Origin of the sequence: Halomonas sp. H10-59 (genome assembly GCF_040070555.1) — a bacterium.
Taxonomy (GTDB): Bacteria; Pseudomonadota; Gammaproteobacteria; order Pseudomonadales; family Halomonadaceae; genus Halomonas; species Halomonas litopenaei.
Map to the genome: position 1 here is coordinate 3,546,387 of NZ_CP098828.1, position 115,343 is coordinate 3,661,729.

The following is a 115,343-nucleotide window of genomic DNA, read 5'->3' on the forward strand; positions in this document are numbered from 1 at the left end:
GCCTGGGCGGGCTGGGCCTGGCGGTCTTCATCACTGGCTGTGTGGTGGCGGTGGTCGGCATCATCGGCTTTATCGGCCTGGCGGCGCCCAACATCGCGCGCATGGCCGGTGCCCGGCGTCTGCCGGCGCGGCTGGGTTGGTCGATCGCGTTCGGCGCGCTTCTGCTGGCGATCACCGACCTGGTACTCCAGGGCGGCGTCGACGCCCTGCCTACCCTGCTGCCCACCGGGGCGACCACCGCCGCCCTGGGGGCACCGCTGCTGCTGTGGCTGATCCCGCGCCTACGCCTGACCGCCCGGCGTCCACCGCCCAGCTCGAACCCGCAGGCCCTGCGTGCCGAGGCACCCAGGCGCCTGCTGCTGGTGCTCGCCGTGCTGCTGGCCCTGGCGGCCCTGGTCGGCATTCTGATCGGCCAGTCCAGCAGCGGCTGGTCGTCGAGCCTCGACGGCGACGTTCTCGACTGGCGCTGGCCGCGCATTATCGCCGCCGCCGGCAGCGGCGCCCTGCTGGCCATCGCCGGCACCCTGATCCAGCGGGTCACCGCCAATCCCATGGCGAGCCCGGAACTGCTGGGCATCAGCGGTGGTGCGGCGATTGCGCTGATTCTCACCATCTTCCTGGTGCCAGCGCCGAGCAACCTGACGCTGGTGGGCGCCGGCACCGTCGGCGCGCTGGTCGTGCTCGGCGTGCTGGTGGCGCTCAATCGCGCTAGCGGCTTCCAGCCAGAGCGCCTGCTGCTCAGCGGCGTGGCGATCACTGCGCTGTTCGACGCGGTGCGCTCGATCGTGCTGGCCGGCGGCGACCCACGTGGCCAGCAGGTCATCGCCTGGCTGTCAGGGTCGACCTACTACGTCGACCCGGTCTCGGCGCTGGTGGTACTGGGTATCGGGGCGCTGGCCGCCGTCGCCGCCCAGGCCCTGACTCGCTGGCTGGATATCCTGCCGCTGGGCGCGGCCACCGCCAAGGCACTCGGGATCCACGTCGAGCGTGCCCGCCTGGGCCTGCTGGCGACGGTGGCGATACTGACCGCGGTGGCCACTCTGATCGTCGGTCCGTTGTCCTTTGTCGGCCTGCTGGCGCCTCATATGGCGCGTCTGATGGGGCTGTCCCGGGCACGTGCGCACTTGGCCGGGGCGGCGCTAATTGGAGCGCTGCTGATGGTGCTGGCCGACTGGGTCGGCCGCCAGCTGCTGTTTCCCCAGGAGATCCCGGCAGGCCTGGTCGCCTCGCTGATCGGCGGCAGCTACTTCATGTGGGGGCTGCGAAAGTTGTAAGCTAAAGGCGTCTTCGGTGACAAAGCCGCTCCGCCAACGAGGGAATCCCGATGCACGACAGCCTGCCCCTGCTCCGCCCTTCCCTCGCCCGCCTGGCCCTCGGCGGTAGCTGCTACTGGTGCCTGGAGGCGGTCTATCAGTCGCTGCGCGGGGTCGAATCGGTCCACCAGGGCTGGGTCGCCGCCGACGGCGAGCACTCGGACTTTCATGAAGCCGTGGTGGTGGACTATGACCCCTCTCGCCTGCCCCTCGACGTGCTGATCGAGATCCACCTTTACACCCACCGGGCCACCGCAGACCACCAGCGCCGCGACCGCTATCGCTCGGCGGTCTATGTGCTGACCGAGTCTCAGGCAGCTTCTGCTCGAGACACCCTGGCCCAGTTGCAGGATGACTTCGACGCGCCCCTGCTCACCCGAGTCTTGCCGCTGGTGGACTTTCGCGCCTCGAAGGAGGACTACCAGGACTACTTCTACAGCGACCCGTCGCGGCCCTTCTGCGAACGCTGGATCACCCCAAAACTCAAGCTGTTGCTCGAGCGCTTTAGCGACGTCGCCGACGGCGAGCGCCTGGCCCGGGCCGGGGTAACGGCGGAGGGCGGCCGGGGCCAGGGCTAGAGAGATAGAAAGATAGAAAGATAGAAAGATAGAAAGATAGAAAGATAGAAAGATAGAAAGATAGAAAGATAGAAAGATAGAAAGATAGAAAGATAGAGAGATATGGCTATAGATAGAAAGACAGGAATAGCGATGGCGCTCGCCCCGTCTTAGCCCGCTGTTCTTCCACCGGCAGCCTCCATGCCAAGACGCACGACCGGGAAACCCCGGTCGGGCGTCTCGATTCAGAGAGTTGATGAGCGAGCCTGAAATCCCGTCACTGGATCAGAAGCGGTACTTGATGCTGCCGACCACGCTGCGCTCCTCGCCGTAGTAGCACCAGTATTCGCAGCCTGAAACGTACTCTTCGTCGGTCAGGTTGTTGACGTTGACCTGGGCGGTCCACTGGGACGTGATGTCATAGCTGACCTTGGCGTCCCACAGGGTGTAGGAGTCCACCGTGGCATCAGAGTAGCGCGGGCTGTCCTTGGTCTCGCCCACATAGCGCACACCGCCCCCCAGGTTCAGACCGTGCAGCGCTCCCGGGACCGCGTAGTCCAACCACAACGAGGCCTGGTTACGCGGGATCAGGCCGGCGCGCAGGTCGCGCTCCTCACGGCTGATATCGACGCGTACGTCGGTATAGGTGTAGGCGGCGGTGACCTTGAGGTCGTCGGTGACATAGCCCACCCCCTCGATCTCGAAACCCTGGGACTCGCGCTCACCGCCCTGGCGGTTGGCCGACTCACCGCTGGTATAGAGGGTATCGCTTTCCTCGAGGTCGAACACCGCAGCCGTGATATAGCCATCCAGCCAGTCCGGGGCATACTTGACGCCGACTTCCCACTGCTCACCCTCGCTGGGACGATAGGCGCGACCATCCGGATCGGTGCCGATCTGCGGTGAGAAGGACTCGCTGTAGCTCAAGTAGGGCGAGATGCCGTAGTCACCCAGGTACATCACGCCACCGGAGAAGGTGGTCTCGTCCTCGCTGCCGCCACCGTTGTCCTCGCCATCGATGCGGTTGGTCACGTCCACGCTGTCATGACGCAGGCCGGCCAGGAAGATCCAGCGGTCATCCAGGCGAAGCTGGTTCTGGGCGTAGAAGCCGAGCTGTTCCTTGCCTTCCTCGTGATCGGTTCCGTTTCGGGAGCTCGGGGTAAAGTTGCCGTACTCCGGATCGAAGATGTCGAACGGCGAACCGAAGGCGAAGTCGTCGTAGTTGTCGTAGTCGATATCCAGATCCTGGTAGTCGACGCCGACCAGCAGGGTGTTCTCGGTGCGATCGCTGTACCAGCGGCCGATGGCGCGGGTATCCACCGTGACCGCGTCGAAGTCGCCGTCGCGATAGGTCAGGCCGCGCTGGGCATTGCGGTCGTCCAGCAGGTAGGACACATAGACGTCACGCTCGAGCAGATCCAGATGGCTGTAGCGGAAGTTCTGCTCGATGTCCCAGGTATCGTTGAGACGGTGGGACAGTTCGTAGCCCAGCGCCCACTGCTCGTGTTCCTGGCGCTCGTAGTCCGGCTCTCCCAGGTTGTCCTCGGGGTCGAGCTTGCCGAAGGGGGTGTTGTCCACGGTGCCGTAGGGCAGCTTGAAGCCGTTGGTAGGCGTGCCGTGGTCCTTCAGGTAGCTGGCCAGGAAGGTGACGCTGGTATCCTGCGACAGATCGAGCTCCAGGCTCGGCGCCAGATAGACCCGCTGATTGTCGGTGTCCTCGATCTGGCCATCATTCTCGCGGAACAGTCCGACCATGCGATAGCGCACATCATCGCGCCCTGCCACAGGCCCCGAGACGTCGACGCCCACCTGCTCGTGGTCGTCGCTGCCGTATTGCAATTCGATCAGCCCTTGAGGCTCGTCGGTGGGACGCTTGCTGATGGCGTTGATGACACCCCCGGGAGGCGCCTCGCCATAGAGGATCGAGGCCGGCCCCTTGAGCAGTTCGACGCTCTCGAGGCCGAAGGTCTCGGTGCTCCACCAGAAGTAGCCGCCCTCACGAAACTGACGCAGGCCATCCTGGTACAGTGAGTCCTCGCCATTGAAGCCGCGAATATAGAACCACTCAGCCTTGTTGTCCTGGCCGAACGGCTGGGATACCACACCGCTGCGGTAGCGCAGCACCTCGTCGTACTTGTTGACCTGGCGGTTGTCGAGTTCCTCGCGGGAGACCTGGGAGGTAGCACGAGGCGTCTCGAGCACCGGGGTCTCGACCTTCAGCGCCGAGGTGCTCACCACCATGGTGTCGCTCGTCACCTCGGTGACCGCCTCCTTCTGGGCAAACGCCATCCCCGCCCCGGCAAGTGGGGCCAGCCCCAGCGCGAGGCGCACGGCGATGGCAAGCGGGCGACGGGAGACAGGGCTGCCGGGCAGGAAGTCGGTGAACAGTGGGCTGGCGGATGGACGGGGACTGGCGGGTTGCATGCGGTAGGCCTCGGAGCGCATCGAAGACGACAACGAACGACGTTGAACGTTCGTGAAACATCTGCGGCATGCTAATTGTTTTCATTTTTACACGCAATCAAGACCAGCTTTCATTTACAGAAATCCCGCCAAAGGCCGATGTCGATCAAGGGCTGCGAAACCACCTCGCGCCATCAGCGACACCAGAGCGACCCATTAACCACAGGCACACGAAAGCCCGAACAAGCCGTGCTCGGGTGCGAGGGAGCCAGGCAGGGGGGATGGATGAACCGCTGGATGGTGGCGAGAGCGCTCTACCGGCTGAGCGAATCGCCCTACAGCGGATCGAGCCGGGCCACGGCATCACGACTGGCGGCCTCGCGGCTGGACCCGGTGAGTTCGACAAGCTGCCCCGAGCGCATCTCGAATAGCCGGTCGGCGTGCTGAAAGTAGTGATCGTCGTGGCTGATGGCGAACACCGTCTTGCCCATGTCCTTGAGTCGCGGCAGTAGCTCACGATAGAACACCCGTCGGAACTGCGGGTCCTGGTCGGCGGCCCATTCGTCGAGCAGCAGGATATCTCGCTCCTCGGCCACCGCCATCAACAGCGCCAGCCGCTTGCGCTGCCCCTGGGACAGCTCCGGGTTGGTGACCCGCTGGCCGTCGAAGTGAAGCTTCTCGCGCATCGCCAGGTACTCGAGCCAGTCCTCGACCAGCGCGGGGTCGGCCTTGTCACCGCCGGGGCCTATCAGGGTGTCGAACTGGTGGAAGTCGGTGTAGACCGCGGAAAAGCGCTGGCGATAGGCGCCCATCTCAGCGGCCCCCACCTCCTGGTCGTCGATCAAGAGACGCCCCTGGTGGGGCCGGTAGAGACCGGTCAGCAGCTTCGCCAGGGTCGACTTGCCGCTGCCGTTGCCGCCGATCAGAAATACCAGTTCACCACGCCGCAGGGTCAGGTCCAGCGGCCCCACGGCGAAGCCCGGGCCTTTCGACGCTCGCCCTGCCCCGTCTTCTTCGTCGGAGGCTTTAGCGGGCTCGGGGTAGCGAAAGGCCACGCCTTCAAGGTGCAGTCGCTGCCAGCGCTCGCCCTCTGCCTCCTGCACGCCGAAGTCGCCCTTGGCCTCGGCCAGATCGAGTCCACGCAGTTTGTCGAAGGCCACCTGGGCGCTTAGCAGCGTCGGCAGTGCGCCCACCGCCGAGATCAGCGGGGTGCGCAGGAACAACAAGGTCAACGAGAAGGTCGCCGCCACCTCGGTGCTGGCCCAGCCAAGCCCATTGGCCAGATAGAAGACCACCCCGATGGCGCCGAGCATCATGATATTGGAGACATTGACCGCGCTCAGGTGATAGGTGTCGGCGCGGATGACATGGTGACGATAGCGGCGGGCATCATGGTCGTAGGTGTCCTCGAACAGGGCTCGCGCCCGGGCACGATTGAGCGCCAGTTCCTTGCGTCCATCGATGACCGCCTGATAGTCGCGATAGAGCGAATCTTCGGTCGCACGAACCTGGGCCAGATGGCGGTAGACCCGCCCTACCAGCCAGGCCCCTCCTGCCATGGTCAGCGTGACCCACAGCGCGGTGACCAACAGCAGCCCGGGGGACAGCCAGCCGAGATACAACGCCGAGCCCAGCGTCAGCACGATGCCCTGAACCAGCTCGGGCAGACGTACGAAAGCGATGGTGATATTGCGGATATCGCTGGACAGACTGGCCAGTAATTCGGCGCTGCCCAGGCGTTCGAGGCGCTCGATATCGGTATCGAGGATCTGCTTGACCAGGCGGCCTCTCAGGCCATAGACAAAATGATGCCCCAGGGTGGTCAAGGCCAGCTGAGAGGCCAGAGTCACGGCCAGCAATGCCACGATCACCCCGAGAAACTGCGGCAGCACGCCGAGCGCATCTCCGGACACCTCGATCAAGCGGCGGTTGATAAAGGCGATGGCGCCGATACCCAGTCCGGCACTGGCAAGGCTCAGCAGCATGACGCCGATAAAGGGCCAGCGATAATGACGAAAGACGACGCTCAACAATTCCACGAAACAGGACCTCGAGGGGCGGGCCAGACGGCGCTTTCGCACCGCTTATACGGTGTCGATCGTCGCCCTGGCCATGATAATGCGGACAAGGGGCCGGTATTGTCCCAGAGGCAACACACCATGGAAAGCCGCATGCGCACCTGACTTTTCAAACAGGGATCATCCCTGAAATAGCGCCAGGTCGGCTCTCTCGAGCACGTTTGAAACAAGCTCTGTGGTGGCGTCATCGATAGGCAACAGAGCCTTGCATGTTTCTTTCACAAGACTGGCTTGAAATCTTGTACATAACCTCCACAATGATTCGTGCAACATCGCAAGTCGCAGCACAGGAACCCGCTGCGACCGATGACATCGCTGGAACCATCCGCGAGAAGGAGAAATGGAATGATCCGCAAGAATCTGCTGACTACCGCTATCGCAAGCACCGTCTTCGCCGGCACCATGGCCGTGGGCACCAACGCCTTCGCCGAGCAGAACACCGCTCAGAATAATGGCGCCGGTAACCAGCAGCAGGCTCAGGGCCTCTACTCCGCCGATGAGCTGATGGACGCCGACGTTTTCGCCAAGGGTTCGAGCGAGGATGAAGTGGGCGAAGTCGAGGACATCCTTCTCGACAATGACATGAAGGTCCGCGCCATCGTCGTCGAAGCGGGCGACCTGCTTGACCTCGGCGGCAGCGAGTATGTGGTCGAAACCGGCAACTTCACCGTGCAGACTGCCAACGGCGACAGCCTCGACAACATCGAGTACAGCGTTCATCTGGACATGACTCAGGACGAGGTGTCCCAGCTGCCCGAATACACCGATACCTGGTGGAACCAGACCAAGTCCAGCGTTCAGCAGGCCTGGATGGACACGAAGGAAGGCGCCCAGAGCGCCTGGCAGACCACCAAGTCTGCTACCGCCAACGCCCTGACCAGCGCCGGCAACGCCATCGAAGGTGCGGGCGACAATGCCCAGGACGCCGCTCAGGACGCTACCAACTAAGAGCGATCCGAAGCTGACGGGCAGCACCCGTCAGTCAGCGAACACACCCGGCCTTCGCGCCGGGTGTGTTGCGTCTGGCTCCCCGAATTCGCTTCCCTAAAGGCCTGCATACCCGTTCGGCCCCGCCGACCAGGACCTGGCGACTAGGCCTCGCCGACTAAGCCTCGCGCCAACCAGGCCCTGCCGACCAAGACCTGGCGACTAGGCCTCGCGCCAACTAGGCCCTTCTGACCAAGACCTGCCGACCAAGACCTGCCGACGATTAAGCTCTCCGACTAAGCCCGGCCAGCAATGGCTTGCCGGTCAGCGGGTCTTCCACCAGCGAGCAGTCCACGTCATAGAGTTGCCTGACCAGTGCCGGCGTCACCACCTTTTCCGGCTCGCCCTCTGCCACCAGGCGCCCATCGCGCATGGCGATCAGATGGTCGGCGTAGCGGCAGGCGCTGGACAGGTCGTGGACCACCATGATCACCGTACGTCCCCGCTCCACCAGCCGATGCAGCAACTCGAAGACCTCCAGCTGGTGGCCCAGATCCAGCGCCGAGGTGGGCTCGTCGAGCAGAATGATCGGCGTCTGCTGGGCGATGGTCATGGCGATCCAGGCGCGCTGGCGCTGACCGCCGGACAGGGTATCGAGGGCGCGTTCGGCCAGATCCTCAAGCCCCGCCGCGGCGATGGCGCGCGCCACCACCGCCTGGTCCTCCTCGCTCCACTGGCGATACCAGGCCTGGTGGGGCTGGCGCCCGAAGCGAATCAGGTCGCTGACGCTCAGCCCCTCCGGGGCCGACGCTTCCTGGGGCAACAGAGCGATGCAGCGGGCCAGCTTGCGCGCCGCAAACCGCTTGAGGTCCTGGCCTTCGAGCCAGACGCGCCCGCCACTTGGTGCATGCAGGCGGGAAAGCCCGGCCAACAGCGTCGACTTGCCGCAGCCGTTGGGGCCGACGATGGCGGTGAGCTTGCCCCGCGGGATCGTCAGGTCGAGACCATCGATGACCTTGTGACGGCCGTGGCAGAGCACCAGGTCCTCGACCACATAGGGATGCAGCACTTCGGTGTCCCGCTGCTGGCCCGAATCCGGGCGCGAAGCCACCGCGTCCCGGGGAACCCCATCGGATCGTGTAGACAGCGTCAGCGACATCAAGGTCCCCTTGCACAAGCGCCCCCGGCCGCCAGTGGCCCAGGGCGAATCAATATGAATTCAGCGGCGAATCAGTATCCACAGAAGCCAGGGGCCACCGACCACGGCGGTGACGATGCCCACCGGCAGCTCCAGCGGCGCCAGCATCAATCGTCCTGCCAGGTCGGCCAGTACCATCACCGCCGCCCCGGCCAGGGCCGCAGCGGTCAGCGGGACCTGACGGTTGCCGCACAGATGGCGCGCGATTTCCGGACCCAAAAGTCCCACCATGCCGACCGGCCCCGCCACCGATACCGCCAGCGCCGTCAACGCCACCGATACCACCAGCACCTGCAGCCTGCGACGCCTGAGCGGCGTTCCCAGGCCGAGTGCCACGGCATCGCTGAAACGCATCAGGCTAAGCGAGCGCGACAGCCACAGCGCCACCGGGGTGAGCAGCGCAAGACCGATGGCGAGAACGGCGACGGCTCCGGCCGGCCGTGAGTTCAGGGTGCCCACGGTCCAGGGGTAGGCGGCGTTGGCCGCATCGATGGCGGCACGCGACAGTATCAGCTGGGTCACCGCGGCGAAGATCGCCCCGACGCCGATGCCGGCGACGATAAAGCGATAGCCCTTGGCACCACCTTTTGCACCGCCCCCGGCGGCCAGACCGAAGGTCAGGGCCGCTGCGGTGGCCGCCCCGGTCAACGCCATGGCAGAAGGCGCCAGGCTCAAGCCCATCCCCACCACCGAGGCCACCGCAAAGGCGGTGGCGCCGTTGTCGATGCCGATGATGCCGGGCGTGGCCAGACGGTTGCGCGCCAGCGTCTGCATCAGGCACCCCGACAGCCCAAAGGCGGCACCGCTGGCAAGCGCCGCCAACAGCCGTGGCAGGCGTAGCTGTTCCACCACGAAGGTATCGAGCATCGCGCCCTGTCCATTGATGACCGCCCAGATTTTACCCGGCGACAGCGGTTTCTCGCCGAGGCACAGATAGGCCAGGCTCGCCCCGACCAGCAAGACAGCGAGCAACAGGGCGCCAAAAAGCTGGCATCGATCGACCAGCAGGCTGAACCGCCCACTGCGCAGCAGCCACATGCCGTCGGGGGTGGCGCTGGCATCGCGGCGGTCGTGGCAGTCGCGATATTCATCCGACGAGCGGGTGGCGGCGGCAGACAAGGAACGATCATCCAGCATGGTCACAGGCTCGGCAGACGGCGGGCGCGAACGACGCTGATCAGCACCGGCGCCCCGCATAGCGCGGTCAGCACCCCCAGCGGCATCTCCGAGGGCGCCACCAGGCGGCGCGAGATCACGTCGGCGGTCAGCACCAGCAGAGGCCCCAGCGGCAGGCACAGCCACAGGGTGCGACGCAGCTCCGGGCCGGCGATGGCACGGGCGATAAAGGGCACCACCAGGCCGACGAAGGCGATCGGCCCGGCGATAGCGGTAGCCCCGCCCACCAGCAGGGCGACGATCAGGATGGCCAATAGCCGCAGTCGCCCCGGATGGTGACCGAGACCGGCGCTGGCGCGCTCGCCCAGCGCCAGGCTGGCCAGCGGCCGCACCACCATCACCAGCACCAGCGCCGCCAGCGCCATGCTGGGCAGTACCGCCAGCAGGTCGTCGAGCCGCCGTCCCGACAGGCTACCCACCACCCAGAAACGAATCTCGTCGGCGGCGCGCCGGTCGGTGATCAGGATCAACGAGGTCATCGCGCCAAGCAGCCCCGAAAAGGCCGCCCCCGCCAGCACCAGGCGCACCGGATCGGCGCCGAGCCCACGGATGCGGCTGACCCCGAGCACGCACAGACAGCCGAGCAAGGCCCCCAGCTGGGCCACGCCGATGCGCAGCTCCAGCAGGCTGCCACCCAGCAGCAACATCAGCGCGACGGCAAAGGCGGCGCCGGCGCTGACGCCGAGCAGGCCCGGCTCGGCCAGGGGATTACGGGTGATCGACTGCAGCAGGGTACCGGAGACACCCAGCGCCACCCCGACCACCAGGCCGACCAGGGTCCGCGGCAGCCTCAGGTCCCACACCACGAAGCGTGCCTCCTCGTTGCCCAGGCCCAGCAGCGCCTGAAACGACGGCACCGGTCCGATCTCCCCGGCACCCACGACAAGGCTCGCCATGATGGCGAGCCCAAGCAGAACGACAAGGCCGAACAGGATTCCTGCGGGTAAGCTGCGCTCTGCACTCACGGTGTCACGACGCCCTCCAGGGCCTGCTCGATGTCATCGAGCACCGCCTGGGCAGCGATGGGACCGCTGGCACTGGTCCACAACTGGCCGTCCACCGCCACCACACGGTCGTTGCCGACCACCGCCAGACGCTTGAAGGCATCGCTCTGCATCGCCTGATCCAGCGCCTCGGCCCCGTTGGCGTCCAGGGTCGCGACGAACAGCCAGTCACCGTCGACCCGGGACAGCGCCTCCAGGCTCAGCGGGTCGCTGTGGGGCCGTCCCTGCGGCACCAGCTGATCGTCCTGGACGTCGAGGCCGGCGGCGGCGAGCAGGCCAGTGGTGAAAAGCTCGGTGGACATCACCAGCGGCCCCTGGGGCATCCAGCGAATCAGGAAGGCGTTGTCCTGGGACGTCTGTGCCTCGAAGCTAGCGGCGAGCTCGGCGGCGCGCGCTTCGACCGTCTCGATGGCCCGATCGATCTCGCTTTCGTGGCCCAGCGCCCTGCCGAACAGCCGCGCCTCGTCCTTCCAGGCCTCGGGGTCGAAGCCCTCGGTCGCCGGCACCACGGTGGGGGCAAGCTGCGACAGCAGCGCGTAGGTATCCTCGGACAGTCGCGAGGAAGCCAGGATCAGGTCCGGCTCGAGCCCGACCACCGCTTCCACATTGACCTCGCCGGCGGTGCCCACGATCTGGATATCGGGCACCTCATCCTTCAGGTAGTCGGCCACGTCCTCGGCGGCGCGGGTCGCCACCGCGCCAAGTGGCGTGACCCCGGCGGCCAGGGAGGTGTCCAGTGCCCCTTCGTAGAGCGTGACAACCCGCTCGGGCTGGCCCTGGATCTCGACCTCACCGAAGGCGGTGTCGAGGACGCGAGGTTCCTCCTGGGCGCTGGCCACCCCCAGGGTGACCAGGCTGAGTCCGAGTGCCAGGCCGATCCCCGGACCTACTTTCTGGCCCAGCGCGACGGCGCCTCGGGCCAGGGGTGACATTCCACGCATGCTCATCTTCCTTGTCGGTTCCCCCGCAATGGGGCGGGGCATCACTATTGACGCTTATAGTAATCAATCTCGTTTGAGAATACCTGCCTTTCTCGTCCAGGCTCGCGCAACGATGCGTTCGATCATGGCGGACAGGCATTCCCATTTCTTCCCTTGGTCCCCCAGGGATCAGAAATCGACGTTCAGGCCCAGCCACAGCCGGCGGCCATCCTCGACGTAGCCATACTCGTCGTAGTCGATGTCTTCATCGAACAGGTTGTAGATGCCGACGTTGACGCGGGCGGCGTCGGTCAACTGATAGCCGAGGCCGGTGTCGACGAAGGTGTAGTCCGGCGCGACGATTTCACTCTGGGACGGGCCGGTGGTGGGCTGACTCTCGTCGCCACGGTAGGTGACCCGGGTCCACTGGGACAGGCGATCGTTGATCTCCCAGTCGAGACTGGCCGAGAACTCGTGCTCTGGCAGCTGAGTCAGGGGCTCGCCCTCGTACTCGCCACTCTTCTGCTCGGAGTCGGTGTAGGTGTAGCTCGCCGACAGCTCGAGCGAGTCGCCAAGCGGCGTCGACAGCGACAGCTCCACCCCCTGGGTGACCGCTTCGTCGACGTTGACCCGATAGGTGGGGTTGCTGCCGAACTGGTTGGGGCCGTCGGTACAGACGTCGGCCGGACACTCGATCCGCGTGATCTTGTCGTCGAAGTCGTTGTGGAACAGCGTGGCGCTGGCCGACAACCCGCCAGCCCCGTTATAGAGAAGGCCCAGCTCCTTGTTGAGCGAGGTCTCCGGCTCGAGATCCGGGTTGCCGTAAACGTCACCGCCGCGGCTGACCTGGCCCCAGTCCGGGGTGATTTCCCTGAGGTCCGGCGAGCGATAGCCGGTGGACACGCCACCCTTGAGGGTCCAGTCCTGGGTCATGTGCCACACGCTGTAAAGCCGTGGGCTGATCTCGGAGCCGTAGTTCTCGTCATGATCCATGCGCACGCCACCGGTCAGCGACCAGTCGTCGAGCAGCATCCATTCGTCCTCGGCGAACAGCGCCCATTGGCTGTTGCGGACATTGGTGAGATCCGATATCTGATTCGAGGTACGATCGTCCAGCTCCTCTTCCTCGAAGCTTGCGCCGACGGTGACGATATGGGCACCGAGCGGCACCACCAGGCTCGACTTGGCGTTGGTGTTGGTGATCTCCATCTCGCGGGTCTCGTTCTCGGACACCTCGCGCTGGACATAGGTCTCGCTGGTGCCGAAGGAAAAACGCCCGGTATGGGTCAGGGCGACGTACTCCTGGGTGTAGTCGTCGAAGCTGTCCTCACAGCCACCACGACAACCGTCCGGATCGACGCTGTTGCCCACCATCGCCTCGCGCTGCTGCTCGGTGCGACTGGCCTCCAGCGCCAGGTCGTGGTTGACGCTGGGTGTCAGCGACAACCTCGCGGTCAGGCTCTGGACCTGCTTGTCCTCGTAGCCATAGAGGATATTGTCTTCATCGCGCTGGGTCGCACGGCCGTATAGGGTCAGCCCGGCCAGCCCCTCGACCAGCGGACCAGAGGTATAGAAGTTGGCCTGGCGGCTGTCGCCGGACGCGCTGTCTTCCTGCAGCATGGTGTCGAGCTGCAGGTTGCCGTGCCACTCATCGGCCACCTTGCGGGTGATGACGTTGATCACCCCACCGATGGCATCGGAGCCGTACAGGGTGGCCATGGGACCACGCACCACCTCGATGCGCTCGATGGCCTGCAGCGGCGGCAGCCAGTCCTGCTCGAAGCCGGCGCTGCCGTTGGGGCGGGTCTCACGAGTACTGACACGGCGCCCGTCGATCAGCAGCAGGGTGTACTCCGCGGGCATGCCGCGCATGCTGATGTCGTAGCCGTTGTCGCCACCACCGCCGCCGGTGACGATCACCCCGGGCACGTCACGCAGGGCGTCGGTGACGTCCTGGTAGTAGCGCTTCTCCAGATCCTCCCGGGTCACCACGCTGATCGAGGCCGGCGCATCGGCCACGCTCTGATCGAAGCCTGAGGCGGTGACCACCACGTCATCAAGCGCCATGTCTTCGGCGCCGAGCGCCGGCACTGCGCCACACAGGACGATCCCCGACAGCCCCGCCGCCAGGCGGCGAATGTGAAGCGATAGCGGGTGAAGCGACAGAGGGTGAAGCGACAGGCAACGAGGTGACAGGCTGCGAGATAACAGAGGTTGAGCTGACAAGCGCTGAGGCAACATCTTCTTCATGACTCCGAAAAGGGGTGGCAAGCCACCCGGTGGCACGCGCAATGGCTGGCGTTTCAGGACCGCCGCCCTGGGCCGAGACGACCTGCGCACAACAATGAATGTGAATATTTATCATTTAGATTCTTCCATCAAAGTTGCACAATTGCTCGTGAACGTGACGTTGCAACTCTCGCAACCCCCTCCCGAAGCTGCCTTGCCTGCCTGATTCGCCCGCCCCTACTCGCCTTGCCCGCCTGCCCCCCCCCCCCCGGCTTGCGTCGCACCACGCGCAGGAAGTGCACGGCTGGGCATGCGGTAGAGGCCGCCAGCACAAGGGAGAATGATTTTCATCCGCACGATCCCGTGGCATACTGGCGGTTCGTGTTGCCCCTCTTCCCGCTTGCGTGATGCCATGCCAGATCTCGACGAACTGCTTGCCTTCAACCGCGTCATGGAGACCGGAAGCCTGACCCAGAGCGCCATCCAGCTCGGTCTGGCGAAGTCGACCTTGAGCCGGCGAATCAGCCAGCTCGAGTCGCGGCTGGGCCAGCCGCTGCTCAAGCGTCAGGCCAACCAGCTCCTGCCCACCGAGGCCGGACAGCGCTACTACGTGATCAGTCGGGAAATCCTGGAACTGGCCGAACAGGGTCAGCGCACCCTGGACAGCCTGCGCGAGGACGTCAGCGGCGAGCTTCATGTCGAAGCCCATCGCACCCTGACGCGAAGCTGGCTGGGCGGCGTGATGGAGACCTTTCTGGAACGTCATCCGGCGATACGCCTGACGCTGAGTACCGGCGAAACGGCACCACGGGATCCCGACTTCCAGGGCATCTGCGTATGGCTTGGCGAGACCGACGAGGGCAACCTGCGCCAGGAGCGCCTCGGCGCGCTGGAGCGCGGCATCTACGCTCATCCGGACTATCTGGCGAAGCACGGTACCCCGGAGGCACCCGACGCCCTTGGCCATCACGCCTGGATCGACCTGATGGGCGACAGTCAGGGCGGCATCACCCTGTCCCACCGTCACGGCGGCACGGTGCACTTCCAGCCACCGGCGTCACGCTTTCGCGTAGACCAGTCGATGCTGCATATCGACGCCATCGCCCGGGGACGCGGGCTCGGCATCCTGCCGGTGTGGACCACCGAAGCCCGCGAACGCCATCACCCCGGCGAACTGGTGCGCTGCCTGGAAGACTGGTCGCTGGCACCGCTGCCGGTGACCCTGCTTTACGGTTTCGGCCATCAGCCGCGCAAGGTCAGCGCCCTGCTCGACCATCTGCGCGACGCCGTGCCGGACGCCTGGCGAGCCCTGGAGACCACCGCCCTGCCCCGCCGTCAGGCGGGGTGAGCCCCTCCCGCCCTGCTTGCATGTTTGCTACGCTTGGTCTCGGTTACACGATTCACAACCGCACGGTTGAATCCCGGGGAGGCCCAGCATGGCGCTCAAGGAAGTCGCGCTTGGCGGTATCTATTTCAGCCCACTGCTGGTCTACGCCCTGATCGGACTGCTGCTCGCCGCAGTACTGCGCTTCGCCCTGCACCGCCTATGCGGCACCTCTCGGCTGTGGTACGAGGCGTGGCTGGACACCTCTCTTTTCGTTCTGTGCACCGCCGGGGTCGCCTGGTGGGGTGCGCTTGCCAGCGGAGGCGCCTGAATGCGCAAGACCCTGCGCGTGCTGATCACCCTGGCGGTGGTCGCCGCCGCCGTGGCTGCCGGACTGTGGCTATGGCGCTACTATCTGTACAGCCCCTGGACCCGTGACGCCCGAGTCGGCGCCGACATCATCACCGTGGCACCCGACGTCTCGGGCCGGGTGATCGCCCTTGCGGTCGACGACAACGACCACGTTGAAAAAGGCCAGGTGCTGTTTCGTATCGACGATGCTCGCTACCAGGCCGCCCTGGCCAAGGCCTCTGCCATCGTCGCCCAGCGTGAGGCCGAGCTTGCACTGAAGGAACACGAGGCGTCGCGGCGAGAGCAACTCAGCCGCCAGGCGATCAGCGCCGAGAATCGCGAAAGCGCCAATCGTGACCGCGATGTCGCCGCCGCCGCCCTCGACCAGGCCCGCAGTGACCTGACCAGCGCCCGCCTGGACCTGGAGCGCACCGAGGTCACCGCCCCGGCCTCGGGACACCTGATCAACCTCAAGCTCACTCAGGGCAACTACGTCAATCGGGGCACCTCGGTCATGGCGCTGGTGGTGGAAGATTCCTACTACGTCACCGCCTACTTCGAGGAGACCAAGCGCCCTGCCCTGGCCGTAGGCGATCCGGCCAAGGTCATTCTGATGAGCGGCAACCTCGAGCTGGATGGCCACGTCGACAGCATCGGACGAGCCATCGCCAATGACAACGCCACCCCCAACGACCAGCTGCTGCCCCAGGTCGAGCCCACCTTCAGCTGGGTGCGCCTGGCCCAGCGCATCCCGGTACGCATCGCCCTCGACGAGGTGCCGACGAACCTCGACCTGAGCGCCGGCATGACCGCCACGGTGCGGGTCCGGCCCGAGCCTCGCTAATGCCTTTTTCGGTATGGTGGCAGGCCTACCTGACGCCGCCGGCCAGTGCGGTCAAGTTCGCCATCAAGGCCACCCTGGCCATGGGTCTGGCGCTGTACATTGCTCTCTGGTGCGACCTCGATCGTCCCTACTGGGCGCTGATTTCCGCCGCCTTTCTGCAGATCCGCCCGATGAGCGGCATGGTGCTGGAGAAAGGCATCAGCCAGATCACCGGCACCGTCGTCGGCTGCCTCGCCGGCATCGCCATCATGTCGTTGTTCGTGCAGTCGCCGACACCGGCACTGATCTGTCTGACCGCCTGGATCATCCTGTGCGCCTACGCCGCCTCGGTGACCCGCAACAACGCTTCCTTCGGCTGCATCATGGCGGCCGTCACCGCCATGCTGATCGTGGTCATCACCGCCAGCGCCCCCACGGGTCTGTTCGCGGTGGCCGTGGCGCGCCTGTCGGAGCTGGCGCTGGGGGCCATCTGCGCCACCCTGGTCAGCGCCTTGCTGTGGCCGATTCAGGTCCGTGATCATCTCGCCGGCCTGGCCGATCAGGTGGTCAATCAGGCCTTCCTGCACGGCGCCCTGCGCCTGGACAACAGCGCCGATATCGCTGCCCTGCAAGCCACCCTGACCGCCAGTCTGCAACCCCTGACCCAGCTGGAAACCGACAGTCAGGCGGCACGCTACGAAGGCCCGGAAGGCATCGGCCGGCTACGCGCCAGCCATGTGCTGACGGTGCGCACCGCCCGCCTGCTGGCGATCCTCCACGCGCTCCAGCAACTGCTGCGCTCCCACGGCGGCGAGCTGCCAACGCCCACCAAACGCCTGATCGAGGACATGGCCAGTGACCTGCGCCACAGCGCCGAGGACAGCGGTGTGGCCCAGGCCCGCCAGCGGCTGCAGGCGCTCAGGCATCGGGCCCTTCAGTGCATGGCCGCAGACTTGGACGAGGGCATAGCCCCGGACTTAGACCAGGCCCCAGACCTGGCCTCGGACCAGGCCCCCGACCAGGCCTCGGACCAGGCCGCAGGCCAAACCACAGCCCGGTATGGGCAGAGTCCCAGTGGGCCCATCACCAGCGACCCCGCTACGACACGCACTACCGAGTCACCAGAGGCGCTGCTGCAACGGCGCATCCATCTCGGCCTGCGCGAGGCCCTCGGCCACGCCCTGGTCATCCTCGATGCGCGGGAGGCGATCCACACCCCCGGCAAACGCCGCCTCAAGGCGCCGGCGCTGGCCTTTCACCGGGATCATCTGGAAGCCGCCCTCAACGGACTGCGAGCCGGACTGGTGTTCGCCCTGCTGGCTATCGTCTGGCGCTACACCGCCTGGGACAATGGTCAGATCGCGATGCTGGTCGGCACCCTGTTCTCGGCCTTCTTCGCGACCCGCGACAATCCGGCAGCGGTCGCCGCCACCTTCCTCAAGGGCATGCTGGCGGCGGTACCCAGCGCCTTGCTGTTCGGCCATGTACTGCTGGCCCAGGCCAACGACTTCGTCACCCTCGCGCTGGTGTTCATGCCACCCTTGTTCCTGGGTCTGCTGGGCGCCGCCAACCCCCGCTTGATGGGCTATTGCCTGGCCTTCACCATCGGCAACATCCTGCTGACCATGCCCGGCAACGGCATGGACTTTTCCATCGATGGCTTTCTCGGCCGCGCTATCGCCCTGCTGCTCGGGCTCTCCACCGTGGTGATGGCCTTTCGCCTGGCGCCAGGCCTCCCCACCACCATTCGCAAGCACCGGCTGGTCAGCGCCACGGTGAACGACCTCCACGGGCTTCACCGGCGTAGCTTCCATGAAGCCGAGTCACGCTTCGGTGGTACCATGGCGGACCGCCTACTCAGGCTCGCCCAGCACGACGACAGTCTCCCGGAAGAACGCCGCTATCTATTTTCGCTGGGCCTGGTGGGGCTGGACCTTGGCTACGCCAGCCTCAATCTGCGGCGGCGCCTGGGCGGGCGCAGTGACGCGCTCGACCTCGCCCTTGACGACCTTGCCGCCGCCCTCGCCGACGACTACGGCGCCAGCGCCAGAGGCCACGCACCAGATAGAGCTCGTGAATACGGCAACCGGCTGCTGCAGACGCTTGAACAGCAGACGAATGACAGCGCCGAGTACCGGCTGATGGCGGGCCTGATCGAGCGCTTGACGATGTCGCTGGAGCGCCAGGCCGCTCGCTCTCGACAGGCCCGGCAAGCCGCGCCTGCCGTCGGCGTCGCTGGCCGGCAGCGTACTCCAGACCGACAGGGTGCCAAGGCCCCGGGTGTCGACCGATAAGGAGATAGATCCTCGCATGTTTGCCCAACTCTTCGCCGTGATGGCGCCGGTGATCACCGGCGCCGGTCTCGGATTCTTCTGGATCCGCCGCGGTTTCGACTATCCGGTGGCCTTCGTCACCAAACTGGTGTTCAACATCGGTACGCCTGCGTTGGTGATCGCCTCGCTGGCGGGTGCCGAGATCGACGCCTCGAGCTTCGGTCGCACCATGCTGGCGGCCGCCCTGGTGCTGTGCGCCATGGCCGCGCTGGCCTTCGTGCTGGCGCTGGTACTGCGCAAGGACTGGCGGGTACTGCTGGCTCCCACCATGTACCCCAACACCGGCAACATGGGGCTACCGGTGATCCTCTACGCCTTCGGCGAGGCTGGCTTCGCCTTCGGCATCACGGTGATGGTGACGGTGTCACTGTTCCAGTTCACCCTGGGCACCATGCTGGCCAGTCGTGGCAATCCGCTGAAGTCGCTGGTCAAGACGCCCACGGTCTACGCCATCCTGATCTCCATCGCGCTGTTGTTCACCGACACCGAACTGCCGCTGTGGCTGCAGAACAGCGTCGATCTGATTTCAGGCTTCACCGTGCCGCTGATGCTGATCACCCTGGGGGTGTCGCTGGCCAGCATCCAGGTCAGAAGCCTGCGCTCGGGTGTCTGGTTCAGCCTTTTGCGCATCCCCCTGGCGGCGGGCGTGGCCTGGGGCATAGGCATCTGGCTTGACCTGCCCCCCATGGCACTGGCAATCCTGGTGCTGCAGATGAGCATGCCGGTGGCGGTGTTCAACTATCTGTTTGCCCAGAAGTCCCAACGCGAGCCCGCCTATGTGGCGAGCCTGGTGTTCTGTTCCACACTGCTATCCTTGATCTATCTACCGGTGCTGCTGGCGCTGCTGCTGTAACGCGTGTTGACCTTGGCAGGAAAAGCGTCTCCGCCGACCTGTCACGCCATCGCCGCTCGGCGTGCCAGGGACTTGGAAGCGGTCCGCCACCGGAAACCCATACTTGCCGTGCGGAGTCTCCATGTTGCGAAGCCTTTTCCTCGCCCTGCTGACATTGTCATTGCCTACAGGCGCCCAGGCGGCGTCGTTGCCCGAGCAGGTACCGGGGCTTCATCACCCGGTCGCGCTCGAGCTGATCACCGATGAGCTGGACACCCCCTGGTCGCTGGCCTTTCTGCCCGATGGGCGCATGCTGGTCGCCGAGCAGCCCGGGACCCTGGCGCTGGTGGATGACGGTGATGTCCAGAGACTCGACGGCCTGCCGCAGGTCTCACACCGCGGCCAGGGTGGGCTCTTTGACCTGGCGCTGCATCCGCAATTCGGCGATGGCACCCACGACTGGCTCTACTTCAGCTGGGCGCAGCCCGGCACGGACGGCGACTCGGACGACGCCACGGCGGTATCACGGGTCAGGTTCGAGGACGACGCCCTGGGCGCGATAACGCCAATTTTTGTGCAGAATCGCTTTTCCACGCCAGGCCGCCATTACGGTGGCCGCCTGCTGTTCGACGACCAGGGCCTGCTGTGGCTGACCATCGGCGATCGCGGCGTCAGCAAGAGCCGCGCCCAGGACCCGGCAGACCACGCCGGCAGCCTGCTCAGGCTGACCGCAGACGGCGATCCCGCGCCGGACAATCCGGGCTTCGACGATGACGCGGCCCCCGAGGTCTACTCGATCGGCCACCGCAACCCTCAGGGCCTTGCCCAGGCTGCCGACGGCACCCTGTGGTCGACCGAGCATGGCCCGCGCACCGGCGACGAACTCAATCGTATTCTGCCCGGCGAGAACTACGGCTGGCCCGAGGTGACCCGCGGACGCGACTACGCCACCAATCTGCCGCTGGGTGTCGACAGTGCCCCGGGCATGCGCGATCCGGTGCATGTGTTCGAAGGACGCTTTGCGCCGTCCGGGCTCGCCGTGGTCAGCGGTGAAGAATTCCCTGCCTGGCAGGGCGGTCTGCTGGCGGGCGGGCTTCGCGGCGAGCGACTGCTGCGCCTGCGCCTCGAGGGCGACAGCATCATCGAGCGCGAGGTGGTGCTGGATGGCGAGGTCGGCCGCATCCGCGACGTGCGGCTCGGCCCCGACGGCGCCATCTACCTGCTGACCGACAGCGATCCCGGTCGTCTGATCCGGCTGACGCGGGTGCGCTGAGCGGCGCCGATACGGAGCGCGACAGGGACCGCGACAGGGAAATAGCTCCCCTTGCCCATGCCGTTCTGGCATGGGCTTCTCCCCCACTTCTACCCAATACCGCACCCGCCGGGGCTTTCTCGATTCAGTGAACGTGCGCCCATGCTGAATTTGAATGATCTTTCAAAGACCTTTAGGGTATTGCACCTTTCTGCGCCTCAACGGTGAAAGCTGGCATGCTGTTCAGCCGTGGGGATGCGGCAAGGAGTGCCGCCCCTGACGCAGCCGCGCCAGCTCTGGACGATGAACGCCGACGCCAGGATGCACGTGACGTCGACCTTCATCGTTCGACCGGCTGGACGTGTTTACGCAACCCAACAAGGCACCCCTACCCATGAGCGAGAACCGATCCGTCAAGATCAAGGTTCGCGGGCTGAGCAAGGTCTTCGGCGACCAGCCGAAGAAGGCACTCAAGCTACGCGATGAAGGGCTCAAGCGTCCTGAAATCCTGGACAAGACCGGCCAGACCCTGGGCCTGTCGAACATCGACTTCGACGTCCATGAAGGCGAACTGCTGGTGATCATGGGCCTCTCAGGCTCGGGCAAGTCGACCCTGATCCGCTGCCTCAACCGGCTGATCGAGCCCACCGAAGGCGAGATCATCATCGACGGCGAGGACATTCCGCAGCTCTCCGACAAGGCACTGCTGGAGTGCCGCCGCCGTCACTTCTCGATGGTCTTCCAGAACTTTGCCCTGTTCCCCCACCGTACCGTGCAGCAGAACGCGGAGTTCGGGCTGGAGATTCGCGGCATCGACGCCGACACCCGCGCCAAGACCGCCCGTGACGCCCTGACCCAGGTCGGGCTGAATGGCTGGGAAGACGCCTACCCCAATCAGCTGTCCGGCGGCATGCAGCAGCGTGTCGGCCTGGCCCGGGCGCTGGCCAATGACTCCACCGTGCTGCTGATGGACGAGGCCTTCTCGGCGCTCGACCCGCTGATCCGCAAGGATATGCAGCAGGAGTTGCTGGAACTCCAGCACCGCATGAAGAAGACCACGGTGTTCATCACCCACGATCTGGACGAAGCGCTGAACATCGGTGACCGCATCGTCCTGCTCAAGGACGGTGAGGTGGTGCAGATCGGCACGCCGGAGGAGATCCTGACCAAGCCGGCCGACGACTACGTCGAGCGCTTCATCGAAGGCGTCGACATGTCCCGGGTGCTGACCGCCGAGAGCGCCATGCGCCCGGTGCGTGCCACCGCCCGCGAGGACGACGGCCCGCGTACCGCACTGCGCAAGATGAAAGAAAACGCCATGGACTCGATCTACGTCACCAGCCGCGATCGCAAGCTCAAGGGACTGGTCGAGGCCGACGCCGCCAACAGCGCCATCCAGAGCGGACAGGATCGACTGGATAGCGTGATGACCCAGGACTTCCGCACCGTGGGGCCCGACGAGCCGCTGCACAATCTGTTCGCGCTGTTCAACGAAAAGAGCTTCCCCATCGCCGTCATCGACGACGAGCGACGCCTGCTGGGCGTGGTGGTCAAGGGCGCGGTACTGGATGAACTGGCACAGGCAGGAGACCACTAATGGCGATCGAGATTCCTCGCATTCCCCTCGGTGACTGGATCGAGACCGGCCTGAGCTGGCTGACCACCGAATACTCTGCCGTCACCCGCGGCATCTCGCGGATTACCCAGACCGGTATCGACGGTCTCAATGACGCCCTGATGTGGCTGCCCGACTGGGCCCTGCTGCTGATCATCGCCGGCCTGTGCTGGAAGATGGCAAGCCCCAGGCTCGCCATCGGCGCGGTCTTGGGCCTTGGCTTGATCTGGAACCTCGATCTGTGGGACCCGATGATCGAGACCCTGACCCTGGTCGTCATCGCCACCCTGGTGGCGGTGGTCATCGCCTTGCCGGTGGGTATCGCCGCGGCGCTGTCCGATCGACTCTACCGCCTGATCATGCCGGTGCTGGACTTCATGCAGACCATGCCGGCCTTCGTCTACCTGATCCCGGCGATCCCGTTCTTCGGTATCGGCTCGGTGTCGGCGATCTTTGCCACCGTGATCTTCTCCATGCCGCCGGCCATCCGCTTCACCACCCTGGGCATCCGTCAGGTACCGGTGGAGCTGATCGAGGCCGCCGACGCCTACGGCGCCACCCGCGGCCAGAAGCTGGTCAAGGTGCAGCTGCCGCTGTCGCTGCCCACGGTAATGGCCGGCATCAACCAGACCATCATGCTGGCCCTGTCGATGGTGGTGATCGCCGCCATGATCGGCGCCGATGGCCTGGGCAGCGAGGTCTGGCGAGCCATCCAGCGACTGCGTCCGGGCGATGGCTTCGAGGCCGGCATCGCGGTGGTCATCCTGGCGATGCTGCTGGATCGCCTGACCCAGTCCCTGCGCAAGGAGCGCAAGCAGTAAACGCTCGACGCGGGCTCCCTCGGCCGGGGGAGCCTGCGGGGCGGCATTTGCAAGACACTGTCGCCTGCTTCACGCTAATACCTCTTATCGCAAGGAGAGTCGCACCATGTCACCCAAGGCAACTCGTTCTCTCGGTCTGGCCCTGGCCATCAGCGCCGCCGCCACCAGTGTTCACGCCCAGGACAAGGGTTCCGTGCACCTGGCCTACGTCGAGTGGTCGTCCACCGTGGCGTCGACCAACGTGGTTCGTGCTGTGCTCGAACAGGCCGGCTACGAGGTCGAGACCTCCGCACTGTCTGCCGCGGCCATGTGGCAGTCCGTCGCCAGCGGCGACGCCGACGCTCTGCTCGCCGGCTGGCTGCCGACCACCCACGAGGACTACTACGCGCGCCTCCAGGACCAGCTGGTCGATGCCGGCGTCAACCTCGACGGCACCAAGCTGGGCCTTGCGGTCCCGGCAGATTCCGAGGTCGACTCGATTGATGAGCTCAATGAACACGCCGACCAGTTCAACGGCGAGATCATCGGCATCGATCCTGGCGCCGGCCTGATGCGTCTGACCGAGGAAGTGGTCGACGCCTACGAGCTCGACCTGGACCTGCGCACCGGCAGCGGCGCCACCATGACCGCCGCACTGGGCAGCGCCATCGACCGTGGCGAGCCGATCGTGGTCACCACCTGGACCCCGCACTGGATGTTCGCCCGCTGGGACCTCAAGTACCTCGAGGACCCCCAGGGCGTCTACGGTGGCGCCGAACAGATCCACACCATCGTCCGTCAGGGCCTCGAAGAGGACATGCCGGAGGCCTACGCCATCCTCGAGAACTTCGAGTGGACCACGGAAATGATGGGTGAAGTCATGCTGATGAATCAGGAAGACGACACCGATCCCTACGAAAACGCCCAGAAGTGGGTCGAGGATAACCAGGACGTGGTCAAGGAGTGGCTCGGCGAGGCCTGAGTCCGATAGATGCCACGCCACCGTCATGATGCTGTGGCAATGGTCAGGGGTGCCCCGGGGCGCCCCTGCTGTCGTTGCGGCCAGCACTGCGTCGCCCACGCGGTGCAAGCGGTCGCCCGCAGAACCTTGGGTCCGGGACGATCGTGGCAAGCTGATCCAGGCGTGCCCGGGCGGCCTTGGAATAGATGCCGTTGACGGCACAACTGGCAAGCTGGCTCAGGCAGGCCACACTTCAGGCAGGCTGGACCGAACGGTATCGATGACAGACGAGCCAGCCGCGACCCCGCTCCGAGTCGATGGCGTGACGCCACAGTTACCATTTTTAAACGCAAGGGAGATCGCACGTGGAAAAAGACCCCAACCACAAGCCTTCATCTGCCGATACCGGTAGTGAAGGAGTACCGGCCCCGGAGGGGCCAGCCAACCTGATCGATACGGACTACGTTATCGGTCAGGACAATATCGTCACCAAGTCCTTCGGCGTGGACGTGGACCTGCACGGCAAGGTGTTCACCGTCTCGTCGCTGCTGATCCTGGTCTTCGTGATCCTGACCCTGGCCTTTCAGGGCGGCGCCGAGCCGTTCTTCAATGGCATCCGTGGCTGGCTGACCAGCAACCTGTCCTGGGTCTTTCTGCTCGGCGGCAACGTATTCGTGCTGCTGGCACTGGGACTGATCTTCACCCCGCTTGGCAAGGTCCGCATCGGTGGTGCCGAGGCCACGCCCGACTACAGCTACATGGGCTGGTTCGCCATGCTGTTCGCCGCCGGCATGGGCATCGGTCTGATGTTCTATGGCGTGTCCGAGCCGATGACCCACTTCTCCACCGCGCTCGGGGGCACTTCGGTCGGCGAAAACGGCATACGTACCGACTGGGCTCCGCTGGGCGCCGCCGCCGGTGACGAGCAAGCCGCGGTCAATCTCGGCATGGCGGCGACCATCTTCCACTGGGGTCTGCACCCCTGGGCGGCCTACGCCATCGTCGGCCTGTCACTGGCCATCTTCGCCTTCAACAAGGGTCTGCCGCTGACCATGCGCTCGGTGTTCTACCCGATCCTGGGCGAGCGCGTATGGGGCTGGCCGGGCCACCTGATCGACATCCTGGCGGTCTTTGCCACCCTGTTCGGTCTGGCCACCTCGCTGGGGCTTGGTGCCTCCCAGGCCGCCGCCGGCCTGAACGAGCTGTTCGGTACGCCGAATACCGACACCACCATGGTGCTGCTGATCGCCGGCATCACCGGCGTTGCGCTGTGTTCCATCATGCTTGGCGTCGAGAAGGGTGTGCAGCGCCTGTCCCAGGTGAACATGGTGCTGGCCTTCCTGCTGCTGGCGTTCGTGATCCTGGTGGGCCCGACCCTGGCCATCGCCACCGGCTTCTTCACCAACCTGGGCCACTACCTGGCCGAGCTGCCAGCGCTGTCCAACCCCTTCGGTCGCGAGGACGCCAACTTCGTCCAGGGCTGGACCGCCTTCTACTGGGCCTGGTGGATCTCCTGGTCTCCGTTCGTCGGCATGTTCATCGCCCGGGTCAGCCGTGGCCGCACCGTGCGTGAGTTCCTCACCGCCGTGCTGCTGGTCCCGACCCTGGTATCGGTGCTGTGGATGACCTCCTTCGGCGGTACCGCCATCGAGCAGTACATCACCGACGGCTTCCAGGGCGTCCAGGACGCCGCACTCGAGCTCAAGCTGTTCGCCATGCTCGGCGAGCTGCCGCTGGCCTCGATCACTTCCTTCATCGGCATCGTGCTGGTCATCGTATTCTTCGTGACCTCCTCGGACTCCGGTTCGCTGGTCATCGACTCGATCACCGCCGGCGGCAAGGTCGACGCACCCAAGCCGCAGCGCGTGTTCTGGGCCATCATCGAAGGCGCCATCGCCATCGCCCTGCTGCTGGGCGGCGGTCTTACCGCCCTGCAGGCGGCGGCGGTCTCGACCGGGCTGCCGTTCACCCTGGTGCTGCTGGTGGCCTGCTACGCCATCATCAAGGGCCTGATGAGCGAGCCCAAGGCGGTCTAGACCTGCCTGGCGAAGACAGCAAGTGCATGAAAAAAGCGGCAGCCCTCGGGCTGCCGCTTTTCTTTTGGCGAGATGGCTGACGTATCGACGGGCAGCTCAACTCCCTTATTCAGCTCCACAGCATGCCGATGGGCGTCTCAGGCGCGTAGTTGCCGGCTACTTGTGCCTGCAGCAATTCCGCCGTGGCGATGGCGTCGGTCAGGGCGTGGTGGCCATGATAATGAGGTAGCCCGTAGCGCAGCCGACTGTCGTGCAGGCGGATCGACCTGGGTGGGCGGCCCATCCAGCGACGAAAGCGCGCCATGGTCGACTGACGGTGGATGCGCGCCTCCAGCGACATGGTGTCGATCACCGGGAAGCTCAGTGACTCCTTCCAGGCCGCGCGTACCGCGGCGTCCAGAAAGGACCTCTCGATATGGCGAAAGTGCACCACCAGCAGGTGGCCGGCCATGGCGCGGAAGACATCGGCGAGCACCTCCTCGATCCGCGGAGCCCCCTGGATATCGGCGTGGGTGATGTGATGAAAGGTCACCGACTCGGCGTTCAGGGTGCGATGGGGACGCACCACCCAGTAGCGCCGCTCGGCGAGCCGAATACGCGATAGCGAAAAGGGCACCAGGCCAATCGAGACGATCTCGTCACGCCTGGGATCGAGCCCGGTAGTCTCCAGGTCCAGTGCCATCAGCGGCGCTTCCTGAATCGGCAGGATCGGCGACAGATCGGCCCCGGCGAAGAAATCCACCAGCGCCTGCTGGCGGCTCTTCTGACGTCGGGCGACCAGGTAGTCGTGCCAATCCGGCGCCGAACGTGTCTTGGGGCGAAGCAACGGCATGGCGGCTACCTGCTGGTCAGGGGATAACGGAACTTGAGGAACTTCTGGGCGTTGCTGAGCGCCTGGAAGGCATCCTTGAGGTTGTGGCGCTCCTCGCTGGAGACGTTTTCCGGCTCGATATTGTTGTCCGGCTCGTGCTCATGCTCCAGATCGATGACCTGGTGACGAATCCGCGACATGGACAGAAACTCGAGCGCGTAGCGCAGCTTGTCACTGACCCCGGGCGCCAGCAACTGGGTGCGATCGATATCGTCCAGGCGGTCAAAGCTGTTCTGGGCGCGGGAACCACAGGCCAGGGCATGGATACGGATCAGGTCCACCATCGGCGCCGTGCCGCGACGCTTCAGATTGATCGAGTTGTTGTGCTTGCCGTCCTTCTCCATCACGAAGGTGCGGAAGATGCCCAGCGGCGGCGTCCGATTCAGCGCATTACGCGCCATGGCGGAAAGAAAGCGCTTGTGCTTCGACGCCTTGGTGGCGACCAGGTCCTGCAACTCCTCCACCAGTGGATTGTCACCGTGGACCGTATCCAGATCGAAGAAGATCGAGCTGTGCAGCAACCCTTCCGGTGACGGGCGCTCGATCCATTCGGTGAAGTAGCCTTTCCACACCGACAGCGGCTGGCGCCACTTCGGATTGGTGGCCATCACGTCCCCCTTGCAGTAGGTATAACCGCAGGCGGCCAGGCCATCGCTGACCCGCTTGGCCATGGTCGCGAAGTACTCGTCGTGCAATGCTGGATCGAAGTCATCGGACAGTACCAGAGCATTGTCCTGGTCGGTGACGATGCTCTGCTCGTTACGCGCCATCGAGCCCAGCGCCATGAAGCAGTACGGCACCGGTGGCGGTCCTAGCTCCTCTTCCGCCATCTCCAGAAGCCGTCGGGTGAAGCTGCGCCCGATGGTCGACAGCGCCTTGCCCACCATCTGCGAGTCGGCACCGTCGTGAACCATGCGCACAAAGGCGGCCTGGACGTCCGGCGCCAGCTTGGCCAGACACTCCACCGACGGTTGATGGAAGATATTGCTGACCAGATAGAGGCTGCTCTGGGTCTCGTAGCGAATGATGTCGGAGAGGTGCACGATGCCCACCGGCGAACGGCGGTGCATCACCGGCAGGTGATGGATGTTGTTGCGCAGCATGCACAGCATCGCCTCCTGCACCGACTCGTCGGACTGCACCGCGATCAGGCGGCGGCCGGCAACCTCACCCACCGGGGTATCCGGCGACAGCCCCTCGGCCACGACCTTGGTGCGAAAGTCGCTGTCGGTCAGGATCCCGGTGACCTGCCAGTAGCCACCTTCACTATCCTTGAAGGTGTAGCGCGGGTTGTTCTCGGGCTTGTCCAGCACCAGCACCGCCGAGGCCTGGGACTCGCTGATCTGGCGCGCCGCCTCCTGCACCGTGGCCCGCGCCTCGACCATGACGGGATAGCGGGTCAGCAGCTTGCGGATCCGCGTCACCATCATGTCGTTGTTCTTGCGCTGACTTTCCACCGCCGTCTCGAGCCGGGGGCGATCCACCTCGACGAACTCGGCGAACTGCTCGTCGGCTTCGCACAGTTGGTGAAACATCGCCTCGGGGATGAAGTAGATCAGGCTGTCTTCCAGCGCCTTGGCCGGGAAGCGCACGCGACTGTGGCGCAGCAGGCTGAAGTGGCCAAAGATGTCGCCCTCCCCCAGCAGGTTGTAGAGCTCTCCGTTGCGCCGGGTGACCTCCACCGCTCCGCTGCGGATGTAGCAGAACTCCTGATGCACGGCGTCAAGCTCGAGAATGGACGAGCCGGCCTTGAAGTAGCTGACCTGCACCTGTCCGGCGACCTCGTCCAGCAACTCCTCCGACAGCCCGTCAAAGGGCGCAAAGCGCCCCATATGCTGGCTGATTTCCAACAGTTCCGCTTCCATGGTGTCCTCCGCGCGGTCGCCGTGGCTGGCAGCAGGACGCTCCCTGGTCCCCCACCCTCTGACTATCGGAAGCATGGAGCCGAGGCCAGCGGCTGTAAAGCATTAGCAGTATCTTGATCGGCCTCTCGCCAAACGCCGCAGAAGCCATCGAGCGTGGCCCGGAGAGCCAGGCATTGCTGACACTGCGACCTGATGACCGATCCATCCTTCGTTGATCACGACTTCACACCCGACCGGCCGCTCGAATCCTCGCCCTGTGCAAACATCTTCAGCACTGCAAACAACAACGCCCGCCGGCCTCGAGGGCGGCGGGCGTGCGTCGATCTAGGCGGCCAGTCTCTTTGACTGGCGAGAGTGGCGGTCAGCTCACGACTGCGCCATCTCCTGTACGCGCTTCATCATGTCCGGGTTCTGCTGGATAGCCTGACCGATAGCGTTGAAGGTCTCGACCTCGAGCCCGCTCTGCTGGACGGCTTCGACCATCTTCTGGTTGGCCTCGGTGCGCACATCCTGCTGGGCCTGCTGGCCTTCGGCTTCCTGCAGCTGCTGGGTGTAGTCCTGGGAAATCGCGGCGATCTCCTTGGAAGCGTCGGCGAACTTCTCGAGCTGGGCATCAGAGAAATTCTGCGCCTGAGCGGCAGCCTCGACGTCAGCGTTGCCTGACGCCTGCGCGTTTGCTTCCTGGGCATGGGCGGTGGCGCTCATCAGACCAGCAGAAAGCAGGGCGGCGGTGATCAGGGCGGTGAATCGTTGCATGAAGTCCTCCAGGAGGTGGTTGAGAATTCGTCAATCGCTCGCACAGTGTGACGACGCAGTTGCATGAGGGTTCCCCACAATCGTGTTACGAAATGCAAGCCATTTTCGCCTCCGCGTCGCCGGTCGGCGACAACCGCCAGAGGCCACGGCAGGCCATGGGGATAAGCGTCATGATACGCCAGGCAATTCTTCGGCGAAGCACCGAAAAAGGCGTGTTGCCTGCCACTGCTGAACATCTTGCAAAAACGCCTCCGGCCGAGCCGGCCGGAGGCGTTGTCATGACACCGCCCGACTAGCCGTAGGCCAGGTTGGGCAGCCAGGTGACCAGCGCCGGGAACATGATCACCAGCAGCAGGCCCAGCGCTTGCAGCGCAAGGAAGGGAAAGGACGAGCGGAAGATCTGGCCCATGGTGATATGCGGCGGACACACCCCCTTGATGTAGAACAGCGCATAGCCGAACGGCGGGCTGAGGAAGGACATCTGCATATTGACCAGGTAGATCACCCCGAACCACAGCGAGACGTCGGCGGGGTCCACCCCGGGCAGGCCAAATACCCCGGTGAAGTCCAGCCCCTTGATCAGCGGTACGAAGATCGGCACCGCCAGGAGCAGGATACCGACCCAGTCCAGGAACATCCCCAGCGCCACCAGCAGCACCATCATCAGCGCCAGCACCGCGTAGGGGCCAAGCCCTGCCCCGGCGATCAACTCCTGCACGAAGGTCTGGCCGCCCTGCAGGATGTAGAAGCCGACGAAGATGCTGGCACCGAAGATGATCCACATGACCATGGCGGTCGCCACCAGGGTGGTCATGCAGGCGGCGTGCAGGTTGGGCCAGGTCAGCCGCTTGTGCATCGCCGCCACCACCAGCGCACCGAAGGTGCCGATACCCGCCGCTTCCACCGGGGTCGCCACCCCGGTGAAGATGATGCCGAGCACCAGCAACACCAGGGCGATAGGCGCCAGCATATTGCGCAGCAGGCGCAGCTTCTCGGCGGTGGAGACCCGGTCTTCCTCCGGCATCGGCGGCGCCACCTTGACGTTCAGGGTGCCCCTTAGCCAGCAGTAGAAGGCGTACATGCCGGCCAGCAACAGGCCGGGAATCAGCGAGCCCAGGTAGAGCTCGCCCACCGACTGCTGGGCGATGACGCCGTAGATGATGGCCAGGATGGACGGCGGGATGAGGATGCCCAGGGTGCCCCCGGCCATGATCGACCCCAGCGCGATCTCCGGCTGGTAGTTGCGCTTGAGCATGGCCGGCAGCGCGATCAGGCCCATGGTCACCACCGCCGCGCCGATCACCCCGACCATGGCGGCCAGCAGCGTCGAGGCGATGATGGTGGCGATCGCCAGGCCCGCCTTGAGACCGCCCATCCACTTGTAGACCACATCGAACAGCTCTTCGATGATGCCGGCCTTCTCCAGTACCGAGGCCATGAAGATGAACAGCGGAATGGCCGAGAGCTGGTAGTTGGTCATCATCGGGAAGATGCGCGAAGGCATCAGGTTCAGCATGTGCTGATCGCCCACCAGGTAGAGGAACACCACCCCCAGACCGCCGGTAACGAAGGCCAGCGGTAGCCCCGCTACCAGCACCACCATCAGGGTGCCGAACATCAACAGGGTCAGCGCGCCAATACCCACCGTGGACAGCGAGTTCTCCAGGCTAAGCGCCAGGCTCTCGTAGTCGGTCAGGGCGATATTGACGATTTCGTGGATGGTGTAGGCGCCGAGGATCACCGCCAGCACCACCAGAATGCTGGCAGACACCGTCGAGCCTTCGTGGTGCTCGCGGTGGTGACGATAGGCCTGGAGGTCCTTGATCAACTGCGCGATCCCCTGCAACAGCAGCAGCAAGGCACCGAAGAACAGCATGAACTTGACCGGGAAGTACTGCACCGCCCATTCGGTGAAGGACACCTCGTTGGCGTAGCTGTCACCGAACCACCAGACGTCGCTGACCGACTGCGAGAAGAAACGCCAGCCGGTGGTCAACAGCGCCAGGGTGAAGATGAAGAAGAAGATCGAGGTGACCAGGTCCAGCGCGGCCTTGTTGAGCGGCGCCGCCCGCTGGTAGAGGATATCGACGCGCACATGCCCGCCCTCGCGCAGCGCGAAGGCACCCGCCAGCAGGTACTGCATGCCGAACATCAGGGTCATCGACTCGTGAGCCCAGTTGGTCGGCGAGTTGAAGGCGTAGCGCAGCACCACCTCGTAGGTGAACACGAAGGGCGCGATCAGCGACCAGTAGGCCACGTAGCGCCCGGCAAAGCCGGAAATGCGGTCGATGCCGCGGGTCACCACATTGCCAGGCGCTGCGTAGGCCTGCTCGCTCGTCGCGACGGGGGTCTCGGCGGTATCGCCACCGCTCACCTCGCCACCCCGGCGGAAGCTTCGATCCACCAGCAGCATCACGATCAGCGGCAGTCCTGCCAGCACCGCCCAATAGAGCCAGTGCGGCAGAACGAAATCAATCTGTAGATTCATTGACGCTCCTCCGCTGGTCGCCAGGCGTTTCGCCAGGCGACCACGGAATATTCATCGACGTCGACCGGGTCGCCCCGGTCGACACGTGCAGGCCTAGGCGTTGAGCTCGAAGTCCTTGATGTCCTCTTCGGTGATCAGTGCCACCGACGGATCGAGCATGGTGTTGAGGTGGGCACGGAACAGCTTGGCCGCGTCCGGATCCTTGTTGGCCCATTCGAACCACAGCGGGATCGCGGCGTCGCGGAAGCGGTCGGCGTCGTCCTCTGACAGGTGGATGATCTCGACGCCCTTCTCGCGGTACTTGGGCCAGGCCTCGGCGTTGGCCTTCTGGATGGCGGCGTAGTGCTCGCGGGAGTAGGCCGCGACCAGGTCATGCATCAGGTCCTTGGTCTGGTCGGACATGCGCTCGTAGACCCGGCGATTGACCGCGATATCCATCAGGTCGACCGCCTGGTGCAGACAGGGAGTCGAGGGCGGGCCCATGATGATGTAGTCGGTCACCTGCCAGAAGCCCAGCTCGAAGTTGACCGCCGCACCGGTGTAGTCGGCGGCGTCGATGGTGCCCTTCTCCAGCGCCGGGTAGACCTCGGAGCCCGGCAGCAGCGTGGTACGCGCACCGATCTTGGCGAAGGTCTCGGCGACGATGCCGCCGGGCATGCGGATCTTCACCCCTTCGAAGTCATCGAAGCTTCTCAGCGGCACCTTGGAATGGATCAGGTTGAGGTCGTGGTGGACGTAGCCCAGCAGCTCCTGACCCTGCTTGCGGTAGAGGTCCTTGGCGATGCCGAAACCGCCGTAGGCACCGAACATCATGTCCCACTGGTGGGGTACCGACAGGCCCATGGGATAGGCGGTGAGAAAGACCCCGGCGGGCATCTTGCCCGGCCAGTAGACGGTGAACCAGTTCTGGCCGTCGAGCACGCCGTTGCGCACCGCGTCGGCTACCTCGAAGGCACCGGCCACGGCTCCGGCCGGGAACGGCTCGATGGTGACCTCGCCGCTGGTGGCCTCGGCGACGCCGGCGGCCCACTCCTCGAAGATGCGGTAGCCGGTGGTGCCGGGCTGCCAGGATGACTGCATGCGGATGCGGATGCCCTGCTGAGCCTGGACGTTGCCGACCCAGGGTGCCGCCACCGCGGCGGCGGAACCAACCGCAGCAGCCTTCAGAAAGCGGCGGCGGTCCGGGGTCGCGATGCGTTCGGACAGGGAGGCCGTTGGCGAGGCCGTATCAAGGTCTTGCTGGGGCTTGTCTAGCCGGGACATGGCATAACTCCTGGTGGATCGGTGCGGTCTCGATCTGCCGCACCCGGTGTGTTGTTGTTGTCGATCCATGGCATCGTCATGAGCGCTCGAGGCACTTTCGCCGCAAGCTAGGCCCACCTGTTGCAAGCGATTTGCGCCGCTGCGCTCTTGAGCCGGGCGTTGCCCGTGCGCGTCCTTGCGAGGACCTCCTCGGGGCATGAACGGGACATCGCTTCGATGCAAGCGAGGCGTCCCCCTCCCGGGGCGTCATCGAAAAGAAAGCTAGCGAAAAGGCCCCCGGCGGCCAACGGCCCCATTCAACGCAACCTGTCTGCATTATTGGTCTGACCAGCGGCCATTTCGCCTATAAACTGCGCAAAAACAAGCATCGGCGTGGTCAGACCAATCTCACTCTCCCTCCACGACCTACGACCAAAGCACGAGAGCAACGCTTGGCAATCCCCTCCTTGAGGGAGGCGGGATAGGGCATCATGATTGGGCGCTCGCCCTGCCGATGACATGAACCACAAGGAAGTCCCCGCGATGCCACCCTCAGTGATCACCGCCCAGCCCCCGCTTGCCGCATCGTGTGTCGGGTGGCCGCTTGCCGCAGCTTGTTCGGGGTGCCCGCCTACCGCGCAGTGTGTCGGGTGCCCGCTTACCGCACCTTGTGCGAGGTGCCCGTGAGCCGCCCCGCCCTGCCGTCCTGGCTATTGCCGGCCATGCCGCTGGTGTTCGTGGTGCTGTGGAGCACCGGCTTCATCGGTGCCAAGTTCGGCCTGCCCTACGCCGAGCCCTTCACCTTCCTGAGCATTCGCTTCGCCGCCACCCTGGCGCTGCTGGTCCCCATCGTCTGGCTGACCCGCTCGGCCTGGCCGTCGAGTCCCCGTCTGTGGGGGCATGTGGCGGTGTCCGGCTGTCTGGTTCACGGCGGCTATCTGGGCGGCGTGTTCTACGCCATCAGCCTGGGCATGCCGGCGGGACTGGCGTCCCTGCTGGTGGGGTTGCAACCCTTGCTGACCGCTGCGCTGGCGGGCCCCCTGCTGGGCGAGCGGCTGTCTGCGCTGCAGTGGATGGGACTGGCCCTGGGGCTGGCCGGGGTCAGCCTGGTGCTGGGAGGCAAGATGGACCTGTCGGCGCTGTCCTTCGAAGGGTTTGGCTGGCCGGCGCTGGCCTGCACCCTGGTGGCGCTGGTGGGGATTTCGCTGGGGACGCTGTACCAGAAGCGCTATTGCAGCGGCATGCCGCTGCTCGGCGGCACCGTGGTGCAGTACCTCGGGGCGCTGGCCTTGCTTGGCGCCGGCTGCCTGCTGCTGGAAACCCGCGAGGTGGAGTGGTCGCTGACCTTTGTGCTGACGCTGGGCTGGCTGGTGCTGGTGCTGTCCATCGCCGCCATCATGCTGCTGATGATGCTGATCAAGCGTGGCGAGGCGTCCCGCGTCGCCAGCCTGTTCTACCTGGTGCCGCCGGTTACCGCGGTGGAGGCATGGTGGCTGTTCGATGAAGGGCTGCCGCCGGTATCCCTGATCGGCATGGCGCTGGCCATTGCCGGCGTCGCCCTGACCGTGCGGGCCAAGAAGCCCCGGGCGTCCTGAACGGCCGCTTAAGGCGCTACACTTTCACCTTGCGAAAGCGGGCATTGATGACGCAGTAGGTACCGTAGTTCATCAGTCCACCGGCCACGGCGGCGAGCAGCCAGGGGCCGAAGGGCTGGGCGGCCAGGGTATCCAGGGTGCCGCCGAGCCCTTCGGCCTTGGCGGGATCGACCTGCCAGGCGGCCACCAGCAGGAAACTGCCGATCAGCGCGAACACCAGCCCCCTGGCGGCCAGCCCCCAGCGGCTGAGGCCCGAGGCCAGATCACGCTGGCGTTGGCTCATGTCCTGCTGACGCCAGCGATTGAGATAGCTGCGCGCCAGCGCGCGCCACGACTGACGCAGCCCCACGCCGATAAAGATCGCCCCCAGAATCGCCACCAGCCAGACGCCGCCGGGGTGCGACATCAGCATGGCGGTGCGCTCCTCTGCGCCGCCGGTGGTCTCCTGGGGATCGTCCAGCAGCTCGACACCATACCAGCCGAGACTGGCGTAGATGCCACCGCTGATGACCAGCGCCAGGCGGGTGCCCAGGGCCTTCCAGCTACGCCCGCGGTGCTCGACATCGAACAGCCCCTGCAAGCCCCGCCAGGCGGCGTAGGCGTAGAGCCCCAGCACCAGGGCTCCCAGCATCAGGGTGCCGAAGGGCTGGCGAGCCAGGTGTGCCAGCGCCTCCTTGGTACCGACGTTGTCGCCGCCAAGGCCCACAGCGCCGAGAGCCGCCAGCACGCCGATCAGCAGGTACACCAGCCCCTTGGCGGTATAGCCCAGGCGGGCGATGATGACGATCAGTCGGCGCCGGTGGCGCAGCAGGCACTGCAGCGAGGGCATGGGGGCTCCTGTCGGGATTAGGGTCCCCCATCCTCCCCAAAAATGCCTGATTCGGCAAAGCCTATCGTGCCGAATCCTCAGCCGACAGACGCGTCAGGGCGAACCCGGCGATGGCCGTGTCCTGGACACCGGTACCGGTCAGGTCGCATACCGTGATGGTGGCGTCCGACAGCCGCAGACGCTCGCCACGGGCAATGACCGCGCCCAGTTCGTGGACCTTGAAGGGCACCTCGCGACCGGCAAGGGCCTTGAGCTCGCCGTTGGACTCGCTCTGGGGCCGGGTATCGCAGACGAAGGCGTCCGCGCGGGTCAGCACGTTCTCGGCCAGTTCACGCTTGTCGGGACTGTCGGAGCCCATGGCGGTGACGTGGACGCCCTCCGGCAGGTCCGCCGCCTCGAGGATCGGCGTCTGCGACGGCGTCGTGGTGACGATGATGTCGGCCGCTCGGCAGGCCTCGCGCACGCTGTCGTGGACGGTCACCTCGAGACCCGCAGCGCGCATGCGGGTAGCGTATTCCTCGGCGGCCTGGGACCTTCGCGCCCAGACGTCGATGGCGGTGATGTCGCGCACCAGCCGCAGCGCCTCGACCTGCTTGACCGCCTGCTCGCCGGCCCCCAGCACCGCGACCCGGCGGCTGTTCTCCCGCGACAGGTGCTTGGCGGCGATGGCGCCGGCCAGGGCGGTACGTACCATGGTCAGGTAGCCCTCGTCGAACAGCACCGCATCGACCAGCCCGGTGCGCGCGGAGAACACCATCATCAGCCCGTTGAGGCTTGGCAGCCCCAGCTTGGGGTTGTCGAAGAAGCCGGGGCTGACCTTGATGGCGAAGCGCTCGTTGCCACGAATATGGGCGGTCTTGACGTCGACCTCGCCGTTGGCCTCCTCGATGGCCATGGACAGGATCGGCGGTTGCACCACCTCGCCACGCCCCAGGGCGGCGAAACCGGCTTCCACCGCCGCCAGCGCGTCCTGGTCGATGGCGACCGCCTGGCTGATCTGCTCACGCTTGTAGAGTTGCATCCTTGGCTCCTGATCGGGTTGTTGCTGGGCTTGTCTGTCGGTTGGTGGCCTTGACGGTCTATCGCTGGCCTTGACTGGCGCAATCCGCCGCCAGGCGGCGCGCCTGATCGAGGGTATCCAGTGACACCCCGTTGCCGGAAAGCACCAGCACGACCCGCTCCCCCTTGACCTCGAGGTGGCCCTCGGCCAGTGCCGCCAGTCCGACGGCGGCGGCGCCTTCGACCAGCAATTTCTCGCTTTCGAGCATGTCCACCATGGCCTGGGCGATGGCGCCTTCCGACACCTGACAGTGGTCGTCCATCACCGCTTCGACCAGCGCCAGGGTGCAGCGGTTGTCGAGGCCGATGCCGCCGCCCAGCGAGTCGCCCAGGCTCTCGACCTCTTCCACCGCCACCGGCTTGCCGGCCTTGAGGCTCTCGCACATGGCCGCTCCCGCCGACAGACTGACCCCGCTGATTCTGGCCTGGGGTCGAACGCCCTTCAGCGCGGCGCCGATGCCGCCGAGCAGACCACCGCCGGACAGCCCGACGATGACCCGATCGACCCGCGGCAGGTCCTCGAGGATCTCGATGCCGATGGTGCCCTGCCCCGCCGCGATCAGCGGATCATCGAAGGGCGGAATCAGCGTCATGCCCTCTTCCTGCACCAGCCTCGCCACCTCCTCGAAGGCCTCGTCCTGGCTGGCGCCGACGCGACGCACCTCGGCACCGAGCGCCTCGATGGCAGCGACCTTGTTGGCCGGCACCAGCCGCGACAGGCAGATCACCGCCGGCACCCCAAGGCTGGAGGCGGCGTAGGCCACGGCGCGGCCATGATTGCCGGTGGATGCGGTGGTGACGCCCTGGGCCAGGGCCTCGCGTCCATGGCGCTCGATCAGTGCGGCGATCATGTTGGTGGCACCGCGCAGCTTGAAGGCGCCGGTGGGCTGCAGCGTCTCGAGCTTGAGATAGACCTCGGCGTCGAAGCGTTCGGACAGGGACCGCGACAACACCAGTGGCGTGCGCGTTACCTGACCGGCGATGCGTCCCCGGGCCTTGAATATCTCGTCCAGGGTCACGCCGTGACTCGGGCAAGGGGGTGAATCCACCTTCATGACCTTCTCCTTGAACTCATATCGTGAAGACCGGTTGCCAAGGCAGGGAGGGCAGGCGTTGTCGGCGCTTCGGCGCTCGCCTACCTGTTCCGCGCTCGCCTACCTGAATGAAAACCGACAGGGGCCGCCTCCTTCAAGGAAGCGGCCCCTTTTGCACCTGCCAAGGTGCGGGCGTCAGGCCAGACACCGGCCTGGGCTCAACCAGGCATCGGACCAGGCATCGGACCAGGCATCAGGCCGTCTGCAGTACGCCTTCCTTGACCAGCTCGTCGGTGACCTTGTTCACCGCACGCTCGGCGCGGGCAACGATCTCGTCGACCTCGTCACGGGTGGTGACCAGCGGCGGAGCGAAGCCGAGGATGTCTCCCTGGGGCATCGCCCGGGCGATCAGGTTCTGCTCCAGCGCAGCGGCGGCGATGCGTGCACCGACCTTGTGGCTGGGATCGAAGGGACGGCGAGTCTCCGGGTCCACGGCGAATTCCAGCGCCGCCAGCATGCCGACGCCGCGGGTCTCGCCGACGATCGGGTGATCGCCGAAGGCGGCCTGCATGCGGCTCTGCAGATAGGCGCCGGTATCACGGGCGTTGCCGGTCAGGTCCTCGCGCTCGATGATCGCCAGGTTGGCAAGGGCAGCGGCGCAGCCCAGGGCGTGACCGGAGTAGGTCCAGCCGTGGCCGATCGGGCCCAGCTCGCTGGTGCCCTGCTCCAGCACCTGCCACACGCGATCGCCGACGATCACCCCGGACAGCGGCTGGTAGGCGCTGGTCAGGCCCTTGGCGATGGTGATCAGGTCGGGCTTGATGCCGTAGGCATGGCTACCGAAGTCGGCACCGATACGGCCGAAACCACACACCACCTCGTCGGCGATCAGCAGGATGTCGTACTTGTTCAGTACCGCCTGGATCGCCTCCCAGTAGCCTTCCGGCGGCGGCACGATACCACCGGTGCCGAGCACCGGCTCGCCGATGAAGGCCGCCACGGTGTCCGGGCCTTCGGCCAGGATCATCTCCTCGAGCTTGGCCGCGCAGTGGGCGGAGAACTCGCGCTCGCTCATGTTTTCCTGCTCGGCGCTGCGCTGGTAGTAGTGCGGCGCTTCGGTGTGCAGGATACCGGCCATGGGCAGATCGAACTGGTCATGGAAGGCCTTGAGCCCGGTCAGCGAGCCGGTGGCAAGACCGGAACCGTGATAGCCGCGCTGACGCGAGATGACCTTCTTCTTCTGCGGACGACCAAGCACGTTGTTGTAGTAGCGCACCAGCTTGAGCTGGGTCTCGTTGGCATCGCTGCCGCCAAGCCCGTAGTAGACCTTGGACATGCCGGGGCCGGCGAGCTTGAGGATCTGCTCGGACAAGGCGATCTGCGGCTCGTTGGAGTGACCCACGTAGGTGTGGTAGTAGGACATCTCCAGCGCCTGCTGGTAGATGGCCTCGGCCACCTCGGTACGGCCATAGCCGATGTTGACGCAGTACAGCCCGGCAAAACCGTCGATGAACTCACGACCGTCCTTGTCGACGATGTTGATGCCCTTGCCGCCGGTGATCACGCGGCCCGGTGCGTCGCCATGGGCGAAGTCACGCAGGTGGGTGGAGGCGTGGAAGGTTACCTTGCGGTCGCGGTCGATCAGGTCCTGATGGGTGCTCATCTCGTTTCCTTCTTTTCCTTGGACCGCCCTCGCCGGGAGGGCGGCGTCATCTGTTCATTTAAGGTGGCCGGCCCGCAGTCGGGCCGGCGATCACTGCCGCTCAGGGCATCAGCTGCCGGAGACGGAGCCCAGGGCGCCGAGGCAGTAGTACTTGGTTTCCAGATACTCGTCGATGCCGGTCGCGCCGCCTTCACGGCCAAGGCCGGACTGCTTGACGCCGCCAAAGGGCACCGGCGGGCCGGTCATCTTCACCGAGTTGACCGACACCATGCCGAACTCCAGCGCCCGCAACAGCTTCCAGATACGGCGGATATCGTGGGTGTAGACGTATGCGGCAAGACCATACTCGGTATCGTTGGCCAGGGCGATCACCTCGTCGTCATCGCGATAAGCGGTGACACCGGCCACCGGCGCAAAGCACTCCTGGCGCCACACCTTCATGTCCTGGGTCACCCCGGTCAGCAATACCGGCATGAAGAAGTTTTCGCCCGGCGCCTGGGACTGATCCCCGGCCACTAGGGTGGCCCCCTTCGACACGGCGTCATCCACCGTGGCACGGGCATTTTCCACCGCCCGGCGGTGAATCAGCGGGCCGAGATCGACTTCACTTTCCATGCCATTGCCCACGGTCAGCGCGGCCATGCGCTCGCTGAAATGCTCGACAAAGGCGTCGTGGATCGACTCGTGGACCAGGATACGGTTGGCTGCCAGGCAGTCCTGACCGGCGGTCTGGAACTTGGCCGCCACCGCGGCAAGCGCCGCTTCCTTGGGGTCCATGTCCGGGCCAATGATAAAGGGCGCATTGCCGCCCAGCTCCATCGACACGCGCTTGACCGTGGGCGCCGACTGTTCGAGCAGCAGGCGGCCGACCCGGGTCGAGCCGGTGAAGGATACTGCCTTGACGCGATCCTCGGCGCACAACAGCGAGGACACCTGGGCGGCGTCACCCAGCACCACATTGAAGATGCCCGCCGGAATACCGGCACGCTCGGCCAGCTCAGCCAGCGCCAGCGCCGAGAACGGGGTCTCGTTGGCCGGCTTGACGATCACCGGGCAGCCGGCGGCCATGGCGGCGGCGGCCTTGCGGGTGATCATCGCCAGCGGGAAGTTCCACGGCGTGATCAGAAGCGCAATACCCACCGGCTCCTTGATGGTGCCCAGCGCCGCATTGGGGATGTGGCTGGGGATGGTCTCGCCGTAGGTACGCTTGCCTTCCTCGGCGAACCAGCGCACGAAGCTGGCGCCGTACTCGACCTCGCCACGGGCGTCGGGCATCGGCTTGCCCTGCTCCAGCGTCATGATGGTGGCCAGATCCTCGCGATGGGCCTGCAGCAGGTCGTACCAGGCCAGCAGCCGCTCGCAGCGCTCGTCGGCGCGCAGCGCCCGCCACTGGGCAAAGGCCTCGTCGGCGACGTCGACACTGGCGCGGATCTGCTCGGGCTCGAGCAGCGGGATATGGCCGATCACCTCGCCATTGGCGGGGTTGACCACCGCTTCCTCGCGGCCTTCGTCACCGTGGGTCCACTTGCCGCCGATATAGGCGTACTGACGGAACAGGCGCGGATCGCTGAGTTTCATGACACTACCTCCCCTTGTGTGTCCCGCCGCAAGGTCAGGGGGGCGGAACACGAAAACGATGTCATGGCCTGCGCCATGCACTGCCGTCATGGTAAGGGAGAAGCCAGGGTCGGACTTTTTGAAGCGCACGCCTGTCGATGGCGTTTTTTTTGTCCAGCTCCGCGAAAACGCGGTTTTTTCTGCAACGCCTGTTTTAGCAAAAACCTGCCCACAATGGGGACTTTCCGGTTTGTGCCAGTGGCGCTCAGGGCGCCCCGTTAGCCAGTTCGTCGATATCGACCCCCTGGCGAGGGGCCTTGACCGTCTTGGTGACGATATAGGTGAAGTAACGCTCGATGCCGACATCCGAGGTCAGCCAGTCGTCGATCAGCCGCTGATAGGCGTCGATGGTCTCCGACTCGACCTTGATCAGGTAGTCGACCCCGCCGCCCACCGCCACGCATTCGGTGACCGCGTCGGTGGCATGCACCAGCGACTCGAAACGCTGGAAGCTCTCGGCATTGTGGGCCTTGAGTTCGATCTGAACCCACACCGGGGTGCGCCGGACCAGGGCGCCTGAATTGATCCTGGCGCAGTAGCCTTCAATGATGCCGGCCTTCTCGAGGCGGCGGACGCGCTCCCAGCAGGGGCTCACCGACAGGTTTATGGCCTCGGCCAGGCGGGACTTGGTGATGCGGCCGTCGCGGGACAGGATGGACAGGATCTTGAGGTCGTAGCGGTCGAGTTTCATGGCCGGGCTTGTGTGGTTGAACGGGATCGCCCCGCGAGAGGCTCTCGACGGGGCGCTGATAACGCAAAGCGGCGGGCGGGCTCGGGCGAGATGGTGCCCCGAGCACCGGCCCGTTCAGTCGCCCAGGGTCTCGACCACCTCGGCGATGACGGCGATGGTGTCGCCCATGTTCACCTGGGCGGGGAAGCGACGGGCCGCCAGGATACCGTCACGCTCGGCACGGTACTCGATCGGCTCGGCGCCGCTGCGGGTCATGTCGTAGACCCGGGCGATCACGTCGCCCTTGGCAATGCTGTCGCCGAGGGCGAAGGTCAACTCGAGCAGCCCGGTGTGCTCGCTCTGCACGTAGCAGCTCGCATCCGGCATATCGAGGTAGACCTGGGTCTCGGGCATGGCCACTTCGCCGTCCTTTAGGCCGAAGTGGATCAACACATTGTCGATGCCGCGCTCGGTGATGGCCAGGCTCTCCGGCGTGGAGGTGCCGCCGCCGCCGAGTTCGGTGGCGATGAATATCTTGCCCTGGTTCTCCACCACGGTGTCGAACAGCGCCGAAGCGTCCAGCTCGAACATCATCATCGCATAGGGCGCGCCGAAGGCCTTGGCCCCTTCCAGCGCCTGACGCTGCTGTTCGGGGTTGTCGAGCACGTGGGAGGCGCCGAAGGGAATGATGTCCAGGGTGCGGCCGCCGGAGTGGAGGTCCAGCACCACGTCGGCCATGGGCACCATCTCCCGGGTGAAGTAGTCGGCGATCTTCTCGGTCACGCTGCCGTCCGGGTCACCGGGGAAGCTGCGGTTCAGGTTGCCACCGTCCATCGGCGAGGTGCGACGGCCGACCTGGGCCGCCGGGGTGTTCATCATCGGTACGATGATCACCCGTCCCTTGACGTCTTCGGCCTTGAGCGAGGTCGAGAGCTTCTGCAGCGCGGTGATGCCCTCGTACTCGTCGCCGTGATTGCCACCGGTCAGCAGGGCGGTGGGGCCTTCGCCGTTGGCGATCACGGTCACCGGGATCATCACCGCGCCCCAGGCGGACTCGTCGTTGGAAATGGGCAGTTTCAGAAAGCCGTGCTGCACACCCTGGGCGTCGAAGTCGACGGTGGCGGAGATGGGGCTCTTGCGCTTGCTCATGGTGACTCCAGAAACAGGGACAACGGTCAGATTGGATTGTAGTGGTGTTGGGCAACGTCGGTCACCGAGGGCCGATCACAGAAGGCTAATCAACAGGGCCGATTGCATAGGGCTAATCAACAGGGCTAGTCAACAGGGCCTGATCGACAAGCCCTGCTCAGCCGACCCCGCCCTACTTGACGAACAGCTGTCGCGGAAACTGCGCCAGCGGCTCGGCGCCATTTTCGGTGATCAGGATGCTCTCGGTGATCTCGAGCCCCCAGTCGTCCATCCACATTCCGGGCATGAAGTGGAAGGTCATGCCCGGTTGCAGGATGGTCTCGTCAGACGGACGCAGACTCATGGTGCGCTCGCCCCAGTCCGGCGGGTAGCTGATGCCGATGGGATAACCACAGCGCGCACCGCCTCGGTCGAAGCCGTACTTGTCCATGGCCGCGCCGAGCGCCAGGGCGATGTCCGCGGTCCGGTTGCCCGGCTTGGCCACGGCCAGGCCTTTCTCGATGCCTTCGAGCAGTGCCGACTCGCCACGCACGAAATCCCGCGGCGGCTTGCCGAGAAACACCGTGCGCGACAACGGGCAGTGGTAGCGCTTGTAGCAGCCGGCGATCTCGAAGAAGGTGCCCTCGCCTTCGCGAAACGGCGTGTCGTCCCAGGTCAGGTGGGGGGCAGCTGCGTCGCTGCCGGTGGGCAGCAGCGGCACGATGGCGGGATAGTCGCCACCGTAGACGCGCCCTTCGCTGTCGGTCCAGCCCTCGATGCCGACCCGATAGATCTCGGAGACCAGCTTGGACTTGGCAAGGCCCGGCTCGATCATCTCGAGGATGCGCGAGTGCATGCCCTCGACGATACGCGCGGCGATGCGCATGTACTCGATTTCACGCGGTGACTTGATCGCCCGGCACCAGTTGACCAGCGCGTTGGCATCCTGGAAGCGCGCGTGGGGCATCTCCTTGATCAGGCTCTGGTAGGCCTTGGCGGAGAAGTAGTAGTTGTCCATCTCCATGCCCACGACCCCTTCGCACCAGCCGCGATCCGGCATGATCGACTGTGCCAGATACTCCATCGGATGCATCTCGGGATTCTGGACATAGTAGTCGGGGTAGTAGGTGATATTGTCAGGGTCCATCCAGCAGGTACGCAGGGCACCATTGCTGTCCTGACGTCGTCCGTACCACACGGGCTCGCCTTCGAGCCCCACCAGTACGCACTGATGGACATAGAACGACCAGCCGTCATAGCCGGTCAGCCAGGCCATATTGGAGGGATCGCTGACAATCAGCACATCGATGCCTCGCATGGCCATCTCGGCACGCACCTTTCGCAGGCGCTGAGCGTATTCCTCACGAGTGAACGGCAGGGATACCTGAATCATGAAACCACTCGCCACACAGTGTCATCACCGAAAAACCGGACTCATTGGAGTCCGGCGCGCCCTTGAAGCGACATTGCATCCCCTGTAGCGTGCTGACAGGTCACAATTGTCATGAGAAGCTCTTAACAACGTCATGACAATGACTGATCAATGCCGTCTTGCTGATACTAGCACTACGAATAAGCTACCGGTCAAAGGCTTTATTGGATCATGACAATTGACCTGCTGCCATATCTGGACGATAGCCAACCCAAGTATCTTGCGATTGCGCGGGCACTTTCTCGCGCGATCCGTTCCGGTGAGCTTACGCCAGGCACCCGGCTGCCGCCCCATCGACAGTTGGCGGAGCACATAGGCGTCAGCGTCCAGACGGTGTCACGGGCCTATTCACAGGCAGAAAAGATGGGCCTGGTGCAGGCCAGGGTCGGCAGCGGCACCTGGATCAACGCCCTCGATGACAACCGCGAATCCGCCTACCTGAGGGCCGGCGAGCCGCGAACCGAACAGGCGGTGATCGACCTGTCGATCGCCCATCCGGTCTGTCCCCCAAGCCATGACCAGCACTTTCGCGATGCCCTGAGAACGCTGGCCGACAGCGCACATCCCGACGTCTTCACCGCCTGCCGGCCGATCGCCGGCCTGCCCCATCAGCGCGAACGCGCCAGCTGGTGGCTGAACGAGCGCCTGGGCATGCCCGGTGAAGCGGACGACCGCATCCTGACCAACGGTGGCGCCCACGGCATCATGCTGGCGATTTCCAGCGTGGTACAGCACGGCGACCTGGTCCTGACCGAGGCACTGACCGACCATGGCCTGATCGCCCTGTCTCGCACCCTGGGCTTCCAGCTGCGTGGCGTCACCATCGATAGCCAGGGCATCGTACCCGACGCCCTCGACGCCGCCTGTCATCGCTTCAAACCGCGCGCCGTGTGCCTGACCTCGTGCCAGCTCAATCCCACCGGGGCCACCCTGGACGAGAGGCGCCGCGACGAGATCGCCGCCATTCTGGAGCGCCACGGGGTGTGGCTGATCGAGGATGACGTCCACACCCTGCTCGAGCCCGAGCCGCTGATGCCGATCAGCGCGCGCATCCCTTCCCATGCGTTCCACGTCACCAGTCTGACCAAGGCCACCCTGCCCGGGCTTCGCGCCGGCTATCTGACGGTGCCACGCAGTCAGCTGCACCACACCCTGCCCCGCCTGCGGGCGACCTCCTGGATGGCCACACCGCTATGCTTCGAGGTCGCCAATCTATGGCTGGAGGACGGCACCATCGAGCGCATGGCTCAGCAGCAACGCGAACTGCTGGCAGAGCGCCAGCAGCTCGCCGCACGCATCCTGCACAGCCATGGCAGGGCCTCCCGCCCCACCAGCCTGCACGTCTGGCTGTCGCTGCCGGGTAGCTGGCGGGCCGAGGAACTCCAGCAGCTGGCCGAACAGGAAGGGGTGGCCATCACCACAGCGACCCCCTTCATGGTCGAACAGAGTCCGGCGCCACGCCGAGTGCGCCTGAGCCTCGGCGCGGAGCCCGAGATCGAACGTCTCGAGGACGGCCTCAAGCGCCTTGCCAGCCTGCTGGATGACGCTCCGCCGCCCATGATGCAGATTGTCTACTGAACCCCATTCATTCGACCGGAGCGGAATTGTCATGAAGGTGATCGTACACACCGACCAGGCCGGCCAGTGGCAGCAGGCGCTAAGCGAGCGGCTGCCCCAGGCCACCATCTGGAAGAGTCAGGAGGCCGACCGCGAACAGCGCGCCCAGGCGGACTTTCTGGCGGCCTGGAAGCCAGACGAGACGCTGCTGCGGGAGTGCACCGGACTCAAGGGCATCGTCAACCTGGGGGCCGGCGTCGACGCCCTGCTCGGCAACCCGGCCCTGCCTCGCGACGTTCCCATCGTCAAGTTGCGTGACGCCGGCATGGCCGAGCTGATCGCCGATTACGTGCGTTACGGTCTTTTCCACTTCCAGCGCGACTTCGACCGCTACGCCCGCCAGCAGCAGCAGTGCGAGTGGCGTGAGCACGAGGTGATCGACAAGCCGGACTGGCCGGTGGGCGTGCTCGGCCTCGGCGCCATCGGCGCCAAGGTGGCCCGGGCCATCGCCGCCGATGGCTTCCCGGTGCTCGGCTGGAGTCGCTCGCACAAGGATATCGACGGCATCGAATGTCTGAGCGGTGACGAAGGGCTCGACCGGCTCCTGTCGCGGGTGAAGACCTTGGTGCTGCTGCTGCCCGATACCTCCTCGACCCGCCATATCATCAACGCCGAGACACTCGGCAAGATGCGCGAGGGGGCCAGCCTGATCAACCCCGGGCGCGGCACCCTGATCGACGAGGACGCCCTGCTCGCAGCGCTGGGCGACAAGAACCAGCGCCAGGAAGGTCGCCTCCGGGGCGCGCTGCTCGATGCCTTCCCGACAGAGCCGCTGCCGGAATCCAGCCCGCTGTGGCGCCACCCGCGGGTCATCGTCACCCCTCACATGGCAGGACCGACACCCTTGAGCGAAGCGCTCGATCAGGTCGCCGCAAGCCTCGACGCCCTGGACAAGGGCGAGGACATCGAGACCGTCGACCCCGACGCGGGCTACTGACCCAGGAGCCGGCAAGTGCCAGCGAGGGCCGGTAAGGAACGAGGCGGCAATCGTCTCGCGTTCCAGGCCCGACCCGGATCAAGCCCCAGATTGATTCACAAAAAAAGGGCGCCTCCTCGGAGGCGCCCTTGTCGGTGCTGAAACGACAGATTGTCGTTCAAAGGATCAAGCGTCGTCGCCGATCTTGTCCTGGGTACGCAGTTCGAAATCGCTGGCGTCGTGACGCTCGTGGAGCTGCTCTTCGGGCTCACCGAAGGTGCGGTTGACCATGCGTCCACGCTGTACCGCCGAGCGAGCATCGATGGCCTTGGCCCAGCGCTGGACGTGCTCGTACTCGTGCACGGACAGGAACTCCGCCGCGTCGTACAGACGCCCCAGGGCGAGCTGGCCGTACCAGGCGAAGGTCGCCATGTCGGCGATGCTGTACTCGTCACCGGCCAGGTACTCGTGCTCGGCCAGATGCCGGTCGAGCACGTCGAGCTGGCGCTTGGCCTCCATGGCGAAGCGGTTGATCGGGTACTCGTACTTTTCCGGCGCGTAGGCGTAGAAGTGGCCGAAACCACCGCCCAGGTAGGGGGCCGAGCCCATCTGCCAGAACAGCCAGCTCATCGCTTCGGTACGCGCCTTGTGCTCGGTCGGCAGGAAGGCGCCGAACTTCTCGGCCAGATAGAGCAGGATCGAACCCGACTCGAAGACCCGGGTCGGCGGCGTGGTGGTGTGGTCCACCAGGGCCGGAATCTTGGAGTTGGGGTTGATCTCGACGAAGCCGCTGGAGAACTGGTCGCCCTCGCCGATACGGATCAGCCAGGCGTCGTACTCGGCCTGATCGTGGCCCTGCGCCAGCAGTTCCTCGAGCAGGATATTGACCTTGACCCCGTTGGGCGTGGCCAGGGAGTAGAGCTGTAGCGGATGCTTGCCCACCGGCAGCGCCTTGTCGTGGGTCGCACCGGCGATGGGACGGTTGATGCTGGCGAAATGGCCGCCACTCTCACCTTCCCACTTCCACACCTTCGGCGGCTGATACTCGGCATCGTTGCTCATGATGTTCCTTCTCGTTGAGTGGGGCACCACCCGGCACCGCCGGGCTCATTGATGCAGTAAAGATACACAAGCCTAGCGAAAAATAGCGTCAGACGAAGCACCTTGGAGCGACCTGGCGTATTGCGCCGCGGCCGGACTGGCGTCTCCCGGGACGGCGACGCCAGTCGAACGCCAGCCCTTACAGCTCCTGGCGAGTGGGGCGCAGGATCAGTTCGTTGACGTCGACGTCCCCCGGCTGCTCTACCGCAAAGGCGATCGCCCGCGCCACTGCATCGGCATCGATGGCCAGGGTGTAGAGCTCGTTGACCCCCTCGGCGGTCTCATCATCGCTGATCGTCCGAGTCAATTCGGTGTCGATCGCGCCAGGAGAGATATTGGTCGCGCGAATCTCGCCATTGGATTCCTGACGCAGGCCCTCGGTCAGCGCCTTGACCGCGAACTTGGTCGCGCAATAGACCGACGCGGCGGGGAACACCACATGCCCGGCGACCGAGGACAGGTTGATCACGTGGCCTTCGTGCTGTTCGCGCATGGTCGGCAGCACCGCGGCGATACCGTAGAGCACGCCCTTGATGTTGACGTCGACCATCTGCTCCCACTCGTCGACCTTGAGCTTGTCCAACGGCGAAAGCGGCATCAGCCCGGCGTTGTTGACCAGCACGTCGATGCGCCCGAATTCGTCGCGGGCAAGCTTGGCCAGGGCCTCGACCTGCTCACGGCTGGTCACGTCGGTGACACGGTAGACGGCCTGGCCACCGTCTGCCTTGATGTCGTCGCACAGTGCCTTGAGGCGGTCCTCGCGACGCGCGCCCAGCACCAGGCGGGCACCGCCCTTGGCCAGGCGCTTGGCGGTGGCCTCACCCAGCCCACTGCTGGCACCGGTGATGATCACGACCTTGTCCTTGATACCGTCGGTGTTCAGGTTGTTCACGTCCATGCGGTCCTCCTGTCGGGCCTCCAAGGCCCCTTGAAATGTTCCAGATCGATGACGTTGGCAAGACGGCGAACCGCTTGGCCGTCATCGAGAAAAAGATGTCATCGCGCCAGCGAACTTCAAGCGCTAGCGGTCTTCGAGAAACGGGTAGTCGGTATAGCCCTTTTCATCGCCGCCGTAGAAGGTGTCGTAGTCCGGCTCATTGAGCTCTGCTCCGCGACGAAAGCGCTCCGGCAGGTCCGGATTGGCGATAAAGGGACGCCCGAAGGTCACCAGATCGGTCTTGCCGGCGGCGATGCGCTCACGCGCTTCCTCCGCGCTGTAGGCGCCATTGGCGATATAGACACCGCTGAAGCGCTCGCGGATGGCGCTGATGATCGACTCGGGGCGACCATTCTCGTGGTTGCCCTGGAAGGAATCTTCCACGACCTCGAGGTAGGCGATGCCGATCTCGTCGAGCGCGGCGGCGAAGGCCGGGAAGGTCTCCTCGGGCTTCTGGTCGTGGACATCGTTGAAGCTGCCGGTGGGACTGATGCGCACCCCGACACGGCCCTTGCCCCAGACGTCGACCACCGCACGCACCACTTCGAGAGGCAGTCGCAGGCGGTTTTCCAGGCTGCCACCGTAGGCATCGGTGCGCGCGTTGCTGTCGGACTTGATGAACTGATCGAGCAGGTAGCCGTTGGCGGCGTGCACCTCGACGCCGTCGAAACCGGCTTCGCGGGCGTTGATCGCCGCCTGGCGGTACTGCTCGACGATGCCTGGAAGCTCGTCGGTGTCGAGCGCACGCGGGGTCGGCACTTCCACCATGCCGGACTCGGCGCTGATGAAGGTCTTGGCGCCTTCAGGCTTAATCGCCGAGGGCGCCACCGGGTCGGCGCCACCGGGCTGCAGCTCCGGATGCGAGATTCTTCCCACGTGCCATAGCTGGGCGTGCATACGACCGCCGGCGTCATGCACGGCGTCGGTGACACGGCGCCAGCCAGCGATCTGCTCCTGGCTATGGATGCCCGGGGTAAAGGCGTAACCCTTGCCCTGGGGCGAGATCTGGGTGGCCTCGCTCAGGATCAGGCCCGCGCCGGCCCGCTGACGGTAGTACTCGACATTCATCGCCTGGGGCACGTCCCCCGGTTGGGCCGCGCGAGAACGGGTCAGCGGCGACATCAGCACTCGGTTTGGCAAGGTGATGTCACCGAGGACCTGCGGGGTATAGAGGGGATCTTGCTCGCTCATGGAAATCTCCTGTCGTGAAGCTGATACCACGAGGCGCTGCGGCCTCAGCGAGGATGCACGGCTGCACGGTGGCTGGCGCTTCGTTGGCTCGTCGCCAACGGCTGCCCAAGGTGTTCGACTAACGTTTTAGCGAATGTTCAGCACTTACCGTACAACTCATGCATCACATATCAAGCAGTTTTGTACAAAAATAGAGGCTTTTATAGACCAGTCTATTATTACTTAGGACCAAGAAAACGGCAGGGGAATCGAGGACCCACCCTGCCACGCCTTCACCTCGATGCGTTAGCGTTTGATACAGGCCAGTAACGTATTCTCGAATTCGGTCAGTGGCTCACAGGTTCTGGCCATCTTGGAGCGCAGCAGCGCCCCCTGCCAGCCCGCCAGAATAAAGGCCGCCATGGCCTGGGGCGTGATGTCGTCACGCACGCTGCCGTCGGCCTGGCCTTCCTTGAGGCAGCTGGTGAAGTAGCCTTCCCAGCGCTTGAAGATGGCGTCTAGGGCATCGCGCAGGCAATCGCTCTGGGATGACATTTCCTGGCCGAGGGTACCGATCAGGCAACCCCGGGTGTGGCCGCACTCGGCCATCGCCTGGCGCACGTCTTCAAAATAGTGGCGCAGGCGCGCAACGGGGGCGTCGTGGGAATTCACCAGCAGCGCCTGGAAGCGCTCGTCGTAGTCTTCGGCGAACACCTCGACCACGGCAAGGCCGAAGGCCTCCTTGCTGGAGAAATAGTGGTAGAAGGAACCCTTGGGCACGCCAGCAGCCTTGAGCACCGTATTGATGCCCGTCGCCGTATAGCCGTGCTCGGCAAAGGTGTTCATGCCGACCTGTATCAACAGGTCACGTGTGGGAGCCTTGGTTGTCATGCCCCAGACACTAGACCAGTCGTCTAGTCGTCGTCAAGTGGCTTTCTGCCAAGAGCCCAACGGTTGGGTTTCCAAGGGATCTGGCCTCACTCCTGGCCTGGGCCTGTACCCAGGCCAGAAGGGGCCGGACTGGCGGGCCTACAGCAATTCGTTGAGCTGGCGCAGCCACTCCGGGTGCGCGGGCCAGGCTGGCGCGGTCACGAACTTGCCGCAGGTGATGGCGTCGGTGACTTCGATGTCGACGAATTTGCCACCCGCCAGGCGTACCTCGGGGGCGCAGGCGGGATAGGCCGAGATACGATGTCCTGACAGTGACACCGCCGCCGCCAGAAGCTGGGCGCCGTGGCAGACAGCGGCCACCGGCTTCTCGCTGTCGACGAAGTGGCGCACCACTTCCAGCACGCGCTCGTCCAGGCGCAGGTACTCCGGCGCTCGCCCACCGGGGATGACCAGGGCGTCGTAGTCGGCCAGAGTGATGTCGGCGAAGGTCTCGTTGAGCGCGAACAGATGCCCGGCCTTTTCGGTGTAGGTCTGGTCGCCCTCGAAGTCATGGATGGCGGTCTTGACCTTGTCGCCTTCCTTCTTGTCGGGGCACACCGCATCGACACGATGCCCCATGGCCTGCAGCGCCTGGAAGGGCACCATGATTTCGTAGTCCTCGACAAAATCTCCCGCGAGCAGCAGCAAACGTGCCATGTGGCAAACTCCTTGGTCATTGAGGGGCGGCGCAGGGTCATGATGGCGACCATGCTGTAATGCAGCGTAACCACTGGACCGCGCTTCTGCCAGCCCGCCGGGGAACCTTCAGGCCGCACCGGCCTCCCAAGGTGACAGCTCGTTTCCATATGCCACTCAAGCAGCGGACGCTACTATGCCCAGCAACTCCATCGCCTACCGCTCGCCGTCTCTTCGCCCGCGCCTCGCGGCGGGGCTGCTATGGCTACTGTTCTTGCTGCCGTTTGCAGCACAAGCCGCATCGATGGCCAGCTTCGATGCCCGCTACCACCTGTCGGTGGACGGCTGGCCCGATGCCACCGTGCATCATCGGGTGTACCGCGAAGGCGATCACTGGCGCAGCGACATGCGCGCCCAGGTGGCCATCGCCGAAGGTCAGGAAACCGCGCGCTTCGCCGAGAACGGCGACGGCTTGCGTGCGCTGGGCTATTCCAGTGGCTATCGTCTGCTGGGCATCGGCAAGAGCTACCGACTGGACAACCGTCAGCTACTGCGTCACCCCGACCGTCAGACCGCACTGGTGGATCTGTCACGTAGCGTCCAGCGAGAGCGCTGCGCCAGCGGCTGCGAGATTCACTATCTCGATCACAAGGGCGACATCGAGACACTGGTCGCAAGCCCTCTGCCCACCGCCGCCATCGACGTGAACGGGCGCATGGTGGACGCCCTGCGGGTCCGCCTGGTCGAGCCCGGCAAGGACGACCGCCACATGGTCGTGGCCTTCCACCCGGACCTGCCCGGCCTGCTGCTGGGGGTGGACTACATCAAACGCGGCGAGCGGGTCAGTCGGCTGAGCCTGACCTCCTTGACCACTTCCAACAACTGAAGCTGCTCCGTCTCTCCCTTCCTCGGGCGCCTTTTTGCGCGCTTGGTCAGGGGCTTGTTCAGCCGCCCTGCCTCACCACCATCCGGCCTTCCGCCCCGCCGAGGCCGACGGCTCGTTGCCAGGATGCCTTGTCGACGTCCGGGGTATGGCGCCGATCTTGCCGACCACTGACGCTTTGGTCGTCTTTTCTCCCTTGTGAAACTTGCATAGAGTATTGCGCTTTTGGTCGCGCCGTTGACCACCGATTTGTCCTGCTCATCCTCGACGGACGGGCTCACGAGCGCAGCAACTCATCGATGCGGTGCCTGACCGACACGCACCGCCTCCATCGAGCAAGGAAGTTCGTTCATGTTCACCGGTCTGTTGATCGTGCTGCTGCCGCTGGTGCTGGGCTATCTGGTACCGGTACGCCGCGCAAGCGTCATGGCCTGGATCAATCGCGGCGTCAGCGCATCGATCTACCTGATCCTGCTGTTGATGGGGGTGAGCCTGGCGGGCCTGCCCGACCTGGGCACTCAGCTGTCGCGCATGGGCGGCCAGGCGCTGTTGCTGTTCGTGGTCATCTCGGCCTTCAACCTGGCCGCCCTGTGGTGGCTGTCGCGTCGACTGCGCCTGGACCTTGGCGAAAAACGCGTGATCGACGGCGCCCCGACCAGCAAGCTGGCGGCCATGGCGGGTTCGTTGTCACTGGTCGGGGTGGTGATCGCAGGGCTGGTCATCGGGCTGATGCTGGTGGGACGCTGGGGGACGACGCCCTTCGAGCTGGCGGAACACCTGGCAGAATGGGTGCTCTACGTACTGCTGACGCTGATCGGCTGCCAGCTGCGCAACTCCGGCATGCCGCTCAAACAGATCCTGCTAAATCGTCATGGCCTGTTCATCGCCATGACCCTGGCGGCAAGCTCGCTGATCGGTGGACTCGCCGCGGCACCGATGCTCGGGCTCGCCTGGAACGAGGGCCTGGCCATGGCCTCGGGCTTCGGCTGGTACTCGCTGTCCGGTATTCTGATCGGCGAACACCTGGGGCCGGCCCTGGGCGGCGTCGCCTTCTTCAACGACCTGACCCGGGAACTGCTGGCCTTCGTGCTGATTCCGCTGGTCATGCGACGCTACGCGCCCCTGGCAATCGGCTATGGCGGCGCCACATCGATGGACTTCACCCTGCCGGTGATCCAGCAACACGGTGGCGTGCGCTGCGTGCCCATCGCCGTGGTCAGCGGCTTTATCCTGTCGCTGCTGTCACCACCACTCATTCTGTTTCTGGTCGCCCTATGATGCCGGGTCGCAACAACCACTCATTCAGCGCTTTATGGTCGCCCTATGATGCCGGATCACGACAACCACTCATTCAGCGCTTTTCGGTAGCGCTGTGATGCTGGAATAAGATGCCCGGTTGTGCTGCCAAGCCGTGACGCCCGGTGGCCCAGCGCTTTATGCTGTCGAGTGCACGCAGCAAGGAAGACAAGCCCGTGGTGAATCCTGAGGACCGCCCCATCACCCTGAAGAATCTGGCCCAGCGACTTGGGGTCTCTACGGCCACCGTCTCCAACGCCTTCAATCGCCCCGATCAGTTGTCTCGCGCCCTGCGAGAGCACATCCTCGAGGAGGCCCGACGCCTGGGCTACCGCGGCCCCGACGCCAGGGCCCGCAGCCTGCGCACCGGGCAGTCCCGCATCGTGGCGGTGGTGCTGGCAGAGACACTGACCTACAGCCTCAACGACGCGGTTTCAAGCGAGCTTCTGACCGGCATCACCGAGGTGCTCGACGCCCACGGGCACACCCTGCTGCTGCTGTCGGGACGTCAGCCCGAATCTCCCCGTCACGCCGACGCACTCTGTCACCCGGGCTCCGCCAGCATGGCCGACGGCTTTGTCGTCTATGGTCTGATGCCCGGGGATCGGCTGATCAACGAGCTGCCGGCCCAGCGTCCACTGGTCGGGGTGGATTTCCATATCGATGCCCGCCCCACCGTCCATATCGACAACGAACCGGCCTGCTACGCCATCGCCTGCCACGCACTGAAAAAACGTCCACGGCGGGTCGGCATCCTCAGTCTGCGCTTGATCGATGAATCCTATAATGGCCCGGTGAGTGCCGAGCATCGCTGCCTCGATGCCCATCGCACCATCACCCGCTCGCGCCTGGACGGTTTCCACCGCGCCCTGGACGAACACGACATCGACCCCAGCGGCGTCCCGGTGTGGAACATCGACGAGAACACCCACGCGGTCTGCGCCCCGGTGATCGAGAAGATCCTCGACCTGCCGGCAGAACAGCGCCCGGATCTGCTTTTGTGCATGTCCGACCGCATCGCCCTGACCGTCCTGACCCTGGCCGAACAGCGTGGCATCCGCGTCCCCGAGGACCTGCGCCTGACCGGCTTCGACGGTATCGAAGAAGGCCAGTACCGAGCCCCACGACTGACCACCGTGCGCCAGGACAGCATCGAGAAGGGGCGCGTCGCCGCGCGCATGGTGCTGTGTCTGGAACCCGCCGAGAACCGCCTATTGGGAACGCGACTGCTGATCGGGGAAAGCTGTCCCTGACGGTATGACCGCTACGGACTGAGGTGAACGCTCGACTCATCCGTCGGCGAAGGCTGCACAAAGGTTTCACCGTTATTGGCGCCTTTTTGGCGCCGACGATGGCATGCTGTGTTCATCTTTTTCGCCATTTCGGTCAAGGAATCGTCGCATGTCCGCGAAACGCCTGTTTCGCCCGGCCTTCTCACGTCTGGGTCTGAAGCTCTTCGTCATCATCCTGGTGGTCAATGTGGCCATCGCCGGGCTGGTGTTCGTGGCGATTTCGCGCAGCCTCGACCAGGGCTTCATCGAGTACCTCGACCGCTCCCAGACCCAGCGCGCCGAGACCCTGGCGGAAGGCCTCGGCGAGGCCTGGGCGCGACGCCAGAACTGGCAGTGGCTGCGCCAGTCGCCGCGCGCCTGGCACCACCTGGTACGCCGCCAGCTTTGGCCCGGCGACAACCTGCCGCCGATGAGCATCGAAGGCGACCTGGGCGACCCCAGGGACTTCGTGCTCCATGACGAAAGCGGCCTGCCGGTGATCGGCCTGCCCCCGGACAAGGACGACATGGCCGCCGAACTGCGCTGGCTGCCGGTGATGAGCGCGGGCCGCCAGGTCGGCACCCTGGGCTATCGCCCGCCGGAGCAGTTAATGGCACGCATGGACCGGCTGTTTCTGGCCCAGCAGCAACGCAACCTGACCATCATCGTCATCGCCCTGGCGCTGACCTCGCTGCTGCTGGCCGCCGCCCTGTCCTGGTGGATGGGCCGACGCGCCCGCGGCATGGCACTGGCCACCCGCCGGCTGACCGAGGGCGACTACAGCATCCGCCTGCCGGAGCGCGGTCGCGACGAGCTGTCCAGCCTGTCCCACGACTTCAATGTGCTGGCGGAAACCCTGGAAGCCAGCCGCGAGGCACGTACCCGCTGGGTTTCCGACATCGCCCATGAGCTGCGTACCCCACTGGCGGTGCTGCGCGGCGAGATCGAAGCGATGCAGGACGGCATTCGCGCCCTCGACCAGGACAACCTGCGCTCGCTGTCCCAGGAGGTCGGCCAGCTAGAGCGCCTGGTCGCCGACCTGCGCCTGCTGTCCCAGAGCGACGCCGGCGCGCTGGAAGTCCAGCTCGCACCGCTGGACCTGGGCGAGCAACTGGCCACCCGGCTGGACGAAGCCGAGGGCTGGCTTGCCGATCATGGCCTGACCCTCGAGCACGATATTCAGGGCCCGGCGTGGATTCGCGGCGACCTGCAGCGCCTGCGCCAGCTATGGAACAACCTGATCGACAATACCTGCGCCTACACCCAGGCGCCGGGGCGACTCAAGGTATCGCTGCGGCGTGAGGCCGACGACTGGGTGCTGCGCTGGGAAGATAGCGCCCCCGGGGTGCCGGTCAACGAACTGCCGCGGCTGACCGAACGCCTCTACCGGGTGGAAGGCTCGCGCAACCGTTCAAGCGGCGGCAGCGGCCTAGGGCTGTCCATCGCCACCGCCCTGGCCCGCGCCCACGACACCGACATGCGCCCCTCCCCTTCCGAGCTTGGCGGGTTATGCTGGACCCTGCGTTTTCCGGCCCTGCCGGACCATCAGCAGCACGAGGACGATGAATGAACGACACCGACGCCAGTCTCGACGACATCCTGATCGTCGAGGACGAACCCAAGATCGCCCGTCTGGTGGCGGACTACCTGGAGGGCAGCGGCTACGCCACCCACCATATCGACCACGGCGACCAGGTGGTCGGCTACCTCAGCGAGGCCGAGTCGCGCCCCAGCCTGGTACTGCTGGACCTGATGCTGCCTGGCACCGACGGCCTGACCCTGTGCCGCGAGATCCGTCAGCGCTGGCCCGATATCGCGGTGGTGATGCTGACCGCCCGAGTCGAGGAGGTCGACCGCCTGCTGGGCCTCGAACTGGGTGCCGACGACTACATCTGCAAGCCGTTCAGCCCGCGCGAGGTGGTCGCCCGGGTCAAGGCCGTGCTGCGCCGCAGCCAGGCACACCAGCAGGACAGTGAAGCCAATCACGACCTGGTGCTGGACGAAAGCGGCTGGCGCGCCCTGGCCGACGGACAGGACCTGGGCCTCACCGCGGTGGAATTCCAGCTGCTCAAGGTGATGATGCACTCGCCGGGTCGAATCTTCGCCCGCGAGCAGTTGATGGATCACATGTACCGCGACCACCGCATCGTCTCCGAGCGCACCGTGGACAGCCATATCAAGAAGCTGCGCAAGAAGATCGCCGATATCTGGCCCGAGCGAGAAATCATCCGCTCCGTCTACGGCGTCGGTTACAAGTACCAGCCGGAAGAGTGATCCTCGGGGCTGCCTGTCATGGCAGCCGTCCCCCGGCAGCAGTCCCTCGGCGGCTGGACATCGTCCGGCCGCGCTGCCTTTCCCTTTTTCTGCTTGATGCCCCGAGTCTTATGCATCGAAAAGGAGACACTGCCCTGCAACGCCCTGCTGCAGGCAGGACAGTTGCTGCGGGCCGCATGATGTCACACTATGTAGTACACTACGAATGGCAAGGACACGGCCGGTGAGGATCTTCAAGAACGCCTGGTTTGAACGCTTCGCCAGAAAACAGAAACTTGACGCCGCCGCGCTGCGCGACGCTATCCAGCGAGCGGAACGGGGCTTGATCGATGCTGACCTGGGCGGAGGCGTGATCAAGCAGCGGGTGGCTCGTCCCGGGCAAGGCAAGTCAGGCGGCTACCGCACGATCATCCTCTACCGCCAGGCACACCGAGCCTTCTTCGTTTACGGCTTCGCCAAGAGCCAACAGAGCAATATCAGCGACGAGGAAAAGGTTGCGTTCAAACGGGCCGCCCAACACATCCTCGAGCTGTCAGAAGAGCACCTGGTCGAGTTGATTCATAAGGGGCATTTTTTGGAGGTGGAAGACGATGGCGAAGAAATACCGTAGCGAAGCGATGGCGGCGATCCATGAAACCATGGAAGCTCTGCACGAGGTAGGCGCCGTCGACAAGCAAACGATGCGCGACTTCGATGAGAGCTGCCTCACCACTGTAGAAATGATTTCCCCCGACGCCATCAGAGCGCTGCGCGAGCGCGAAAATCTTTCTCAGTCTGTCTTCGCTCGCTACCTCAACGTCAGCAAGAACCTGGTCTCAGACTGGGAGCGCGGCGTGAAGCGTCCTGGAGGGCCCGCGCTGAGGCTACTGGCAGTCATCCAGAAAAAAGGCATTCAGGCCATCGCTTGCTGAGCGCGCCTCTCCATACCTGCCGGTGGACGGGCCACTTGCGTGGAGAGGCGAGTCAAGCACCGTACTCAGGGGGGCCGCCATATATCACGTTGTGCCCTCTGTCACGCTGCCATGGCCGTAATCGAGAGCCCCCTCTATCTGTTTCGCCTCGACTGACGGCAGGCCCGAAGATTCAGTCGCCAGCACCAAGCAAGCCGGTCGGCTAAGTGTCTCGACCGACTCACCGATAACGCAAGAGGCCGCCCAAGGGCGGCCTCTTGCGTATGGCACTTGCGCTCGATCTAGAACAGCGCGGGAATCCCGTACTGTCCCTCGAACATGCCCACCGCCAGCATGGCGAACAGACACACCGCCAGCACCGAGGCGGGGATGATCAGACGGTCGGCCAGCGACAGCCGGGTGGCGCGTTCGCGATCACCGATCCAGCCGTTGTTGTCGAGCAGCATGGTCACCGCCCAGGCCAGCACCGGGTTGGTGACCGCCGCGGCGAACAGGCAAACGCCGGCGGCCTGGGCGTCGCGGCTTTCCTTGATCATCTGCACGCCGGCCTCCAGCATCGGCAGGAAGACTCCGACCAAAAGCGCCACGCACATCACCGGCGGCCACACCGCCACATCCATGGGGAAGCCGAGGATGGCGATGGCGATGGTCAACAGCCCCAGCAAAATGGCGCCGGCGGGAATCGGCCGCTTGGCGATGGCCGCCGGGATCATGTAGGTGCCCCAGGACGAGGTGATATTGCCACCGCCGAGGGCGGTGCCGACCACCTGACGCAGCGAGCACATCGTCATGGTGTCGTCGACGTCCATCAACACCCGATCGGTCCCCTTGGGATAGTTCATCTCCTGGAAGATGCGATGACCGAGAAAGTCCGGTGACCACATGGCAACCGCCAGGATCGCGAACGGCAGCGAGGCGATGAAGTGCTGCATGTTCGGCAGCCCCAGCATCCAGCCTTGGTCGGTGCTGCCCCACCAGTAGCTGGGGCTGAGCGGCGGCAGGCCGGTCTCGGTGGTGAACTCGAGATCGAAGCCCGCACCCAGCGCCAGCGCCACCACCAGGCCGGTGACCGCGCAGGCGGGAATCGCCAGCCAGCGCTTGCCCAGCCGCGCCAGCACGGCGTACAGCAGGATATTGACCGCCAGCACCACCAGAGCGACGTAACCCATCTCGCCCTCGAGCCCCATGCCCCACGCCTTGAGGCTGCCGATCTGGCTCATGGCGCCGGAAAAGCCGAGAAAGATCAGCAGGCCACCGGCGGTGCCCTGGGAGGTCAGGTTGACCAGGCGCGAGCCGCCCTTGACCCAGGAAAGGCCGAGGCCAAAGGCGCCGATCCACAGCGCCAGGGCCAGCGGGTGGGCACCGGCAAGGGCCATGCTGGCGATCAGCGGAATCATCGGGCCGTGATTGCCGGCCAGGTTGGCACGCGGATTGAAGATACCCGAGCCCAGCACGCAGAACAGCAGGACCGGCAGCAGCATCTCCAGGCGCGAGACGGCGATGGCGAACTCGCGCCCCAGGGTGACATCGGGCCAGGCGGCGGACAGGCCATTGGCCCAGGACATCATCACCGCCGAGTACATGGCGATGATGCCGATGGTGCCGGCAATCGCCGGTACCAGGTCCTCGAGTTCGAAGTGGAAGTCCCGGCCGATCAGATTGAGACCATAGCGCCGGGGACGCATGATCTTGAGTTCATGCTCGAGGTAGTCGGAACGGCTGGCAAATTCGCTGGCATCGCGGTGCATCTCGCGATAGCTTGGGGCCTCGCCGGCCTCCCGGGTGGACGTCACGGTGTCTGTCATGTGGATCTCGATGTCTGAGGTGACGCTGCTGTCCGACGCCGAGCCAAGTCCCCCTGACCGTTCGTCGAATTGACAGCGCGCCTTGAAAAAAGATGACAGACCTTAACAATGCCCCCCGCGGGCCTCGTTGACGGCTATCAGGCTTTGGCCTCGCCAAGGGTTGCGACGCCAAAAATGCCTGACAAACTCCCCTCTCCCTTGATCCAGCGCAGGCGTCTCTTGCCTGGCATCTCAGGATCGACGAGAGTGAAGACCTCGACGCAGCCACCGCGTCTTGCCAGGAAGACCGTCATGCCCCCCAGGATCGCTGCCACCTTTTCCCGCTATCTGCGCGACCCGCGGATGCCCCAGGTCGAGGCGCGCCGAGTCAGGGGCGGGCACCGGCTAAGCCACGCGCCCCACAGCCACGACACCCACTCGCTGGGCGCGATCGTCCAGGGCCACTCGAGCTTCCTCAACCGCCACCGTACCCTTGAGGTGCGCCAGGGAGACGTGGTGCTGATCAACCCCGGCGACGTCCACGCCTGCAACGCCTTGAGCGAGCGAGACTGGGGCTATGACATGCTCTACCTGGACAGCGCCTGGCTGACCGAGCGCTGCGGCCTCGACGGCGACGACGGCGCGGTGTTCTCGGCACTGACGACGCAAGACGCCCACCTTCACCATGCCATTCGCGTCGCCACCGACGCCCTTGCCGATGGGGATGCCAGCCTGCTTGAGCGCGAGACCGTGCTTGAGCGGCTCGCCGAGCGCCTGACAGGCCTGCTCGACCTGCCGGCGCAAGGCGAGGCAGAACATGGCGCGCCTCCCGAGCGACTGGTGCGCGCCTGGGAGCGGCTTCACGACGACTGGCAGCAAGAGCTGCGCCTGGACGATCTTTGCGCCGCCGCCGAGTGCCGCGCCACCAGCCTGATTTCGGGCTTTCGACGTCACTATGCCACCACCCCCCATGCTGCGCTGATCGACCTGCGCGTGCGTCATGCCAGGCAACGACTGCGACGGGGCGATCCCATCGCTGCGGTCGCCAACGACTGCGGTTTCGCCGACCAGGCGCACCTGCAGCGCACCTTCAAGAAGCTGCTGGCCACCACCCCGGGGCACTATATCCAGGGTCATATGCAGGATCAGATGCAAGGTTATATGCAAGATCAGATGCCAGGCCCGTTGAAGGGTCAGATTCAGCACCTTAAGCAGCGCGCCTGACCGTCGTACCGGTGGCCGCAAGCTGCCTCACAGCAGCATCAGCGCGCCGCTGCAAATCAGCAAGGCCGCCAGCAGGCGCTGGAGAACCCGCCGTCTTGCCTCGCACGACAGCCAGCCCCGGGCGTGTCCACCGAGCCACGCCCAGCCGATGGCGCTCGCCAGACAGACGCTGCCCCAGACCAGGGTGAACAGCGCGATATCGACGCTTCCCCGTCCCGCCGTAAACAGTCCCAACCCTGCCAGCGAGGCGATCCAGGCCTTGGGGTTGAGCCACTGCATCAGCGCGCCGGTGGCGGGACCCGGCGGTTCACGCCGCTGGTCCGTGCCCCAGTCGCCTGCGTCCGTCAACAGGCGCCAGGCCAGCCAGGCCACAAAGCTCAGGCCCGCCAGCCGCACCAGCCACTGAAGCCCGGGCAGCGCCAGCCAGACACTCCCGAGCCCCGCCGCAAGCAGGCCCAGCAGCAGGGTGAAACCGCCGCTGGCACCCACCACCAGGGGCATCGCTCGGCGCCAGCCGTGACCCACTCCGGTGGACAGGATCAGCAGGTTGACCGGGCCCGGCGATATCGAGGCCACCAGCGAGAAGGCGAAGATCGCCAGCAGTTCTTCCAGAGAAAACGTCATCACACATGCCTCACAGGATGGCGTTTCAGGCTGACGCGATGACTGCCTTCGGTATTGAAGAAAATTTCACCGGCGCCGACTCCTCGGCCGCTGCTCTACTCCCCCATCGAAAATTCGAACCCTGCGTTGCACGAACTCGTCTGCGCTTGCCGCTTCTCTGCACATTGGCTGCATCAGCCTTGCACGAGCCAGGGTCAAGATGGATCACGTCAACAAGGGCATCGCCCGCCATAACGCCACGTCCTGTGACGAGGCATCAACGCTGAAGGAAGTCGACCCATGAAAATGACATTTGCCCGCAAGGCCCTGCTGTCCGCCGCTGTCTCTGCCGCCCTGCTGCCGGTCGCCATGACCGCAACAGCCTCGCCCGACCGCCCAGAAGGCCCGCGCCACGACGGGGGCGAGATGCGCGCCGAGCTGTTTGACCGCGCCGGCATCGACGCCGAGACCCGCGAAGCCCTGAAGCAGGCCGCCATGGAGCACCGTCAGGAGGTCAAGGAACTCAACGATGATTTCCGCGAGCAGCGCATGGAGATCCTCGGTGAAGACGGTGTCGCCGCCCTCGAACGTGCCCGCCACGAGCTGCGCGAGGAGCGCATCAACGCCCTGGTCGACAAGTGGGAGCTGTCCGACGACGAGCGCGAAGCCTTCAACGCCGCTCGCGAATCTTTCAAGGAAGGCGCCGAAGCGCTGAAGGCCCAGGAGTTCGAGAACCCCGAAGCCCGTCATGACGCCTGGCGCGAACTGATGTCCTCCACCCGTGACCAGCTGGCCGAGATCCTCGACGAGCGCCAGCTGCGTGAACTGAAGCACACCATGATGCCGGGCCACGGCGACCACCCGCGCGGTGGTCCGGGTGAGCACCGCGCTCATGGTTCCGACAAGCATCACGCCCCCGAGGCCTGATATTGACGCCACCGGTTCGGCCATAGGCGCCGCTCCGGGGGACCAGAAAGCCCCATACCAACGCGCCATGTCCGAGCCTCGGGCATGGCGTTTTCGTGCGCCCCCTGCCCGCCGTTTCTCCCCCTCGGGTTGAAAGATGCTCCCCATCTCTGTATTTTATTGAACGTTCAATCAATAAAATAACCGCGCGCCCCTGGCCGCGGTGGGTCACCCAGACCCTTCGCAAGAGCCGCCCACAGGTGCCGAGCCACGACTCGGCCACTCCGCCATCATCATTTTGTTAATTGGTCGGTCAATTAACAAAATGGCGTAACGCTCACGGAAGCAGCATCAGGATGCCAGGACGGCATCGTGGAGAACGGCGATAGCCTCGCCGGGCAGGCTCTGTCTCACTTCATCCTCGAGGGAGCACGTGCATGTCACATCACGAGAGCGCCTCCCGCGATCGCCTCAACCCCGTCGTCTTTCACGGCGCGGTAGCCGGCATCGTGGTCTTTCTGTTCTTCACCATGACCTTCACCGAGCGGGCCGGTGCCCTGTTCGACAGCGGTCTTGCCTGGGTCAACGACACCTTCGGCTGGTACTACATGCTGGCCGCCGTGGCCTATCTGGTGTTCGTGCTGGTCATCAGCCTGTCCCGGGTCGGCAACATTCGCCTCGGCCCGGACCACTCTCGCCCGGAATTCTCGCTGCTGTCCTGGGCCTCGATGCTGTTCGCCGCAGGCATCGGTATCGACCTTCTGTTCTTCTGCGTGGCCGAGCCGCTGTCGCACTACCTGACGCCCCCGGACATGGCCCCGGAAAGCGCCGCCGCCCTTAGGCAGGCGGTGCCTCAGACCTTCCTCCACTGGGGCCTGACCGGCTGGGGCATGTACGTGCTGATGGGCATGGCGCTGGCCTACTTCAGCTATCGCCATCGCCTGCCGCTGGCCATCCGCAGCGCCCTCTATCCGCTGTTGGGCAAGCGCATCTACGGCCCCATCGGCAATGCCGTCGATATCACCGCGGTGATCTCCACCGTGTTCGGCATCGCCACCAGCCTCGGTATCGGCGTCATCCAGCTCAACTACGGCCTGAGCTTCATGTTCGGCGTACCCGAAAGCCTGTCGACCCAGGTGGTGTTGATCGTGCTGGTGGTGATCCTGGCGACCATCTCGGTGGTCACCGGCGTCGAGAAGGGCATTCGCCGGCTGTCCGAGTTCAATATGCTGCTGGCCGCCGCCCTGCTGCTGTTCGTGCTGTTCCAGGGTGACACCCTGGCGCTGCTCAACGCCCTGGTGCTCAACGTCGGCGACTATCTCAGTGGCTTCGTCGGCAAGAGCTTCGACACCTACGCCTTCGCCGGCAGCGACGCCCAGCAGTGGAAAGGCTGGTGGACCATCTTCTTCTGGGGCTGGTGGATCGCCTGGACGCCCTTCGTCGGGCTGTTTCTGGCGCGCATCTCGCGCGGGCGCACCATTCGTCAGTTCGCCCTTGGCGCCCTCCTGATTCCGCTGGGCTTCATGATGGCGTGGATGTCGATCTTCGGTAACGCCGGCATCGACATGGTCGCCAATGACGGCCTGGCGGTGCTCGGCGAGCAGGCGCTGGCCACTCCCCAGACCACCATCTACACCTTCCTCGAGCAGTACCCCTACATCGGCGTCACCGCCTCGGTGGTCACCCTGCTCGGAGTAGTGTTCTTCGTTACCTCGGCGGACTCCGGCGCCCTGGTGCTGGCCAACTTCACCTCGATTCTGCGCGACGTCAACCACGACGCGCCGATCCGCCTGCGCATCTTCTGGGCGGCGGTGATCGGCCTGATTACCATCGCCCTGCTGATGGCCGGCGGCCTCGACGCCCTGCAAAGCGCGGTGGTGATCACCGCCCTGCCGTTCTCGCTGGTGATGTTCGCCATCATGGTGGGACTCGCGCGGGCCCTGCGCACCGAGAAGGAAAAGGCCGACGCGCGCAAGCTGGTCGCGGCCAGCGGCGAAGGCGGCAACTGGAAGGAACGCCTGGATCGGGCGCTGGACACCTCCAACCGCGCCGGTGCCGAGTCGACCATGGAGCACGCCCTGCGCCCGGGCCTGAAACAGTTCGTCGAGGAGCTCGAGCGTCGCGGCCAGTCGGCCACCCTGAGCGAAGAGCAGATCGAGGGCGAACCGCTGCCGCGGCTGACCCTGCAGGTGGACTTCGAGGCGATGCAGAGCTTTGTCTACCAGGTCCGCCCCCATCGCATGCGCACGCCGAGCTTCCTGCCGGCGGACGATGACTACTACCTGCGCCTGGACGTGCATCTGGCCGAAGGCGGCGTGGGTCAGAACCTCAATGGCTACACCCGGGGTCAGGTCATCGATGACGTGCTCGGCGAGTACGAGCGCCACCTGCAGTTCCTGGCCATCGCCCGCCAGGGCACGCCGACGCCGGCCATGCCGGGCTTTATCGGCGAGCCACCCCAGGGCACGACCCAGGAACCCTGAGCGTGACCCGGCAAGGTCGTCACCGACGACGCCGGAGCAAGTGACAGCGGCGGCCCCAGGGCCGCCGCTTTGGTATGTAACGCTGGTGGGCAGGCGGGCGTGACACCGCGATTGCCATGCATCGCCAGGGACGCGATCCTTGTCGACGTCATCAGCAGAGCGCCCAGGAGAGTCCCATGCCCGACGTCGAGCAGATTCGCTACTACCACGCCCACCTCTACTACGACGATGCCGAAGGGCTTGCCCAGGCCAGGACCCTGGCCGAGCAATGCCAGTCGCGCTTTGTAGTTCAGGTGGGGCGTTTTCATCAACAACCGGTGGGGCCGCATCCGCGCTGGAGCTGCCAGCTATCCTTCGCGGCCGAGGCCTTCGGCGAAATCGTGCCCTGGCTCGCCATCCATCGGGGCGAGCTGGACATCTTCGTGCATCTGGGCACCGACGACGACCTCTTCGACCATACCCAGGGCGTCATCTGGCTGGGACGCAGCCACGCACTCGACCTGTCCGTTTTTTCCCCGAGCTGACCTTCACGAGGCCTGGGGTCGCTCGCCCCGGGCGAGCCGAGCCGCGATCTGATCCAGCACACCGTCAAGCTCGGCGACGCTTGCGATCAGGTAGTGGGGGCGACAGGCGCTCAGTCGCTCGGCTACGTGGCGCCGGCGCCGCTCGAGCGCGTCCGGCGGGGTCGCTTGGTAACCCTCGAGATCCAGCCCCATGGCGTTGCCGGTATCGGTCACCGCCACCGTCCACATGCCGGCGGCGCGCCCCTCCTCGATGCCGGGAGCGGTATCATCGACCTTGACGCAAGCCGCCACATCGCCGATACCGAGCGCCACCACATTGGCCAGCGCCTGAGCCGGCCCGGGTCGCCCGCGCACCACCTCGTCACCGGCGACGGCGTGGTCCACCTCGAGCTCCGCCTGGCGCGCCGCACGGCGCACCGGCGCCAGCACCTCGGCGGGATAGCCGGAGCAGGAACCGATCTTGAGTCCTCTGCCCCGTAGCCCCGCGAGACATTCCCGCGCGCCGGGAATCGGCGCGGAATGCTCGGCCACCTTGGCCACCTGCAACGGCATGAACCGCCGATAGAGCACGTCGACGTCCTCGTCGCTCGGCGAGTGCCCGCAGGCCCGACGAAAACGCTCGGCGATGTCGGGCAGATCGCACAGGGCGCGGATATGGTCCCACTTGCTCATGCCCATGGGGCCGCGGGCTTCGTCGAGGCTTACGGCCACACCGATCTCGGCGAACACCTCGACAAACACCTGGGTCGGGGCGAAGGAGCCAAAGTCGACCAGGGTCCCGGCCCAGTCGAAGATGACGGCCTCCAGGGCCAGAGGAACGTGATGGTCGGTACTCATGCGGTCGGCTCCTTGCGGGTTCGAGATGCCATGGATGGTGCCGCGACACCAGCGTAGGCAAGGATGACAAGGACATCACATCAAGATGACAGGGCAGCGACACCCGGTGTCGCCGCCCTGCTGCATCGACCGCTGCTGCTCAGTCAACTTAGCCCTGCATATCGAGCACCACCCGGCCCTCGATCTTGCCATCGATCATGCGGCCGAAGATGTCGTTGATATTGGCCAGACGGTCGGTGGACACGGTGGCCTTGACCTTGCCTTCACCGGCAAAGTCCAGCGCCTCCTGAAGGTCCTGGCGGGTACCGACGATGGAGCCTCGCACGGTGATGCCGTTGAGCACGGTATCGAAGATCGGAAGCGGAAAGTCTCCCGGCGGCAGGCCGTTCAAGGCGATGGTGCCACCACGCCGGACCATGCCCTGGGCCTGTTCGAAGGCCTTCGGCGAGACCGCCGTGACCAGGGCCCCGTGGGCGCCGCCGATGTCCCGCTTGATCGCCGCCACCGGGTCCTCCTTCAAGGCGTTGACGGTGACCGTGGCGCCGAGCCGTCGTGCCAGCTCCAGCTTGTCGTCGGCCACGTCCACCGCCGCCACGTTCAGGCCCATGGCCACTGCGTACTGCACCGCCATATGGCCAAGACCACCGATGCCAGAGATCACCACCCACTGCCCCGGGCGGGTATCGGTCATCTTCAGGCCCTTGTAGACGGTGACACCGGCGCAAAGTACCGGGGCGATCTCGACGAAGCCGACGTTGCTCGGCAGATGGCCGACGAAGCCGGCGTCGGCGATGGCGTACTCGGCGAAGCCACCGTTGACCGAGTAGCCGGTGTTCTGCTGGGACTCGCACAGGGTCTCCCAGCCACCCAGGCAGTGCTCGCAGTGGCCGCAGGCGCTGTACAGCCAGGGAATCCCCACCCGATCGCCTTCCTTGACGTGGCTGACGCCTTCACCCACCGCGGCGATCTCGCCGACGCCTTCATGGCCGGGAATAAACGGCGGATTGGGCTTGACCGGCCAGTCGCCGTGGGCGGCATGCAGGTCAGTGTGGCAGACCCCGGAGGCGGCGATCTTGACCAGAACCTCGCCCCTGGCGGGACGCGGCACCTCGACCTCCTCGAGGGTCAAGGGCTGACCGAACTGACGAACGACGGCGGCTTCCATGGTGCTTTGCATTGTTGTGCTCCTTGCCCTGATCCGGGCAAAAAGGGTCTCTATCCGCCCGCTATCAAGGAAGGACGGTACAGAGGAGAAAGGTGTCCGGGGACACCCGGTGAACGGTAGCGGCGCTGAGAGTCAAACGGCGTCAGGCCGCTGGGGTGAAGCTTCCCGGGCCCGGTGGTACCGGGCCCGGATCGACTCCCGTTAGAAGAAACCGAGGGGATTGGTGTCGTAGCTCACCAGCAGGTTCTTGGTCTGCTGGTAATGCTCGAGTGCCATCTTGTGGGTCTCGCGACCGACGCCGGACTTCTTGTAGCCACCGAAGGCGGCGTGGGCGGGATACTGGTGGTAGCAGTTGGTCCATACGCGACCGGCCTGGATGCCACGCCCCATGCGGAAGGCCACGTTGATGTCACGACTCCAGACGCCGGCGCCAAGGCCGAATTCGGTGTCGTTGGCAATCGCCAGGGCTTCTTCCTCATCCTTGAAGGTCGTCACCGCCACCACCGGGCCGAAGATCTCTTCCTGGAAGACGCGCATCTTGTTGTTGCCCTTGAGCAGCGTCGGCTCGATGTAGTAGCCGGTGTCCAGATCGGCATTGAGCTTGGCCTGGTTGCCACCGGTCAGGAACTCGGCGCCTTCCTCCCGGGCCACGTCCATGTAGGACATGATCTTGTCGAACTGCTCCTTGGAGGCCTGGGCGCCGACTTGCACCTCGGTGTCCAGCGGGTTGCCACGCTTGATGGTGGTGACCCGCTCCATCACCTTGGCCATGAACGGCTCGTAGATGCTCTCCTGGATCAGCGCCCGCGACGGGCAGGTGCACACCTCACCCTGGTTGAAGAAGGCCAGCACCAGCCCCTCGGCGGCCTTGTCGATGAACTCCGGCTCGGCGTTCATGATGTCGGCGAAGTAGATGTTGGGCGACTTGCCGCCAAGCTCCACGGTAGAAGGAATGATGTTGTCGGCAGCGCACTTGAGGATGTGCGAGCCCACCGGGGTGGAACCGGTAAAGGCGATTTTGGCGATGCGCTTGCTGGTGGCCAGGGCCTCCCCCGCCTCGGCGCCGAAGCCGTTGACCACGTTGACCACGCCGGGAGGCAGCAGGTCACCGATCACCTCCATCAGCTTGAGGATCGAAGCCGGGGTCTGCTCGGCGGGCTTGAGCACCACGCAGTTGCCGGCGGCCAGCGCAGGCGCGAGTTTCCAGGTGGCCATCAGCAGCGGAAAGTTCCAGGGGATGATCTGGCCGACGACGCCGAGTGGCTCGTGGAAGTGATAGGCCACGGTGTTGGCGTCGATATCGGCGGCGGTGCCTTCCTGAGCACGAATGCAGCCGGCGAAGTAGCGGAAGTGGTCCACCGCCAGCGGAATGTCGGCGTTCAGGGTTTCACGCACCGCCTTGCCGTTGTCCCAGCACTCGGCCACCGCCAGCGCCTCCAGGTTGGCCTCGATGCGCTCGGCGATCTTCAAGAGGATGTTGCTGCGCTCGCCGGCGGACGTGCGCCCCCAGGCCGGCGCTGCCCCATGGGCGGCGTCCAGCGCCTTGTCGATATCCTCGGCGCCGGAGCGGGGGATCTGGCAGAACACCTGGCCGTTGACCGGGCTTACGTTGTCGAAGTACTGGCCCTTGACCGGGGCGACGAACTCGCCGCCGATATAGTTGCCGTAGCGCTCGTCGAAGCTGACCACGGCGTCGGGTTGTCCGGGGTTGGCGTAGATCATGGCGTGTCTCCTTGGAAAGGATGTTGTAGTTGTCTGCCACTCCAGTCTTGGTCAGGAAACTGGCTTGCGACATACTGCCCTGGCAGGAGAGCGTCTCCTCCTTCGGTAGGAGACCGACCAAGGACACAGACAACCGGGACGCCAGACATGCACAGCCTGATGGTGGCTGACGATCACCCGCTCTTTCGCGACGCCATTGCCGCGGTCATTCAATCGGGCCTCCCCGGCACCGAGCTGCGCGAGGCGGACTGCTTCGCCGCGCTGACCAGCGCCCTCGACGCCGACGACGACGTCGACCTGGTGCTGCTGGACTTGAATCTGCCTGACGCCTCGGCCCTGGACGGACTGCGCGAACTGCGCCGGGCCTTTCCGGCGGTGCCGGTGGCGGTGCTGTCGGCCGAAAGCGAGCGCGCCACGGTGCTAGGCGCCCTGGATCTGGGCGCCATCGGGTACCTGCCGAAGTCCACGCCACGCCCGGACCTGCTGGCGGCGATCAAGCAGATCCTCGACGGCCAGATCTATTTGCCCGCCGAGATCATGCGTCGCCCGGCCGAAGCCTCGAGTGCCCCGCCTGCGACGCAGGGGGCGACACAGGGGGTGACGGGTCCAGCCGATGCAGGCGCGCTCGAGCAGTTGACGGTCAAGCAGCTCGAGGTGCTGTCCCTGCTGATTCGCGGCGCCTCCAACAAGGTCATCGCCCGCGAGCTCGATATCGCCGAGACCACGGTCAAGACCCACGTCTCGGCGATCCTCAAGAAGCTTGGCGTCGGCAGCCGTGTTCAGGCGATCCTGGCAGCCGACGAGTCCACCCTGCTGGCCTGCCTGGCCAGGCGGCGGGTGCGCTAGAAGGCAGAACATCTCGCTGACCGGCGCAAGCCTGCTCAACCGGCGTCGAGCAGGTGCATCAGTGCCTGACGCAGGCGCAGAGGCTTCAGCGGCTTCAGTAGACAGGGGAAGCCAAGCTCACGACAACGCCGCTTGATCTCGGCGTCGTGGTTGGCGGTGATCAGTATCGGGGCCAGGTCTATATGAGAGCCGGCCAGGCGCTGCGCCAGGGCCAGACCATCTTCTTCGTCGCTGGACAGGTGGTAGTCGATCATCACCACCGTTGGCGACTGCCTATCCATGCCCTGTGTCTCGTGACGCTCGGCCAGGCTCTGTTCCAGTTCAACCACTCGCGACGCCAGGCGCGCCCGACATCCCCAGCCACCCAGCAGCGCGCTCATGCCCTCGAGGATGGCGGGATCGTTGTCCAGCACCCATACCTCGGTACTCTGCAGTTGACGCGTGCCGGCCTGCTGCAGGGTCGAGGCCGACGGGGCCACCGCACGCGCCGGGCGAGCGCAGGGCACGCTTACCGAGAACTGGGCGCCCTGGCCGGGTCGGCTATTGAGGGTGATGGGGTGATCGAGCAGGCGGGCGATGCGATCGACGATGGCAAGCCCCAGCCCCAGCCCGCGCTCCTGCCCCGGGGCTGCGGCGTTGCCGCGGCGAAACTCCAGAAATATCTCGTCACGGCGAGCCTCGTCGATGCCCGGACCGGTATCCCCCACCAGGATCTCGAGCCAGTACTGCTGGCCGACCCGACGTCTGCGACAGCCGAGCAGCACCCGCCCCGACTCGGTGTAGCGCACGGCGTTGGACATCAGGTTGCGAATCACCCGGGCAAGCAGCGCCAGGTCGGACTCGACCCAGGCGGAACTGGGCACATAGCGAAACGCCAGCCCTCGGGCGCCGGCCATCTGACGAAATTCCTCGGCGAGCGCATCCAGCAGTTGCGAGACGGCGAAGGGGGCCACATCCGGGGTCAACACCCCGGCATCCAGTCGCGAGATGTCGACCAGGGTCCCCAGCAGCAATTCCACGTCGCTGAGCGAGCGATCGATTCGCTGCACCAGACGACCGGATTCTTCAGGCAACTTTCGCACTTCCAGGGCGCTGGCAAACAGCCGCGCGGCGTTGAGCGGCTGCAGCAGGTCGTGGCTGACCGCCGCCAGGAAGCGGGTCTTGGAGGCATTGGCGGCCTCGGCGTCGCGCCGGGCCTCCTCCAGACGGGCATTGGTTTCGGCCAGTTCATCCAGGGTACGGTGCAGGGTCTCGGTGCGCTCGCGCACCTGCTCGGCGAGCAGCACCGCGTGCTCGAAGGCACCATAGGGTGCCCCGCCCGCCCCGGCGGACTCGACCCGCTCGATCAGCGCCTGGCAGATCCGGCGCAGCCGATGGTTTTCCTCCAGCAGTTCCTGTTCCAGTGCACTGCTGGCGCGATCCTGCCTTGGCTCACCGACCAGATCCAATCGCCACCCCCGTGAAGGTCTGGTTGATATGCATGCCGTGGTGCTGCTCGCCGTAGGTGTTGAAGCCCACCACCGAGGCCTTGGAAAGTCGTTCGGAGGCGTCGTCGATCTGCTCGAGCGCCTCGAACTCCAGACGCCTGAGAAAGCAGTCACAGCCGATGATCAACTGAGGTCGCCCCAGTCGGCGCTGAAGGCCCCCCAGGGTATCGTCGAGGGCCTCGAGAATCGGCGTGCCGGCCATGGCGGTCAGCACGATGCCGGTCTCCACCGCGCAGTAGAAGCTGAGGCTACCGTCGGCGTTGGCACGCTGGATCGAGCGGACGTAGTAGGCGTCGCCCAGCTTGACCGCCAACGGGTGGCGGGCAAACACGCCCTCATCGAGCTCGCTTGGCAAGACCCCGACCAGCCGGGCGTACTCGTCCACCGCGGGCAGGGCATTGAGCTCCAGCACGCGCCGGCCCGCAGGGTCGGCGCGGGTGACCACCAGCTTGTCACGGCGTGCCGCCAGGTGATGGGTCGAGAACACCTCGAAGGGATGGTGGGTGGTGATCAGCACCACCACCGCCGCCGCGCTGTGAAAGCGCCCACCGGCAAACACGTGGGTATGCGCCAGTCGGTTGTCGTCCCCGGCCGAGCCACCGAAGCTCGGGATCCCCCCCAGGGCAGCGTCCAGAGTGGTCAGCACCTGCTCTTCGCTGGCCGACAGCCCATCGAGCAGGGTCAGCGCGAAGGCCTCGCCATCCAGATGCCCCCTGGCGGTGGCCAGAAGCGACTCCACCCGACGCTGGGCGTCGATCAGGGAGACGCTCTCGAGGTCCTCGAGCAGGGTGGTGGCCACACCAAAATGACGGCGATCGAACCCGATGGCGACGATGGACCCGCGCTCGTACCCCAGCGGGGTGATCTCGCCCGCCGTGGTGCAACCCGCCAGCGGCAGCCCACCGAAGGTCGACTCCAGGGCCTGGGCCAGGGGGCCCAGCGCGTATTCGGCGCTGACGAAGAACAGCACGAAACCCAGGTCGGGATGATAGAGCTCGTGATGCAGCTCACGAGCCGCCTGTTCGGCCTTGGGGTGGCGGCTGGCCGCCACCTTGAGTCCCAGCGACGCAAGCTCTTGTTGTTCTGGTGTAGGGCGCTCCCGCGCGGTGATGTCGCCTTCCACGCGGGGCGCCGTGCTCGCACTGCCCATGGGCTGTCCTCAAGATCCGCGGCAACGCCGCATGACCTGAGTGTAGGCGCGAGCAGTGGCCAGACTCAATGCGAGCCGGGAGGGCCGCCTGTCAGCCTCAGCTGCGGCGCAGACGCAGGCTCAGGCGAGCGCCACGTCCGGGCGGCGCCTGAAGCCAGGGCGCCAGCAGGCGGGTAGACAGGGGGATGAAAAGGAACACCATCACCGGGGTCAGCATCAGGGTGCTGGCGAGTACCCGAGGAACCAGCGGCAAGGTCGCCAGGGTATCGCCCAGCAGCCACTGGAACATCAGCGACACCGGGAAGAACGCCAGCCAGATGGCGATCGCCTGCTTCCAGCGCGGCGGCACCCTGGGGCCGGGGCTGGTGAACCAGCTGTCGAGTCCCAGGGCACGCCGCTCCTGGGGGGCCTCGAACAGGCCGGCACCACGCTCGAGCCAGGCACGGCGCGAGGCGGAATGCTCCCAGCGTGCGAGGGTATCGGTGTCCTGAAAGCGAAAGATGATCTGATACTCGTCGTCGCCGGGGGGCGGCGCCAGGATGCCGGAGCCGAGATAGCCGGGAAAGTCCGCCGCCAGCTCGCGGCCTTCATCGAGCCACAGGGTGAAGTCGCGGTAGCGTCCACGCGCCACGCGGCGGGCCACCATGAGAGTCACGGGTTCGCTTGACATGGGATCTCCTCATCAATCGGACGTACCGCCTCGTGCCTGCTCGCGCCGACTTTCGCCGGCCTTCACAAGAAAACGGTCGTCCTTGTCAGGCCCCGGGTGGGGGCCGCCTGGGCCCGGTAAGGCCCTGTCCCGGCTGAGGTGGGGTCGCCACCTGCTCCGGGTCCTGCCTAGCATGAGGCAAGAAGCGCGCCATTATGCCATGCGCTCGGAATTTTTCCGTCTTTTTACTGAGAATCCAGCAAAATACCAGTCGATCATTTCGTTAAAGGGTCAAGAACAAAAAAAATGGCCCGACCTATAAGGCCGGGCCATTGAGCAATACCCTTCATCGTGCACCAGTGAGAGGCACCCAGGGCGCCACCTGCACCTTGCTGGCCGTCAACCGCCGGTGAGTGCCGAGCCCCCCATATCAGGCCCCCTCGCCCACCGGCATGGAAGCTGCCTCGCCGCGCTTGATGGCGGCGTAGCCGAGCCCGGTCACCAGCGAGCCCGCGACGATCGCCAGCAGGTACCACAACACTGGAGTAATCGCATTTGGAATCAACAGCACGAATACGCCGCCGTGGGGGGCCATCAGCTTGGCGCCCACCAGCATCGAGATGGCTCCGGTGATGGCGCCGCCCAGCATGCTGATGGGAATCACCCGCAGCGGGTCCTTGGCGGCGAAGGGAATCGCGCCCTCGCTGATGAAGCACAGCCCCAGCACGAAGGAGGCCTTGCCGGCCTCGCGCTCGGGGTCGGCAAACTTGCGCCCGGCGACGAAGGTGGCGATGCCCATGCCGATCGCCGGCACCATGCCGGCGGCCATGATCGCCGCCATGGGGGCGTAGGTCTCGGAGGCGAGCAGGCCCACCCCGAAGGTGTAGGCCGCCTTGTTGACAGGTCCCCCCAGGTCGAAGCACATCATCGCCCCGAGCAGAATCCCCAGCAGCACCGCATTGGTGGAGCCCATGCTCTCGAGGAAGGCGGTCAGTGCCTCGAGCACCCCGGCCACCGGCTCACCGACCACATAGATCATCACCAGACCGGTGACCAGACTTGCGACCAGCGGGATGATCAGGATCGGCTTGAGCGACTCGACGCTGGAAGGCAGCTTGACGTAGCGGGTCACCGCCTTGGCCACGTAGCCGGCCAGAAAGCCCGCCAGGATACCGCCGATAAAGCCGGCACCGATGTTCGACGCCAGCATGCCGCCGATCATGCCCGGGGCAATGCCGGGCCGATCGGCGATGGAATAGGCGATATAGCCAGCCAGCACCGGCACCATCAGGGCGAAGGCGGTGCCCCCACCGATCTCCATCAAGGCGGCAGGCAGGGTGCCCTCCTCCTTGAAGGCCTCGATGCCGAAGACGAAGGACAGCGCGATCAAGAGGCCCCCGGCCACCACCATGGGCAGCATGAAGGACACTCCGGTCAGCAGGTGCTTGTAGACGCCCTTCTCCTTGAAGCTCTTGGCAGACTCGGCCCTGGCGCCGCCATCCGCGCTTTCCACCTGGGCCTCGACCAGCGCTGTCTCGATGGTCTGGCGCGACTTCTTCAACGCGTTGCCGGTGGACGTGCGGTAGATCCGCTTGCCGGCAAAGCGGGTGGGATCGACCTCGATATCGCAGGCCAGGATGACCAGATCCGCCTGGGCGATCTCGTCGTCGGTCAACTGGTCCTGGGCGCCCACCGAGCCCTGGGTCTCGACGCGTACCTGATGGCCGAGCCCACGCCCGGCCTCGGCCAGTGCCTCGGCGGCCATGAAGGTGTGGGCGACCCCGGTGGGACAGGCGGTCACCGCGACGATGCGCGCCTCGTCGCTGACGTCTGCAGCCACGGGGCCATTCCCTGAAGCGCTGGCCGCCTCATCGTTGAGGGGGGTAAACACCTGGGCGTCGCGGGCCGCCCGCTCGAGAAAGTCCGACGGGTCGCTCAGGGCATCTTCCAGGCTGCCACGATACAGGCGCTTGCCGCTGAAGCGGTGGGCCCCGGCGATGGGTTCGCCCACCGCGATCACCAGCTCGGCCGCGGCCAGCGTCTGGTGGGACAGGGTCTCGACCGGTGCCAGGCTCGAGTGCACCTCGGTGGAGAGCTGCCAGCCCTTGGCCTCGGCGGCAGGGGTCAGGCGCTGGGCGGCCAGGTAGCTCGTGACGCTGCCGCCGGGGCAGGTCGTCAACAGGATCACGTTCATGCAAGTACTCCCCGGGCTTCGACGTCATTGAGGCGCCGCACCCTGGTGTCGGAAAGAAGGTCGGAGAAATCGGAGGCGTCGGCCCGGCCCACGCCGGTGTGGCGCACCGCCTCGGCGGACAGCGCCGTGGCAAACCTCAGCGCCTGTTCCACAGGCGCCTCGCACAGCACGCCGTGCAGCATGGCGGCAAACAGGGTATCGCCGGCACATACGGTATTGGCCACCCTGACCGCAGGAGGCAGCGACTGCCACAGGCCATGCGGGCCCAGCCAGGTCACACCGTCGGCACCGGCGGAAATCAGCACGTCGCCGACGCCGGCGGCGTAAAGCTCAAGGGCTGCACGCTGAACGTCGACGTCTGTTGCAATGTCACGATCCGCCCAGTCGGCCAGCTCCTCCAGGTTGGGCTTCACCGCGTCGGCCCCCGCCTTGACCGCTGCCTTGAGCGCCTCGCCGCTGGTGTCCACCCACACGGGTACGCCGGTGGCCTTGATCCGAGTGATCAGTTCGGCCAGCGCCGAAGCGCCGACTCCCGGTGGCTGGCTGCCGCCGATCATTACCGCGGCGGGGCGCAGCGCAGGCGTCGTCAGGCGCGCCTCGATGGTGGCGATCAGGCGCTGCCAGGCGTCGGCATCGACGCTGAGTCCCGGCGCATTGATATCGCTGACGCGACCGTCGGCCTCGCTCAGCTTGGTGTTGATGCGGGTGGCGCCGGGCAATCGCACAAAGGCGTCCTCGACCCCCATCTCGGCGAAGGCATCGACGAAGGCCGAGTCGTTGTCACTGCCCAGAAAGCCGGTGACACAGACCGGGTGGCCCAGGGCGGCGAGCACCCGCGCCATGTTGACGCCTTTGCCGGCGGCGGTCAGCTCGACTGACTCGGCGCGGTGCAGCGCACCTGGCGTCAGCCGGTCCACGGCGACAGACAGGTCCAGCGCCGGGTTGGCCGAAATGGTCAGCACCGGTGGCTTGACGGCATTGCCGGATATCTCGCTCATTGGTTCGCCTCCAGCTCTCTGCGCACGTCCCGGGCGGTGGGAGCGGCCAATGCCAGGGCGGCGAGTTCCCGGGCCCGGGTGGTGGAGACCGACGCCAGGCGTGCCTTGACCATGGGTACCTGGCGGGCGCTCACCGACAGCTCGTCGATGCCGAGGCCAACCAGCACAGGGATCGCCTGGCGGTCGCTGGCCAGCTCACCGCACACGCCGACCCACTTGCCATGGGCATGGGCCGCCTGGACGGTCATCTGGATCAGCCGCAGCACGGCCGGGTGCAGGCCGTCGGACTCCCCGGAAAGCTCAGGATGACCACGGTCGATGGCCAGGGTGTACTGGGTCAGGTCGTTGGTGCCGATGGAGAAGAAGTCGACCTCGGGCGCCAGGCTCGGCGCCAGCAGCGCGCAGGACGGCACCTCGATCATCACGCCCAGCTGCAGGCGGTCGCCGTCTCGGCTGACGCCGAGTTCGCGCAGCACCTCATCGAAGATCGCACGGGCGGCGCGGAACTCATCCAGGTCCTTGACCATGGGCAGCATGATGCGCAGCGGCCGGCCGTCGGCGGCCTTCACCAGGGCGCTGAACTGATCGCGCAGCACCTGGGGACGCCTGAGGGCCAGACGAATGCCACGCAGGCCGAGGAAGGGGTTGTCCTCCTGGGGCAGTGGCCAGTAAGCCAGCGGCTTGTCGCCACCCACGTCCAGGGTCCGCGCCACCAGCGGGCGGCCGTCCAGAGCATCCAGGGCTTCGCGATATTCGCGCTCCTGGGTCTCCACGTCCGGCAGCGAGGCGTGGGCCATGAACAAAAACTCGGTACGCAGCAGCCCCACCCCCTCGGCGCCGCGCGATACGGCGTCGCGGGCGTGGGCGGTATTGCCCAGGTTGGCGACCACCTCCACGCGGGTACCATCCTCGGTCCGGGCGTCCTCGAAGCGAGCGTCCCAGGCACGTGCCTTGAGCGCCTCCAGCGCTTCCATGCGCGCCTCGAAGCGCTCGCGACGCGCTTGCGAGGGTGCCGGCACGACCCAGCCTTCGTCACCGTCGAGCAGCATCTCGGTGCCATTTTCGAGCGCCAGCACGCCGGCACCGGCACCGACTACCGCCGGTATCCCTAGTGCCCGGGCCAGTATCGCGCTGTGGGCGGTGGCGCCGCCCCGGGCGGTGAGGATGCCGCGGACCCGCTCGGTGTCCAGGCGGGCGACATCGGACGGACCGATATCGTCGGTCACCAGCAGGTAAGGCACGGCCGGCGGCTCGGGCAGCTCGACGTCGCACAGGATACCCAGCACACGACGGCCGACGTCACGCAGATCCGCGGCTCGTTCGGCCAGCAGGCGATCGGCCAGCTGTTCCTGGGCGCGGGCGGCGACGTCGATTGCCTGCCACCAGGCGGCCTCGGCGGAAAGCCCCTCGTCGATGCCCTCGCGCGCGGCCTGGGCCAGTTCCGGGTCTTCGAGCATTTCCTCATGCATCGACAGAATGGCGGCGACCTCGCCTCCGGCGGTCCGGGCGATCAGGGCCTTGAGCTGCTCGCCGCCCTGGGCGATGGCCCGCTCGAGGCGCTGTCGCTCCAAGGCGGGGTCCGCCGCCTCGCGGGGATAGTCGAAGTCCGGGGTCTTGATCACGAAAAGCGGCGCCACCGCGAGTCCCGGCGATGCGGCCACCGCTTCCAGCGGCTGGTCGGCGGGCGGCATGCTTGCCGCCACCGGCTCCGTGACCGCCTGCTCGGCTTCGCCTTGCGACACAGCCGAAGACGCCAGTGGCGTCACCTGCTCCCCCAGACCATCGTTGATCGCCTCGACCAGCGATGTCAGCGCCTGTTCGGCACCCTCGCCTCGCGCCGACAGGATCAGCTCCTGTCCTCGTCTGGCACCAAGACCGATCACCTTGGTCAGCGACGCCGCCGACACCGGGCGTCCGCTGCCCTCGGCCAGGCGCACCTGCACGGCGACCCCGCTTTCGCGTGCCTTCTGGACCAGCACCTTGGCCGGACGCGCGTGAAGCCCATGGGCGTTGAGCAGGCGTACGCGACGACTCTGGGCCGAGCCACCTTCGCCAGCCAGCAGCGCCAGCCAGTCGTCGGCGTCCCGCTCGCGCAGATGGGCGGCGTCGGACTCATCCAGTGACGCCACCAGCGACACGATGGCGTCGGCCAGCGGGCGTCCAGCCTCGCCATGGGAGGCCAGGCACAACACCGCCTCGACGTCGCTGCCCTGATGCTGGACGGGCTTGGCCGGCGTCACCGCAGCGAGTGCCGGCGTGGACACGCCGGCTTCGCTGGACGTAAGCCACAGCCCCCGTCCCAGGTGCGTCGGCATGGAGGTGACCATCTCGGCAAGATAGGCGGTATCGACCAATGCCAGCTGGCGCAGCCGCTGAGCCCCGGCCAGCGCCAGATCGAGCAGGTCGTCGGCGCGATGGCCCAGCACCAGGGTGTCCTGGTCCAGTCGCGGGCGAACCACCGGCCGAGCCAGCAGCTCGGTGATCTCCTCGGCGCTGCTCGCCTGGGCCAGGCGTTCGGAGACACCGTCCCGGTCGAGCACGTGGGTCAGGCTTCTGAGGATATCCAGGTGCTCGTCACTCTGGGCGGCGATGGTCACCAATACATGAACGAGGTTGCCGTCGTGCCAGCGCACGCCCTCGGGGAACTGCAGCACCCGCACCCCGGTGCGACGCACCGCGCCTCGACTCTCGGGGGTGCCGTGGGGGATGGCGATGCCATTGCCAAGCCAGGTAGAGGACTGGGACTCCCGATCGACCAGGCCCTGGCGGTAGCCGTCATCGACCAGGCTGGCCGCCTTCAGGGTGTCAAAGGCGGCGTCGAGGGCGTGGCGCCAGCTCTCGGCACGACAATCCAGCAGGATGTCGTCGGCGTTCAGCGTCAGCATGAAGGGCTCTCCTGGGTGAGGTGCAGCGTTTCCTCACCGGTATCGGTTGAACGGTGTCGGCGAGGAGGTCCAGCGCCCCGGCACTGCCGGGATGCAACAGATACAGCGCACGCCGGATGCTGGGATCACCTGGCTTCGGCAAATGCAAATTGCTCGAAAGCTGAATCGTGTCACCTCACCATGCCACAATGCTGGTACGATTCAGCGCACATGGCAAGTCGCAAAAGCTACGACTTTGGCAGGGGGACACTGCTGCCATGCCAGGTAGACTAGAGGGAATTGACACCTTGTCGCCGTGACCACGCCCGACGCCTTCAATGGAGACACCCGCATGACCTTGGCCGAAATTGCCCGCCTGGCCGGCGTTTCCCGCACCACCGCCAGCTACATCGTCAATGGCAAGGCCAGGGAGCGCCGTATTCGTCAGGACACCGTGGACCGAGTGATGGCGGTGGTGGCGGAGCATGGCTACCGTGTCGATGCCCAGGCGGCGGCCCTGCGGCGCGGCAGCAGCCGCATCCTGGGGCTGATCGTGCCGGACCTGGAAAACTCCAGCTACGCCCGCCTGGCCAAGCACCTGGAACGCGGAGCGCGGGCCCAGGGCTACCAGCTGCTGATCGTCGGCTCCGACGACCAGCCCGACAGCGAGCGGGACCTGGCCCTGTCACTGCGCGCCCAACGCTGCGAGGCGCTGATCGTGGCAAGCTGTCTGGCGCAGCCGGCGTCCTTCTATACCGAATTGATGAATGAGGGTCTGCCGATCATCGCCATCGACAGGGGCCTGCCCGAAGCGAGCTTCGCCAGCGTCGTCAGCAACGACCGCGAGGCCGCCGAACAGCTCACACGCTCGCTGATGACGCCGGCAGTCAAGAGCGTGCTATGGCTCGATGCGGTGCCGCACCTTTCGATCACCGAAGAGCGCCGCGCCGGCTTCCGCGCAGGCGTAAAGGGACGCGAGCTCGAGTGCACCCTGGAAAGCGGCGACCACTATGCCCGCGAGGAAGGCGCCAGGCTGCTGGCTGACTACATCGACAAGAAGGGACTGCCCGACGCCCTGGTAACCGCGTCCTACATTCTGCTGGAAGGCGCCCTGGACGAATTGATTGCACGCGGCGGCCTGCCCCCGCGTCTGGCCATGGCGAGTTTCGGCGACAACCGCCTGCTGGACTTCCTGCCGCTGGCGGTCAACTCCGCCGTCCAGGATCATCGGGGCATCGCCGAGCAGGCCCTGGCGCTGGCGATGGATGCGGTGCGGGGTGAGTACCGGGCCCAACGGGTGGTGGTGCCACGACATCCGCGCTGGCGGCGTCCCCGTCCCCAAGGCAACTGAAACGGCACTTTCCCACGACCACTGAACAGTAGAGCTCAGCAACACAGCGGGACGCCGAAGCCGACCTCAGGTCTGGGAGGCGCGCCTCTCGCTGCGGGCAAAGGCCGCCAGGGTGCGTTCAAGCAGCTCAGGCAGCGCATCGATGACGCCTCTGGCATCCTCGATGCAGCCATCCAGGGCACAACGCTCCAGCGCTCGCGCCGCCTCGGCCAGGGCCATGGCGCCGACGCCGGCGGCCTCGCCCCTGAGCTGATGGGCCAGTTGGGCCAGCGGCTCCTCCTCGCCTCGCCGGTAGGCGCTCTGGATCTCCGGCAAGCGTTCGCGCGCCTGTCGCCCGAACAGGTCCACCAGAGCATCCCGGCGCTCGCCCCCAAGTCCTTCGTCCAGGGCATCGAGCGTATCGGCATTGATCAGTGAGGTGATACCCCTCGGAGTCGTCGAGGTCTCGGACTCTCCCAGCAGGTGGCGCTTGAGCACCATCAGCAGCGTGCCCATCAACAGCGGCTTGGTCAGATAGTCGTTCATGCCGGCGGCCATGCAGTCCGACTCATCGTGACTGGCGCCACCAGCGGTCATCGCCACCACGGGAACCTCACTACGCCAGTCGGAAAAGCTGCGAAGGCGTCGGGTGACCTCGCGACCATCGAGGTCAGGCATCTGGACATCCATCAATATCAGGTCAAAACGGCGCTGTGAGCAGAGAGCCAGCGCTTCCTTGCCGCAGGAAGCCAGGGTAGCCGAACAGCCGAGGCGTTCCAGCATCGCGATCGCCACTTCCTGGTTGACCAGATTGTCTTCCACCACCAGCAGATCCGCCTCGGCGAGCTGTTTGGGATGGGCGCGCGCCCTGGCCACCGTCAGCGGTTGACGGCGGGGTTCGTCACAGGGCACCAGCGGCAATCGGAACCAGAAGCGACTGCCCTTGCCTCGGCGGCTATCGACCCCTATCTCGCCGCCCATGGCTACTACCAGGCGCTTGGAAATCGCGAGGCCCAGACCGGTGCCGCCATAGCGCCGGGCGACGGAGGCATCGCCCTGACGGAAGGGCTCGAACAACTGAGGCAACAACGACGCCTCGACACCCTGACCGGTATCCACCACGTCGAACTGCACCCAGCCCTCGTCCACAGGCGCTACCGACAGCCTCACCATGCCGCGGTCGGTAAACTTGATGGCGTTGGCCAGCAGGTTGAGCAGCACCTGCCGAAGCCGGCCTGGGTCCCCCTGGAGTCGTGCCGGCAGCGTCTCGTCCACGTGGCCAAGCAAGCGCAACCGCTTGTCGAGTGCGCGCGGACGAAACAGCTCCAGGGCATCTTCGATCAAGGCATCGAGTGCCACCGGCTGAACATCCAGCTCCATGCGTCCTGCCTCGATCTTGGAGAAGTCGAGGATGTCATCGATCATGCCCATCAACTGGCGGGCGCTGTCATGAATGGTGTGCGAGTAGCGGCTGGCGGGCTCCGACAGTTCGAGATCACGCAACAGTTCGCTCATGCCGATGACGCCGTTGAGCGGCGTGCGGATCTCGTGGCTCACCGTGGCCAGAAAGTCGGACTTGGCCTGACTGGCGGACTGGGCGCGCCGGGCACTGATTTCCAGTTCGCCGCTCAGCGTCTCCAGTGCCTTGCGCGAGGCCTCGTTGTCACGGGCTTCCTTGAAAAGCACGGCAAGCATGACCCCTCCGGCCAGGCTCATACCGAGGATCATCACCAGCAGCAACAGGTACAGTCGCTGCAGACGAACACGCTCTGCGGTATTGATCTCGGCCAGATGGCCATTGACGGCCATGATCAACCTTTCGGTCTCGGTGGATAGCGCGGCAAGATGCTGGTCAAGAACGGCCTCTGCCTCGCTATCGAGGGACGCCAGGGCACTGACCTCGGCATCCAGGTCCTGCATCAGGCTGATGATGATCGACAGTTGGCGACGCGCGGCCGGAGCCTCCTCGACCAGATCGTGAATGTCGCTGTGGCGAAACAGGTTCAGTCGACTGAACAACAGATCGAACTCGAGCCTGAAGCCGGCCAGCTGTTCGGGTCCATGCTCCCCGAACAACAGGTGATTGCGCAGCAACACCACGTCTCGGTCCAGCTTGTAGGAATGCCAGGTGATATCCTCCACCACCTGGTGGGAAAGATTGTCATGGCGCCAGGCGACCAGACCGATCACCACCATGGCGGCGGCAAAGAAGGTCAGTGCCGCCACGGCACTGAATACCAGTCTCAGAGGATAGCGTCGCATACGGAACGGATGCGCCGAGCACCCTCCTCCTTGGGTCGGGAATCTGCTGGCAGAATGTTCGGGTCGACACCAGCCGACACACCGGGATCACTCACTATGGTATTGGGGCGCTGCACTCCCTGCCTTGCCTCCTGATGGCCTTCGACCGATCTCCCGGTGACATTGATCACGGGACCTCGATGGCATCTACCTGCCACACCGAACGAAACTGGACCGACTCGTTAAGTAGTTCTGGATGATCATCGAAAGGGTACAACACAAACAGCGGGCCGAAGTTTCGCACCGACATCGCTTCGCCGTCCTGCTTCATGGCAAGGATGACGTCATAGCGATAGGCATCGGAGACCGGGATATCGGCCACGAAGCCGTTCAAGGCGTGCACGCGAATGCTGTCGGCGGTGACACCGGCGGATTCCAGCACGCTGCGGAGCAGCGGCCCCTCGAAACGGCTGGCCTGGCTATGCCACGGGGTATCGGTCACCAGCGCACGACTCTCAAGATCGTCGAGCATGGCACGATCCAGCAGAAGCTGTGCATCCACATTGGTGTTCTGGATATTGCCCGATACTTTAAGCAGCACAGGCCCCTCCGGAGCTGGCAGAGGCTGGGAATGGACCTGGCCGATTCCCCCTGCTACCAACAGCCCCAGGAGGACACCCACCTGGCAAAGGAAAGCTGGCACCCGCATGACGTCTCCTGACTCTTTCTGCAGGAGTAGATTACGTGATCGAGCGCCAAAGGTCAGTCTGCGGGCCCCTCGAGCTTTGCTGGTTCAGGAAAACGCCCCCTGTCGGGGCGTCTTCACGGACCAGGTTGCCGCCCTCAGGCGCCGGGGTCGTCCAGCCGTTCGCACACCACCAGGTCTTCGTAGGCGTGCCAGCTCGCGTGCCCCAGTACCGGCAGAATCAAGGCAAGCCCGATATAGAAGGTGGCCATCCCCACCAGTACGCAGCCGGTGAGAATCGCTGCCCACAGCAGCATCGGTCGGAAATTGCGTGCCACCGAACGAATACTGGCCTCGATGCCCTCCATGAACGTCAGGTCCTGATCCATCAGGGTTGGAATCGCGACCACGCTAATGGAAAAGGCGCCAAACGCCAGCACACAGCCAAAGGCCAGCCCCACCACCAGCATGCCGAGGCCTTCCGGCGTGGTCAGAAGTGACGCATAGACCGTGGACGGATCCGGCGACTGGAGACCGAAGAACAGGGCAAACAGCAAGGTGGCCAGGCGAATCCAGGCGAGAAAGAAGATCATCATCATCACGCCCATCATGGCCAGTTGCCCGGTGTGGCCGCGCCAGGCGCCAAAGGCATCCCCCAGGGTCGGGGAGCGGCCTTCTTCCAGCGCCCTGCTGATCCCGTAGGAGCCCACCGCCACCAACGGCCCGATGAACATGAAGCCGGCCACCAGCGGCAACAGCCAATGCCACAGTCCCAGCGTCAGCGCCCCTGCCGTGACGGCGATGCTGAGCCCGACCCAGAACATGCCATAGGAAAGGCTGACCGCAGTGGCGGCCCGAAAGTCCTCGAATCCCGAAGATAACCACACCCTGGGCCGCCCCATACCGACGTTCTTGATGGAGATCTTTACCCTGGCCCCGCTCGACTCCTTGTCGTGTCGTGATGCTGCTGCACTCATCATCTACTCCCCCTTGTACCCACGGATGACGGTTGCCACCGCCCACCTGTCACGGGAGTCAAGGGGCAAGATGCGAGGTTCCTTCACACCATCGCCGGCGCCCATCGACTCTAATTTGACTGTAGTTGATGGGCCCTGGATTCGCCTTCAACCTACGCAAGCTTACGAAAACGCCCCCTCATGTGAGGGGGCGTCGATGGCGCTAGCGCTTGTCGTCTGGGTCAACGCACGATCATCACCGAACACTTGCTGTGATGGACGACGTGCTCGGCGTTGGGGCCGATCACGTAGTCGGCGAACTTGCGCTTGGTATGCGAGGCCATGACGATCAGGTCGGCATCGATCTTCTTGCCGACCTTGATGATGGCTTCCCAGGGGGAGCCATCGGCGATGATCGCCTGAGCCTTCAGGTCCTCCGGTACGTGCTCGACGATGAAGTCATGCTGCGCCTTCTGTACCGCTTCATGGGCCTTCTTGGCGAAGTCCTTGGGGAAGTAGGACCCCACCAGCGGCATGCGGTAGTCCGGCAACACCGTCACCAGGTGCAGGCTGGCACCAAAGTTGCGGCACAGCGAGAGCGCCACCGGCAGTGCCCTCTCCCACGACGACGGCTCATTGAGATCGACGGGTAACAGGATCTTCTGGTACATGACGGACCTCCTCAGGCCTTAGCCTCAGTGGTTTCGGGGGGCCGACGACGGCGCTGTGCCAACACGATCAGGGCGAACAGCAGCAGCGCCGGAATCCACATCAGCTCTTTCGGCCAGCGGTCCACCGGTGCCTGAATCTCGACGATCTCCTGATCGAAGTCGAAGCCGAGATCCGCAGCCTGACTGCCATAGGTCACCATGTCGACGATGGCGCGACCGTCCTCGACGATCAATTCCAGACCGAGATTGAGCAGGCGATCCTCACCGGTCTCGCCGTCTGCCACCGGCAGCGTCATGTAGGTCGTCAGCGGATCGCCGAAGGCGTCCTCGCCCTTGACCTGCAGACGCAGGGTGCTGTCCTCGTCCACGTTGCCGTAGGCCTCGACGAACTCGGACGGCGGCACACTGCGATAAGGATCATGGATGATGTCCATCCAGAAGCCCGGGCGGAACAGGGTGAAGGCCACCAGCAGCAGCAGGACGCTCTCGTAGACACGATTGCGGGTGATCATGTAGCCCTGGGTCGCCGCGGCGAAGATCAGCATGGCGATGGTCGCCACCACGAAGATCAATACGCCCTGCAAGGGCGCCACATCGATCAGCAGCAGGTCGGTGTTGAAGATGAACAGGAACGGCAACGCGGCGGTACGCAGGCTGTAGTAGAACGCCTGGAAGCCGGTGCGGATCGGATCCCCTCCAGAAACCGCCGCGGCGGCAAAGGAGGCAAGGCCCACCGGCGGCGTGACGTCGGCCATGATGCCAAAGTAGAACACGAACAGGTGCACCGCGATCAGCGGTACCAGCAGACCGTTCTGCTCACCCAGTTGCACGATCACCGGAGCCAGCAGCGCCGACACCACGATGTAGTTGGCGGTGGTCGGCAGCCCCATACCCAGGATCAGGCTGAGAATGGCGGTGAAGAACAGGATCAGCATCAGGTTGCCCATGGACAGGATCTCGACCACGTCCGCGAGCACCAGGCCGACCCCCGTCTGGGAGACCGCACCCACGATGATGCCGGCGGTGGCGGTGGCGATACCGATACCGATCATGTTGCGCGCACCGGTCACCAGCCCCGTCCACAGGTCCAGACAGCCTTCGCGCAGATCCTTGCCAAGATCACCCCGCCCACGGAAGGCGTGCATGATCGGGCGCTGGGTCAGCATGATGAAGATCATGAACACCGTCGCCCAGAAGGCGGACAGTCCCGGTGACAGGCGCTCCACCATCAGGCACCAGATCAGCACGATCACCGGCAGGATGTACTGCAGGCCTACCAGCACCGTGGGTCGGGTCTGGGGCAGCTTGTAGATAGGCTCGTTGGGATCATCGAGCTCGAGCTCGGGATAGTTTGCCCCCAGCTTCAACAGCGCCACGTAGACCACCGAGAGCGCCACGGCCACCACCCAGGGAGTCGCATCACCCAGTACCGGCTTGAGCCAGCCCAGGCCGTAGTAGACACCCAGCGCCACCACCATCATCAGCAGCAGACCACCGAGGAAGCCGATCACCTTGCGTACCAGCGGCTTGGGCGGGTTAGAGCTTTCCAGCCCCTCCATGTTGGCCTTGAGCGCCTCGAGGTGAACGATGTAGATCAACGCGATATAGGAAATCAGCGCCGGCAGGAAGGCGTGCTTGATCACCTCCACGTAGGAAATGCCGACGTACTCCACCATCAGGAAGGCGGCGGCGCCCATCACCGGCGGCATGATCTGACCATTGACCGAGGAGGACACCTCCACCGCACCGGCCTTCTCCGAGGAGAAGCCGACACGCTTCATCATCGGAATGGTGAAGGTACCGGTGGTCACGGTATTGGCGATGGACGAGCCGGAGATCAGGCCGGTCATGCCGGAGGCCACCACGGCGGCCTTGGCGGGCCCGCCCTTGTAGTGGCCCAGCAGCGAGAAGGCGACCTTGATGAAGTAGTTGCCGGCACCTGCCTTGTCGAGCAGCGCGCCAAACAGCACAAACAGGAAGACGAAACTGGTCGAAACGCCCAGGGCGATACCAAACACACCCTGGGTGGTCAGCCACTGGTGATTGACCAGGCCGTAAAGGCTGACGCCACGGTGAGCGAGGATACCCGGCATCCAGGGCCCCGCCAGCGAATAGAAGATAAAGATCGAGGCGATGATCATCAGCGGCGGCCCGAGCGCCCGCCGTGTTGCCTCGAGCAGCAGGATCAGGCCGGTCACACCGACGATGACGTCCTGCAGGATGGGTGCGCCAGGACGATCCGCCAGCTGTTCGTAGAACACGAACATGTAAGCCCCGGCGGAAGCGGCCAGAATCGCCAGCACCCAATCCTGAAGAGGAATGCGGTCCCGCGGCGAGCGCTTGGTCGCGGGGTAGGCCATGAAGGCCAGAAACAATGCAAAGGCCAGGTGAATAGAGCGCGCTTCGGTGGCGTTGAAGACGCCGACGCCGGCCATGAACGGCAACGGCGAAGCAATCCATAGCTGGAACAGCGACCATGCCGCCGCAACGCCTACCAGCAGCTTGCCGGGCGCACCCAAGGGGTTGCGCGAACCGGAGTCGCTGGAGGCGACCATGTCCTCGAGATCCACTTCGGACTGCGTGGATCTCTTGTTGTCCTCAGTCATAAGCGTGCCCTGCCTGGAAGAGGAATCGTCATGATGGAGGGCTTCGCCTCCATCCCCGAATGCCCGCTTTCGCGGGCCAGTCGTGCTGGCGCTGTCTGGTCTCTACCGAACGTCCGGTGTCGATCCATCGACGGGCCACAACGCACTGCGCGGCCGCCCAACGGCCGACCGCGCAGAGATTAGCTGGCTATTCCCCCGAGAGGGGAAGAACCCTTACTCGATCCAGCCCTGCTCGCGATAGTAACGAGCGGCACCTTCATGCAGCGGTGCGGACAGACCGTTGGATACCATGTCCTGCGGATCCAGGTTTTCGAAGGCCGGGTGCAGACGCTTGAAGCGATCGAAGTTGTCGAACACTGCCTTGACGGTCTGGTAGACCAGCTCGTCGTCGGCCTCGGCGCTGGTCACGAAGGTCGCGGCGACACCGAAGGTCTCGACGTCATCCGGGTTGCCCTTGTACAGACCGCCTGGAATGGTGGACATGGAGTAGTACGGATACTCCTCGACCAGGCCCTTGATGGCGTCGTCGTTGAGTGGCACCAGCTTGGCGTCGACGGTGGTGGTGGCTTCCTGGATGGAACCATTGGGGTGGCCGACGACGTAGGCCATGGCGTCGATGTTGTTGTCCGACAGGGCAGATGCCATCTCGGCTGCGTCGAGCTGCGAGGCCAGCGAGAAGGTGTCTTCGGTCCAGCCCTTGGCGTCCATCACCACTTCCATGGTGTTGCGCTGGCCGGAACCCGGGTTACCGATGTTGACGCGCTTGCCGGCCAGGTCATCGAGGCTCTCGATGTCGGCGTCGGCACGGGCCAGGATGGTCAGCGGCTCGCCATGCACCTTGAACACGGCACGCAGGTCTTCGTAGGCTTCGCCCTCGAAGTTGCCGGTACCGTTATAGGCCTGATACTGCACATCAGACTGGGCGACACCCATGGTCAGCTCGCCACTGCGAATACCATTGACGTTGGCCACGGAGCCACCGGTGGACGGCGCGTTACAGCGGATGCCGGTCTCTTCGCTGTTGCGATTCACAAAGCGGCAGACAGACTGGCCAACGACGTAATACACGCCGGTCTGACCCCCGGTGCCGATGGTGATGAACTGTTCTTCGTCCTGGGCCATGGCCGGGGACGTGAACATGGCGGCTCCGAGAATGGCGCTGGACAGTGCAGCGGCGGAGAAAGCATGGCGCTTCATGGTCACACCTCTTTTGGTATTGTCGACGTTGACGGCATGGACTCGTGCCTTGCCCCTCCTGGGCCGGCAAAAGATCCACCAGTCATTCCTTTTGCGATAAATTCACCTGGAGAGACCAGGCCGAATCATTGTAAAACGAGAGTTTAGCTACCGCTAACGTTTAGTGGGCGTTAATTTTTTCTGCACGCCCCTCAGGGCGTGGAGAAATATCCCTTCCCTCCCCGTCGGCCTGCAACGATGGCCAGGTACACAACGAGGACTTAAGGCGCTCGACCACTGACACTCGCGGAGCGGAAATCGAGCGTCGACGGTCTACCGTGAGCATAGCCCTTGGCACCGCTGACGCAATCGACTGCCGCCCATGTCGTCGCGCTGTCGATTCGGGTTACCCTGCCTCTTTCGCCAACTGCGAGGAATCCATGCGCCTGCTGGCTTGCCAGACCACAATCCCGGCGACCCGCAATCGGCTCGACCAGCGCGACCACCTGGACGCCCTGGCCGGGCGCCTGCGCACTGCCGCGTCGCAGCAACGCCCACAGCTGATCGTGCTGCCGGAGCTGTCGTCCCAGGAGTACGGCGAGCAGGCCTTCGAGGCGATGGATGAACTCGATGACGACCTGCAAGGGCCTGTGACAGCACACTATTGCGCGCTGGCCCGGGAACTCAGGTGCCCGATCGCCTTCGGCGTGGCGCGCAGATCACGCCGGGCCGACGGCTCCCTCTGGCGCCATATCAGCCAGGTGGTCGTCGACGCCGAGGGGCAACTGGCGGGAGCCTACGACAAGCTGCACTGCGCCCAGTTCGGCGCCAGCGCCGAGGCGGCCCACTTCAGCCCGGGCGAGCGCCTGGTGACGCTGGATATCGCCGGCTGGCGCGTCGGCTTCATGATCTGCTACGACCTCAGGTTCGGTGAGCTGGCCGCCCGCTACCGCCGGTTGGGCGTCGACCTCATGATCCACCCGGTGGCCTTCACTCGGGACTTCTCCTTCACCAGCTGGCACAGCTTCGTCATCACCCGGGCGATGGAAAACCAATGCTACTGGCTAAGCCTCAACCGGGCCGGTAACGGCTGGGGGCACTCGCTGTTGTGTCCGCCACTGGTCACCCCCGAGGCGTCGCCAGAGGTTCTGGGCGAAGAGGAAGCGTTGGTCAGCTGGCAGCTCGAGCGCGACACCCTGGAGCGTGCCAGGAAGCGGCTTCCACTGGCGGGCGACCGCCGTCAGGACATCGACCGGCTGGCCACAGGGCCGCTACCGTCACCGACGGTTACCACCGCAAGCCAATGACAGGAGTCTCCATGGACTATCCCTTGATCGAATGCATTACCGGTGACATCGCCCGCCAGGCCGACGTCGAGGCGGTGGTCAACGCAGCCAACGCCCAGCTGGAAAGCGGCGGCGGTGTGGCCGGCGCCCTTCACCGTGCCGCCGGCCCGGAGCTGGCCCAGGCCGGGCGGCCGCTGGCACCGATTCGCCCCGGCCAGGCGGTCATCACCGAAGGCTTTGCGCTGCCCAACGCCTGGGTGATCCACTGCCTCGGCCCGGTCTACGGCGTCGACGAACCGAGCGCCGAACTGCTCGCCGGCTGCTACCGAGAGGCGCTGGGCCTGGCCCAGCAGCAAGGCATCCGTCGAGTGGCGTTCCCGGCACTGTCCACCGGCGTATTCGGCTACCCGCTGAACGAGGCGGCGGAAATTGCCGTGTCCACGGTCCTGACCACCCTGCCCGCCTGCCCCGATATCGAACTGGTACGCTTCGTGCTGTTCGACGAGGCCAGCCGAGACGTCCATCAACGCTGGCTCGAGACGCTGACCGACAACGACTGAAGACCATGAACACAACAAGGCGCGAGCCATGCTCGCGCCTTGTGCCCCCACTGCCCAGGGTACTGCCCCAGGCGGCCTAGACGTTGTAACCCAGCACCCGAGGCAGCCACAGCGCGATCTCCGGGAAGATCACCACCAATGCCAGCGCCGAGGCCATCGCCGCCACGAACACCATGGCCCAGCCCAGGGTCTGCTCCAGCCTGACCTTGGCGACCTCGGTGGTCACCATCAGGTTGACCGCCACCGGCGGAGTAAACTGGCCGATGGCGATGTTCATGGCCAGCAGGATGCCGAACCACACCGGATTCCAGCCGAAGTGCTGCATCACCGGGATCAGGATCGGCATCATGATCAGGTAGATCGAGATGGCGTCCAGCAGCATGCCCGCGGCCAGCACCGCCAGCATGATCAACAGCAGCAGCAAGGTGCCGTTGTCGGATAGCCCGATGACCCACTCTGCCAGGTGACGGAAGGTGCCGAGCATGGTCCCGGACCAGGCGAAGATGCCCGCCAGGGCGATGATCAGCATGACCACCCCGGACACCACCGCCGCCTCGCCCATCAGCCCCCACAGGTCCTTGAGCGACAGCTCACGGGTCAGCACCAGGCCGACCAGGATGCCGTAGGCCACGGCGACCACCGCCGCCTCGGTGGGCGTGAACAGGCCACTGCGCAGACCGCCGAGTATGATCACCGGCGCGAACAGCGCCGGCAGCGCCTCGCGGAAGCTCTTGCCGATGGGTGGGCGCTCCATCTCGGCAGGGTCTTCCCAACCATAGCGCCGGGACAGCCACAACGCCGGAATCAGCAGCGAAGCGCCGGCCAGCACCCCGGGAAAGAGTCCGGCGGCGAACAGCGCCCGCAGATCCACTCCCGGCACCACGATGGAGTACAGGATCAAGGCCACCGAAGGCGGGATCAGGATGGCGGTAGACGCCGAGGAAGCGATCAGGGTCGCCGAGAAGGGCCGCGGATAGCCCGCGCGGGTCATGCTCGGCAGCATCACCATCGCCACCGCGGCGGCGTCGGCGGGGCCGGAGCCGCTCATGCCCCCCATGATCATGCACACCACCACCGCGACCACCGCGAGGCCACCATGGCGAGGCCCGATCAGCGCCTGGGCGAAGCGCACCAGGCGTGCCGCGACCCCCGCCCGCTCGAAGATCAGCCCGGTCAGGATAAATAGCGGAATGGCGATCAGCGGATACTTGGCCACGCTGTTGTAGGTATTGGTGCCAAGGGTCGCCAGCATCGCCGGCGACAGCCCGGTGACGATGCCCACGGCGCCGGACAGGCCCAGCGAAAAGGCCACCGGCACGCCGGCGATCAGCAGCACCAGAAAGGCGATCAGCATCCATACATCAGGCGTCATCGTGAGCACCTCCGCGCAGTCGCTCCAGGCTCGCCTGGCACTGGCGGAGGAACATCAGCCCCGACAATAGCGGCAGCCAGATCAGGTACCACCACTGGGGCAGCCCAAGTCCGGGCGACAACGACTGCCACTGGTACTCCTGCCAGGTCATGAGCGCACCGAACCAGGTGATCAGGCCCAGCACCAGCAGCCCGCACAAGCCCTGGAAGATCACCAGCAGGCGATAGCCAAGCGGCGGCAGCGCCCGCTCCAGCAGGCCGATACGGATATGGCGATGGCTTCGCAGAGCCACCGAGGCACCGGCGAAGGTCAACATGACCAGCAGAAAGACAGAAAACTCTTCGGTGAACGCAAAGGAACCACCGGTGATGTAGCGCACCACCACATTGACCAGGCTGATCGCACCGATGATCAGGATCGCCAGGGTGGCCAGGGTGCGCTCGATTCGTGCATCAGGACGTTTCATCGAGAAAGGGCGTCGGTAGGGAGTCAATCAACGCCGACCCTCGATCATGAGGGTCGGCACAAGGTTTACCGCCGCGTCAGAGCGGTTGCTCAGCGCGCGTCGATGGCGCTTCGGGCGGCCTCGACCAGGTCCTCGCCGATGCGCGGTACCCACTTCTCGTAAACCCCTTCGGTCGCCGCGACGAACGCCTCGTGCTGCTCCTCGTTCAAGTCGGTGACGGTCACACCACGCTCCTGAATGGCCGCCAGGCGCTCGCTCTCCTGCTCGCGGGTCATGGCGATCTCCCAGGCGCCGGCTTCGACCGCGGTCTCACGCAGCAACGCCTTCTCGTCATCGGACAGGGTGCTCCAGACCTGCTGGTTAGCGGCGAAGATCAGCGGATCGTTCATGTAGTTCCACAGCGTTACGTGCTCCTGGCCGACCTGGTCGATACGCGCCACGTCGAACACCGACAGCGGGTTCTCCTGGCCATCCACCGCGCCGGTGGTCAGCGCCGGCTTGGCGTCGGCCCAGCTCATCTGGGTCGGGTTGGCGCCCAGTGCGCTGAAGGTGTCCTGGAACAGCGGCGACCCCACCACCCGGATCTTCAGGCCTTCCAGGTCCGCCGGCTCGTCGATCACGCCCTGGGAATTGGACAGCTGGCGGAAGCCGTTCTCGCCCCAGGCCAGCGGCACCACGCCCCGCGACTCGATCGCCTGGAACACCAGCTCGCCGGCCTCACCTTCGGTGATCGCGTCCACCGCGCTCTCGTCCGGCATCAGGAAGGGCAAGGAGAACAGATTGAGTTCCGGCACCTGGGGCGACCAGTTGATGGTCGAGCCCACCGCCAGGTCGATCAGCCCCGAGCGCATCGCCGAGAACTCCCGGGTCTGGTCACCGCTGACCAGCTGGGAATTGGGAAAGACCCTGAGCGTCAGCTCGCCGTCGGAACGCTCCTCGACCAGGTCAGCCCACTTCTGAGCGGCCTGGCCCCAGGGGAAGGCATCGGAAAGCACCGTGGAGACCTTGAGTTCACGCGCTGCGACGTCCGCCGAGGCGGCCAGCGAGCCAAGGGCGATGGCCGCACCGACCAGGGTGAGAGAGAAACGAGACGGCGAGCGCGAGCCGAACAGAGATGTCATGACGTGTCCTTGCATTGATGCCCCCTTGGCCAGGCCAACGCTGACCGGCACCTGACACAAGCGCTGCATCAGAAGCCGGATCTAGCCTGGCGAAGGCTGGGGGTCGAGTGTGGTGATTAAGGGAGAAACGTATTGATCTTGTCGACTTTTCAATATGCCTGCAAACGGTAATCCGCGACAAGTGCCGCGCGATGCGCGAAAGGCCCGTTGGCCTTCGGACACGCACGCTCAGATGTCCTCGCCATGTCGTTCGTGCGAGGGCTGCACGGCTGGAGCTTGTGAGAGCGTGGACACCAAACGTCTGCGAAGGGGGTGCTAGCATGACGCGGTGAACAAGGCAGTCGAACGAAGGCGCCCCTCGGACCGGCCCAGGGGCTCTGCTATGCTGCTCGTTTTACCCATCAAGGACGACCGGTGCCCCTACGCGACCTCCTTCTCGGCCTCCTGGTCATCGTCATCTGGGCGTTGAACATCATCGTCATCAAGCTTGGCGTGTCAGACATGCCGCCCTTGCTCCTGACCACCCTGCGCCTGGCATTGGTGGCCGCGCTGCTGGTGCCCTTTCATCCGGTGGCGCGCCATCACCTGCCCTTCCTGGCACTGCTGTCGGTGACCTTCGGGGTGATGAACTTCGCCCTGCTGATCATCGGGCTCGGCCAGGCCGAGGCGGGTACCGGTGCCTTGCTGGTGCAGATGGGTACGCCCTTCGCCACCCTGCTGGCGGTGATCTTTCTCAGGGAGCGGCTCGGCGCAAAACGCCTGGTGGGACTGTTGCTGTCGTTCGGCGGCATTGGCGTGCTGGCCGGCGGGCCGACCCTGCCGGCGCCGCTGCCTACCGCACTGCTGCTGGCCAGCGCACTGGGCTGGGCGGTATCCCAGCTATTGATCAAGCTCGGACCCAAGGTCTCGCCGATGGCGATTGCCGGCTGGATCGCGCTGTTCGCCACTCCCCAACTGGCGCTGGCCTCCTGGTGGTTCGAGGACAACCACTGGCAGGCCATGCTCGACGCCGGCCTTGCGGGATGGGGGGCGGTGCTCTACACCGCCCTGATGTCCTCGATCCTGGCCTACGGCATCTGGTTTGGCTTGATCCGGCGCCACGACGTCAACCGGGTGGTACCGCTGACGCTGCTGGTGCCGGTGCTGGCGGTGATCCTCGGCATCGTGCTGCTGGGTGACAGCGTCAACGCCTACAAGCTGGGCGGTGGTGGCATGGTGGTCGCCGGGGTGGCGCTGATCGTCATCCGCTTCGGGCCTCGTCGTGCTCCCGCCACCCCGCCGGTACCCACCGCCCCCAGCAAGGACCCCTAGCCGCTGCAGCTCTCGCTGCTGCCCGGCCAGCTGACACAGTCGCCGGGACCGACGCCCAGCGCCTCGAACGTCCCGGCCTTGACCTCCAGGGCAGCGTGGTAGCGCGACGCCGGGCGGGTGGTCGGACATTCCTGGGCCTCGCCCTGGCAGGGCTCCATGCGACGAATCTCCTGGATGCGTCCGTCGGCACCGATAAAGGCGATATCCAGCGCCAGCAGGGTCTGATACATCCAGAAGCCGTTATGCACCCCCTGGGGACTGGCGTAGAGAAACAGCATGCCGGCGTCATCGGCCAGTCGCTCGCGCCCCATCAGCCCACGGTTGCGCTCCGCCGCCTCGTCGGCCACCTCGACCGTCAGACGACTCGGCCCCTGGGATCCATGGACCACCAGGGTTACCTCTTCCCTGTCGGCGGCGGCAAAGGCCGACGTCGCCAGAAAGGGAGTAGAAAACGCCACCGGCGCGAGCGCCAGGGAGCTGAGGAATCGACGGCGAGTCAGGGTCATGGAGGCCTCTCAGTCAGGATGGTCATCGGCAGGCAAGGCAGGCAGCTTATCCGCTTGCATCAGGTGGATGCCAGCAGCCAGCAACGAGACATTGACCCAGGCACCCTGCTCGAGTCCATTGCGCCTGGCGGCGTGGGTCGAGATATCAAAGCGCAGGGGCTGGCTTTCGTGGGGCACCCTCAGGGTCACGGAACTCTGTCCGCCCAGCACCAGCAGCTCGTCTACCCGCGCGGTGACCAGGTTTTCCCGCACCCCGCGGGAGGGCCGGTCGCGGCGCTGCAGCACGATATCGGATTCCGGCAGGTACCAGGTCACCCTGGCTCCCTCGCCGAGTCCCTCGAGGCCTGCGGCCACCTCAAGACACCACTCGCCCCAGCCAAGGCGCAGTCCCTGGGCGGTATCGACCACTCGCCCGCTGAAGATGTTCGGCCGGTCCAGCAGGCGCGCCACCTCGGGACTGTCGGGGCGCCGGAACAGCTCGCTCGGGGTGCCCTGCTGCAGGGTCCGGCCGCCATGCAGCACGCACAGGCGATCGGCCAGGGCGCTGGCCTCGTTGAGGTCGTGGGTGACCAGCACGATGGGGATATTGAGGCGTTCGCGCAACTGCACCAGCTCACGCTGAAGCCGACGGCGCGTCACCTGGTCCACCGCCGAGAAGGGTTCGTCGAGCAGCAGCACCTGTGGCTCCCTGGCCAGCGCCCTGGCCAAGGCCACCCGCTGACGCTGGCCGCCGGACAGCTCTCGCGGCAGGCGCCGCTCCAGCCCTTCGAGGTTGACTCGCTCTAGCCAGTGCGCGGCTCGCAGGCGACGTTCACGCCGCGGCAGGTGGCCCAGGGCGGTGGCGATATTGTCGGCGGCGTCGAGATGAGGAAACAGCGCATAGTCCTGAAACACCAGCCCCACCCTGCGCCGCTGCGGCGACCACACGACCCCCTGTTCGGCGTCAAACCACCGCTCACCGCCACAGTGCACCGTCCCCGAGGCGGGAGCATAGAGCCCCGCGATGGCGCGCAGCAGGGTCGACTTGCCGCTGCCCGAAGGTCCGACCAGCGCCAGCAACTCCCCGGGACGGCAGGCGAACTGCGCCTCGAGCGGGATCGGCCCGGGCTGGGCCAGGTCGACGTCGAGTCCCGTATGGACATCCTGGTGATGGTGCATGCTCAACGCCCCCGCCAGCGGCGGCGCGCCGCCAGCCCGTAGACCACCGCAATGGTCACGAAGGAGACCACCAGCAGCAGCGCTGACATCACCCCGGCGGCCCCCTCGTCGAAGGCCTGGACGTGGTCGTAGATGGAAATCGCCAGGGTGCGGGTCTCGCCATCGATGGCCCCGCCGACCATCAGGATGACGCCGAACTCCCCCAGGGTGTGGGCAAAGGTCAACGCCAGCGCCGAGATGACGCCAGGCATCACCAGCGGCAATTCGATGGTCATAAAAGTGCGCCAGGTCGATAGCCCACTGCACCAGGCGGCCTCACGCAGGTGGTCCGGCAAGGCCTCGAAGGCACGCTGGATCGGCTGTACCGCGAAGGGGATGTTGACCACCAGCGAGGCCAGCAGGATGCCGCTGAAGGAGAAATTCAGGCTGGTGCCGGTCAGCGCCTGCCAGGCGCCGCCCAGCGGGGCGTCGGCACTGAAGGCGAGCATCAGGTAGAAGCCCATGACGGTGGGCGGCATCACCAGCGGCAGTGCCACCAGGGATTCCGCCAGCGGCCGCCAGCGTGACCGGCTGTGGGCCAGGCGCCGCCCTAGCCAGATACCCGGTGCCAACAACAAGAGACTGGTCAGCAAGGCCAGCTTGAGCGAGACGACCAGCGCCAGAGCGTCCATAAAGCGGCTACTCGCCGGTCACGGGCGCAGTGAAACCATAATCCCGCAGAATCTCCTGCGCCTCGGGCGTCTGCAAGAAGTCAAAGAAGGCCTCGGCGCCGGCGCCCGCCCCTTCGAGCAGCACCATGCGCTGTACCAGGGGTCGATGCCAGTCTGCGGGGATCAGCCGCCAGGCAGCGCGCTCGGCCAGGCGTGGCGCCTTGACCAGGGAATAGGCGACCAGGCCACCGGAGGCCTCGGCGGACAGCGCGAACTGGGCGGCCTGGGCGACGTTTTCACCCAACAGTTGCAGGGGTTCACTTGCCTGCCACAGCCCTTGGCGCTCGAGCACCTCGCGGGCGGCCATGCCATAAGGGGCGTGGCGCGGGTTGGCCAGGGCGATACGCCGCGCAGGGCCTCCCTGCTCAAGCCCTGCGACCGCCTCGCGCACCGCCTCAAGCGGTGCGTCCTGCGGCGGCAGCGGTCGGCCGTCACGCTGCAGCCAGACCAGCCGGCCCTGGGCATAGTCGACGCCCTCGCCCTGGGTCAGCCCGGCCTGCTCGAGGTCCCGGGCGCGGCGCTCGTCCGCCGACAGAAACAACGCGAAGGGCGCCCCCTGTTCGATCTGGCGCTGAAGATTGCCCGAGGCGCCGAAGGTGACGCTGAGGTCGATGTCGCCATCCTTGCTGGCGTCGCTGTCGCTCGTCTTGAAGCGCTCGATCAAGGAGGGCATCGCGAGCTGTAGCGAAGACGCCGCCGCGACGTGAACCCGGTCGGCCACGGCGGACATCGGTGCAAGTCCGAGAGACAGGCCAAGGAGAAGGATCGACAAGGGAAAACGCATGATCAACACGGCTCGCGGCGGCAATCAGGAAGAAAGGAGTCTCGCCTCAACCCTCGCCGCCCAGGATCGACTTGAGGTCGATACGGCTGTCCCGTGGTCCCAGGTCGAGAAGGCCCATCAGGCTGTCGAGGTGATGCTCGATGTCGTTGCGACTGGCTGCGGCGTCGCCACTGCGCAGGTGCTCGAGCAGACGGTGGTGATCGCCCTCGAGATAGCAGCTACCGAGCCCCTGGCGCTTGTACAGCGCGATAACGATCGAGGTGCGCAGGATCAGGTCAGTGAGCATGGTGCCCAGCACCCGGTTGGGAGAATGCTCCGCCAGCAGGTGGTGGATCGCCAGGGAATGTTCGATGCGCGAAGGCTCATCATTGGCGAGAAAGGCCTGACGCTCACGGTCGGCACGATCCTCGATCTGCAGCAGTACCGTCGATGGCAGCGTGCCGGCGGTCAGCGCCGCCAGCTCACCTTCCACCAGACGCCGGGCGGCAAAGGTCTGGCGGGTTTCGTCCACGTCCGGTGAGCGCACCCGCGCCACCTGATTGGGACGCTGGTCGACCACGTACTCGGAGGCCAGACGCGTCAGCGCCTTGCGCACCACCGAACGACTCACGCCGAACACCTCGCCCAGCGTCACCTCGGGCAGTCGAGTGCCCGGCGGCAGCCGCTGGGCCAACACGGCTCGGCGAACCTGGCGTACGATATCCCCATCGCTGATGCGTCCCCCGGCCTTGATCTCGGCCAGCACCTCTTGCTGCCAGGCGTTGCTCATTGCTGCCTACCCATCATCTTGGAAAGCTTGACCTTCTCACGTTTTCTGCCATTGCACCACATTCAGCGCATCATATGTATACACCAGTGGTGGCACCCCACAACGACCGCGCCCGATCCATTGGATCGGGCGCGGAACCTGTGCATCGGGCTGAGTGAAGGTTCAGCCAGCGACGTGACCGTCGTTGACGTCCAGGATCTTCAGGGTATTGGTGCCGCCGTGGGCGTTCATGTGGTCGCCGCGGGTCAGGATGACGTGGTCCCCCGGCACGGCCACGCCGTGGTTAACCAGACGCTCCAGGGCGCGGTCGTTGAGCTCGGAGGCGGACATTTCGCTGGTGTCGAAGGGCAGCGAGATGACCCCGCGATACAGCGCCATGCGCCGCTGGGCGATTGGGTTGTGGGCCAGCCCGACGATCGGCAGGCCCGAGCGGATGCGCGAGGCGATCAGCGGCGTATAACCGGTGGAGGTCATGCAGGCGATGGCGGCCACCCCCTCCAGATGGTTGGCGGCGTACATCGCCGACAGCGCGATGGTCTCGTCGATGCGCTCGAAGCCTTCGTGGATGCGGTGCCCGGACTCCTGGGCGATACGCTCGCGCTCGGCGCCCAGACAGACGCGATCCATGGCTTCGATGGTTTCCACCGGGTAGTCGCCGGCGGCGGTCTCGGCCGACAGCATCACCGCGTCGGTAGCGTCCAGCACCGCGTTGGCCACGTCGAACACCTCGGCCCGGGTGGGCAGCGGCGACTCGATCATCGACTCCATCATCTGGGTGGCGGTGATCACCGCGCGGTTATGGCTGCGGGCATGCTTGATGATGCGCTTCTGGGTACCGATCAGCTTCTCGTCACCGATCTCGACGCCCAGGTCACCACGCGCCACCATCACCGCCTCACTGGCCTCGATGATGCCATCCAGGGTTTCATCGGAGGCCACCGCCTCGGCGCGCTCGAGCTTGGCGACCAGGCCGATCTCGGCGCCGGCCTCGCCCAGCAGGCGACGCGCCTCCAGCATGTCCTCGGCGGTGCGCGGAAAGGACACGGCCAGATAGTCGACGCCGATATCGATGGCGGTCTTGAGGTCTTCCTTGTCCTTGTCGGTCAGTGCCGGCGCCGACAGGCCACCGCCCTGCTTGTTGATGCCCTTGTTGTTGGACAGCTTGCCGCCGACCACCACACGGGTATGGATCTGGCTGCCGTCGACGCGGTCCACGTCCAGCACCACGCGGCCATCGTCCAGCAACAGACGGTCGCCACCGGCCACGTCGTCGGCCAGTTCCTTGTAGTCGCAGCCGACCCGGGTGGCGTCGCCAGCCTGGGAATCCATCGACACATCGATGACGAAGTCAGCGCCTTCTTCCAGATTGACCGCCCCCTCGGCGAAGCGGGCGATGCGGATCTTGGGTCCCTGAAGATCCCCCAGCGCGGCCACACTGCGACCGAGTCGATCGGCGATGGTCCGGACCTCGTTCAGGCGGCGGCGATGGTCGTCGGCGCTGCCATGGGAAAAATTGAGGCGAACCACGTCAACGCCGGCACGCAGCATCTCCTCCAGGACCCCTTCACGATCACTGGCGGGCCCGAGGGTGGCAACGATCTTGGTACGACGTACGGGGGTATGCGGGAGTTGGCTCATGCTGTCCTCGACTGGTTCGAAAATGACGCAAGCAGGATAGGTGGAAGCCACTTCGATGGCATCCAGATCCGAATCCTGTAATTTTACTACAAAATGATCGCTGTAGCGACCACCACTAAAGGCCAAGATGCTGGTGCCACCACCTCTACGATGCGCCAAGGTTAGGCGCAACCTGATGATAGACAAGGATCATCACGGAATTCGAGCACGCCAATTCCAGCGCAGGAAAATTTGATCGCGGCCTGTAATTAAACTACAAAACTTTCGTGATAGCGGGGCTCGCCAGCAGTGATACCTGTTCAAGGCTGCCTTGCTCAAGAGGCTATCGCAATCCCTCTTTCCGTCGATACGAGAGAGATGCCCAGGAAGAAGGACAACCAGGGCTCAGGTCAGCATCGCCTGGCATCAAGCGTCGCCTGACAGCAAAAAGAGCTCACCGATGGGAAAAATGGGGGGGCCCATCGGCGAGCAAGGATCGCCTGCGCGATCCCGACGAGTGACGACCTCACACCCGCCGTTCAGGGAGCAGTCATCTCCCTGCCCGGCCCCCGGACCTTGCCGGCCCGAGGGCTCGAACCCGTCTACTGACCGATTTCGTGATCGGCCAGGGCCTCGAGGGCACGCACAATACCGGCGTGATCCCAGTCGCTGCCACCCAGGGCGGCACAGGACTGGAACAGTTGCTGAGCGTTGGCGGTACCCGGCAGCGCCAGATTGAGCCCTCGCGCTCCTTCCAGTGCCAGATTGAGATCCTTCTGATGCAGGCGAATACGAAAGCCAGGATCGAAGGTCCGCTGGATCATCCGCTCACCGTGCACGTCGAGGATCTTCGACTGGGCCAGACCACCCAGCAGCGACTCACGCACCTTGGCCACGTCGGCACCGGCCTTGGAGGCGAACAGCAATCCCTCGGATACCGCCTCGATGGTCAACGCCACCACGATCTGGTTGGCCACCTTGCAGGTCTGCCCGGCCCCGTGACCGCCGATATGCGTGATGGTCTTGCCCATCACCTCCAACAGCGGCAAGGCACGCTTGAAGCCTTCCTCGGTGGCGCCCACCATGATCGTCAGGGCGGCATTGATGGCGCCCCCCTCGCCGCCGGATACCGGCGCGTCGACATACTCGCCCCCGGCCTCGTGAATACGACGGGCAAATTCCTGGGTCGCCAGGGGGGCGATCGAGCTCATGTCGATCACCAGGGTGCCGGGCTTGAGCCCTTCGATCACGCCGTCTTCGCCGAACAGGACGTCTTCGACATCCGGGGTGTCGGGGACCATGGTGATGATCACCTCGCTGGCCTCGGCCACGGCCCTGGGGCTTGCGACCTCACTGAGTCCCTTTTCCGCCAGGGTCGCGTCGAGCTTGCCGCGCTTGACGCTGACCAACTCATGCCCGGCATCCAGCAGATGTCCTGCCATGGGACGCCCCATGATGCCCAGTCCGATAAAACCGATCTTGCTCATTGTGATTCTCCTTGCCTGATCTTTCAGGGGGTTACGAATATCGGGATCACGCCCCGGCCTGGTCGAACCAGCCCAGGCCTTCCTGGGTGGTCGTGGCCGGCTTGTACTCGCAGCCGATCCAGCCCTGATAGCCGATCCGGTCGAGGTGGGCGAAAAGGAAGGGATAGTGGATCTCGCCACTGCCCGGCTCGTGACGTCCGGGGTTGTCCGCCAGCTGCACGTGGGCGATGCGTGCGAGATGACGCTCCATCGTCGGCGCCAGATCCCCTTCCATGATCTGCATGTGATAGATGTCGTACTGCAGCTTCAGATTGTCGCTGCCCACCTCATCGAACAGCGCCAGCGCCTGTTCGGTGCGATGGAGAAAGAAGCCCGGGATATCACGGGTATTGATCGGCTCGGCCAACAGCACGATACCGGCGTCGGCCAGGCGTTCGGCGGCGTAGCGCAGGTTGTCGACCAGCGTACGGTGAGCCTCGTCCTGACTGACGCCCTGGGGCACGATGCCGGCCAGACAGTTGACCTGACCACAGCCCAGGGTGGTGGCGTAAGCGATCGCGGTGTCGACGCCGGCACGAAACTCTTCGACGCGATCCGGGTGGCAGGCGATACCGCGCTCTCCGGCGGCCCAGTCGCCGGCCGGCAGGTTGTGCAGCACCTGGGTCAGGCCATGGGCGTCGAGCCGCGCCTTGATCTCCTCGGCGGGATGATCATAGGGAAAAAGGTACTCGACACCCTGGAAGCCGGCCTTGGCGGCGGCCTCGAAGCGATCGAGAAAGTCCACTTCGGTGAACAGCATGCTCAGGTTGGCGGCAAACTTGGCCATGAAAATCTCCTGTTGCGCGTAAGACACTTCGTCGATCGACGACCGCCAGACCACGGCGGCCGTCGCTCTCAGTTCGAGCTGAATCAGGTCAAGGCAGCGATGGAACTCGGTGCGTCCTCGAGGTTCTCGGCCAGCGCCTCGAACTCGTTGATACCGGTCAGGTCGGTGCCCATGGCGATATTGGTGACCCGCTCGAGGATGACCTCGACCACTACCGGCACGCGGTGCTGACGGGCCAACTCGCGGGCCTGCTCCAGCGCCGGCGCAATGTCATCGGGCCGACTGACCCTGAGCGCCTTGCAGCCCAGTCCCTCGACCACCGACACATGGTCGACGCCGTAGCCGTCGATCTCCTCGCAGTTGATGTTCTCGAAGGCGAGCTGCACGCAGTAGTCCATGTCGAAGCCGCGCTGGGCCTGGCGAATCAGGCCGAGATAGGCGTTGTTCACCAGCACGTGGACGTAGGGCAGCTTGAACTGCGCCCCAACCGCCAGCTCCTCGATCATGAACTGGAAGTCATAGTCCCCCGACAGCGCCACTACCTCGGCCTCGGGATCCGCCCGGCAGACACCGAGGGCGGCAGGAATGGTCCAGCCCAGGGGGCCAGCCTGACCGCAGTTGATCCAGTGGCGCGGTCGATAGACGTGCAGGAACTGGGCCCCGGCGATCTGTGAAAGGCCAATGGTGCTGATGTAGCGGGCGTTGCGACCGAAGACCTTGTTCATCTCCTCGTAGACCCGCTGGGGCTTCACCGGCACATCGTCGAAGTGGGTCTTGCGCAGCATGGTGCGCTTGCGCTCCTGGCAGGACGCCACCCAGCTGCTGCGATCCTTGAGCCGCCCCTGTTCACGCCACTCGCGGGCCACCTCGACCATCGTCTCGAGCGCCGCCTTGGCGTCGGAAACGATGCCGTAGTCGGGGCCGAAGATGCGCCCGATCTGGGTCGGCTCGATATCGACGTGCACGAAGGTGCGGCCTTCGGTGTAGGTCTCGAGATTGCCGGTGTGACGGTTGGCCCAGCGGTTGCCGATCCCCATCACGAAGTCCGACTCGAGCAGGGTCGCGTTGCCGTAGCGGTGGGAGGTCTGCAGCCCCACCATGCCCGCCATCAGCGGGTGATCGTCCGGCACCGCGCCCCAGCCCATCAGGGTCGGAATCACCGGCACTCCGAGCAGCTCGGCCAGGGTCTGAAGCTCGCCGGCGGCGTCGGCGTTGATGATGCCTCCTCCCGCCACCAGCAAGGGGCGCTCGGCCTCGTTGAGCATACCCAGGGCCTTTTCGCACTGGGCACGGCTGGCCCGCGGCTTGTAGGCCGCCAGGGGCTCATAGGCGTCTACATCGAACTCGATCTCGGTCAACTGGACGTCGATGGGCAGATCGATCAGCACCGGCCCCGGACGCGAGGAACGCATGATCTGGAAGGCCTGCTGGAAGGCGTGCGGCACCTGGGCCGCCTCCCGCACGGTGATCGCCCACTTGGTCACGGGCCCGGCGATGGCCTGGATATCCACCGCCTGGAAGTCTTCCTTGTGCAGCTTGCTGACCGGAGCCTGGCCGGTGATGCAGAGGATCGGTATGGAGTCGGCGCTGGCGGAGTAGAGCCCGGTGATCATGTCGGTTCCGGCAGGCCCGGAGGTGCCGATGCAGACCCCGATATTGCCGGCCTTCGTGCGGGTATAGCCTTCAGCCATGTGGGAGGCGCCCTCGACATGGCGCGCCAGCACATGGTCGATCCCGCCGACGCGTCGCATCGACGAATAGAAGGGGTTGATCGCGGCCCCGGGCACGCCGAAGGCCACCTCGATACCTTCCTTGATGAGTACGTGAACAGCGGCGTCGGCAGCAGTCATGCGAGTCATGATGCATCTCCTGAATCGTCTATTATTGTATACATTTTTGCAGCGCAACATCATACGAAACTGTTTTTTTGGAATTTCTTTCCATTATTTCTAGCAGCCAGACAAGCGGCCCGCAAACAGTTTTGGAAATTTTTTCCATTAGCCCGTTGGCGTCAGCCAACTTGCGTAGGCAAGTCCCTGATACAACGAGTGATCGGCGAGATGTGCCGTAACGGGCGTCACCCATCAGAGCGAATCGCGCGACAACTGGCGGTCGCGCGGACAAGGAAAGGTTCGAAAGCACGGCGCCGTGCGGATGAACCAGAGGAAACGTCAAGAAGAGTGAGTGGAACAGGAACACTCACCCGAACAGCAACGGGCTATACTCGATAAACTGTGCGGTTCAAAGCACATAAGGGACAGGCCGCCGGATTGGCGGGCACCCGCCCCAATCGCCTCTGATGACCAGACGGGAAGGCAACCTTGCCCTGCGTTTCATGGTGCGCCAGCCAATGACGCTCTTGCTCTTGCTCTTGCTCTTGCTCTTGCCCCTGCCCCGCTCTCCTGCGCGCAAGCGTCACCGGGCGCTCGAGATCGACTGCCACGGTGATCGACACGATGGCCAACTTTCGCGATATCGATGAGCGCTTGTCCAGCCTGTCGGCGCATCGCACCCTGCTGGCCATTCGCAACGCCTATCTGTCGATCCTGCCCTACGTCATCGTGATGGCAGCGGTGACCGTGGCCGCCAATCTGTTTCACTTCGCTGGCATCGACACCGGCATCGCCGTCTATGTCAGCCACCTGGCGCGCTATCTCGGAGAGCTGTTTCCCGAAGTGATCCTGCTGTCGTTGAGCTGGTCACTGAACAGCCACAACCGTATCCGAGCGCCGGCCGTCATGCTGGTGTCGCTGCCGGTGTTCTGGATCCTGTGTGGCTGGGACCAGCTCTACGCCGAAGTCGGCCAGCAGACCCGCAGCCTGGGGTCGACCATCGCCATCTACCCCGCGATCCTGCTGACCCACACCACCTTCAAGCTGTTCGCCCGGGAGAACACCCGGAGCCATCCCCAGCGAGTGGTCATGAGCCAGATGATCACCTTCAACCTGCGCTACGTGCTGCCTGGCGTCATGGCAGTCATGCTGGCCATTGTGCTGCGCTTTGCCTTCGTCGCCCTCGCCGATCGCTACGCCCAGGACATCTATGCGCTGCTGGTCGACCGTATTCCCTATCACCTGGAGGTCATCCTGTTTGTGATGTTTCTGCAGGTGCTGTCGCTGTTCGCCATCCACGGCTACGCCACCATGCTGGGGGTGTTCGAATACCTGCAGAACAAAAGTGACGTGCTGGGGCTGCCCTCGCCTGAGTTCTTCACCCTCTACGCCACCCCGGGTGGGGCGGGCTCGGTGTTGTGCCTGATGCTGGTGATGCTGGTGGTGAGTTCACGCCGGGAGTACAAGTCGCTGGCGCGCATCTCCGCCCCGCTGACCTTGTTCAACATCAGCGAGACCCTGGTCTTTGGCATACCGCTGGTGTTCAACCTGCGCATGGCCTGGGCCTTTATCTCGGTGCCGACGATCAATGCCAGCCTGGCCTACACCGCCATGTCCATGGGCTGGGTGGCGCCGCCACCCAACAGCGTCCACTGGGCGGTGCCTTATCTGATCTCGAGCTACCTGGCCTTCGATGGCGTCTACCTGCCATCGATGCTGCTGCAACTGACCTGTATCGGCTGCGGGGTGCTGATATACAGCGTGGCGTGGCGCCGCTATGTCCACCGCGAGCGCTCCAGCAAGGATGAATACCCGGTCTTTCCCTCGCGCAATGCAAGCGACTCGGCGTTTGGCGATGACGCCCTGGATATCGTGCTGATGGAAGAGAACGTCAGCCGCTGGAGTCGTATCAAGCAGGCAGACCGAACCCTGAAATGGCTGAACGAAGGCCAGCTCGAACTGGTTTTCCAGCCCATCGTCGACGTCAGGACTCACCGCATCAAGCACATCGAGGCCCTGCTGCGCTATCGCGATGCCCAGGGCCTGCTGCATCCCCCGCAGTTTCTGGACGTGCTGCGCCACCACGCCGGCGTCATGGAAGGCATCGAATGCTGGGTGATAAGGACTGCCGCTCACCATGTGCGGCAGTGGAATGAGGCGGGGTTTTCCAAGCGTCTGTTCATCAACGTGACGCCACTGTTCTTTTCCAGCGGCAACGTCCGGCGATGCTTCTTCAATGCGCTCAACGATTGCCCGGTCAACTCGCTGGGCATCGAGATCACCGAACAGGCCCTGCTCGAGGACCTTCCCCGGACGCTTTCCGATATCAAGCTGTTTCAATCCATGGACGTCCAGTTCGCACTGGATGACTTCGGCAGCGGTTACTCCTCCTTCAACTACCTGAGCCAGCTTGGCGTGGACTTCATCAAGCTGGACAAGACGCTGATCGACGATATCCACCTGCCCCGCCAGGCCAGTGTCGTCGAATCGGTGTACCAGTTGTGCCGGCACTTGAGCCTGCAGGTCATCTGTGAGGGCGTCGACAAGGACGCCAAGGAGGCTCGCCTCGAACGAATCGGCGTCACCCTGATGCAGGGCTTCCTGCTCTACCGTCCGATGGAGGCCCCCGCGCTGGAAACCCTGCTGCGCCAGGAGCAGCACGCAGCAGGTTCCCTATAAGGGGCGAGAGGGGGCGGGGTCGGGGGCCTCGATCGAGCTCGCTTTCCGGGTCGAGGCCCTGGTCGGTCAGTCCAGCGTCGGCAGCTTCATATGCCGATTGACGTCCTTGTACAGCAGGTAGCGGAACGGACCGGGACCACCGGCGTAGCATGCCTGCGGGCAGAAGGCGCGCAGCCACATGTAGTCTCCCGCCTCGACCTCGACCCATTGCTGGTTGAGGTGGTACACCGCCTTGCCCTCGAGCACGTAAAGGCCGTGCTCCATGACATGGGTCTCGTCGAAGGGAATCACTCCGCCGGGCTGGAAGGTCACCACCGTCACATGCATGTCGTGACGCATGTCGTCGGGATCGACGAAGCGGGTGGTCGCCCACACCTCGTTGCAATCCGGCATCACCGTCGGCGCGATATCGTTCTCGTTGGTGACGATGGGCTCGGGCAGATCGATACCGTCGACGCGTTCGTAGGCCTTGCGTATCCAGTGGAAACGCACGGCTTCCTTGCTGCGATTGTGCACCTGCCAGTCGCTGCCGGGAGGGATAAAGGCGTAGCCGCCGGGCACCATCACGTGCACCTGGCCCGCCAGGGTCAGCTCAAGCTCTCCCTCGACAACAAACAGCACGCCTTCCGCCTGAGGGTTGGGCTCCGGACGTTCACTGCCGCCCTCCGGGCCGACTTCCATGATGTACTGGGAGAAGGTTTCGGCGAACCCCGACAGCGGCCGTGACAGCACCCACAGCCGGGTGTTGTGCCAATGGGGCAGCTTGCTGGTGACGATGTCCCGATAGACGCCCTTGGGGATCACCGCGAAGGCTTCGGTGAACATCGCCCTGTCGGTGGTCATCACCTTCTGGTCCGGATGCCCACCGCGGGGCGCATAGTAGTGTCGTGTCGGTTGGGAAGCGCTCATTGAAAAATCCTTGTTGTTGGCCCATATGCCATGCAGCTGTATCGCTAAGCCGTGTCTTTCGCCCGGTCGACGGGGCTCGTCACTCACCCAGGGTGACGCGAATCTCGAGGGGGTATTCATCGCAATTGTTGCCGTCACCACCGCGATCGACGACGAGAAACTCGCCTTCACGCTCCAGCACGGACTGGATGGCGTGCCAGGTACCGGCGCGGTAGTTGACGCCCTGGCGGCCGTCGGTGACGAAGGCACGGACCTCGGCAGGGTCGATGCTATCGCCGGCCGGAGCCACCACGATGATGAAGCGTTCCTCATGCAGCGGCATGAAGGCCTGGCTGCCGAGAGGATGGCGCTCCAGAAAGGACAGCGTCAGCGGCAACTCGATGGGCTGGCTGACGAACAGGCTGATCATCGGCCGCGCGTTGTCGCCCAGGGTCTCGATCGGCACCAGATCATGGTGGCGCTGGGTGCGACCAGCATTGATCGGAAAGGAGGCGGAGTTGCGCGCGTCGATGACCTCGCCAAAGGGGGCGAAGGCCTCCGCCGTCAGGGGATGTGCGGTCAATTCGAGCATGGTATTTCCTGAAGTACGGGCGAGAAAGGGCTCCCCGAGGCGGTCGACACTCGGGGAGATCAGGGCGATGGCTTGCGTCAGCCGATCGGCGCCGGCGTCGGCGCGGGAAACTGCTCCGCCCAGTGGCGGGCAATATCGATCCGCCGGGTGACCCAGACCCGATCGTGGGCCTCGATATGGTCGAGAAAGCGCTGCAAGGCGCGAAAACGTCCCGGACGGCCAATCAAGCGGCAGTGCAGGCCCACCGACAGCATCTTGGGAGAGTCCTCGCCCTCGGCGTAGAGCACATCGAAGGCATCACGCAGATAGGTGAAGAAGTGATCGGCGGTATTGAAGCCCTGGGGCGCGGCGAAGCGCATGTCATTGCTGTCCAGGGTATAGGGCACCACCAGATGCGGATGGTGCTGGCCCTGGCTGTCGGCCTCGCAGGTCCAGAACGGCAGGTCGTCGCCGTAGTAGTCGCTGTCGTAGAGGAAACCGCCTTCGTCGAGTATCAGCCGCCGCGTGTTGGGGCTGTCGCGGCCGGTGTACCAACCCTGAGGACGCTCGCCGTAGAGCCGCTCGAAGATCTCGATGGCCTTGCGCATGTGCTCCCGCTCGACCTTCTCCGAGACCTGCTGGTAGTGGATCCAGCGATAGCCGTGACAGGCGATCTCGTGCCCCAGTTCCTTGAAGGCGTGGGCCAGTTCAGGGTGGCGTTCCAGCGCCATGGCGACTCCGAATACCGTCAACGGCAGCCCCCGCCGCTCGAATTCCCGCAGCACTCGCCAGACCCCGGCACGGGAGCCGTACTCGTAGATCGACTCCATGCTCAGATGGCGATCGGGATAGCTGTCGGCACCGATGATCTCGGACAGAAACTGCTCGGAGCCCGCATCACCATGGAGTACACAGTTCTCGCCGCCCTCTTCGTAGTTGAGCACGAACTGCACGGCGATCCTGGCCTTGCCTGGCCAGTTGGCATGGGGAGGCGTGCGACCATAGCCGATCAGATCACGCGGATAGGATGTTGTTGTCATGGGTAGCTTCTCCTGAAAGTCGGGCGATGGCCGGGGCCACCACTGCCGTGCGAGCGTGCAAGTACATAGGCGACAGAGCAAGGTGGCGTACCTGCGGTCCCGGGCGCCTGCGGTTGAATGGTCAGCTGAAACACGGTTTCTGGAACCTGGTGCTCGGGTCGTGGTGGCAGGCACACGGGACCAGGCGCTTTTAGCCAGACACATGAGCAACGACGCCTGGGGCTCCCCGAATGGCGCGCTTGGGCTGATCGTTTCAACGAGACACTTCCGCTGAACGCTACCCTCCGGGCGCAGCGTTTGCGCCTGCCTTCGCTCCTCCCTTGCGCCTGCCTTCGCGCGCCGTGCGTGACGTCACCGCACGCCATTATGTATACAAACTAAAAATAGACTGTACTCACTTTCTTGGCAACACCTTCATCGATCCCCTACCAGGGGAAAAGGCACATCGTACTTCGCCGCAGAACTCGCCCACGCCCCTCCCCTCACTGCCCATACCGTTCATGACGACAGGCCGCATGAAGTCCAGACACGACATACTGTATACAATAATTACCATGAAATTGTACTGACCATATCGACAATCTAGTATTCATTTACAGTTCACACTCCTCATGATCGTGACCGTCGCACCATAAAAACACTCACTGCACTGTTTTTTAAGGCGTTTCCCCGCCAACCGCGCTCGACCAATTCAGCCCTTGATGCGTATCCGATATCGATCTATTTTGTGTACAAAGATATTAATTCCTCGTCCATGAAGGAAGACAGGCATGCATCTCCACCTGATCAACCCCAACACCACCGCCGGCATGACCGAGACGATTCGCCTCGCCGGCAGTGCCATCGCCGCGCCAGGCACGCACATCACCGCCTCCCAGCCGGTCAGTGGTCCGGTTTCCATCGAGGGCCATTTCGACGAGGCGATCAGCGCCGTGGGCGTGGTCGAGGAAGTCCTGCGCATGGACAGGGAAGCCCAGGTCGATGCCTACGTGGTGGCCTGCTTCGGAGACCCGGGCCTGTTGGCGGCGCGAGAAGCCACCCGTGCACCGGTGATCGGGATCGCCGAGGCGGCCTTCCATATGGCCAGCCTGATCAGCACGCGCTTCTCGGTGGTGACCACCCTGGGACGCACCGTGATCATCGCCGAGCACCTGCTCGACCAGTACGGTTTCCGCCACCAGTGTCGCCGAGTGCGTGCCGCCGAGATCCCGGTGCTGGACCTTGAAGACGATAGCGACTGCGCACTCGACAAGATCATCGAGGAGAGCCGTCGTGCCAGGGACGAGGACGGCATCGGCGCCATCGTGCTGGGCTGCGGCGGCATGGCCGACCTGACCGAGACCATCAGCCGCGAGGTGGGCCTGCCGGTGGTGGAAGGGGTGACGGCGGCGGTGAAGCTGAGCGAGGCACTGGTAGGGCTGGGCCTTGGCACCTGCAAGACCGGTGACCTCGCCTTTCCCCGACCCAAGGCTTTCAGTGGCACCTTCCAGCATCTGTCCCATCTGGATCTGGAGACCACCGGCCGCTGACCCCTTCCCTCTGCCCCCTGACCGCATGACAAGGCTTGACCCATAACAATCCACAACGAGCGAGGTCCAAGATGACCACTTCCACTTCCCGGCCAGGCGAGCCCCAGGGCGTCGCCGAGGCCACCACCAAGAGCGTCGGCGACGAATCGCTGGCCCCCCAGAAGACCCGTATCATGGGGCGCACCTCCTACCTGCTGGCCTGGTTCGGCGGCTGCGTCTCGATCGGCACCTTCACCATGGGCTCCAGCGTGGTCGGCACCCTCAACCTGATCCAGGCCACGGTGGCCATCGCCATCGGCTGTTTCGTCATCGGCATCGTCCTGGCCATCAATGGCGCCGCGGGCTACAAGTACGGCATTCCTTTCATGGTCCAGGCGCGCAGCGCCTTCGGTTTCCAGGGCACTCGTCTGCCAGGACTGGTCAGGGCGGTGCCGGCCATCGTCTGGTACGGCTTTCAGAGCTGGATCGGAGCGGGCGCCCTGAACCTGGTGTCGGCCACCCTGTTCGGCTACGACAACCTGATCGTGTTCTTCATCGGCTTTCAGTTTCTGCAGATCGGCCTGTCGGTGCTCGGCTTCCAGGGCATCAAGTGGCTGGAGAACGTGGGTAGCGCCTTCATCCTGGCCTCGCTGGTCTACATGTTCTACAGCACCGTGGTCCGCTACGGCGATGCCCTCTCGGCCAACCTGTTGACCATGGAAGGCTCCTGGGGGCTGCCTTTCTGGGGTGCCACCATGCTGTTTCTGGGCATCTACTCGACCATGATGCTCAATGTCAGCGACTACTCCCGCGAGCACGTCAAGGGCACCGGGCCGGGTCTGTTGACCACCATCTACGCCATGTCAATCCTGCCGTGCACGTTGTTCATGGGGTTGATCGGCTACATGGTGTCCGAGGCCACCGGCGTGGCCGACCCGATCAAGGTCTTCGCCAACGCCGTCGACAACACGCCGCTGCTGATGACGACCCTGCTGTTCATCGCCTTCGCCCAGGTCACCACCAACGTGCTCAATAACGTGGTGCCGCCCACCTATGTGCTGATGGACACCTTCAAGATGAGCTTCCGCAAGGCAACGGTGGTCGTCGGCCTGCTGGCCTTCGCGACCTTTCCCTGGGAGCTGGTTAAGGACGAGTCCGCCGCCGGCCTGCAGGTGTTCGTGCAGACCTACTCCTCCTTCCTCGGCCCGATCTTCGCGGTGCTGGTGGTGGACTACTACCTGATTCGCCGCCGTACCCTGGATCTGGACAAGCTGTACGACGAGAACGGCCCTTACCGAGGCGTCAATCTGGCCGCCTTCATCGCCACCGCGGTGGGCGTCGTCGCCGCCTTCAGCATGCCCACAGTGTCCTGGTACGCAAGCCTGATCCCGGCGGGCCTCACCTACCTGCTGCTGATGCGCTACTGGAAGGGCTGCCAGCGCTTTACTCAGTGAACAAGGCGAGGCCCCGACCCCAGGTGGTCGGGCGCCTCGCACTCGTCGAATTCCGAGGACAACAAGATGACACTCTCTCTTCCTTCCCTGCTCCAGGCTGTCGCCATTCCCGGGCTCGCCCTGATGATGGCCGTTGCGCCGATGGCCAGCGCCGAAAAACCAGCATCGCCCCCCCTGAGCACCATCGTGCTCATCAACCCCAACTCCAGCGATACCGCCACCCAAGCCATGGCAGCGCTGGCCGAGCGGGAAGCCCAGGGAAAGGCGCGGGTTGTCGGGGTCAGCAATACCTCGGCGCCTCGACTCTTGACCACCCCCGAGGATATGGTCGCGGCGAGCCAAGGCGTAGTCGAACTGGGCCGCCAGGCCGCCGAGGACCCATCCACCGGCGCCATTATCGTTTCGGCCTTCAGCGATCCCGGACTTGATCAACTGCGCGAAGCCGTCGACATTCCTGTATTCGGCATCGGCGAAGAGGTCTTCCACGAGGCAGCGCGCGATGGCCGCCCCTTCGGTATCGCCACCATCACCCCTGACCCGGCACTGATCGAGTCCTTTGCCGCCAAGGCCGAGGCTCTGGGCTATCAGGATCAGTACAGAGGCACCCGCGTCACCCCCGGCGATCCGGTTGCTTTGCTCGACTCGCCGCAGGCACTCGATACCGCCCTGGCTGACGCCATAGAGGCCTCGGTCGGCGAAGACGGCGCCGAAGCCGTGATCATGGGCGGGGGGCCCTTGTCAGATGCCGCCATTCGCCTTCAGGACAGCACCGAAGTGCCCTTGGTGATAGCCGTCAGTGCGGCGGCCAGGGCGGCGGTCGCGGCCCTGGGCCGCGACTGAGCGCGTCCTTTGCATCAATAGTCACGACGGCTGAAACAACAACAGAAACAAGAAAGAGACACCTTTATGTCCCATGACGATCTAAGCCTCGATACCTCCCGGGTCGATCCGGACCTGTACAACGAGGACCTGGCCCCGCTGCCCCACGCTCGGCGCAACTGGGGCGCCTTCGAGATCTTCAACGTCTGGTCCAACGACATCCAGAGCCTGTTCGGCTACACCCTGGCCGCCTCGCTGTTCTTGTCCTACAACCTGAGCGGCTGGTCGGTGATGGCGGCGATCATCCTGGCCGGGGTGATCGTGATGTTTCTGGTCAATCTGACCGGTGCCCCCAGCGTGCGCTACGGCATCCCCTTCCCGGTCATGGTGCGGGCGAGCCTGGGCGTGCGCGGCTCCAACCTGCCGGCGCTGTTGCGCGCCCTGGTCGGGATCTTCTGGTACGGCGTCCAGACCTACTTCGCCTCCACCGCCGTCACCCTGATGATCACCGCCCTGATCGGCACCGACGGCGGGGCCGGCATGCTCGGTCTGTCACCGGTCGCCTGGCTGTCCTTCGTGCTGGTGTGGCTGTTTCAGATCGCGATCTTCTGGTCGGGGATCGAGCGCATCAAGCACTTCCTCAACTGGGCGGGGCCGCTGGTCTACGTGGTCATGGTGGCGCTGATGGTGGTGGTCTGGTGGCAGGCCGGCAGCGAGCTGCTGCCGGCGGTGGGCACCATCTTCTCGGCCAGCGGGGAAGGCGGTGGTGGCATCGGCGCCTTCGCTGCCGTGGTCGGTACCATGGTGGCCTACTTCGCCGCCGTGGTGATCAACTTCGGCGACTTCACCCGCTTCGTCAGAACCGAACGTCAGATGAAGCTTGGCAACCTGCTGGGGCTTCCCCTCAACGTCGCCTTCTTCTCCTTTATCGCGCTGATCATCACCGCCGGTACCCTGGTGCTGTTCGGCGAGGCCCTGACCAACCCCACCGATATCGTCGAACGGGTCGACGCCTTGCCGTTGACGCTGCTGGCGGCGGTCACCTTCTTCGCCGCCACCGTCGGCATCAACCTGGTGGCCAACTTCATTCCCCCGGCCTACGACCTGGCCAACCTCTTTCCCCGGGTGATCAGCTTCAAGGTCGGCGGCCTGATC

Annotated in this window: 94 protein-coding genes (2 of these 94 cut by a window edge); 37 read left to right on the forward strand and 57 right to left on the reverse strand. The window is 65.1% G+C overall.

Going from position 1 to position 115,343, the window contains the following annotated elements; all coding sequences use genetic code 11:
• Together fhuB and NFG57_RS15435 are read left to right on the forward strand one after the other, a co-directional pair.
• Positions 1-1,274, forward strand: the 3' portion of a protein-coding gene (fhuB, locus tag NFG57_RS15430; RefSeq protein WP_348814712.1) for a Fe(3+)-hydroxamate ABC transporter permease FhuB. 733 nt of this gene lie to the left of the window's left edge; 1,274 of the gene's 2,007 nt are visible here — the last part of the coding sequence; the start codon falls outside the window, past its left edge; its stop codon occupies positions 1,272-1,274.
• A gap of 50 nt (positions 1,275-1,324) precedes the next feature.
• A complete protein-coding gene (locus tag NFG57_RS15435) occupies positions 1,325-1,891 on the forward strand; it encodes a peptide-methionine (S)-S-oxide reductase (RefSeq protein WP_213229230.1) in 567 nt (188 codons plus the stop codon).
• Between the two features lie 264 nt (positions 1,892-2,155).
• On the opposite strand, the gene NFG57_RS15440 is transcribed toward NFG57_RS15435, so the two are convergent.
• The gene (locus NFG57_RS15440) at positions 2,156-4,294 is read right to left on the reverse strand and encodes a TonB-dependent siderophore receptor (RefSeq protein ID WP_348814713.1); all 2,139 of its coding nucleotides are present in this window, start codon (positions 4,292-4,294) and stop codon (positions 2,156-2,158) included.
• Positions 4,295-4,608: 314 nt separating this feature from the next.
• Positions 4,609-6,312: a multidrug ABC transporter permease/ATP-binding protein gene (locus tag NFG57_RS15445; RefSeq protein WP_348814714.1), complete on the reverse strand. Its 1,704-nt coding sequence runs from the start codon at positions 6,310-6,312 to the stop codon at positions 4,609-4,611.
• Between the two features lie 384 nt (positions 6,313-6,696).
• Between NFG57_RS15445 and NFG57_RS15450 the strand changes: the two genes are divergently transcribed.
• Positions 6,697-7,299: a hypothetical protein gene (locus tag NFG57_RS15450; protein ID WP_052704314.1), complete on the forward strand. Its 603-nt coding sequence runs from the start codon at positions 6,697-6,699 to the stop codon at positions 7,297-7,299.
• 262 nt (positions 7,300-7,561) lie between these two features.
• On the opposite strand, the gene NFG57_RS15455 is transcribed toward NFG57_RS15450, so the two are convergent.
• The 5 genes from NFG57_RS15455 to NFG57_RS15475 all read right to left on the reverse strand — a co-directional run bounded on the left by NFG57_RS15455 (position 7,562) and on the right by NFG57_RS15475 (position 13,667).
• Complete coding sequence (locus NFG57_RS15455; protein ID WP_348814715.1) at positions 7,562-8,437, reverse strand: ABC transporter ATP-binding protein; 876 nt, start codon at positions 8,435-8,437, stop codon at positions 7,562-7,564.
• A 60-nt stretch (positions 8,438-8,497) separates the two neighbouring features.
• The gene (locus tag NFG57_RS15460) at positions 8,498-9,514 is read right to left on the reverse strand and encodes an iron ABC transporter permease (protein ID WP_348816193.1); all 1,017 of its coding nucleotides are present in this window, start codon (positions 9,512-9,514) and stop codon (positions 8,498-8,500) included.
• Positions 9,515-9,615: 101 nt separating this feature from the next.
• A complete protein-coding gene (locus tag NFG57_RS15465) occupies positions 9,616-10,584 on the reverse strand; it encodes an iron ABC transporter permease (protein WP_274601865.1) in 969 nt (322 codons plus the stop codon).
• A 29-nt stretch (positions 10,585-10,613) separates the two neighbouring features.
• The gene (locus NFG57_RS15470) at positions 10,614-11,597 is read right to left on the reverse strand and encodes an iron-siderophore ABC transporter substrate-binding protein (protein WP_348814716.1); all 984 of its coding nucleotides are present in this window, start codon (positions 11,595-11,597) and stop codon (positions 10,614-10,616) included.
• A gap of 168 nt (positions 11,598-11,765) precedes the next feature.
• Positions 11,766-13,667 carry a ligand-gated channel protein gene (locus tag NFG57_RS15475; RefSeq protein ID WP_348816195.1) on the reverse strand — a complete coding sequence of 634 codons (1,902 nt, stop codon included), beginning with the start codon at positions 13,665-13,667 and terminating at the stop codon, positions 11,766-11,768.
• Between the two features lie 550 nt (positions 13,668-14,217).
• Between NFG57_RS15475 and NFG57_RS15480 the strand changes: the two genes are divergently transcribed.
• The 10 genes from NFG57_RS15480 to NFG57_RS15525 all read left to right on the forward strand — a co-directional run bounded on the left by NFG57_RS15480 (position 14,218) and on the right by NFG57_RS15525 (position 26,132).
• Positions 14,218-15,153, forward strand: a complete 936-nt coding sequence (locus tag NFG57_RS15480) for a LysR family transcriptional regulator (protein ID WP_124803206.1) — start codon at positions 14,218-14,220, stop codon at positions 15,151-15,153.
• An 88-nt stretch (positions 15,154-15,241) separates the two neighbouring features.
• Positions 15,242-15,460 (forward strand): DUF1656 domain-containing protein, encoded by a 219-nt coding sequence (locus NFG57_RS15485; RefSeq protein WP_108132484.1) that lies wholly within the window; start codon positions 15,242-15,244, stop codon positions 15,458-15,460.
• Positions 15,461-16,324, forward strand: coding sequence for an efflux RND transporter periplasmic adaptor subunit (locus NFG57_RS15490; protein WP_045992013.1), 864 nt, complete (start codon positions 15,461-15,463; stop codon positions 16,322-16,324). It begins immediately after the preceding gene.
• A complete protein-coding gene (locus NFG57_RS15495) occupies positions 16,324-18,597 on the forward strand; it encodes an FUSC family protein (protein WP_348814717.1) in 2,274 nt (757 codons plus the stop codon). The genes NFG57_RS15490 and NFG57_RS15495 overlap by 1 nt, the downstream gene beginning before the upstream one ends.
• A gap of 16 nt (positions 18,598-18,613) precedes the next feature.
• Positions 18,614-19,489 (forward strand): AEC family transporter, encoded by an 876-nt coding sequence (locus tag NFG57_RS15500; protein ID WP_045992015.1) that lies wholly within the window; start codon positions 18,614-18,616, stop codon positions 19,487-19,489.
• Positions 19,490-19,610: 121 nt separating this feature from the next.
• Complete coding sequence (locus tag NFG57_RS15505) at positions 19,611-20,741, forward strand: PQQ-dependent sugar dehydrogenase (protein WP_348814718.1); 1,131 nt, start codon at positions 19,611-19,613, stop codon at positions 20,739-20,741.
• A gap of 373 nt (positions 20,742-21,114) precedes the next feature.
• Positions 21,115-22,317 carry a glycine betaine/L-proline ABC transporter ATP-binding protein gene (locus NFG57_RS15510; protein WP_045992017.1) on the forward strand — a complete coding sequence of 401 codons (1,203 nt, stop codon included), beginning with the start codon at positions 21,115-21,117 and terminating at the stop codon, positions 22,315-22,317.
• Between the two features lie 5 nt (positions 22,318-22,322).
• A complete protein-coding gene (locus NFG57_RS15515; protein ID WP_045992040.1) occupies positions 22,323-23,156 on the forward strand; it encodes a proline/glycine betaine ABC transporter permease in 834 nt (277 codons plus the stop codon).
• Between the two features lie 106 nt (positions 23,157-23,262).
• A complete protein-coding gene (locus tag NFG57_RS15520) occupies positions 23,263-24,117 on the forward strand; it encodes a glycine betaine ABC transporter substrate-binding protein (protein WP_108448283.1) in 855 nt (284 codons plus the stop codon).
• A 344-nt stretch (positions 24,118-24,461) separates the two neighbouring features.
• Positions 24,462-26,132, forward strand: a complete 1,671-nt coding sequence (locus tag NFG57_RS15525; RefSeq protein WP_348814719.1) for a BCCT family transporter — start codon at positions 24,462-24,464, stop codon at positions 26,130-26,132.
• 109 nt (positions 26,133-26,241) lie between these two features.
• Here NFG57_RS15525 and NFG57_RS15530 read toward each other — a convergent pair whose 3' ends face one another.
• From NFG57_RS15530 to dctP, 5 genes are all read right to left on the reverse strand, one after another.
• Entirely contained in the window at positions 26,242-26,964 is a 723-nt protein-coding gene (locus NFG57_RS15530) for a 3'-5' exonuclease (protein WP_253552983.1), read from the reverse strand.
• A 5-nt stretch (positions 26,965-26,969) separates the two neighbouring features.
• Positions 26,970-28,868 carry a DUF294 nucleotidyltransferase-like domain-containing protein gene (locus NFG57_RS15535; RefSeq protein WP_348814720.1) on the reverse strand — a complete coding sequence of 633 codons (1,899 nt, stop codon included), beginning with the start codon at positions 28,866-28,868 and terminating at the stop codon, positions 26,970-26,972.
• A gap of 366 nt (positions 28,869-29,234) precedes the next feature.
• Positions 29,235-29,624 carry a DUF4168 domain-containing protein gene (locus NFG57_RS15540; RefSeq protein WP_108132478.1) on the reverse strand — a complete coding sequence of 130 codons (390 nt, stop codon included), beginning with the start codon at positions 29,622-29,624 and terminating at the stop codon, positions 29,235-29,237.
• A 292-nt stretch (positions 29,625-29,916) separates the two neighbouring features.
• Complete coding sequence (locus NFG57_RS15545; RefSeq protein WP_348814721.1) at positions 29,917-32,112, reverse strand: TRAP transporter large permease subunit; 2,196 nt, start codon at positions 32,110-32,112, stop codon at positions 29,917-29,919.
• A 93-nt stretch (positions 32,113-32,205) separates the two neighbouring features.
• Positions 32,206-33,375, reverse strand: a complete 1,170-nt coding sequence (gene dctP, locus NFG57_RS15550; RefSeq protein WP_083970293.1) for a TRAP transporter substrate-binding protein DctP — start codon at positions 33,373-33,375, stop codon at positions 32,206-32,208.
• A gap of 701 nt (positions 33,376-34,076) precedes the next feature.
• Between dctP and NFG57_RS15555 the strand changes: the two genes are divergently transcribed.
• Positions 34,077-34,949, forward strand: a complete 873-nt coding sequence (locus NFG57_RS15555) for a DMT family transporter (protein WP_045992043.1) — start codon at positions 34,077-34,079, stop codon at positions 34,947-34,949.
• A 16-nt stretch (positions 34,950-34,965) separates the two neighbouring features.
• Here NFG57_RS15555 and NFG57_RS15560 read toward each other — a convergent pair whose 3' ends face one another.
• The 8 genes from NFG57_RS15560 to doeA form a co-directional block, all read right to left on the reverse strand.
• Entirely contained in the window at positions 34,966-35,778 is an 813-nt protein-coding gene (locus NFG57_RS15560; RefSeq protein ID WP_045992023.1) for a DUF1206 domain-containing protein, read from the reverse strand.
• A 61-nt stretch (positions 35,779-35,839) separates the two neighbouring features.
• Entirely contained in the window at positions 35,840-36,799 is a 960-nt protein-coding gene (locus tag NFG57_RS15565) for a cyclodeaminase (protein WP_045992024.1), read from the reverse strand.
• A 58-nt stretch (positions 36,800-36,857) separates the two neighbouring features.
• Complete coding sequence (gene eutB, locus NFG57_RS15570; protein ID WP_045992025.1) at positions 36,858-37,892, reverse strand: hydroxyectoine utilization dehydratase EutB; 1,035 nt, start codon at positions 37,890-37,892, stop codon at positions 36,858-36,860.
• 232 nt (positions 37,893-38,124) lie between these two features.
• Positions 38,125-39,534 (reverse strand): aminotransferase, encoded by a 1,410-nt coding sequence (locus NFG57_RS15575; protein WP_045992026.1) that lies wholly within the window; start codon positions 39,532-39,534, stop codon positions 38,125-38,127.
• 108 nt (positions 39,535-39,642) lie between these two features.
• The gene (locus NFG57_RS15580) at positions 39,643-41,112 is read right to left on the reverse strand and encodes an NAD-dependent succinate-semialdehyde dehydrogenase (protein WP_348814722.1); all 1,470 of its coding nucleotides are present in this window, start codon (positions 41,110-41,112) and stop codon (positions 39,643-39,645) included.
• A 244-nt stretch (positions 41,113-41,356) separates the two neighbouring features.
• The gene (locus NFG57_RS15585) at positions 41,357-41,842 is read right to left on the reverse strand and encodes an Lrp/AsnC family transcriptional regulator (RefSeq protein ID WP_348814723.1); all 486 of its coding nucleotides are present in this window, start codon (positions 41,840-41,842) and stop codon (positions 41,357-41,359) included.
• 114 nt (positions 41,843-41,956) lie between these two features.
• Positions 41,957-42,970 (reverse strand): N(2)-acetyl-L-2,4-diaminobutanoate deacetylase DoeB, encoded by a 1,014-nt coding sequence (doeB, locus tag NFG57_RS15590; protein ID WP_348814724.1) that lies wholly within the window; start codon positions 42,968-42,970, stop codon positions 41,957-41,959.
• Positions 42,971-43,142: 172 nt separating this feature from the next.
• Positions 43,143-44,342, reverse strand: coding sequence for an ectoine hydrolase DoeA (gene doeA / locus NFG57_RS15595; protein ID WP_222570128.1), 1,200 nt, complete (start codon positions 44,340-44,342; stop codon positions 43,143-43,145).
• 210 nt (positions 44,343-44,552) lie between these two features.
• On the opposite strand from doeA, the gene NFG57_RS15600 reads away from it, so the two are divergent.
• A complete protein-coding gene (locus NFG57_RS15600; RefSeq protein WP_045992031.1) occupies positions 44,553-45,959 on the forward strand; it encodes a PLP-dependent aminotransferase family protein in 1,407 nt (468 codons plus the stop codon).
• A 31-nt stretch (positions 45,960-45,990) separates the two neighbouring features.
• Entirely contained in the window at positions 45,991-46,935 is a 945-nt protein-coding gene (locus NFG57_RS15605; protein WP_045992032.1) for a glyoxylate/hydroxypyruvate reductase A, read from the forward strand.
• A 165-nt stretch (positions 46,936-47,100) separates the two neighbouring features.
• On the opposite strand, the gene yghU is transcribed toward NFG57_RS15605, so the two are convergent.
• The 5 genes from yghU to NFG57_RS15630 all read right to left on the reverse strand — a co-directional run bounded on the left by yghU (position 47,101) and on the right by NFG57_RS15630 (position 51,709).
• Positions 47,101-47,976 (reverse strand): glutathione-dependent disulfide-bond oxidoreductase, encoded by an 876-nt coding sequence (gene yghU / locus NFG57_RS15610; protein WP_045992033.1) that lies wholly within the window; start codon positions 47,974-47,976, stop codon positions 47,101-47,103.
• 178 nt (positions 47,977-48,154) lie between these two features.
• A complete protein-coding gene (locus NFG57_RS15615) occupies positions 48,155-48,913 on the reverse strand; it encodes an SDR family oxidoreductase (protein WP_045992034.1) in 759 nt (252 codons plus the stop codon).
• 123 nt (positions 48,914-49,036) lie between these two features.
• A complete protein-coding gene (locus NFG57_RS15620; RefSeq protein WP_222515954.1) occupies positions 49,037-50,143 on the reverse strand; it encodes an alkene reductase in 1,107 nt (368 codons plus the stop codon).
• A gap of 285 nt (positions 50,144-50,428) precedes the next feature.
• A complete protein-coding gene (locus tag NFG57_RS15625; RefSeq protein ID WP_108132469.1) occupies positions 50,429-51,013 on the reverse strand; it encodes a TetR/AcrR family transcriptional regulator in 585 nt (194 codons plus the stop codon).
• Between the two features lie 138 nt (positions 51,014-51,151).
• Positions 51,152-51,709: a DJ-1/PfpI family protein gene (locus tag NFG57_RS15630; RefSeq protein WP_222515955.1), complete on the reverse strand. Its 558-nt coding sequence runs from the start codon at positions 51,707-51,709 to the stop codon at positions 51,152-51,154.
• Positions 51,710-51,884: 175 nt separating this feature from the next.
• Here NFG57_RS15630 and NFG57_RS15635 point away from each other — a divergent pair, with 175 nt between their 5' ends.
• From NFG57_RS15635 to NFG57_RS15665, 7 genes are all read left to right on the forward strand, one after another.
• Positions 51,885-52,574: a hypothetical protein gene (locus NFG57_RS15635; protein WP_045992038.1), complete on the forward strand. Its 690-nt coding sequence runs from the start codon at positions 51,885-51,887 to the stop codon at positions 52,572-52,574.
• Positions 52,575-52,922: 348 nt separating this feature from the next.
• On the forward strand, positions 52,923-53,849 hold the full coding sequence (locus NFG57_RS15640; RefSeq protein WP_222515956.1) for a lysine exporter LysO family protein: 927 nt from the start codon (positions 52,923-52,925) through the stop codon (positions 53,847-53,849).
• Positions 53,850-53,992: 143 nt separating this feature from the next.
• Positions 53,993-55,120, forward strand: coding sequence for a LacI family DNA-binding transcriptional regulator (locus NFG57_RS15645; protein ID WP_348814725.1), 1,128 nt, complete (start codon positions 53,993-53,995; stop codon positions 55,118-55,120).
• Positions 55,121-55,268: 148 nt separating this feature from the next.
• Positions 55,269-56,708, forward strand: coding sequence for an ATP-binding protein (locus tag NFG57_RS15650; RefSeq protein WP_045994065.1), 1,440 nt, complete (start codon positions 55,269-55,271; stop codon positions 56,706-56,708).
• On the forward strand, positions 56,705-57,412 hold the full coding sequence (locus NFG57_RS15655; protein ID WP_045994066.1) for a response regulator: 708 nt from the start codon (positions 56,705-56,707) through the stop codon (positions 57,410-57,412). Before NFG57_RS15650 ends, NFG57_RS15655 begins: the two co-directional genes overlap by 4 nt.
• 223 nt (positions 57,413-57,635) lie before the next feature.
• On the forward strand, positions 57,636-58,022 hold the full coding sequence (locus tag NFG57_RS15660; protein WP_348814726.1) for a type II toxin-antitoxin system RelE/ParE family toxin: 387 nt from the start codon (positions 57,636-57,638) through the stop codon (positions 58,020-58,022).
• Positions 58,003-58,323 (forward strand): DNA-binding transcriptional regulator, encoded by a 321-nt coding sequence (locus NFG57_RS15665; protein WP_108132465.1) that lies wholly within the window; start codon positions 58,003-58,005, stop codon positions 58,321-58,323. Before NFG57_RS15660 ends, NFG57_RS15665 begins: the two co-directional genes overlap by 20 nt.
• A 281-nt stretch (positions 58,324-58,604) precedes the next feature.
• Here NFG57_RS15665 and NFG57_RS15670 read toward each other — a convergent pair whose 3' ends face one another.
• Positions 58,605-60,128, reverse strand: coding sequence for a DUF3360 family protein (locus tag NFG57_RS15670; protein WP_348814727.1), 1,524 nt, complete (start codon positions 60,126-60,128; stop codon positions 58,605-58,607).
• Positions 60,129-60,419: 291 nt separating this feature from the next.
• Between NFG57_RS15670 and NFG57_RS15675 the strand changes: the two genes are divergently transcribed.
• Positions 60,420-61,331, forward strand: coding sequence for an AraC family transcriptional regulator (locus NFG57_RS15675; RefSeq protein ID WP_348814728.1), 912 nt, complete (start codon positions 60,420-60,422; stop codon positions 61,329-61,331).
• 27 nt (positions 61,332-61,358) lie between these two features.
• Here the strand turns inward: NFG57_RS15675 and NFG57_RS15680 are convergent, their stop codons facing one another.
• Complete coding sequence (locus NFG57_RS15680; protein ID WP_348814729.1) at positions 61,359-61,955, reverse strand: LysE family translocator; 597 nt, start codon at positions 61,953-61,955, stop codon at positions 61,359-61,361.
• A 279-nt stretch (positions 61,956-62,234) separates the two neighbouring features.
• Here NFG57_RS15680 and NFG57_RS15685 point away from each other — a divergent pair, with 279 nt between their 5' ends.
• The 3 genes from NFG57_RS15685 (at position 62,235) to NFG57_RS15695 (ending at position 65,847) form a co-directional block, all read left to right on the forward strand.
• Entirely contained in the window at positions 62,235-62,861 is a 627-nt protein-coding gene (locus NFG57_RS15685) for a hypothetical protein (protein WP_124803250.1), read from the forward strand.
• Between the two features lie 416 nt (positions 62,862-63,277).
• Entirely contained in the window at positions 63,278-65,323 is a 2,046-nt protein-coding gene (gene betT / locus NFG57_RS15690; protein ID WP_108132460.1) for a choline BCCT transporter BetT, read from the forward strand.
• Between the two features lie 176 nt (positions 65,324-65,499).
• Entirely contained in the window at positions 65,500-65,847 is a 348-nt protein-coding gene (locus tag NFG57_RS15695) for a DOPA 4,5-dioxygenase family protein (protein WP_348814730.1), read from the forward strand.
• Positions 65,848-65,850: 3 nt separating this feature from the next.
• Here the strand turns inward: NFG57_RS15695 and phnX are convergent, their stop codons facing one another.
• The 3 genes from phnX to NFG57_RS15710 all read right to left on the reverse strand — a co-directional run bounded on the left by phnX (position 65,851) and on the right by NFG57_RS15710 (position 69,571).
• Positions 65,851-66,684 carry a phosphonoacetaldehyde hydrolase gene (phnX, locus tag NFG57_RS15700; protein ID WP_348814731.1) on the reverse strand — a complete coding sequence of 278 codons (834 nt, stop codon included), beginning with the start codon at positions 66,682-66,684 and terminating at the stop codon, positions 65,851-65,853.
• Positions 66,685-66,832: 148 nt separating this feature from the next.
• Positions 66,833-67,861, reverse strand: coding sequence for an alcohol dehydrogenase AdhP (adhP, locus tag NFG57_RS15705; protein WP_108132457.1), 1,029 nt, complete (start codon positions 67,859-67,861; stop codon positions 66,833-66,835).
• Positions 67,862-68,050: 189 nt separating this feature from the next.
• On the reverse strand, positions 68,051-69,571 hold the full coding sequence (locus tag NFG57_RS15710) for an aldehyde dehydrogenase family protein (protein ID WP_045994075.1): 1,521 nt from the start codon (positions 69,569-69,571) through the stop codon (positions 68,051-68,053).
• 147 nt (positions 69,572-69,718) lie between these two features.
• On the opposite strand from NFG57_RS15710, the gene NFG57_RS15715 reads away from it, so the two are divergent.
• Positions 69,719-70,417: a response regulator transcription factor gene (locus tag NFG57_RS15715; RefSeq protein ID WP_348814732.1), complete on the forward strand. Its 699-nt coding sequence runs from the start codon at positions 69,719-69,721 to the stop codon at positions 70,415-70,417.
• 35 nt (positions 70,418-70,452) lie between these two features.
• Here the strand turns inward: NFG57_RS15715 and NFG57_RS15720 are convergent, their stop codons facing one another.
• From NFG57_RS15720 to ptsP, 6 genes are all read right to left on the reverse strand, one after another.
• Complete coding sequence (locus NFG57_RS15720) at positions 70,453-71,865, reverse strand: hybrid sensor histidine kinase/response regulator (RefSeq protein ID WP_348814733.1); 1,413 nt, start codon at positions 71,863-71,865, stop codon at positions 70,453-70,455.
• The gene (gene nosP / locus NFG57_RS15725) at positions 71,849-73,054 is read right to left on the reverse strand and encodes a nitric oxide-sensing protein NosP (protein ID WP_348814734.1); all 1,206 of its coding nucleotides are present in this window, start codon (positions 73,052-73,054) and stop codon (positions 71,849-71,851) included. Before nosP ends, NFG57_RS15720 begins: the two co-directional genes overlap by 17 nt.
• 97 nt (positions 73,055-73,151) lie before the next feature.
• Complete coding sequence (locus NFG57_RS15730) at positions 73,152-73,724, reverse strand: antibiotic biosynthesis monooxygenase (RefSeq protein ID WP_204248979.1); 573 nt, start codon at positions 73,722-73,724, stop codon at positions 73,152-73,154.
• Positions 73,725-74,133: 409 nt separating this feature from the next.
• The gene (locus tag NFG57_RS15735) at positions 74,134-75,897 is read right to left on the reverse strand and encodes a PTS fructose-like transporter subunit IIB (protein WP_348814735.1); all 1,764 of its coding nucleotides are present in this window, start codon (positions 75,895-75,897) and stop codon (positions 74,134-74,136) included.
• Entirely contained in the window at positions 75,894-76,895 is a 1,002-nt protein-coding gene (locus NFG57_RS15740; protein ID WP_348814736.1) for a 1-phosphofructokinase family hexose kinase, read from the reverse strand. Before NFG57_RS15740 ends, NFG57_RS15735 begins: the two co-directional genes overlap by 4 nt.
• Positions 76,892-79,780, reverse strand: a complete 2,889-nt coding sequence (gene ptsP, locus NFG57_RS15745) for a phosphoenolpyruvate--protein phosphotransferase (RefSeq protein ID WP_348814737.1) — start codon at positions 79,778-79,780, stop codon at positions 76,892-76,894. The genes NFG57_RS15740 and ptsP overlap by 4 nt, the downstream gene beginning before the upstream one ends.
• Positions 79,781-80,111: 331 nt before the next feature.
• Here ptsP and cra point away from each other — a divergent pair, with 331 nt between their 5' ends.
• Positions 80,112-81,110 carry a catabolite repressor/activator gene (cra, locus tag NFG57_RS15750; protein ID WP_348814738.1) on the forward strand — a complete coding sequence of 333 codons (999 nt, stop codon included), beginning with the start codon at positions 80,112-80,114 and terminating at the stop codon, positions 81,108-81,110.
• A gap of 66 nt (positions 81,111-81,176) precedes the next feature.
• Here the strand turns inward: cra and NFG57_RS15755 are convergent, their stop codons facing one another.
• The 6 genes from NFG57_RS15755 to NFG57_RS15780 form a co-directional block, all read right to left on the reverse strand.
• A complete protein-coding gene (locus NFG57_RS15755; RefSeq protein ID WP_108448257.1) occupies positions 81,177-83,351 on the reverse strand; it encodes an ATP-binding protein in 2,175 nt (724 codons plus the stop codon).
• 166 nt (positions 83,352-83,517) lie between these two features.
• Positions 83,518-83,931: a molybdopterin-dependent oxidoreductase gene (locus NFG57_RS15760; RefSeq protein ID WP_231498610.1), complete on the reverse strand. Its 414-nt coding sequence runs from the start codon at positions 83,929-83,931 to the stop codon at positions 83,518-83,520.
• 242 nt (positions 83,932-84,173) lie between these two features.
• Positions 84,174-84,992, reverse strand: coding sequence for a DUF2189 domain-containing protein (locus NFG57_RS15765; RefSeq protein ID WP_045994083.1), 819 nt, complete (start codon positions 84,990-84,992; stop codon positions 84,174-84,176).
• Between the two features lie 221 nt (positions 84,993-85,213).
• Positions 85,214-85,642 carry a universal stress protein gene (locus tag NFG57_RS15770; protein ID WP_213229158.1) on the reverse strand — a complete coding sequence of 143 codons (429 nt, stop codon included), beginning with the start codon at positions 85,640-85,642 and terminating at the stop codon, positions 85,214-85,216.
• An 11-nt stretch (positions 85,643-85,653) separates the two neighbouring features.
• The gene (locus NFG57_RS15775) at positions 85,654-88,248 is read right to left on the reverse strand and encodes a TRAP transporter permease (RefSeq protein ID WP_213229156.1); all 2,595 of its coding nucleotides are present in this window, start codon (positions 88,246-88,248) and stop codon (positions 85,654-85,656) included.
• A gap of 213 nt (positions 88,249-88,461) precedes the next feature.
• Positions 88,462-89,445, reverse strand: coding sequence for a TAXI family TRAP transporter solute-binding subunit (locus NFG57_RS15780; RefSeq protein WP_045994086.1), 984 nt, complete (start codon positions 89,443-89,445; stop codon positions 88,462-88,464).
• A gap of 419 nt (positions 89,446-89,864) precedes the next feature.
• Here NFG57_RS15780 and NFG57_RS15785 point away from each other — a divergent pair, with 419 nt between their 5' ends.
• Positions 89,865-90,731 carry a carbon-nitrogen hydrolase family protein gene (locus NFG57_RS15785; protein WP_052704464.1) on the forward strand — a complete coding sequence of 289 codons (867 nt, stop codon included), beginning with the start codon at positions 89,865-89,867 and terminating at the stop codon, positions 90,729-90,731.
• 11 nt (positions 90,732-90,742) lie between these two features.
• The gene (locus NFG57_RS15790) at positions 90,743-91,270 is read left to right on the forward strand and encodes a macro domain-containing protein (RefSeq protein ID WP_204248980.1); all 528 of its coding nucleotides are present in this window, start codon (positions 90,743-90,745) and stop codon (positions 91,268-91,270) included.
• Positions 91,271-91,346: 76 nt separating this feature from the next.
• On the opposite strand, the gene NFG57_RS15795 is transcribed toward NFG57_RS15790, so the two are convergent.
• From NFG57_RS15795 to NFG57_RS15805, 3 genes are all read right to left on the reverse strand, one after another.
• A complete protein-coding gene (locus NFG57_RS15795; RefSeq protein WP_045994088.1) occupies positions 91,347-92,642 on the reverse strand; it encodes a TRAP transporter large permease in 1,296 nt (431 codons plus the stop codon).
• Entirely contained in the window at positions 92,632-93,108 is a 477-nt protein-coding gene (locus NFG57_RS15800; protein WP_045994089.1) for a TRAP transporter small permease, read from the reverse strand. Before NFG57_RS15800 ends, NFG57_RS15795 begins: the two co-directional genes overlap by 11 nt.
• An 89-nt stretch (positions 93,109-93,197) precedes the next feature.
• Entirely contained in the window at positions 93,198-94,220 is a 1,023-nt protein-coding gene (locus NFG57_RS15805; protein WP_108132557.1) for a DctP family TRAP transporter solute-binding subunit, read from the reverse strand.
• Between the two features lie 423 nt (positions 94,221-94,643).
• Between NFG57_RS15805 and NFG57_RS15810 the strand changes: the two genes are divergently transcribed.
• Positions 94,644-95,540: an EamA family transporter gene (locus NFG57_RS15810; RefSeq protein ID WP_348814739.1), complete on the forward strand. Its 897-nt coding sequence runs from the start codon at positions 94,644-94,646 to the stop codon at positions 95,538-95,540.
• On the opposite strand, the gene NFG57_RS15815 is transcribed toward NFG57_RS15810, so the two are convergent.
• From NFG57_RS15815 to gcl, 9 genes are all read right to left on the reverse strand, one after another.
• Positions 95,537-96,046 (reverse strand): DUF192 domain-containing protein, encoded by a 510-nt coding sequence (locus NFG57_RS15815; RefSeq protein WP_045994092.1) that lies wholly within the window; start codon positions 96,044-96,046, stop codon positions 95,537-95,539. The genes NFG57_RS15810 and NFG57_RS15815 overlap by 4 nt on opposite strands.
• A gap of 9 nt (positions 96,047-96,055) precedes the next feature.
• Positions 96,056-97,204 carry an ABC transporter ATP-binding protein gene (locus tag NFG57_RS15820; protein ID WP_108448254.1) on the reverse strand — a complete coding sequence of 383 codons (1,149 nt, stop codon included), beginning with the start codon at positions 97,202-97,204 and terminating at the stop codon, positions 96,056-96,058.
• Between the two features lie 2 nt (positions 97,205-97,206).
• Positions 97,207-97,875, reverse strand: coding sequence for a molybdate ABC transporter permease subunit (gene modB, locus NFG57_RS15825; protein WP_045994094.1), 669 nt, complete (start codon positions 97,873-97,875; stop codon positions 97,207-97,209).
• A gap of 7 nt (positions 97,876-97,882) precedes the next feature.
• Positions 97,883-98,698, reverse strand: coding sequence for a molybdate ABC transporter substrate-binding protein (modA, locus tag NFG57_RS15830; protein WP_348814740.1), 816 nt, complete (start codon positions 98,696-98,698; stop codon positions 97,883-97,885).
• A gap of 46 nt (positions 98,699-98,744) precedes the next feature.
• Complete coding sequence (locus NFG57_RS15835; RefSeq protein ID WP_045994095.1) at positions 98,745-99,467, reverse strand: GntR family transcriptional regulator; 723 nt, start codon at positions 99,465-99,467, stop codon at positions 98,745-98,747.
• A 162-nt stretch (positions 99,468-99,629) separates the two neighbouring features.
• Positions 99,630-101,105 (reverse strand): pyruvate kinase, encoded by a 1,476-nt coding sequence (gene pyk, locus NFG57_RS15840; protein WP_045994096.1) that lies wholly within the window; start codon positions 101,103-101,105, stop codon positions 99,630-99,632.
• Between the two features lie 581 nt (positions 101,106-101,686).
• Positions 101,687-102,571, reverse strand: a complete 885-nt coding sequence (locus tag NFG57_RS15845) for a 2-hydroxy-3-oxopropionate reductase (protein WP_045994097.1) — start codon at positions 102,569-102,571, stop codon at positions 101,687-101,689.
• 46 nt (positions 102,572-102,617) lie between these two features.
• On the reverse strand, positions 102,618-103,397 hold the full coding sequence (gene hyi, locus NFG57_RS15850; protein ID WP_348814741.1) for a hydroxypyruvate isomerase: 780 nt from the start codon (positions 103,395-103,397) through the stop codon (positions 102,618-102,620).
• Positions 103,398-103,480: 83 nt separating this feature from the next.
• Complete coding sequence (gene gcl, locus NFG57_RS15855; protein WP_348814742.1) at positions 103,481-105,256, reverse strand: glyoxylate carboligase; 1,776 nt, start codon at positions 105,254-105,256, stop codon at positions 103,481-103,483.
• A 597-nt stretch (positions 105,257-105,853) separates the two neighbouring features.
• Here gcl and NFG57_RS15860 point away from each other — a divergent pair.
• Positions 105,854-107,908: an EAL domain-containing protein gene (locus NFG57_RS15860; protein WP_348814743.1), complete on the forward strand. Its 2,055-nt coding sequence runs from the start codon at positions 105,854-105,856 to the stop codon at positions 107,906-107,908.
• A 66-nt stretch (positions 107,909-107,974) separates the two neighbouring features.
• Here NFG57_RS15860 and NFG57_RS15865 read toward each other — a convergent pair whose 3' ends face one another.
• The 3 genes from NFG57_RS15865 to puuE all read right to left on the reverse strand — a co-directional run bounded on the left by NFG57_RS15865 (position 107,975) and on the right by puuE (position 110,407).
• Positions 107,975-108,817, reverse strand: coding sequence for a bifunctional allantoicase/(S)-ureidoglycine aminohydrolase (locus NFG57_RS15865; RefSeq protein WP_045995186.1), 843 nt, complete (start codon positions 108,815-108,817; stop codon positions 107,975-107,977).
• A 79-nt stretch (positions 108,818-108,896) separates the two neighbouring features.
• Positions 108,897-109,388, reverse strand: a complete 492-nt coding sequence (locus NFG57_RS15870; protein WP_045995185.1) for an ureidoglycolate lyase — start codon at positions 109,386-109,388, stop codon at positions 108,897-108,899.
• 77 nt (positions 109,389-109,465) lie between these two features.
• Positions 109,466-110,407, reverse strand: coding sequence for an allantoinase PuuE (gene puuE, locus NFG57_RS15875; RefSeq protein ID WP_045995184.1), 942 nt, complete (start codon positions 110,405-110,407; stop codon positions 109,466-109,468).
• Positions 110,408-111,177: 770 nt separating this feature from the next.
• Here puuE and NFG57_RS15880 point away from each other — a divergent pair.
• The 4 genes from NFG57_RS15880 to NFG57_RS15895 form a co-directional block, all read left to right on the forward strand.
• Entirely contained in the window at positions 111,178-111,936 is a 759-nt protein-coding gene (locus NFG57_RS15880; RefSeq protein ID WP_348814744.1) for an aspartate/glutamate racemase family protein, read from the forward strand.
• A 71-nt stretch (positions 111,937-112,007) separates the two neighbouring features.
• Positions 112,008-113,369: an NCS1 family transporter gene (locus NFG57_RS15885; RefSeq protein ID WP_348814745.1), complete on the forward strand. Its 1,362-nt coding sequence runs from the start codon at positions 112,008-112,010 to the stop codon at positions 113,367-113,369.
• Between the two features lie 66 nt (positions 113,370-113,435).
• On the forward strand, positions 113,436-114,209 hold the full coding sequence (locus tag NFG57_RS15890; RefSeq protein ID WP_348814746.1) for an aspartate/glutamate racemase family protein: 774 nt from the start codon (positions 113,436-113,438) through the stop codon (positions 114,207-114,209).
• Positions 114,210-114,275: 66 nt separating this feature from the next.
• On the forward strand, positions 114,276-115,343 hold the 5' portion of the coding sequence (locus NFG57_RS15895) for an NCS1 family nucleobase:cation symporter-1 (RefSeq protein ID WP_348814747.1). Its footprint extends 387 nt past the window's final position; only the first 1,068 of its 1,455 coding nucleotides appear in the window; it begins with the start codon at positions 114,276-114,278; its stop codon lies off the right edge, out of view.

Excerpts from the sequence above, each read along its gene's own strand:
- NFG57_RS15435 (WP_213229230.1), top strand. The coding sequence starts at position 1,325 with ATGCACGACAGCCTGCCCCTGCTCCGCCCTTCCCTCGCCCGCCTGGCC.
- NFG57_RS15440 (WP_348814713.1), bottom strand. The coding sequence starts at position 4,294 with ATGCAACCCGCCAGTCCCCGTCCATCCGCCAGCCCACTGTTCACCGAC.
- NFG57_RS15450 (WP_052704314.1), top strand. The coding sequence starts at position 6,697 with ATGATCCGCAAGAATCTGCTGACTACCGCTATCGCAAGCACCGTCTTC.
- NFG57_RS15455 (WP_348814715.1), bottom strand. The coding sequence starts at position 8,437 with ATGTCGCTGACGCTGTCTACACGATCCGATGGGGTTCCCCGGGACGCG.
- NFG57_RS15460 (WP_348816193.1), bottom strand. The coding sequence starts at position 9,514 with ATGTGGCTGCTGCGCAGTGGGCGGTTCAGCCTGCTGGTCGATCGATGC.
- NFG57_RS15470 (WP_348814716.1), bottom strand. The coding sequence starts at position 11,597 with ATGCGTGGAATGTCACCCCTGGCCCGAGGCGCCGTCGCGCTGGGCCAG.
- NFG57_RS15480 (WP_124803206.1), top strand. The coding sequence starts at position 14,218 with ATGCCAGATCTCGACGAACTGCTTGCCTTCAACCGCGTCATGGAGACC.
- NFG57_RS15485 (WP_108132484.1), top strand. The coding sequence starts at position 15,242 with ATGGCGCTCAAGGAAGTCGCGCTTGGCGGTATCTATTTCAGCCCACTG.
- NFG57_RS15490 (WP_045992013.1), top strand. The coding sequence starts at position 15,461 with ATGCGCAAGACCCTGCGCGTGCTGATCACCCTGGCGGTGGTCGCCGCC.
- NFG57_RS15495 (WP_348814717.1), top strand. The coding sequence starts at position 16,324 with ATGCCTTTTTCGGTATGGTGGCAGGCCTACCTGACGCCGCCGGCCAGT.
- NFG57_RS15500 (WP_045992015.1), top strand. The coding sequence starts at position 18,614 with ATGTTTGCCCAACTCTTCGCCGTGATGGCGCCGGTGATCACCGGCGCC.
- NFG57_RS15505 (WP_348814718.1), top strand. The coding sequence starts at position 19,611 with ATGTTGCGAAGCCTTTTCCTCGCCCTGCTGACATTGTCATTGCCTACA.
- NFG57_RS15510 (WP_045992017.1), top strand. The coding sequence starts at position 21,115 with ATGAGCGAGAACCGATCCGTCAAGATCAAGGTTCGCGGGCTGAGCAAG.
- NFG57_RS15520 (WP_108448283.1), top strand. The coding sequence starts at position 23,263 with ATGTCACCCAAGGCAACTCGTTCTCTCGGTCTGGCCCTGGCCATCAGC.
- NFG57_RS15530 (WP_253552983.1), bottom strand. The coding sequence starts at position 26,964 with ATGCCGTTGCTTCGCCCCAAGACACGTTCGGCGCCGGATTGGCACGAC.
- NFG57_RS15535 (WP_348814720.1), bottom strand. The coding sequence starts at position 28,868 with ATGGAAGCGGAACTGTTGGAAATCAGCCAGCATATGGGGCGCTTTGCG.
- NFG57_RS15540 (WP_108132478.1), bottom strand. The coding sequence starts at position 29,624 with ATGCAACGATTCACCGCCCTGATCACCGCCGCCCTGCTTTCTGCTGGT.
- NFG57_RS15545 (WP_348814721.1), bottom strand. The coding sequence starts at position 32,112 with ATGAATCTACAGATTGATTTCGTTCTGCCGCACTGGCTCTATTGGGCG.
- dctP (WP_083970293.1), bottom strand. The coding sequence starts at position 33,375 with ATGTCCCGGCTAGACAAGCCCCAGCAAGACCTTGATACGGCCTCGCCA.
- NFG57_RS15555 (WP_045992043.1), top strand. The coding sequence starts at position 34,077 with ATGCCGCTGGTGTTCGTGGTGCTGTGGAGCACCGGCTTCATCGGTGCC.
- NFG57_RS15560 (WP_045992023.1), bottom strand. The coding sequence starts at position 35,778 with ATGCCCTCGCTGCAGTGCCTGCTGCGCCACCGGCGCCGACTGATCGTC.
- NFG57_RS15565 (WP_045992024.1), bottom strand. The coding sequence starts at position 36,799 with ATGCAACTCTACAAGCGTGAGCAGATCAGCCAGGCGGTCGCCATCGAC.
- eutB (WP_045992025.1), bottom strand. The coding sequence starts at position 37,892 with ATGAAGGTGGATTCACCCCCTTGCCCGAGTCACGGCGTGACCCTGGAC.
- NFG57_RS15575 (WP_045992026.1), bottom strand. The coding sequence starts at position 39,534 with ATGAGCACCCATCAGGACCTGATCGACCGCGACCGCAAGGTAACCTTC.
- NFG57_RS15580 (WP_348814722.1), bottom strand. The coding sequence starts at position 41,112 with ATGAAACTCAGCGATCCGCGCCTGTTCCGTCAGTACGCCTATATCGGC.
- NFG57_RS15585 (WP_348814723.1), bottom strand. The coding sequence starts at position 41,842 with ATGAAACTCGACCGCTACGACCTCAAGATCCTGTCCATCCTGTCCCGC.
- doeB (WP_348814724.1), bottom strand. The coding sequence starts at position 42,970 with ATGAGCAAGCGCAAGAGCCCCATCTCCGCCACCGTCGACTTCGACGCC.
- doeA (WP_222570128.1), bottom strand. The coding sequence starts at position 44,342 with ATGATTCAGGTATCCCTGCCGTTCACTCGTGAGGAATACGCTCAGCGC.
- NFG57_RS15600 (WP_045992031.1), top strand. The coding sequence starts at position 44,553 with ATGACAATTGACCTGCTGCCATATCTGGACGATAGCCAACCCAAGTAT.
- NFG57_RS15605 (WP_045992032.1), top strand. The coding sequence starts at position 45,991 with ATGAAGGTGATCGTACACACCGACCAGGCCGGCCAGTGGCAGCAGGCG.
- yghU (WP_045992033.1), bottom strand. The coding sequence starts at position 47,976 with ATGAGCAACGATGCCGAGTATCAGCCGCCGAAGGTGTGGAAGTGGGAA.
- NFG57_RS15615 (WP_045992034.1), bottom strand. The coding sequence starts at position 48,913 with ATGGACGTGAACAACCTGAACACCGACGGTATCAAGGACAAGGTCGTG.
- NFG57_RS15620 (WP_222515954.1), bottom strand. The coding sequence starts at position 50,143 with ATGAGCGAGCAAGATCCCCTCTATACCCCGCAGGTCCTCGGTGACATC.
- NFG57_RS15625 (WP_108132469.1), bottom strand. The coding sequence starts at position 51,013 with ATGACAACCAAGGCTCCCACACGTGACCTGTTGATACAGGTCGGCATG.
- NFG57_RS15630 (WP_222515955.1), bottom strand. The coding sequence starts at position 51,709 with ATGGCACGTTTGCTGCTGCTCGCGGGAGATTTTGTCGAGGACTACGAA.
- NFG57_RS15635 (WP_045992038.1), top strand. The coding sequence starts at position 51,885 with ATGCCCAGCAACTCCATCGCCTACCGCTCGCCGTCTCTTCGCCCGCGC.
- NFG57_RS15640 (WP_222515956.1), top strand. The coding sequence starts at position 52,923 with ATGTTCACCGGTCTGTTGATCGTGCTGCTGCCGCTGGTGCTGGGCTAT.
- NFG57_RS15650 (WP_045994065.1), top strand. The coding sequence starts at position 55,269 with ATGTCCGCGAAACGCCTGTTTCGCCCGGCCTTCTCACGTCTGGGTCTG.
- NFG57_RS15655 (WP_045994066.1), top strand. The coding sequence starts at position 56,705 with ATGAACGACACCGACGCCAGTCTCGACGACATCCTGATCGTCGAGGAC.
- NFG57_RS15665 (WP_108132465.1), top strand. The coding sequence starts at position 58,003 with ATGGCGAAGAAATACCGTAGCGAAGCGATGGCGGCGATCCATGAAACC.
- NFG57_RS15670 (WP_348814727.1), bottom strand. The coding sequence starts at position 60,128 with ATGACAGACACCGTGACGTCCACCCGGGAGGCCGGCGAGGCCCCAAGC.
- NFG57_RS15675 (WP_348814728.1), top strand. The coding sequence starts at position 60,420 with ATGCCCCCCAGGATCGCTGCCACCTTTTCCCGCTATCTGCGCGACCCG.
- NFG57_RS15680 (WP_348814729.1), bottom strand. The coding sequence starts at position 61,955 with ATGACGTTTTCTCTGGAAGAACTGCTGGCGATCTTCGCCTTCTCGCTG.
- NFG57_RS15685 (WP_124803250.1), top strand. The coding sequence starts at position 62,235 with ATGAAAATGACATTTGCCCGCAAGGCCCTGCTGTCCGCCGCTGTCTCT.
- betT (WP_108132460.1), top strand. The coding sequence starts at position 63,278 with ATGTCACATCACGAGAGCGCCTCCCGCGATCGCCTCAACCCCGTCGTC.
- NFG57_RS15695 (WP_348814730.1), top strand. The coding sequence starts at position 65,500 with ATGCCCGACGTCGAGCAGATTCGCTACTACCACGCCCACCTCTACTAC.
- phnX (WP_348814731.1), bottom strand. The coding sequence starts at position 66,684 with ATGAGTACCGACCATCACGTTCCTCTGGCCCTGGAGGCCGTCATCTTC.
- adhP (WP_108132457.1), bottom strand. The coding sequence starts at position 67,861 with ATGCAAAGCACCATGGAAGCCGCCGTCGTTCGTCAGTTCGGTCAGCCC.
- NFG57_RS15710 (WP_045994075.1), bottom strand. The coding sequence starts at position 69,571 with ATGATCTACGCCAACCCCGGACAACCCGACGCCGTGGTCAGCTTCGAC.
- NFG57_RS15715 (WP_348814732.1), top strand. The coding sequence starts at position 69,719 with ATGCACAGCCTGATGGTGGCTGACGATCACCCGCTCTTTCGCGACGCC.
- nosP (WP_348814734.1), bottom strand. The coding sequence starts at position 73,054 with ATGGGCAGTGCGAGCACGGCGCCCCGCGTGGAAGGCGACATCACCGCG.
- NFG57_RS15730 (WP_204248979.1), bottom strand. The coding sequence starts at position 73,724 with ATGTCAAGCGAACCCGTGACTCTCATGGTGGCCCGCCGCGTGGCGCGT.
- NFG57_RS15735 (WP_348814735.1), bottom strand. The coding sequence starts at position 75,897 with ATGAACGTGATCCTGTTGACGACCTGCCCCGGCGGCAGCGTCACGAGC.
- NFG57_RS15740 (WP_348814736.1), bottom strand. The coding sequence starts at position 76,895 with ATGAGCGAGATATCCGGCAATGCCGTCAAGCCACCGGTGCTGACCATT.
- ptsP (WP_348814737.1), bottom strand. The coding sequence starts at position 79,780 with ATGCTGACGCTGAACGCCGACGACATCCTGCTGGATTGTCGTGCCGAG.
- cra (WP_348814738.1), top strand. The coding sequence starts at position 80,112 with ATGACCTTGGCCGAAATTGCCCGCCTGGCCGGCGTTTCCCGCACCACC.
- NFG57_RS15755 (WP_108448257.1), bottom strand. The coding sequence starts at position 83,351 with ATGCGACGCTATCCTCTGAGACTGGTATTCAGTGCCGTGGCGGCACTG.
- NFG57_RS15765 (WP_045994083.1), bottom strand. The coding sequence starts at position 84,992 with ATGAGTGCAGCAGCATCACGACACGACAAGGAGTCGAGCGGGGCCAGG.
- NFG57_RS15770 (WP_213229158.1), bottom strand. The coding sequence starts at position 85,642 with ATGTACCAGAAGATCCTGTTACCCGTCGATCTCAATGAGCCGTCGTCG.
- NFG57_RS15775 (WP_213229156.1), bottom strand. The coding sequence starts at position 88,248 with ATGACTGAGGACAACAAGAGATCCACGCAGTCCGAAGTGGATCTCGAG.
- NFG57_RS15780 (WP_045994086.1), bottom strand. The coding sequence starts at position 89,445 with ATGAAGCGCCATGCTTTCTCCGCCGCTGCACTGTCCAGCGCCATTCTC.
- NFG57_RS15785 (WP_052704464.1), top strand. The coding sequence starts at position 89,865 with ATGCGCCTGCTGGCTTGCCAGACCACAATCCCGGCGACCCGCAATCGG.
- NFG57_RS15790 (WP_204248980.1), top strand. The coding sequence starts at position 90,743 with ATGGACTATCCCTTGATCGAATGCATTACCGGTGACATCGCCCGCCAG.
- NFG57_RS15795 (WP_045994088.1), bottom strand. The coding sequence starts at position 92,642 with ATGACGCCTGATGTATGGATGCTGATCGCCTTTCTGGTGCTGCTGATC.
- NFG57_RS15800 (WP_045994089.1), bottom strand. The coding sequence starts at position 93,108 with ATGAAACGTCCTGATGCACGAATCGAGCGCACCCTGGCCACCCTGGCG.
- NFG57_RS15815 (WP_045994092.1), bottom strand. The coding sequence starts at position 96,046 with ATGACCCTGACTCGCCGTCGATTCCTCAGCTCCCTGGCGCTCGCGCCG.
- NFG57_RS15820 (WP_108448254.1), bottom strand. The coding sequence starts at position 97,204 with ATGCACCATCACCAGGATGTCCATACGGGACTCGACGTCGACCTGGCC.
- modB (WP_045994094.1), bottom strand. The coding sequence starts at position 97,875 with ATGGACGCTCTGGCGCTGGTCGTCTCGCTCAAGCTGGCCTTGCTGACC.
- modA (WP_348814740.1), bottom strand. The coding sequence starts at position 98,698 with ATGCGTTTTCCCTTGTCGATCCTTCTCCTTGGCCTGTCTCTCGGACTT.
- NFG57_RS15835 (WP_045994095.1), bottom strand. The coding sequence starts at position 99,467 with ATGAGCAACGCCTGGCAGCAAGAGGTGCTGGCCGAGATCAAGGCCGGG.
- pyk (WP_045994096.1), bottom strand. The coding sequence starts at position 101,105 with ATGAGCCAACTCCCGCATACCCCCGTACGTCGTACCAAGATCGTTGCC.
- NFG57_RS15845 (WP_045994097.1), bottom strand. The coding sequence starts at position 102,571 with ATGAGCAAGATCGGTTTTATCGGACTGGGCATCATGGGGCGTCCCATG.
- hyi (WP_348814741.1), bottom strand. The coding sequence starts at position 103,397 with ATGGCCAAGTTTGCCGCCAACCTGAGCATGCTGTTCACCGAAGTGGAC.
- gcl (WP_348814742.1), bottom strand. The coding sequence starts at position 105,256 with ATGACTCGCATGACTGCTGCCGACGCCGCTGTTCACGTACTCATCAAG.
- NFG57_RS15860 (WP_348814743.1), top strand. The coding sequence starts at position 105,854 with ATGGCCAACTTTCGCGATATCGATGAGCGCTTGTCCAGCCTGTCGGCG.
- NFG57_RS15865 (WP_045995186.1), bottom strand. The coding sequence starts at position 108,817 with ATGAGCGCTTCCCAACCGACACGACACTACTATGCGCCCCGCGGTGGG.
- NFG57_RS15870 (WP_045995185.1), bottom strand. The coding sequence starts at position 109,388 with ATGCTCGAATTGACCGCACATCCCCTGACGGCGGAGGCCTTCGCCCCC.
- puuE (WP_045995184.1), bottom strand. The coding sequence starts at position 110,407 with ATGACAACAACATCCTATCCGCGTGATCTGATCGGCTATGGTCGCACG.
- NFG57_RS15880 (WP_348814744.1), top strand. The coding sequence starts at position 111,178 with ATGCATCTCCACCTGATCAACCCCAACACCACCGCCGGCATGACCGAG.
- NFG57_RS15885 (WP_348814745.1), top strand. The coding sequence starts at position 112,008 with ATGACCACTTCCACTTCCCGGCCAGGCGAGCCCCAGGGCGTCGCCGAG.
- NFG57_RS15890 (WP_348814746.1), top strand. The coding sequence starts at position 113,436 with ATGACACTCTCTCTTCCTTCCCTGCTCCAGGCTGTCGCCATTCCCGGG.